Origin of the sequence: Micromonospora sp. NPDC047670, from assembly GCF_043204915.1 — a bacterium.
In the GTDB taxonomy this organism is placed as follows: domain Bacteria; phylum Actinomycetota; class Actinomycetes; order Mycobacteriales; family Micromonosporaceae; genus Micromonospora.
In genome coordinates this window covers 112,556-225,860 of record NZ_JBIDDA010000009.1, presented here as the reverse complement: position 1 = coordinate 225,860, position 113,305 = coordinate 112,556, and the positions used below count along the sequence as shown (strand labels likewise).

The following is a 113,305-nucleotide window of genomic DNA, read 5'->3' as shown; positions in this document are numbered from 1 at the left end:
TCGGGTTGTGCGCCGACTCACCACCCTCTGCGGCGAGCAGGTGGTACATGGGTTACCTCCCGGTCCGAGGGGCGGGGGTCAGCCGGCCCAGATGAAGCCGAACGCGATGCCCAGCAGGGCGAGCGCCTCGATGACGGCGAAGCCGATCCAGACGTACGGCAGGGTCATCCGGGACGACTCCGGCTGACGGGCGGTCGACTGGATGTAGGCGGCGAAGACCAGGCCGACGCCGATACCCGGGCCGATGGCGGCAAGGCCGTAGCCGATGGCGGCGGTGCTGCCCTCTACCGCGGCGAGAACGTCCATTGGTTGGTTCCTCCTGGTTATCACGCGTGACGGTCACGCGGGACGACAACGGTTGGTGCGGGATGAATCAGTGCTCGTCGGCGAGCGCGCCCTGCACGTAGCTCGCGGTCAGGACCGTGAAGACGTACGCCTGCAGGCAGATCACCAGGAACTCGAGGAAGGTCAGCGCGACCGTCATCACCCAGGACAGCAGCGAGACCGGCGCGAGCCAGGCGTTCGCGTTGAGCATCGCGAAGCCGCCGAGCGTGAAGACCAGCAGGAGCATGTGGCCGGCGAACATGTTCGCGAAGAGACGCACGGCCAGCGAGAACGGCCGGACGAGGAAGGTCGAGAAGAACTCGATCGGGATCAGCAGCGGCAGGATGTACCAGGGCGCCGGCGGGATGAGCGAGTTCTTGATGAACTTCCCCGCGCCGTGGTGCCGGATGCCGGCGTAGATGAAGAGCACGTAGCTGATCACCGCGAGGATCGCCGGGAAGGCGATGTGCGAGTTCGGCGAGATCTGCAGGCCCGGCACGATCGCGAAGAAGTTGGTCAGCAGGATGAACAGGAACAGCGTGGTGAAGTACGGAGCGAACCGCACACCCGCGTGCCCGATCATGTCGACCGCGATGTTGTTGCGCACGAAGCCGTAGATCGACTCGGCGAGCCACTGCTTCTTCGTGGGGACCAGCTGCGGCTTACGGTAGCTGACCAGGAAGTAGATGATCAGAACGCCGACGGCCAGCCAGACCATCGCCGTGATCTTGGTGAACCAGTAGGAGTTCTCCGCACCCCACGGGAGGATGCTGGGCAGGTAGAAGTCGTCCACGCTGGGTGGGAATGCTGCCTCGCCCTGTGCCAGGACGTTCGCCTGTCCGAACACCGCGTCCCTTCCTAAGTAGGCGTGCCGAGCTTGCGGACGACCAGGATGATTCCCCCGGCCATGCCGAGCACGACGCCGATCCCGGTGGCGACGCCCCCGGAGTCGAGCCACTGGTCGACCAGCCAGCCGATGAAGCCCCACACGAGCATGCCCGCGATCAGATAGCTGAGCGCGGTCCAACCCTGGCCGGCGCCGGGCGGAACGTCGTCCGGGCCGCCGCTGGGTCGGGGGGTTTGGTCACCAGCCATGACGGGGCGAACGATATCAGTCGGGATTACGAGGCTGTGCCTCGCCCCCCGCACAACCGTCGTTGTGTGGGCCTCTGGCGGGCAGCGTCGTCTGTGGGCACGCTACTCCCCTTCCGCCAACCTGGAAACGACCGGTACACGACACGTTCGCGTGCCGTCCGATGTGTGGGACGGTGCCGCTCAGGGACGGTGCCGCTCAGGGACGGACGCGGCGGGCGTGCACGGTGGTGAGCCACCAGATGTGCACGCCGGTCCACACCACCACCCCGGCGGCGATGCCCAGGCAGAGCGGGATCAGCCCCGCCCAGCCGGTCGACGCCACGGCCACCATCACGACGCCGAGCAGGGTCATCTTGGCCGCGTACAGGCCGAGGCCGAACGGGAGCACGAGCTGCGGATTCACCGAGTCGGCCCAGGCCAGCACCACGGTCGTCAGGGTGTAGCTGGCCGCTGTGACACCGACTCCGGCCGCCGCGCCCAGCGCCGCCTCCGCGCCGCCGGTCAGCGCGCCGACCAGCGCGGCCACCGCGATCAGCGCGCCGCTGGTGCCCAGCAGGACCGGCAGGTGCCGCAGCCGCCAACGCCGGTCGGCCGGCGCGGTCGCCGCCGGCTCGCGCACCCCGGGCTCAGCCACGGGGGTACGCCGGGAAGTCGGCGACCAGGGCGGTCACCTCGGACGCGATCCGGGTCAGCTCCTCAGCGCCCCCGGGGGCGGCGGGGTCGGTGCGCACCGCGCGGGCGATCAGCCCGGCGATCCGGTGCATCTCCCCCTCCCGCATCCCCTGCGTGGTCACGCTCGGGGTGCCGACGCGGATGCCGGAGGCGACCATCGGCTTCTGCGGGTCGTACGGGATGGCGTTCTTGTTCAGGGTGATGCCGGCGGCGTCGCAGCGCGCCTCGGCGTCCGCGCCGGTCACCCCGGCCTCGCGCAGGTCGACCAGGGCGAGGTGGGTGTCGGTGCCCCCGGAGACCGGGCGCATGCCCTCGGCGGCCAGCCCGGCGGCGAGCGCCTGGGCGTTGCTCACCACCTGCGCGGCGTACGCCCGGAACTCGGGCTGGGCGGCCTCGCGCAGCGCGACGGCCTTGGCCGCGACGGCGTGCATCAGCGGCCCGCCCTGGGTGAACGGGAAGACCGCCTTGTCGATCCGCTGGGCCAGCGACTCCCGACAGAGGATCATGCCGCCGCGCGGCCCGCGCAGCACCTTGTGCGTGGTGGCGCAGACGACGTCGGCGTGCGGCACCGGCGACGGGACGACCTTCCCCGCGACCAGACCGACGAAGTGCGCCGCGTCCACCATCAGGTACGCCCCGACCTCGTCGGCGATCTCGCGGAACCGCGGGAAGTCGATCAACCGGGGATACGCCGTGGCCCCGCATATGATCATCTTGGGGCGGTGCGCGAGGGCCAGGTCGCGCACCTCGTCGTAGTCGATCAGCTCGGTGTCCCGCCGGACGGTGTAGCCGACGGTGTGGAACCACTTGCCGGAGAAGTTCACCCGGCTGCCGTGGGTGAGGTGCCCGCCGTGCGGCAGGTCCATGGCGAGCACCGTGTCCCCCGGCTGCACCAGCGCGGCGTACGCGGCCAGGTTGGCGCTCGCGCCGGAGTGCGGCTGGAGGTTGGCGTGCTCGGCGCCGAAGAGCTCCTTCGCCCGGGCGATGCCGATCTCCTCGGCCCGGTCCACCTCGGCGCAGCCGCCGTAGTAGCGCCGGCCCGGATAGCCCTCGGCGTACTTGTTGGTCAGGGTGGAGCCGAGCGCCGCCAGCACCGCCGGCGAGGTGAGGTTCTCGCTGGCGATCAGTTGCAGGCCGCCCCGGAGCCGGTCCAGCTCGCCGAGCACCACCCCGGCGATCTCCGGGTCCGTCGCGCGGAGCTGCTCGAAGTCCGGCCCCCAGAAGGTGCTCGTCTCAATAGCCACAACGCCAGAGTCTATTGGGCCGCACACTGGAGGCCGTGAGATGCCTGGTCACCGGAGCGACGGGTTACATCGGCGGGCGGCTCGCGCCCCGGCTGCTGGCCGAGGGGCACGCGGTGCGCTGCCTCGCCCGCAGGGCCGGCCGGCTACGGGACGTGCCGTGGACGGCGCGGGCCGAGATCGCCGAGGGCGACCTGCGCAGACCGGAGACGCTGCCGGCCGCGTTCGAGGGCGTCGACGTCGCCTACTACCTGGTCCACTCGCTCGGACAGGCCGGCTTCGAGGCCGCCGACCGGGAGGCCGCGGCCAACTTCGCGACCGCGGCCCGCGCCGCCGGCGTACGCCGGATCGTCTACCTCGGCGGGCCGGAGCCGGCAGCGGGTCGCCACGTCCCGTCGGCGCACCTGCGGTCCCGGGCCGAGGTCGGGCGGATCCTGCTCGACAGCGGCGTGCCGACGGCGGTGCTGCGGGCGGCGGTGATCATCGGATCCGGGTCGGCCTCGTTCGAGATGCTGCGCTACCTGACCGAGCGGCTGCCGGGCATGGTCACCCCGCGCTGGGTCCGCAACCGGATCCAGCCGATCGCCGTCCGCGACGTGCTGCGCTACCTGGTCGGCTGCGCGGACCTGCCGCCGGAGGTCAACCGCGGCTTCGACATCGGCGGGCCGGACATCCTCACCTTCCAGGACATGATGCAGCGCTATGCGCGGGTCGCCGGGCTGCGCCGGCGGGTCATCCTGCCGGTGCGGCCGCTGACCCCGTCGCTCTCCTCGTACTGGGTCGGGCTGGTCACCCCGGTGCCGAACGCGATCGCCCGGCCGCTGGTGGAGAGCCTCGTCCACGAGGCCGTCGCCCGCGAGCACGACATCGCCGCGTACGTCCCGGACCCGCCGCAGGGGCTGACCGGCTTCGACGAGGCGGTCGCCATGGCCCTGGCGAAGGTGCGCGACGGCGAGGTGGAGACCCGCTGGTCGACGGCGAGCGGCCCGGACGCGCCCGCCGAGCCGCTGCCCACCGACCCGCAGTGGTCCGGCGGCACCGCCTACACCGACGTGCGCGAGCGGGCCGTCCACGCGCCGCCGGAGGCCCTGTGGCGCGTCGTCGAGGGCGTCGGCGGCGAGCACGGCTGGTACTCGTTCCCGTTGGCCTGGTCGGCCCGGGGTTGGCTGGACCGCCTGGTCGGTGGCGTCGGGCTGCGCCGCGGCCGGCGCGACCCGCACCGCCTCCGGGTCGGCGAGGCGCTCGACTTCTGGCGGGTGGAGGAGATCGTGCCGGGCGAGCTGCTGCGGCTGCGCGCCGAGATGCGGCTGCCCGGCCGGGCCTGGCTGGAGATGCGGGTCACCCCGCTCGACGGCGGGCGCAGCCGCTACCACCAGCGGGCGGTGTTCCTGCCCCGCGGGCTGGCCGGGCACGCCTACTGGGGGGCCGTCGCGCCCTTCCACGCGGTGGTCTTCGGCGGGATGGCCCGCAACATCGCCCGGGGCGCGGAGCAGGCGGCCCACCGACCGGCCGTGTCGTCCGGACGCCGCTGACCGGCGACCACCGCGCGCGACCCACCCGTGCGGCTTCCCCTCGGCCGGGCAAGCCGGTCCGCGCCGCCGCGCGCGACCGCCCGCAGGGCTCCCCTCGTCCGGGCCGTCCGCGCGGCCGGTCACGCCCCGGCGGGCGGCCGGCTCAGTTGCCGGTGCGGGCGCCGGAGACCTGGAAGGCGGTCAGCTCGCTGGGCGGCACGAAGTCCCGGACCGGCTGGTCGCGCAGGGTGAAGGAGAGCACCTCGCCCACCGCCTCGACGAGTTGCCGCTGCACCCGCTGGCCGACCGTGTCGCGCGGGTCGTCGGGGTTGGCGGCGATCGAGGCGACCACCAGTTGCGGGGTGAAGGCGACCACGGTCTCGGTCGCGTACCCGTCCGAGCTGCCGGTCTTGCCGGCGACCGGCCGGCCGAGTTGCCGGCGCAGCCCCGTGGCGGTGCCGCCGGCGCACTCCCGGTACATCGACTGGTCGCCGACCGGGCAGCGGGCCGCGTCCGCCGCCGCCCGGGCCACGTCCGCGTCGACCACCTGCCGGCAGTCCGGTTGCGCGGCGGCCACCGGGCGGCCGGCCGCGTCGGCGATCGAGACGACCGGCAGCGGCGCGCACCACGTCCCCTCGGCCGCCACCGCCGCGTACGCGCCGGCGAGGTCGAGCGGCGTGGTGGCGGAGACGCCGAGGGTGAACGGGCCCCACTCGCGCGCGCCGTGGCGGGCCAACCGAGCGTCGTCCTCGGCCCGGAACACGATCCCGAGCCGCTCGGCCATCTCCACCACCCGGTCCGCGCCGACCCGCTCGGTCAGCCACGCGAAGTACGTGTTGACCGACTCGCCGAAGGCGGTCCACATGCTGTGCCGCCCGTCCATCGAGGCGCTGGCGTTCTTCGGGCACCAGTACCCGTCGCAGCTCGCCGACCCGGTCACGGGGAAGTCGGTCACGATCCGGCCCGGCGCGTCGAACTCCGTGCTCAGCGGCAGCCCGGCCTCCAACGCGGCCAGCATGGTGAAGATCTTGAACGTCGAGCCGGCCTGGTAGCCGTCGATCGCCCCGCCCCCGGCGACCAACTGGTTCACCGTGTTCGGGTGGTTCTTCTGTCCGGCCGGGTTGCCCGTCACGCTGTAGTTCCGGTTCACCGCCATGGCGAGCACCCGGCCCGTGCCGGGCTGGACCACGGCCGTCGGCGCCGCCCGGCGGTCGTCCACCTGGTAGATCCGGCGGACCTGCTCGGTGGTGGCGCGCTGCACCGCCGGGTCGAGCGAGGAGACGATGGAGAAGCCACCCCGGCGCAGGGTGAGCTGCCGCTCGTCGACGGTCGCGCCGAACGCCGGCTGGGCGTTCCACCAGCGGGTGAACCAGTCGCAGAAGAAGCCCCAGTCGTTGTGCTCGGCCGGCACCGCCGTGCAGTCGTTCGGCGTCTGGCTGGGGCGCAGGCGCAACTGCTCGGCCCCGGCCCGGGCCGCCGCCTCGGCCGGGACGTGCCCCGACTCGACCAGCCGGTCGAGCACGTACGCCCGGCGGGCGAGCGCCGCGTCCGCGTCGCCGTTGATCGGGTCGTCGGAGTGCGGCGAGCGGACCAGCCCGGCCAGCAGCGCGGCCTCGGCCAGGGTGAGGTCCGCCGGCGTCTTGGAGAAGTAGCGCTTGCTCGCGGCGGCCACCCCGTACGCCCCGGCGCCGAAGTACGCGATGTTGAGGTAGCGGGTGAGGATCTCGTCCTTGGTCAGCTCCCGCTCCAGGGCCAGCGCGTACCGCATCTCCTGGATCTTGCGGGCGGTGGTGAGTTCGGTGGCGGCGGCGCGCTGCCGCTCGCTGAGCCGGGGGTCGTTGCTGAGCACGTTGCGGACGTACTGCATGGTCAGCGTGGACGCGCCCTGCCGGGTCTCCCCGGCCCCCTTGTTGACCGTGAAGGCCCGCACCACGCCGCGCAGGTCGACCCCGCTGTGCTCGTGGAACCGGGCGTCCTCGGCCGCGATGATCGCCTGGCGCATCACCGGCGCGACCTCGGCCAGCGGCACGTCCACCCGGTCCTCCTGGTAGAAGGAGGTGATCAGGGTGGTGCCGTCGTTGGCGTAGAGGTTCGACCGTTGGGGCGTCGGCGGCGTGCGCAGCGTGTTGGGCAGCTCCGAGTACGGCGCGGCGAGCGCCGAGAACCCGACCCCGAACACCAGCGCGACCGGGAGGGCCGCCGCCGCGAGCACCAGGCCGGCGAGCACGCCGGCGATCAGCACGGTAAACAGTTTGTCGAGGCGTGCCCGGGTCATCAGCTCTCCCCGCAGGAGCCGGTCAGGACCCACCCAGAATGACCTGAAAGCCCCTCTTCATCGCCCCTTTCCCCCAAACCCGCAGGAAACTCACGCGCGGGGGTACCTCGGGCGGGTTACGACAGGAGCGCGCGGTCGAGCGGCCCGTCACCGCGGGCGCGCGGGCGAGGACTGGCCGCCGTTACGGCAGGAGCGCGACGGCCAGGGGGTGGACGGTCTCCTCGATCTCGTCGGCCACCCGGCTGAAGCACTGGTCGCCGCGCCCCCACGGGTCGTCGAGATCGTCGGTGGGCAGCGCGGTGGCGCCCTGGCGGGCGGCGTGGGCGGCGGCCACCAGGGCCACGCCGCGCGCGTACACCCCCTCCGGGGTGGCCTCGGCCGGGGGCAGCCCGGCCGCGTCCACCGCGGCGAGCAGCCGGCCGAACTCGCCCAGCACGAACGTGCGCGACGCGGCGTCCGGGCGCAGCGCCACCACGTACTCCTGCTGGTCCGCCGTGGCGGTGAGCACCAGGTCGGCGGCGTCGATGTGGTCCGAGCGGAGCTTGCGGGCGGCGAAACCGGAGACGCTGCCGCCCCGGTTGGTCACCTGGCGGGCGGCCGGCGGGTTCATCTCCTCGCCGGCGTGCCAGCCGCCGGTGCCGGCGCTGTGGCTGTGCACCAGCTCGTCGGCGCGGCCCGGGTCGGCCTCCCGCCGGGCCAGCCGCTCCCGGACGGCGAGGGCCAGCAGCCGCTCGGCCATCGGGGACCGGCAGATGTTGCCCATGCAGACGTGCAACACGGTGAACGGCGGCACTCAGACCCCCTGGCCGGCGAGGATGTCCGGCACCACGTCGCGCAGCTTCTCCAGCGGGACCGCGCCCGACCGGAGGACCCGCGGCGCCTCGCCGGTGAGGTCGACGATCGTGCTCGGCACCGGGTCCGGGCACGGGCCGGCCTCCAGGTAGGCCCGGACGGAGTAGGCGAGCTGGTCGCGGGCCTGCTCGGCGGTGAGCGCGGCCGGCTGGCCCGTCTTGTTGGCCGAGGCGACCGCCATCGGGCCGGTCTCGCGCAGCACCTCCAGCGCCACCGGGTGCAGCGGCATCCGCACCGCCACCGTCCCGGACGTGTCGCCCAGGTCCCAGCGCAGGCTCGGCGAGTGCTCGACGACGATGGTCAGCGCGCCCGGCCAGAACGCCTCCACCAGGTCGCGCGCCGCCTGGGGCAGCGAGTAGACCAGGCCGTCGAGGGTGTGCCGGGAGCCGATCAGCACCGGCGGCGGCACGTGGCGGCCGCCCTTGGCGTCCAGCAGGGCCTTGACCGCGTACGGGGTGAACGCGTCCGCGCCGATCCCGTAGACCGTGTCGGTCGGCAGGACGACCAGTTCGCCGTTCTTGACCGCCTCGATGGCCGCGGCGATGCCGCGGTCCCGGTCGGCGGGCGACCGGCAGTCGTAGAGCATCACGAGGAGTCAGTCTGCCACGCCGCGTCGGCGCGGGCGTGCGGGCCGTCCGCCCGCCGGGACGCGGTCGCGAAGCGCGGTCGCCCCGCCAGGTCCCGGTGGTCGGTGACCGCCTCGAACCGGCCGTCCGCGGCCAGCAGGTCGGGCACCGCCGTGCCGTGCGTGTCGTCGTGCTCGACGCCGAACACCCCGCCGGGGCGCAGCAGGGCCGCCGCCCGGACGACCAGCGGGCGGATCACCGCGAGGCCGTCCGCCCCGCCGAAGACCGCGCTCGCCGGGTCGTGCCGACCCACCTCCGGCGGTACGGGCACGTCGGACGGCACGTACGGCGGATTGCAGAGCAGCACGTCGACCCGGCCCACGAGGTCGGCCAGCAGGTCCGGGGCGGTGACGTCCGCCTCGACCACCTCGATCGGCCGGTCCCCCGTCGCGGCGCGGGCGGCCGCGTTGCGCCGCAGCCAGGGCAGGGCATCGGCCGAGCGTTCCACCGCCACCACCCGGGCCGCCGGCAGCTCCTGGGCGACCGACAGGGCGATGGCGCCCGAGCCGCTGCACAGGTCCACCACCAGCGGCGCGGCCAGCTCCCGGCCCCGCGCGATCCCCCAGCCGGCGAGCAGCTCGGTCTCCGGCCGGGGCACGAAGACGCCCGGCCCGACGGCCAGGTCCAGGTGCCGGAAGCCGGCGACGCCGGTGAGGTGCTGCAACGGCTCCCGGTCGGCCCGCCGGGCGACCAGCCCGTCGAACCGGTCGAGCTGCTCGGCGGTGAAGCCGTCGGCCAGCGCCAGCCGCCCCCGGGGCACCCCCAGCACGTACGCGGCCAGCTGCTCGGCCTCGGCGCGGGCCGCCTCGATCCCGGCGTCGGCGAGCGCCCGTGCCGCCCGGGCCACCGCCACGGAAGGGCGTTGTCGTCTCGTCCCTTCGGACGGCTGTTGCGGCGCGGTCGTCACGAGATAATCATGGGGCGTCGCGGCGGACATCACGAGCGGATGCGTCCGGGCGCACACCGACAGGAGGTCGCGGGTGGGTTGGCTCGACCGGGTCACCGACCAGGTTGACGCCCTGACGCGGTCGCGGGCGTTGCAGGAGTCCAGCCGTTCCGCGGAGGCGTACGCGATCCTCGAACGCGTCATCGGCACCACCACCGACCCGTACGCGCGGGCCGACGCCCTGGTGCAGCGCCTCTCGGCAGTGATCAACCTCGGGCGGACGGCCGAGTACACGCGGGCCGTCGAGGATGCCTCCAGCGCCGTGCGCGACCTCGCCGAGCCCTACCTGCACGGGCACCTCAACGCGCTGGCGGCACTCGCCGCGCACCACCAGGGCGCGCTGGACCGCTGCGTCACCCACCTGGTGAAGGCCGCCCGGGCGCTGGGCGCGGTGGCGGACCCGGACCGGGACACCGCGTGGGGCTGGCACGACCTGGCGATGGCCTACTCCTACCTCAGCTTCCACGGCTACGCCCTCGGGGCGATCGAGCGGGCCCGGCAGCTCGGGACGGCCGCCGGCATCCCGGAGGAGACGTTCGCCGCCCCGGGGATCCGGCTGCGCAACGCGGTGGCGCTGGACCACAACGGCGACAGCGACGGCTGCCTGCGGGTGCTGCGGGACGTCGCCGCCGACCTGGACCGGTTCCTGCGCAGCGGCCGGGCCGGGAGGCTGCGCCCGAGCAGCCTGGCCGCGTACGGCTACGCCGCCGCCCGGCGGGGAGCCCTCGGCGACCGGCTGGAGGCCGGCACGGACGCCGCCCCGGCGCGGCTGCTCGGCCACGGCGGGGACAGCGCCCGGGCCCGCGACATGCGCCAGCTCGGCCAGGTCTGCCTGGCCGTCGCGGAGGAGCGGCCCATCGAGGCGGTCGCCCGGTTGGACACCGTCCAGGTCTCCAGCGAGACGCTGGGCGCGGCCGAACCGGCGCGGCTGCGCAGCATCGCCCTGGCCCGCTCCGGCGACCACGCGGGTGCGCACCGGGCCGACCGGCTGGCGTTCCGGCTGGCCGCCCAGCGCAACGACCGGCTCCGGGACGTCTACATCGACGGCATCGCGGCCCGCATCGACCACGAGGAGATGCGCCGCGAGGCGGCCCGCTTCGAGGGCGAGGCGCTGACCGACCCGCTGACCGGGCTGCCCAACCGGCGCCGGCTGGAGCGCTACATCGCCACGGTGGTCGCCGGCGGCGACCGGGTGGTGATCGGCGTCTGCGACCTGGACGGCTTCAAGGCGGTCAACACCCGGCACGGCCACCACTCCGGCGACCTGGTGCTCCAGCGCGTCGCCGGGGTGATCAACCGGGTGATGCGCCGGGGCGACTTCGTGGCGCGCTACGGCGGCGACGAGTTCGTGGTGGTGCTCCCCCACGCCGGGATGGCCGAGGCGGCCGAGGTGGGTCGCCGGATCGACGCCGCGGTGCGCACGGAGGACTGGGAGTCGCTGGTGCCCGGCACCCCGGTCGGGGTCAGCGTCGGCTTCGCCGAGGTGGGCGGCGCCGGCCCCGGCCTGCGCGACGCCCTCAGCGCCGCCTTCGAGGCCGCCGACCGCGAGATGCTCCGGGCGAAGACCCGCCCCCGCGCCTCCTGACCCGCCCGCACCGGACCCGGTCCGGCGGCGGGGTTCGCGGGTGGCGGGCGCCGCCGACCGGACGGTCAGCGGCGGCTCAGCTCCGTGTCGCCGGCCAGGCGGGCGGCGCGGTCGGCCTCCGCGAGGGCGTCGAGGACGCCGTCCAGGTCGCCGGCGAGGGCCAGGTCCAGGTTGTACGCGGTGTAGCCGATCCGGTGGTCGGTGATCCGGTTCTGGGGGAAGTTGTACGTGCGGATGCGCTCCGAGCGGTCCACGGTGCGCACCTGCGCCTTGCGGGCGTCCGAGGCGGCCGCGTCGGCCTGCTCCTGGGCCGCGGCCAGCAGCCGGGCGCGCAGGATCCGCATCGCCTGCTCCCGGTTCTGCAACTGGGACTTCTCGTTCTGGCAGGAGACCACGATCCCGGTCGGGACGTGGGTGATCCGCACCGCCGAGTCGGTGGTGTTCACCGACTGGCCGCCCGGCCCGGACGAGCGGAACACGTCGATGCGCAGGTCGTTCGGGTCGATGGTGACGTCGACGTCCTCGGCCTCGGGCAGCACCAGCACGCCGGCGGCGCTGGTGTGGATCCGGCCCTGCGACTCGGTGACCGGGACACGCTGCACCCGGTGCACGCCGCCCTCCCACTTGAGCCGGGACCAGACGCCGTTGCCGCCCTCCGGCACGCCCTTGGTCTTGATCGCCAGCGAGACGTCCTTCACCCCGCCGAGGTCCGAGTCCTGCGCGTCGATCACCTCGGTGAGCCAGCCGCGCCGCTCGGCGTACCGGGTGTACATCCGCAGCAGGTCACCGGCGAAGAGCGCGGACTCCTCACCGCCCTCGCCGGCCTTGATCTCGACGATCACGTCCTTGGCGTCGTGCGGGTCGCGCGGGATCAGCAGCTCCGCCAGCCGCTCCTCCAACGCCGGCAGGGTTGCCGCGATCGAGTCCGCCTCGGCCGCGAAGGACGGATCCTCGGCGGCCAACTCCCGGGCGGCGGCGAGGTCGGCGCGGGCCTGCTCCAGCTCCCCGGCCGCCTTGTGCAGTCCGACCAGCTCGGCGTACCGACGGCCGACCCGGCGGGCGGCGCCCTGGTCGGCGTGGATGGCCGGGTCCGCCAGCCGCTTCTCCAGCTCGGCGTACTCGTCGAGGAGGGCGGCCAGGCGCTCGCTGCTCATGCTGGGGAAGCTCCTTCGGCGACGACGGGGCGGGAGACGGAACCAGGGTGGATACGGACGACGCCCGCGTCCGGCACGAAACCGGGCGCGGGCGCCGAACGAGGAGTTACTTGGCCTTCTTGGCCTGAACCTTGGCGTACTTCTGCTGGAACTTCGCGACCCGCCCGGCGGTGTCCAGGACGCGCTGCTTGCCGGTGTAGAACGGGTGGCAGGCGCTGCAGGTCTCGACGTGGATCGCGCCGCCCTTGGCGGTGCTGCGGGTGCTGAAGGTGTTGCCGCAGGAGCAGGTGACCTCGGTCGTCACGTACTCCGGGTGGATGTTGGGCTTCATGTCGCCTCGGTCCTTTCGTGGATGGTCGCCGGGTCGCCGTCGGTGTCCGTCGCCACGTGCGACGGGCTCGGGCGTGAACCGGAACCGGTGGCCGATTGACCAGTGTGCCATGGGCGCGGGCCGGCCCGGCAATCGGGCCGCACGGCTGGTCCGGCATCGACAACGCACGCCCCGTCTCCCGCATTCCCGCCGCCTGGCGGGGCATTCACCCGGCACGGCCGCCGCCGGCGGCGGTGCCCCGTCCGGGGCACGTCGCGGCGGAGGCGCCGCCCGCCCGCCGAGACGTACGACACGGAGGAGCGATGAGCCGCCTGATCGCCACCCGGGGACTGCCCGCCTCCGGCAAGACCACCTTCGCCCGGACGCTGCAACCGTCCGTGGTCCGCGTCAACCGCGACGACCTGCGCCGGATGTTGCACGGCGAGCGGCTGTTCACCCAGTGGGCCGAGTGGCAGGTGACCGTCGCGCAGCGGGCGCAGGTCGAGGCGCTGCTGCGGGCGCGGGCGGACGTCTGCGTCGACGACACCAACCTGCGGTCGCGGACCCTGCGGGACTGGGCCGACCTGGCCGCCCGGCACGGCGCCGAGTTCGAGGTGCACGACTTCACCGACGTGCCGCTGGCGGAGTGCCTGCGCCGCGACGCCGCCCGCCCGGAGGCCGACCGGGTCGGTGAGGCGTGGATCCGCCGGCTGCACGAGCGCTACCTGGAGGGGCGCCCCCTGCCGCTGCCGGTGCCGCAGGCCCGCACGGGGCGGCCGGCCACGGTGCACGCCCCGTCGACCGAACCGCCGGAGATCGTCCTGGTCGACATCGACGGCACGGTCGCGCTGAACGTCTCGCGCAGCCCGTACGACATGACCCGCGTCGGCGAGGACGAGCCGAACCCGGCGGTGATCGCGGCGGTCCGGGCCATGCACGCGGCCGGGTACGGGGTGGTCTTCTGCTCCGGCCGGGACGCCACCGCCCGAACCGCCACCGAGGCGTGGCTGGCCCGGCACGTCCGGGTCCCCTACCTCGGGCTGCACCTGCGGGCCGTCGGGGACAACCGCAAGGACTCGGTGGTGAAGCGGGAGATCTACGAACGCGAGGTCGCCGACCGCTACCGGGTGGTGGGTGTCTTCGACGACCGTCAGCAGGTGGTGCGGATGTGGCGGTCCCTCGGCCTGACCGTCTTCCAGGTGGCCGAGGGCGACTTCTGAGCCCGACGGACACCCGAGGCCCGCACCGGAGTCGGTGCGGGCCTCGGGCGGTGCCGGTCCGGTCCCCCTCCCGCGCGCTGTGGCGTCGGGAGGGGCCCTCGGCCGCGCGTCAGGCGGCGGGGGCCTCGGCGGCGGCGGTCAGGGTGACGGTCGCCTCGGCGCGCACGCCGTTTACGTCGACGGCCAGCTTGACCTGGGCGCCGGGACGCAGGGCGGTGAGCGTGCCCGTGGCGGGGTCGAAGCGGGCCACGTGCCAGGGCTTCAGCCCGAGGATCGAGCCGACGTGCACGTTCGGCGAGGCGGACCAGTCCGCGCTCACCGGCGCCGCCACCGGCACCGCACGCCCGCCCGGCTGGGTCACCGTGGCGGTGACCAGGGCCGGGGCGCCGACGGCGACGCTGGCCGGAGCGGCCAGCGCGAGCCGGTCGACGTGCGCGTGGAACTCGGCGGCGACCCAGCGCGGGCCCTCGACGAGCGGGTTCCGCCGGGCCCGGTCGGCCTCGGCCGGGCTCACCGGGTCCACGCCGAACTCGGTCCACCCGGTGAAGCCGCCCTGGTCCGCCGGGGTGGACGGGTTCTTGCCCGCGTTGCCGTTGATCAGGTACGGCACCCCGTCGACCCGGTCGGCGTGGAAGGTGCCGACGTGCCCGCCGACGAAGACCGCTCCCTTGCCGGTGCGGTGCTGGAAGTCGGCCAGCCACTGCTCCAGCAGCGCCGCCTCCTTCCGATCGGCGAGCTGACTGGCCTTGGCGGGGCTCGGGTCGCGCGGCGGGTGGTGGTGCAGCACGGCCACCGAGCCGACGGCCGGGTCGCCGGCCGCCGAGTCGAGCGCCTCGCGCAGCATCCGCACCTGGTCGAAGCCGCCGCCGCGCAGCGAGCCGGTCGACGAGTTCAGCGTGACGAACCGGGTGCCCTTGTGGTCGAAGACCCGCTGGGTGTCCCCGAACGCGGCCCGGAAGTTGGCGATGGGGGCGCCCATGATCTCGTGGTTGCCGGGCACGTAGTAGTACGGCAGCTCCCCGCCCAGCTCCTCGTCCAGGATCCGCTTCGCCAGCGCGAAGTCGGCCGGGTACGCGGTGTCCACGAAGTCGCCGTTGATCACCAGGAAGTCCGGCTTCGCGGCCTTGACCTCGCGGAGCGTACGGCGGGCCTGGGCGACCAGGTCGCTGTCCGGGTCCGCCGCGACGAACTGCGCGTCGGACATGACCGCGAAGCGCCAGGGCGCGCCGTCGACCGTGCCGTCGCGGAGCACCACCCGGTCGGTGCGCGGCGCCTCGGCCGGCGCGTCGAGCGTCGGCGGCACCTTCGCCACCAGGTCGTCGATGACCACCTCGCTGCGGTACTGCGCGGCGGCGTTGGTCTCGGCCACGTAGAACCGGCGGACCCGCACCGGGTACTGCACCCCGGCGGGCACGGCGAACTCGACGTACCTCCAGCCCTTCCAGGTGATCAGCGGGCCACGCAGGACGTGCTGGGTGTTCTGCGCGTCGTGCAGGTGCAGGCTGGGCCACTCCCCGGTGCCGTTGCCGTGGATCCACATCCCGAACGCCTGCGGCTGGCCGGGCACGTCGATCCAGGCCGGCGGGTCGGCGTACGCGGCCCGGGTGCCGGTGGACTGGCTGAAGTCGTACGTCATCTTCAGGCCGGTGCCGGTGTGGCCGGGCGCCGGGGCGACCGCGCCGCTGGCCCGGGCCTGGCTGAACTTCCAGGCCGCCGCGTCGTCGAAGGTGGCGACCGGCACGTCGGTGAGCCCGACGGTGACGGGCAGGACGGTGCTGCGGCGGCCGACCGTGACGGTGACGAGCGCCGAGCCGGTGTCCCGCAGCGCGGTGACGGCGAGGTTGCCGTCGGCGGTCGGGGTGACCCGGAGCAGGTCCCGGTCGTAGTCGAGCTTCAGGTCGGCGGGCTCGATCGGGGCGGTGTTGCCCTCGGCGTCGTAGCCGACCACACCGAACAGCGCGCTGCCCTGCGCGCCGTCCAGGCCGACCCGGTCCACGGTGGAGTCGATCCGGGCCAGCGGGCCGAGCACGGTGAGGTCCAGGGTGCCGCTCGCCTCGTCCCGCCAGGCGGTGACCGTGGCGCGGCCGGGCACGCCGGCCCGGAAGACGCCGTCGTCGACCGTGCCGTGCACCGCCGGGTTGGCCCGCCACTTCGGGGCGCCGGCCGCCGGGCCGTACGTCTCGTCGTGGCCGGCGGCGGTGAGCCGGCGGGTCAGTCCGGGGAAGACCCGGTCGGGGCGGCCGCCGCGCACCGGCGCGACGCCCGGCGCGCTGGTCGGGTCGCTGGCGGTCTCCAGCCAGTACCCGGTCAGCCGGCCGCTGCCCTTGGGCGCGTAGAGGGCCAGGCCGTTGGGCACCGCGCGCTCCGTGCCGTCGGACGGGCTGTTCTCCACCTGCACGGCTTCCGCGCCCGGCTCGCGGGCGAGCAGCGTGGACGAGCCGCCACCGTCGAGGTTGAGCGCGTGGTGGGCGCCGAGTTCGGCCATCATCCGGCCCATCTCGGTCTGGGTGACGCCGCGGCTGTCGACCTGCCGGCCGTCGACGGTGAGCATGATCATGCGTCGGCCGTCGGCGGAGAAGCCGACCGCCGTGCGCGGGGCCAGCGACGCGTCGGCGATGCTCTGCACCACGCCGTCGCGGACCAGCACGTTGCCGCCGCCGACCGCCGCGTGCAGGTTGCTGCCGTCGGCCGGCTTGGGCTGCCAGGCGACCGTCACCGGGTCGCCGGGGCGCAGCCCGGCGAGGGCGTCCGCGCCGGCGTCGCGGCCGAGCAGCACGGTGGTGCCGGCGGGGATCGGCCCGCTGCCGGCCGTCGTGCCCACCGTGGCGACGCGGCCGTCGACCACCGCGACCTCCCTGACGTGGGCGGCGCCGGCCACCGCGCGTTCCCGGGTGTACGAACCCCAGAGCGCGGTGAACACGCCGATCCCGTTCGCCTGGATCATGTTGTTGAACTGGGTCAGCGTCACCGGGCCGGTGGGCAGCGTCGCGGTGCCGTCGAAGTTCACCTCGATCACCCGGCCGAGCCCCTCGGTGGTGATCGCGACGGCGTTGCGGTGCCCGCTCACGGCGGACTGGACCAGCTGGCCGTCCCGGATGCCGACGCCCTGGGCGGCGCCCGAGTTGTTGATGTCGAAGAAGTCGCCGTTGACGGCGGCCACCGCGCGGGAGGCGTCCACCGCGCGGCGCAGCGGCTCGGCCCGGCTGACGGCGCCGGAGTTCACGTAGTCGACGGTGACGCCGCCGGTGAGGTCGGCCGTCAGCGCGTCGGCGCGCAGCCAGCCGTCGGCGTCGTACCGGTCGAAGGAGGTCAGTTGGAGGCCCGGGGCGACCGGGCGGGTGGTCTTGGCGGTCTCCAGCCCGCCGGCCGGCTCCACACCGGTCGGGGATCCGGCGGCCGGGTCGCCGGAGAGCGTCACGGAGTCCGCGGGGTACGAGGAGGCGCGAGGGGCGTCCTCGGCAGCGGTGACGGAGGGGTCGGTGGCCGGACTCGGCGCACCGGCGGTCGCCGGCACTGTGCCGGCCATGGTGAGCAGCGGCGTCAACAGCAGGACGCCGGCAAGACGGGCGGATCGTCTGCGGGTACGCATGGTCGACAGTCAACCGGACTATGAATAGAAGTTTCAATACCTGGCAACCAAACCGAAGGAAAACTCCACCCCTCGGACGGGGCGGCAGGGAGGCCGGGACGCGAAAAGGGCACGGCCGCGGTGGCCGTGCCCTTTTCACCTGCCTCGCCCGGGAAGGCTCACTCCCCCGGCGTCGACTTGGCGATCTGCATCAGGAACTCGATGTTGGTGCGGGTCTGCTTGAGCTTGTCGAGCAGGAGGTCCAGCGCCGCCTGCGAGTCCAGCGAGTGCAGGACCTTGCGGAGCTTGTGGATGATGGCCAACTCCTCCGGCGCGAGCAGGATCTCCTCCTTACGCGTGCCGGACGGGTGGATGTCGATGGCCGGGAAGGTGCGCTTGTCGGCGATCTTCCGGTCCAGCTTCAGCTCCGCGTTGCCGGTGCCCTTGAACTCCTCGAAGATGACCGTGTCCGCCATGGACCCGGTCTCCACCAGCGCGGTGGCGAGGATGGTCAGCGAGCCGCCGTTCTCGATGTTGCGGGCCGCACCCAGGAAACGCTTCGGCGGGTAGAGCGCGGTGGAGTCGATACCACCCGACATGATCCGGCCGCTGGCCGGCGCCGCCAGGTTGTACGACCGACCGAGCCGGGTCACCGAGTCGAGCAGCACGACCACGTCGTGGCCCAGCTCGACCAGGCGCTTCGCCCGCTCGATCGCCAACTCCGCCACCGTGGTGTGGTCCTGCGGCGGACGGTCGAACGTCGCCGCGATGACCTCACCCTTCACCGACCGCTGCATGTCGGTGACCTCTTCGGGGCGCTCGTCCACCAGCACCACCATCAGGTGGCACTCCGGGTTGTTGTGCGTGATCGCGTTCGCGATGGCCTGCAGCACCATCGTCTTGCCCGCCTTCGGCGGCGACACGATCAGCGCGCGCTGGCCCTTGCCGAGCGGCATGACCAGGTCGATCACCCGGGTGGTGAGGATGTGCGGCTCGGTCTCCAGCCGCAGCCGCTCCTGCGGGTACAGCGGGGTGAGCTTGTAGAACTCGGGCCGGCGCTTCGCCTCGTCCGGCTCCATCCCGTTGATGGTGTCCAGCCGCACCAGCGGGTTGTACTTGTCCCGCCGCTGCTCACCGTCGCGCGAGGCGCGCACCGCACCGGTGATGGCGTCACCGCGCCGCAGGCCGTACTTCTTGATCTGGGACATCGAGACGTAGACGTCGTTCGGGCCGGCCAGGTAGCCGGTGGTCCGCACGAAGGCGTAGTTGTCGAGCACGTCGATGATGCCGGCCACCGGGACGAGCACGTCGTCCTCGCCGACCTGCGGCTCGCGCCCGGCCTCGCCGCCGCCCTCGGCCCGCTCGCCCCGGCCACGGCGACGGTCCCGGAACCGGCTGCGCCGGCCACGCCGGCCGCCACTCTCGTCGTCGTCGCCGTCGGTGTCACGCTCGGCGCGCTGGCCCCGGTCGCCCCGTTCGTTACGGTCGCCCCGCTCGGCACGCTCACCGCGCTCGCCCCGCTCGGTGCGGTCGGCACGCTCGGTGCGGTCGCCCCGCTCGGCACGCTCGGTGCGGTCGCCCCGCTCAGCCCGCTCGCCCCGCTCGCCCCGCTCGCCCCGCTCGGCACGGTCGGTGCGGTCGCCACGCTCGGTGCGCTCGGCACGCTCGGTGCGCTCGGCACGCTCGGTGCGCTCGGTGCGCTCGGCACGCTCGGTGCGCTCGCGGCCACGGCCCTCGGCCCGGTCGGCACGCTCGCCGGCCTCGGCCTCCTCCGTGCGGGTCTCCGCGGGACGGGCCTCGGCGGCCCGTGCCTCGGCGGCGGCGGCCCGGCTGCGCCGGGTGCGGCCACGACCCTCGGTCTCGACTGCCGCCGGCTCCGCCGGGGCCTGCTCCGCGGTCCGCCGCTCGGCCTCCGGCCGCTCGGTGGCCTCGCGGACCCCGGCGTGGACCTCCTCACGGGCGGGAGCGGCGGCGGCCGCGACCTCGGCCCGCGGTCGAGGGGTCCCGGCGGCGGCGCCGCCCTGCCGCTCGGAGATCGCGCTGATCAGCTCGCCCTTACGCATGCGAGCCGTGCCCGAGATGCCGAGCGACGCGGCCAGGCTCTGCAGCTCCGGCAGCAGCATCGCCGACAGGCCGGTGCCGCTACGCCGACGACGGGCGGGGGCGGCGGCGGTGGTGGCATCGCCAGCGACGTTGGAAACATCCGACGTCACGTCGGTGGTGTCGCTCAATGGATTCCTTCCCTCGATAGGCCGGGACTGCCCGGAGTCGAAAAGCAAGGTGGCCGGGCGGCCTCGGTGCACCCGCCTCGCATGGACGCGTCGCGGGAGTCTGTGACACAGCAGCCGGTCGGTTTCCCGACTCACCGACGTCGGTGAGCAGGTCTCGCCGTCTGCGGCGACCTGTGAAGACTGCGGTGCGGCGTGGGCCTAGGCAGGGGTGACGGGCTGACCGCCGAAAGCTTCGGGGGTGCGCCGACCCGCAGGGAGATCGCATGCTTCGCGGCTGTGCTAAGTCTAGAGCGTAATCAACTCTTCCGACCTGCGGCAACAGGGTCCCGCTCCGCGTGTCCCAGTCTACCCCGAGCGACCCGTGCGCCGCTCCCGTCCGGGTCCAACCGCCAGACCTGCCAACCTGTTCCCGGTTCGAAGCCCTCGGGCGGCCCGTCGAGGGCCAGGACGGTCGGGCCCGCCCCACTGACCACAGCCGGCACACCCGCCGCACGCAGCGCCCTGACCAGGGCGGCGCTGCCCGGCATGCCGTCGGCGCGGTAGTCCTGGTGCAGCCGGTCGACGGTCGCCGGCAACAGCAGCGCCGGCTCGGCGGTCAGCGCGTGCACCAGCAGCGCGGCCCGCCCGGCGTTGAGCGCCGCGTCCCGGTGCGGCACGGTGGCCGGCAGCGCGGCCCGCGCCGCCGCCGTCAGCCCTCGCTCCTGCGGCACGAAGACCGTCGGCCGTACGCCGGCGGCGACCGGCAGCGACACCGCCCGCGCCCCGGACGGCTCCGTCCAGGCCAGGGTGAAGCCCCCGAGCAGGCAGGGCGCCACATTGTCCGGGTGGCCCTCGATGTCGGCGGCGAGCCGCAGCGCGGCGGCGTCGTCCAGCCGGACCTCCCCGTCGGTCACCAGGGCCCGGGCCAGCAGCACGCCGGCGACGATGGCGGCCGAGGAGGAGCCCAGCCCGCGGGCCTGCGGGATGCGGTTGACGCACTCCACCGCCAGGCCCGGCGGCTGGCCGCCCAGCGCGTCGAAGGTGGCCCGCATGGCGCGGACGACCAGGTGCCGGTCGTCGGTCGGCAGCTCCCCGGCGCCCTGCCCCGTCACGGCCACCGTGACGCCCTCCGCCGTGACCTCGGCGGCCACGTCGTCGTAGAGCGCCAGGGCGAGCCCCAGGGCGTCGAAGCCCGGCCCCAGGTTGGCGCTGGTGGCGGGGACCCGGACCCGGACCGGATCGGAGGCGAATGTCGGCACGGGCTCATGCTAGGGCTCCGCACCGACGTCGCGGCCTTCCGCCCGCCGGGTGGGACGGGTCACGCGCCGGCCGGACGATCGCGCCCCGGTACCGCCGGGCGGCGGCGGGCGGTCGGACTGGCGCCGCTCCGCTAGCCTGACCCGAGCGTCGGCCGTGGGGAGGCAGGGTGGGCGATTTCGGGTACGTGGCGACGGTGACCGCCGTCGAGGCCCCCACGGTGCTGGTGCTGCTGGTCGGCATCGTGCTGACCGCGACGGCCGGGCGCCGGCTGCCCCGGCGACCCCGGCTGCTGGCCCTGTCCGGGCTGGGAGTGCTGCTGGTCACCTCGGCGCTCAGCCTGGCCTGGATCGTGCTGATGCCCCGCATGTTCACCGCCGACTGGGGGCGGTCCAACTTCCAGCTCGTCAACACGGCGTACGGCGTGGTGCAGGGCCTGGCCTACCCGCTCGGGCTGGGTCTGGTGATCGCGGCGGTGCTGACCGGGCGCCGGGCGGGCGACGCGCAGGCCAACCCCTGGGGCGGCTGGCCGCCCGGCGGGCCCGCGCCGGCCCTCACCGGGCAGCCCGCGCCCACCCCCGGGTGGACGGCGGACGCCTCTGCCGTGCCGGGGGCGCCGGGTCAGTGGGGCGGCCGGTCCCGGCCGGACGGGACGGGCGGGGCGGGACCGCTCTGACCGTCGGACGGGTCAGCGCGCGGGGGTCGGGTCCCCGACCGGGTCGGTGAGGGAGAGCCCGCGGGTGGCGATGCGCCAGCCGACCGCGTAGACCAGCGTGACCAGGCCGCAGCCGGCCAGCACCACCCGCTCGTCCACCGCGTCCACGACGGCCGCCACCGCGAGCTGGCTGACCGAGATGGCCAGGGTCGCCAGCATCATGTCGGTGGCGAAGACCCGCCCGCGCAACCGGTCGGGCACCTCGCCCTGCAGGGCGAAGTTCGACATCACCCAGTTGCTGCCGCCGGCGAAGTGGGCGACGAAGACCAGGGCCAGCACCAGGGGGAACCAGCCGGCGACCGAGATGCCGAGGTAGGCCAGGCCGTAGAGGGACATGGACAGCGCCAGCCCGGACAGGAGCCAGGCCCGGTTGGTCAGCACCCGGCGCATCAGGATCGGCCCGACCAGCGCCCCCGCCCCGCGGACCGCGAAGAGCAGCCCGGTCCCGACCGGCCCGACGCCGTACACTGCCGCGAGCAGCGGGAAGACCGTCAGCACACCGTTGCCCAGGCCGACCGCGGACTTGACGGTGACCAGCGCCAGCACCCTCGGGCGGTGCCCGATGTAGCCGAGCGCCTCGCGGATCGCCGCCCAGGTCTGCTGCGCCGGCCGGTCGGCGTCGCGGGGCGCCTGCAACGGTCGGCGGATCAGCCCGGCCAGGCCCGCCGCGACCGCCAGCCCGACCGCCGCCACCCAGAAGCAGGCGTACGGGCCGGCGGCGGCGCTGAGCACGCCGCCGAGCGATGCGCCGACGACGGTCATGGTGCCCCAGGCCGACCCGGCGACGGCGTTGCCCGCGGCCAGCTCGTCGGGGTCGAGCACGTTGGGCAGGGCGGCCTGCGCCGCCGGGGAGTAGAACGCCTTGGCGACCGCCACCACGCCGATCCCGACCATCGCCAGCCAGGCCGTGCCGGCGCTGCGCACACCGAGCAGCAGCAGCACGCCGAGCAGGGACGCGACGTTGGCGCCGATCATGATCTTGCGCCGGTCGAACCGGTCGGCGACCGTGCCCGTGTACGGCAGCAGCAGCGCCACGATGCCGGTGTCCACGGCGAGCACCAGGGCGCCCCACACCCCGCTGCCGGTCAGGTCCGGCAGGAGCACCAGCAGCGGCACCATGACGAACCAGTCGGCGCCGAAGACCACCAGCTCCGCCAGGAAGAGGTTGCGGAAGTTGCGGTTGCGGGCGAGGACCGAGACGGTGGACGGCACGTCCGGACCCTACCCGGCGGCGGCCGACGCGCCACGACCTGCGGCGGGTACCTGACCGAACACGAACGCCCCCGACGGCGGACCCGTCGGGGGCGTTCGCGGACGTGCCGGGTGCTACTCCGCCGGCGGCAGCGGGGACCGGCGGCTCTTCGGCAGCCGCAGCACCTCGAACTGGTCGGTGCCGTCCAGCAGGGCGGCCGACGGCGCCGGCTGGGCGGACGCCTCCGCGCCCGTCGACGCCGCCGCCGGCACCCGGGCCGGCTCGCCGGGCTCCGGCCCCGTCGCCGGGGCGTCGGCCGGCGGTGCGGCGGGGGCGGCCGGCGCGCCACCGGAGCGGCGGGCCCGCCAGGAGCGGATGCTCTCCTTGGTGTTCTCCGCCATCGTGTAGAGCGTCGGCACCAGGATCAGGGTGAGCAGCGTCGAGCTGAGCAGGCCGCCGATCACCACGATCGCCAGCGGCTTGGAGATGAAGCCGCCCTCCCCGGTGAGGCCGAACGCCATCGGCAGCAGCGCGAAGATGGTGGCGACCGCGGTCATCAGGATCGGCCGCAGCCGGCGCCTGCCACCCTCGACCACCGCCTCCCGGACCCCCATGCCCTGCGCCCGGTACTGGTTGATCAGGTCGAGCAGCACGATCGCGTTGGTCACCACGATGCCGACCAGCATGAGCACGCCGATCAACGCCGGCACGCCCAGCGGGGTGCCGGTGGCCAGCAGCAGGCCGATCGCGCCGGTCGCCGCGAACGGGACGGAGATCAGCAGGATCAGCGCCTGGGTCAGGCTGCGGAACGTCGCCACCATGATCAGGAAGACGATCGCGATGGCCGCGAGCACGGCCAGGCCCAGGTCGGCGAAGGCCTCCTCCTGGTCGGCGCTGACGCCGCCGATGGCGAAGGTCGCCCCCGGCACGTCGATGGCGTCCAGCTTCTTCTGCAGCTCCTGGGTGGTGGCGCCGAGGTTGGAGCCGGTGGCCGTACCGGTCACGGAGACGCTGCGCTCACCGGCGATCCGGGTCACCTGCTGCGGCCCCTCGGCAACGGTGACCTCGGCGATGTCGTCCAGCTTCACCGGCCCCACCGGCAGCGCGCGCAGTTCCTCGACGGAGACCGGCACCTTGCCCGCGTACCGCAGCACCACGTCCCGCTGCCCGCCGTCCAGAGTCACCTGGCCCAGCGGCGCGCCCCGGAACGCCTGCGCCACGAACTGGCCGACGGCGGCCTCGGTGAGCCCGACCCGGCCGGCGGCGACGCGGTCGACGGTGACGTCGACGCGCGGCACCCGGGTGGCGAGGCTGGTGGAGACGTCCTCCACGTCAGGCACCGCGGCCATCGCCGCCCGGACCTCGTCGGCGGCCCGGGTCAGCGCCTCCGGATCGGTGGCCTGGACCACGACCTCCAGCTGGTTGGCGGCGGCCCCGCCCTGCCCGGCGCCGAAGCTGACCTCGCCGACGGCCGCGCCCAGCGCGTCGATCTCCTTGCGCAGAACCTCCCGCATCTCCTTGGCGTCGGTCTCGCCGCCGAGGGCCAGCGACCAGGTGGCGACGTTGTTGCCGCCGCCCGCGAACGGGTTGTCCCCGCCGCCCGCGGTCACCTGGTACGTCTCGATGCCGTCGGTGCGCTCCAGCACCGCCTCGATCTGGCGGGCCGCCGCGTCGGTGCCGGCCAGCCCGGTGCCCGCCGGCAGCTCCTGCGTCATGCTCAGGGTGTCCTGGCCGGAGTCGTCGATGAAGTTGGTCTCCAGCTGACGGGACAGGCCGAACGTGCCGAACAGCACGAGCACGCCGAGCCCGAGGGTGATCCAGCGGGTGGCCCGCTTGCGGGTGGCGAACCCGATCACCGGCAGGTACGCCCGCTGCAACGGACTGCGCAGCTCCTTCTCCTCCGCCGCCCGGCGCACCGCGGCGTCGTCGGCCGTGCCGCCGGAGGGCTTGAGGAACCAGTAGGCGAGCACCGGGATGACGGTCAGGGAGACGAGCAGCGAGGCGAGCAGGGCCACGGTGACGGTGATCGCGAACGGCGCGAACAGCTGCCCGACGAAGCCGCCCACGAGCGCGATCGGTGCGAAGACGGCGACCGTGGTGAGCGTGGACGCGGTCACCGCGCCGGCCACCTCGCGGACGGCGGCGAGGATCGCCTCGCGCTTCGGCTCGCCGTACTCCAGGTGTCGCTTGATGTTCTCCAGCACGACGATCGAGTCGTCGACCACCCGGCCGACCGCGATGGTGAGCGCGCCGAGGGTGAGCAGGTTCAGCGAGTAGTCCCCGATCCAGAGCGCGATCAGGGCGACCACCACCGAGAGCGGGATGGAGACCGCGGTGACCACGGTGGAGCGGATCGACAGCAGGAAGACCAGGATGACGATGACGGCCATGACCAGGCCCAGCAGGCCCTCGGTGGTCAGGCTCTCGATGGACTTCTCGACGAACGGCGCCTGGTCGAAGACCACGGTCAGCTCGGCGCCGGAGGCCTCGCGCAGCTCGGCCAGCCGGTCCCGGATCTCGTGCGAGATCTCCACCGCGTTGCCGTCCGGGGCGGCCGTGATCGCGATGCCGAGACTGTCCTTGCCGTTGGTCCGGGTGATCGCGGTGGCCGGAGCGAGCTGCTGCTCGACGGCGGCCACGTCGCCGAGGCGGACCGGAGCCGTCTTCCCCGCCGCCGGCGCGACGACGATGCCGCGCAGGTCGTCCAGCGTGGCGAGCGGGGTGCCCACCTGCACGGGGAGCGCCCGGCTGCCGTCGGCCACCGCGCCGGCCGGCACCGTCACGCCGTTGGTCTTGAGTGCGGCGCCGATCGCGGTCGGCTGGAGCTTCGCCGCCGCCAGCTTCGCCGGGTTCGGGGTGACCACCACGACGTCGTCCCGGGCGCCGGTCACGTCGACCGACCGCACGCCCTCGATCGCCTCCAGCTCCGGCACGACCGCGCCGCGCAGCTTCTCCGCGAGGGCTCGCTGGTCGCCGCCGCCGGAGGCGGCGAGCACCACGGCGGGCAGGTCGTCGGTGCTGCCGGCGATGACCTGCGGGTCGACGCCCTCCGGCAGCTGCGTGTCGATCCGGTTGAGCGCGGTCTCCATCTTGTTGACCACGTCGTCCAGGTCGGTGCCGAACTCGTACTGCACCTGGACGGTCGTCGAGCCCTCGCGCGAGGTCGAGGTGATCTTGTCCAGGCCGGGGATGGCCTGGAGGCTGTTCTCGATCGGCTCGGTTACCTGCGACTCGACGACCTCCGGGCCGGCGCCCGGGTACGCCGCCACGATGAATGCGGCCGGGAACTCCAGCGACGGCAGGAGTTGCTGCTTCAGCGACGGCACGGCGAACAGTCCGAACGCCGTGGTCACCACCGCGATGAGGGCGATCAGCCCTCGATTGGCGAGGCTGAATCTGGCGAGCAGCGACATCGGCGTGGCTCACTCCTGGAGGAAACGGTTGCGGGGGCGGGAAAAGTGTCCCCCACCCGCTCCGCCCCGCACCGGCCGCCCCCGCTCCCGGTCCCGCTCACAGGACGGGTGGGACCGGGTGCGGTGCAGGTGTGGTTCAGGCCAGGTCCAGCGAACGGGCCGCGGCGAGGGGGTCGTTGGCGATGGTGATCGGGGCGGGGGCGGTGGAGATCGCCCACTCCGGGTCCTTCAGGCCGTGGCCGGTCACCGTGCACACGACCGTGGAGCCGGCCGGGATCCTGCCGGCGGCGGCCTGCTGGAGCAGACCGGCCACGCTGGCGGCGCTGCCCAGCTCGACGAAGACCCCGACCTCGCGGGCCAGCAGCCGGTACGCGGCCAGGATCTCCCGGTCGGTGACGGCGGCGATCAGGCCGCCCGAGGAGTCGCGGGCGTCGAGGGCCCTGGTCCAGCTCGCCGGGTTGCCGATCCGGATGGCGGTGGCGATCGTGGACGGCTCGCGGACCACCTGGCCGGTGACGATCGGCGCCGCGCCGGCCGCCTGGAAGCCGTACATCCTCGGCGCGCGGGTGGCGTTGCCGTCGCGCAACTCCTCCGAGTAGCCCAACCAGTAGGCGGAGACGTTGCCGGCGTTGCCGACCGGCAGGCAGTGGATGTCGGGCGCGTCGCCGAGCGCCTCGACGATCTCGAACGCGGCCGTCTTCTGGCCGTGCAGCCGGTCGATGTTGACCGAGTTGACCAGGGCGACCGGGTAGTCCTGGGCGAGCTTCGCCGCCAGCGCCAGGCAGTCGTCGAAGTTGCCGGTGACCTGGAGCAGCTTCGCGCCGTGCACCAGCGCCTGGGCCAGCTTGCCCAGCGCGATCTTGCCCTGCGGCACGAGCACCGCGCAGGTCAGGCCGGCGCGGGCCGCGTACGCCGCCGCGGAGGCGCTGGTGTTGCCGGTGGAGGCGCAGATGATCGCCTTGTTGCCGGCCTCGACCGCTTTGGAGACCGCGAGCGTCATGCCCCGGTCCTTGAACGAGCCGGTCGGGTTGGCCCCCTCCACCTTGAGGTGCACGTCGCAGCCGAGCCGGGCGGAGAGCACCGGCGCGGGCAGCAGCGGGGTGTTCCCCTCGTGCAGGGTCACGACCGGGGTGGCGTCGGTGACCGGCAGACGATCCCGGTACGCTTCGATCAGGCCCCGCCACATGTCGCTCTCCTCGCTCTATCGCCCCGTCGGGCCGGGGCACCCTCAGCGTGGACCAGCCTGCCCGGCCCGACGGCGGCGCACCCGGCGTTAACCACCTGGCGAGACGCGAACGCGGCCGGGCCCCCGCCGGCCCGCGCGCGTCGCGCGGACCGACCCCCGACCTGCCCGGGGCCGGCGAAGCGCGGGGGCACCGGCGGGCCGGAACGGGTCACGCCTCGCCCTCGACCCGCAGCACGCTCGCCACGGAACGGACGATGTCCAGCCCGCGCAGCTCGCGCACGGTGGCGGCGAGCGCCGCGTCCGGCGCCACGTGGGTGACGATGACCAGGTCCGCGTCCTCGCCGCGACCGGCGGCGCCGCCGCCCGCCGGGCCCTGCCGCACGGTGGCGATCGAGACGTCGTGCCGGGCGAAGACCCCGGCCACCGCCTCCAGGACACCGGGACGGTCGGCCACGTCGAGGCTGACGTGGTAGCGGGTCAGCGCCTCCCCCATCGGCCGCACCGGCAGGTCCGCGTACGCGGACTCGCTGGCCGAGCGCACCCCGGCGAGGCGGTTGCGGGCGACGGCCACCACGTCGCCGAGGACCGCGCTGGCGGTCGGCGCGCCGCCCGCGCCGCGGCCGTAGAACATGAGCTGGCCGGCCGCCTCGGCCTCGACGAAGACCGCGTTGAACGCGTCGCCGACGCTGGCCAGCGGGTGGGTCAGCGGGATCATCGCCGGGTGCACCCGCACGCTGACCGTCTCCCGGCCACCCGTGTCGGTGCCCCGCGCGGCGATGCAGAGCAGCTTGATGGTGCACCCCATGGCCTTGGCGCTGGCCACGTCGGCGGCGGTCACCTCGGTGATGCCCTCCCGGTGCACGTCGGCGGCGCTCACCCGGGTGTGGAACGCCAGCGAGGCGAGGATGGCCGCCTTGGCCGCCGCGTCGAAGCCCTCCACGTCGGCGGTCGGGTCGGCCTCCGCGTACCCCAGCTCGGTGGCCTCCTCCAGCGCCTCGGCGAAGCCGGCGCCGGTGGCGTCCATGGCGGAGAGGATGAAGTTGGTGGTGCCGTTGACGATGCCGGTGACCCGGTTGATCCGGTCCCCGTGCAGCGACTCGCGCAGCGGGCGCAGCAGCGGGATCGCCCCGGCCACGGACGCCTCGTAGTAGAGGTCGCCGCCGCCCTCGGCCGCCGCGTCGTGCAGGGCCGCGCCGTCCTCGGCGAGCAGCGCCTTGTTGGCGGTGACCACGCTCTTGCCGGCCCGCAACGCCTCGACGAGCCAGCCCCGCGCCGGCTCGATGCCGCCGACCACCTCGACCACCACGTCCACGTCGTCGCGCTTGATCAGCCCGAGCGGGTCGGTGGTGAACAGCGTGGGGTCGACCGGCAGGTCGCCCCGGTCGCGGCCGAGACGGCGTACGGCGATGCCGGCGATCTCCAGCGGGGCGCCGATCCGGGCGGCGAGGTCGGCCGACTGCTCGTGCAGCAGCCGGACCACCTCGCTGCCGACCGTGCCGCAGCCGAGCAGCGCCAGGCGCACAGGTGACGTCATCCCACATCCAATGCGAGCAGGTCCTCTTCGGTTTCCCGCCGGACGATCAGGCGTGCCTGGCCGTCCCGCACCGCGACCACGGGGGGCCGGGGTACATGGTTGTAGTTGCTGGCCATGCTCCGGCAGTAGGCGCCCGTGCCGGGCACCGCGACAAGATCTCCGGGCTGCACGTCGGCGGGCAGGAATTCATCCTTCACCACGATGTCCCCGGACTCACAGTGCTTTCCCACCACGCGGGCGAGCATGGGCTCGGCCGCCGACGCCCGGGAGGCCAGCGTCGCGGAGTAGGACGCGTCGTAGAGCGCGGTGCGGATGTTGTCGCTCATCCCGCCGTCCACGCTCACGTACGTGCGGATTCCGTCGACGTCCTTGACCGTGCCGACCTCGTAGAGGGTGAACACGGCCGGCCCGACGATCGCCCGGCCCGGCTCGATGGAGAGCCGGGGCACGGCGAGCTGCTCGGCCGCGCACTCCCCGTCGACGATCTTGCGCAGCCGCTTGGCCAGGTCCTGCGGCGTGGACGGGTCGTCCTGGGTGGTGTACGCGATGCCGAAGCCGCCGCCGAGGTCCAGCTCGGGCAGTTCCACCCCGCGCGCGTCGCGGATCTGCGCCTGGAGGGCGAGCACCCGGCGGGCGGAGACCTCGAAGCCACTGGCGTCGAAGATCTGCGACCCGATGTGCGAGTGCAGGCCGCGCAGCTCCAGCACGTCCTCGTCGAGGATCTTGAAGGCGGCCGCCGCGGCGGCCCCGCCGGCCAGCGAGAAGCCGAACTTCTGGTCCTCGTGCGCGGTGGCGATGAACTCGTGGGTGTGCGCCTCGACGCCGACGGTGACCCGGATCAGCACCTTCGGCCGGACGCCCCGCTCGCGGGCCAGCGCGCTGAGCCGGTCGATCTCGGTGAACGAGTCGACGATGATCCGCCCCACCCCGACGTCGAGCGCCCGGGTCAGCTCGGCGACCGACTTGTTGTTCCCGTGGAAGCCGATCCGCTCCGCCGGCATCCCGGCGGCGAGCGCGGTGGCCAGCTCGCCGCCGCTGCACACGTCGAGGTGCAGGCCCTCCTCGTCGATCATCCGCACCACCGCGCGGCAGAGGAACGCCTTGCCGGCGTAGTAGACGTCGACGCCGGCGAAGGCGTCGCGGAAGTCGCGGCAGCGCGAGCGCAGGTCGCCCTCGTCGAGCACGTACACCGGGGTGCCGAACTCGGCCGCGAGATCGCGGACGCCGAGCCCGGCCACGGCGAGCGCGCCGTCCGCGCCGCGCGTCACGTTGCGCGGCCACAGCTGCGGCACCAGGGCGTTGACGTCGGCCGGGGTACGCAGCCACGCCGGCCCCCGGCTGCCGATGTCCCCGTGCAGGGCGCCGGCCTCGTGAGCTCGCATGTCACATCCTCTCGGGCGCGGAGACGCCGAGCAGGCGCAGCCCGTTGGCGATCACGGTGCGGGTGGCGTCGTTGAGCCATAGCCGGGCGCGGTGCAGGTCGGTGATCTCCTCGTCGCCGCGCGGCAGGATCCGGCACTCGTCGTAGAACCGGTGGTAGGCCCCGGCCAACTCCTCCAGGTAGCGCGCCACCCGGTGCGGCCCCCGCAGCTCGGCCGCCGTGGCGACCACGGCGGGGAACTCGGCGAGCGCCTTGAGCAGCTCGTTCTCCTTCTCGTGGGCGAGCAGCTCCGGACGGAACGCCTCGGCGTCGCCCCGGGTCAGCCCCACCTCGGCCGCGTTGCGGCCCACGCTGGCCGTCCGGGCCGCCACGTACTGCACGTAGTAGACGGGGTTGTCGCGGGTGGCCCGGGTCCACAGCTCCACGTCGATGTCGATCGGCGAGTCGCTGGAGTAGCGGGCCAGCGCGTACCGGGAGGCGTCCACGCCGATCGCGTCGACCAGGTCCTCCAGGGTCACCACGGTGCCGGCCCGCTTGCTCATCCGGACCGGAGCCCCGTCGCGCACCAGGTTGACCAGCTGGCCGATCAGGATCTCCAGGTTGCGCTCCGGATCGTCACCGAAGCACGCGGCCATCGCCTTCATCCGGCCGATGTAGCCGTGGTGGTCGGCCCCCAGCATGATCACGACCCGCTCGAAGCCGCGCTCGCGCTTGTCGAGGTAGTAGGCGCAGTCGGCGGCGAAGTACGTCCACTCGCCGTTGGACTTGCGCAACACCCGGTCCTTGTCGTCCCCGAAGTCGGTGGTGCGCAGCCAGGTCGCGCCGTCGGCCTCGAACGTGTGGCCCTGCTCGCGCAGCCGGTTGAGCGCGTGGTCCAGCTCGCCCCGGTCGTGCAGGTCCTTCTCGTTGAAGTAGGTGTCGAACTCGACCCCGAAGCCGCGCAGCGAGGACTTGATCTCGGCGAACATCAGCGCGACGCCCTCGGTCCGGAAGACCTCCTGGGCGGCGGCGTCGTCCAGCTCCAGCACGTCGGGACGGACGCCCCGGACGGCGCCGGCGATCTCCGTGACGTACGCCCCGGCGTAGCCGTCCTCGGGGGCGGGCTCACCCTTCGCGGCGGCCAGCAGCGAGCGGGCGAAGCGGTCGATCTGCGAGCCGGCGTCGTTGAAATAGTATTCCGTGCCGACGTCGGCGCCGGTGGCGCGCAGCAGCCGGCTGAGCGCGTCGCCGACGGCCGCCCAGCGGACGCCGCCGATGTGCACCGGGCCGGTGGGGTTCGCCGAGACGAACTCCAGGTTGATCTTCTGGCCGGCGAGCCGGTCGCTGCGGCCGTACTCCTCGCCGGCCTCGACGATCGTCCGGGCGAGCTGGCCGGCGGCGGCCGCGTCGAGCCGGATGTTGAGGAAGCCCGGGCCGGCGATCTCCACCGACTTGACCCCCGGGGCCCGGCCGAGCTGCTCGGCCAGGGCGGTGGCGAGCTCGCGCGGCGGGACGCCCACCTTCTTGCTGAGCTGGAGCGCCAGCGTCGAGGCGTAGTCGCCGTGCTCGGGGTTGCGGGGTCGCTCCACCGCCGTGGAGCCCGGCAGGGCGGAGCGGTCCAGGCCCCGCTCGGTGAAGACGGCGTGGGCTGCGGAGAGGACGACCTCGGCGAGTTCTGCGGGAGTCACCGATCCATGTTATCGGGGGTAGACTCGGCACCCGCGGCGGCGACCCAGAGTGTGAACCGGCCCGCCGGATCCCCTGACCGACCGACCTGACGAGGCACGATGAGCATCAGCACACCGGGTGGCGGCCCCGAGCGCCGTCCGACCGTGGTCAGCACCGGCAAGAAGCCGGCGGCGGGCCGGCCGGCCGCCGGCGCCAAGGCCGGGTCCGGCAAGCCGACGGGTCCCCGTCCGGGCGCCGGGGGCAAGGGCCGCAAGCCGGTCACGCCGGTGAAGGTGAGCCAGGGCCGCTCCTGGGGCCCGATCGCGCTCTTCGTCGCCGTGGGCGTGCTCGCCGCGTCGATCATCGGCTACGGCGCCTGGGCGGCATTCCAGGGCTCCAAGCCGTGGGAGGACCGGGCGGCCGCGATCGACGGCATCGTCAACTTCCGGGAGAAGGACAAGAAGCTCGTCGAGGGCGGCAACCACCAGGCGGGTGCCATCACCTACTCGGTGCTCCCGCCGGTGGCCGGCCCGCACAACGCGGCCTGGCAGAACTGCATGGGCGACACCTACGACGCCCCGATCGCCAACGAGCACGCGGTGCACAGCCTGGAGCACGGCACGGTCTGGATCACCTACCGCCCGGACCTGCCCGCCGACCAGGTGGCGAAGCTGAAGGAGAAGGTGCAGGGCAAGGAGAAGCTGATGCTCAGCCCGTTCGAGGGGCTGGACAAGCCGATCTCCCTGCAGGCCTGGGGCTACCAGCTCAAGGTCGACAACGCCGACGACGGCCGGATCGACGAGTTCATCAAGACGCTGCGGGTCAACGCGTCGATCGAGGGCCCGACCGCGCTGTGCAGCGAGGGCATCACCGCCACCGGCACCACCCCGCGCGACGGCAACCAGATGCCGCAGGGCTGAGGAGAGCGATGAGCACCCCGACCACGATCGAGGCCAGCGAGCTGGACGGCCCGGCTCCGGAGCAGCGGCGGCCGTCCGGGCGCCGCTGGGGCACGGCCGCGCTGGCGCTCGCCGTCGTGGTCGGGCTGCTCCTCGGGTACGCCGGCGGCCTGCTGACGCCCCGGCTGACCCGGCCGGGCGACGCCTCGGTCGAGGCGGGTTTCGCCCGGGACATGATGACCCACCACGCGCAGGCGGTGGAGATAGGCATGATCGCCTTCGACAAGGGCACCGACCCCGAGGTGCGCAGCATCGGCGGCGACATCGCCGCCGCCCAGCAGGGTGAGATCGGCACGATGCAGACGTGGCTGCGTTCGTGGGGGCTCGACCCCACGGGCAGCCAGCCGGCGATGTCCTGGATGTCCGACGGCGCCGGGCTGGTCAAGGACGGCCTGATGCCGGGCATGGCCACCCCCGAGGAGATGGCGAAGTTGCGCGCGGCCGAGGGCCGCGAGCTGGACACCCTCTTCCTGCGGATGATGATCAAGCACCACCTGGGCGGTATCCACATGATCGACGGCGTGCTCGACGCCAGCGACGAGGCCGACGTGGTCAGGACGGCCCAGACCATGAAGAACACCCAGCGCAACGACCTGACCAACCTCCAGAACGCGCTGGAGCGCCTGGGCGGCTGACCCCGCCGCCGCCCCCGCCCGCTGTCCGTCGAGAGGTCCGCGTCACCGCCGGTTTTCCGGCCGACGCGGACCTCTCGCCCGTTCCGGGGTTGCCCGCCTGCCCGGTTTGATGCCATACGTGGGCGACTGTGCGGTCCGACCGATTACAACACTAAGAGAATTTTCTCCACACATATCGTGACCAGTTGCGATTCGGGCTCGTTGCGCAGGACGTGGGGGTTGCACTGAGAGACGCACGGCGTTCCGTCACCAGCTGGTGCCGGCGCCACACCATCGGCGGCGACGGGGCGGTGGCAGCCGTCCGTCGCGGACAGCGGCAGGGCGAGCCGGGGACGCTCAGCCGCGAACAGGAACTCGAACTGATCGACGTCCTGCGGGGCGTCTACCCCGACGACCTGGGCCTGGACGAGGAGTTGTGGACGCGGCAGAGCCTGCACACCCTCATCCAGGGCCGTTTCGAGGCGGCCATGGACGCCGGGGCGGTCGGGGCGTACCTGCGGGCCTGGGGGTTGGGTCCGCGGGAGCCCCGGGAGCGGGCCTGCGGGCTCTGCGTCGGCGCGGTCGAGCGCTGGGTGCGCAGCGAGTACCCGGCCATCACCCGGGCGGCCCAGGAGCACCTCGCCGAGGTCTACTGGATCGGCCGGGTACGCCTGCGCGGCACCATGCCGGCGGCGGACGTCATCTCCGCCGTCTCGTCCCGGGGCCGGGTGCGCTTCATGATCACCACGCCGTCGGTCGACCCGCCGCTCCCCCGCGACTTCGTGCTGCGGCTCAGCGGCGAGGAGCAGCGGACGGTGCACCTGATCGTCGACGGCTCCTGGCCCCGCAACGAGTGGCCCCGCCGCCTGCCCCGCCGCATCGTGCTGCACCCGCTGCCGAGCTGCGGTCGCTCGCTCGCCGCCTGAACCACCCGCCGGGGAGGGCGACGCGCCCCGGCCCCGGATGGACGCGGGCGCCCGCCGCCCCCTCGCGGCGCGGCGGGTGCGTGCCCGTGACGGCTACGGGGCAGCCACCGGACGCGCCGGGCGGCCGGTGGCCGCGTGCAGCGCCGTGGCGATGACCTCCGAGCTGTCCGCGTGCAGGGCCTGCACCGCCGTCTGCCCCGTCACGGCCAGGTAGGTGTCGACCAGCCTGTTGCCGACGGCGTACCCGGCCCCGGTCGGCAGTCCCACCGGCGCGGCGCCGAAGCGCTCCGCGCTGGCGTCGCCGTGCACCCAGGCCGTGAAGTTCTCCATGCCGGTCACGCCGAGGCCGGACACCACCTTGGCGAAGACCGCCTCGTCGTGCAGGTGCGGCACCCCGATGCGGGTGTAGCCGAGTTCGTCACCGTGAAGCTGGCGGGCGAACGCGTCGGCCAGCCCCTCCGAGACCACGTGCTCGCCGACCGTGACGGTCGTCGGGCTCCACACGACCCCGCCCGGACCGTAGCGCAGGTTGTGGTGCAGCTCGTGCGCGGCGGTGGCCGCCAACCGTGCCACGTTCTCCGGGTAGGGCCACAGCGTGATCAGGATGTATCCCGATATCCCGCCGTTCCCGGTGACGCCGAGGCTGGGCCCCATGAAGTGTTCGTCACCAGGGTCACCGAGCACGACCAGCACGGTGATGTCCGGCACCTCCAGCCCCGGCGTCGCCGCCAACTGCACGGCGAGCGCGTCGTCGAGGGCGCGCCGCACCCGTTCCCAGGCCCCGGCCGTCGCCAGCGTCTCCAGCGCGTCGAGGCAACGCGCCTCGTCGCGGTCGAGGGGAAATCCGGACGCCATCCGGTGCATCGCCACCAGGTCGACCTCCCCGGGGAAGTAGCGGTACATGCCGCTGGCGGGCTCGAGCATCGCGCGCAGCATGGCGACGCGATCCGGGACCGGGGCCCGCAGGATCCGCTTCATGGCGGGGTAGGTGTCGAGAACCGTGATCGTCATGTCGGCCGACGCTAGACACTGACGCCGCGTCAGGGTCAACCGAAGGGGCGGCCGGGGCCGGGGCTCTGGACGCCGGACCCGGCGCGGGCGCCCGACACGGCGGGATGGCGGATACCGATTCGGTGATCACAGGAGGCGTTTGCTACTCTTCTCCAGTCGCTGAGCCCCCGTAGCTCAGGGGATAGAGCACCGCCCTCCGGAGGCGGGGGCGCAGGTTCGAATCCTGCCGGGGGCACCAGAGTCGACCAAAGGCCGCTGACCAGGGCAAACCCGGTAAGCGGCCTTTCTCGTGTGCCGGCCGTGTCCGGCCGTCGAGCGGCCGGCGACGGGTGCCCGCGCCGAAGTTCCGCCGCGGCCGCCGGTCCGCCCAGCTCTGCGGCGGGAGTTGACCGTGGTCTGCCGGCAGGCCGGACCACCCGTGGCGGTGGCCAGCAGCAACCCTGCGGCGCGGCCCCTACCCGACAAGCTGGTCCTCGACGAACCGCAGCCTCTCGACCACCTTTCCGTCCTCGCTCTTGTCATAGATGTCGTATCGCTTCCGCGGGTCGACATCCGACCATCTCATCGCCGCGATGAGATCGTTCTTGTGATGTTCCAGCCGGTCCGTGTTCAGGTAGCCCTCATCGGGCTGCCAGTCCCTCGGCAGATCGTCGCTCTCCCGGTAGAAGTACATGTGGAAGAGCCGGGACTTCCCCGCCGCCACGTCGATCCCCCCTTCGATCGGGTGCTCCTTGCCGTACTCCTCGACCAACTCCTTCAATTCCGTCAGGTCTTCGGGTGGGTTCAGGATCATGTAGTGCTTCCGGACGGTCACGTCTACCTCGTCCCCCTTGCCGAAGACCTCCTCCGTGTTCTCGATCTCGAAGATCCTGGTCTCCCCCGAATCCTCGTTCCTCGCGCACCCGACCAGGCTCAACGGAACGAAGAGCACACCGACGATCAGGGCTAGAACCTTCGCGTGGGCTCTGATCACCAGATCCTCCTCGAAAACGGGCTGGCCGCCCCCGCCCGACGGGGGACCGCGAGGCACGACACGACGACGGCGCGGGCCGATGCGGCGCGGAATCGCCATGAACGCGAGGCGGGGGGCAGCGCGATCATGAGCGGGACACTACCTAACGGATCATGGTCGCCACCGGACACGTGCCGGCCGCGGGAGAGCCCGTGCGCCGGGTGCGTGCCGGCGCCCACCGTCTCGCCCGCCCGGCCGGCGTTCGCACTGGTGAACGGCAGGACCCCGACCGAAAGAGGCGCATCCGTCCCGGGGGCGCAGGTGCGGATTCTGCCGGGGCGGGCGAACACGAACGGGGCGGACGCTCGCGCGCCCGCCCCGGTGGCCGTCCGGCTCAGGTCCGTGGCGCGGTGTCCCGAGCCCAGCGCAGCAGCGCGGTGAAGGCCAGCGCGGACGTCACCGCGCCGCCCACGAGGCGCACCCGGTGCCCGGCGACGAACTCGGCGGCGACCTGACGCAGGTACTCCGGGGAGTGCGTGCCGACCGGGTCGACGAACATGATCTCGTTGCGCGGCCAGAAGAAGAACACGGAGAACAGGAACTCACAGCCGAGGAACACCGCCGCCGCGCCGACGATCCACCACCGCAGCCGGGGGTTCCGCCAGGTGAGCACCACCGCGGCGAGACAGGTGAGGACGACGACGGCGCCGAGCGGCGGGAAGTAGTCACTCGGCCCGCCCGCCACCAGGAACTCGCGGGCGCGGTCCAGCGACGCCGGCGGGTCGTCGAAGATGTTCGGGTAGAGCATCACGGTCTCGGCGGCGACGCCGCCGAACGACAGCATCGACGCCCACACCAGAGCGACGAGCACCGTCCAGGTCAGCCTGTTGCGGGTCATGGTTCCTCCTGCCGATCCGTCGCGCCGGCAGACGCCGTCCGCGTGGTCGTCGCCGACGCTAGGCCGACCGACCGTCGCCGGTCTGCCGCCCGGAAGCGCGAATCCGGGTCGCTTCCGGGCGTGCGCCGGGGCCGGCCGGTCGCCCGCCCGCGCGTCCGCGGTCGCTTCCCGACGTAGCCCGCGACCCCGAACGGACGCCCTCGGGCGACAGTGCCGACGCCCGGTTGGCCCTACGCTCGTGGCGTGCCGGTATCCCGCCCCACCCGCACCGACGCCCTGCTCGGCCTGGCGACCTTCTGCCTGGTCGCGACGGCCGTCGCCACCGGCGACAGGCCGGAGGCCCCGGTGGCGTACGGGTTCGCGGTCGGGTTCGGGGCCCTGCTGCTGGTCGCCCGGGCCTGGCCGGTGCCGGCGCTGCTGGCGACCGCGCTCGGCATCACGGCGTACTACACGTTCGGCCTGCCGCCGATCGGCCTGGCCGCCCCGGCAGCCGCCGTCCTGTACGCGACGGCGGAGCGGGGCCGGGTGCGGTGGGCGGCGGTCGTCGGTGGGGCGTTGCTGACGGTGTCGGTGGTGACGCGGTTGGCCGAGGGCGACGACACCGCCATCGTCCTCGGCTTCGGCCTCGGGTCCGAGGCGGCGCTGATGCTGGCCGTCGTCGCCCTCGGCGACGCCGTCCGCAACCGGCGCTCGCTGCGGGCCGAACTGGCCCGGCAGGCGCTCGTGGCGGCCGAGGACCGGCGGCGGGAGGCCGCCCGGCAGGTGGAGGCGGAGCGGCTGCGCATCGCCAGGGAGGTGCACGACACCCTGGGGCACACGATGTCCGTGGTGACGCTCCAGTCCGCGGTGGCGCAGGAGGCGCTCGCCGACAGCGCGCCGGAGCGCGTGAGCGCGGCGCTCGCGGCGATCCGCTCGGCGGGCGGCAGCGCCATGGCCGAGTTGCGCGCGACGCTGGGCACCCTGCGCGGCGACGCCGGCGTCCGCCGGCCACCGCCGGGGATCGACCAGCTCGCCGCCCTGGCCGAGGGAGTCAGCCGCAGCGGACTCCCGGTCGACCTGTGCGTCGACGGCGACGTCGACACGCTGCCGGCCGTGGTGGGCACGACCGCCTACCGCGTCGTGCAGGAGGCGTTGACCAACACGCTGCGGCACGCGCGGGCCACGAGGGTCGAGGTCACCGTCCGGGCGACCGGCTCGCAACTGGCGCTGGAGGTCGTCGACGACGGCCGTGGCGTCGCGGCGTCCCCGGGGCAGGACGGCGGCAGCCAGGGGCTGCGCGGGATGTCCGAGCGGGTGGCCCTCCTCGGCGGGACCGTCCACACCGGCAACGCCGGGACGGGCGGCTTCCGGGTGTCCGTCCGACTACCGCTGTCCGGACCTCGCGCATGACGCCCGTCCGCGTCGTCCTGGTCGACGACCAGCACCTCATCCGCGCCGGACTCCGCGCGCTGCTCGAACGCGCCCCGGACATCACCGTCGTCGCCGAGGCCGCCGACGGGGCCGCCGGCCTGTCCGCCGTCCGGGCCCGCCGGCCGGACGTCGTCCTCATGGACGTACGCATGCCGGGCACCGACGGGATCGAGGCGACCCGGTGGATCCTGGCCGACCCCGACCTCGCCGACGTCCAGGTCGTCATGCTGACCACCTTCGACGACGACGAGTACCTCTTCGACGCCATCCGCGCCGGGGCGGCCGGGTTCCTGCTCAAGGACACCGCGCCCGACGCCCTGCGTGCCGCCGTACGCACCGTGGCGGGCGGGGACGCGCTGCTGTCACCCGCCGTCACCCGTCGCGTGCTCGCCGCCGCCGCCCGCTCCCCCGTGCCGGACCACGCCCGGCTCGCCGGGCTCACCGAGCGGGAACGTGACGTCCTCGCCCAGGTCGGCGCCGGACGGTCCAACGCGGAGATCGGCGCCGCCCTGCACCTCAGCCCGGACACCGCCCGCACCTACGTCAGCCGCCTGCTCACCAAGCTGAACGCCCGCGACCGGTCCCAGCTGGTCGTGATCGCCTACGAGAGCGGGCTCGTGCGACCCGGCGAGCGGTGAGCCGCCGGCACCGGAGCGGTGGCGGGGACCGGGGCGGCGGTGCGCGTACGTCAGCCGGCGGCGCGGCGGGCGCGGGCCCGGCGCTTGCCCTCGTGCATGGCCTGCACCCGGGCGATCGGGATGGTGTGCCCCTCGGCGACCAGGTCCGCCGGGAGCTGCTGCGGCGCCGGCATCCGCTCGGCCCACGGGTCCCGGTCGGCGACCAGCGCCGGGACGGTGCGGATCGTGAAGTCCGCCGGGGCGACGTCGCCCAGGTCGGCCCAGTCCACCGGGAAGGAGACCGGCACGCCCGGCCGCAGCCGAGGGCTGTAGGCCGCCACCACGGTCGCCCCACCGGCGCGGGTCGAGTCCACGAACACCCTGCCGCCCCGGTCCTCGCGGATGAAGGCGGTGGTGGCCAGGGCCGGGTCCAGCCGTTCGGCGCGGGCCGCGACCGCGCGGGTGGCGGCGGCCATGTCCTCCACGGCGGCGCCCGGCGCCACCGGCACGAAGACGTGCACGCCCTTGGCGCCGCTGGTCTTGACCGCGCCGGTGAGCCCGGCGTCGGCGAGCGCCTGCCGGACCAGCAGGGCGGCGGCGACCGCCAGCCCGAACGAGTCGCCCTCCGGCGGGTCGAGGTCGAGGATCAGGTGGGTGGGGCGGTGCAGGTCGTCGACCGTGGCCAGGGTGGGGTGGTATTCCACGGCGCGCTGGTTGGCGAACCAGAGCAGGGTGCGCCGGTCGTCGCAGAGCGCGTACGAGACCTCGCGGTGGGACGCTTCCGCCCAGACCGAGGTGCGGCGCACCCAGTCCGGGGTGTACTTCGGCAGGTTCTTCTGCATGAACGGGGGCTGCCCGGGCCGGACCCGGATCACCGACAGCGGCCGGCCGCGCAGCGGTGGCAGGATCCGCTCGCGCACGGCGTCGAGGTAGTCGACCAGGTCCCGCTTGGTCGCGTCGTCGCCGTCGGACAACGGCTGGTCGAGGTTGGTCAGCGACACCCCGTCGCGGGTCTCGTCAGCGCGACTCATCCGACCACCTTCGCGGCCCGGCGGCCGGCGGTCAACCGGACGCGGCGGACTGATCCGCGACAAACGGGTCGCCGCCGGCCCGCACGACGCGGAGCAGCCGGTCCGTGTGCGCGCGGGCTGCGGCGTACAGGCCACCGCCGAAGCTGACCCGGGCCACCCCGAGGGCGGCCAGCGCCGACACCGCCGGCGCGCCGGGACGGGCGAGCGCGTTCACCGCGCCGGGCACGGCCGCCACCAGCGCGGACAGCGCCGCCGGGTCGGCGAGCAGGATCGGGTAGACGCAGTCCGCGCCGGCGGCGAGGTAGCGGGTGGCCCGGCGGACCGCCTCGGTCAGCCGGGCGGCGGGATCGCCGCCGGACCCGAGGAAGACGTCGATCCGGGCGTTGAGCACCACGGGCACCCCGGCCGCGTCGGCCGCCGCCCGTACCTCCGCCAGCAGGTCGGCCTGCGCCCCGGCATCGGCCAACCGGCCGGTACGCGGGTCGGAGTCCTCCAGGTTGAGCCCGACCGCCCCGGCGTCGAGCAGGCGCTCCACCAGCTCGACCGGGCGCAGCCCGTACCCCCGCTCCAGGTCCGCGGTGACCGGGACGGCGACCGCGCGGGCGACGCGCGCGACGGCGGCGAACATCTCCCCGGGCGGGGTGGCCTCGCCGTCGGCGTGGCCCAGCGACTCGGCGACGGCGCTGCTGCTGGTGGCGACGGCCGGATAGCCGGCCTCGACGACGCGGCGGGCGGAGCCGGCGTCCCAGGCGTTGGGCAGGACCAGCGGATCACCGGGCCGGTGCAGCGCGCGCAGCGCCTCCGCCCGGCCCGCGAGGGTGTCGGTCATGCGCCGATTGTCGGCCGGCCACCGCCCGCCTCTAAGCTCCAATCCCGTGCCGATGGACTGGGCCGCTTTCGGCGTCGACCTGCACCTGGAGCTCGACGCGTCGACCGGCCGCCGGGCCGGGCTGGAACGGGCGCTGCGCGACGCGATCCGCGACGGGCGGCTGGCCCCGGCCACCCGGCTGCCCGCCACCCGGGCGCTCGCCGCGCAGCTCGGCCTCTCGCGGGGCACGGTCAGCGCCGCGTACGACCAGCTGGTCGCCGAGGGATGGCTGGTGGCCCGGATCGGCTCCGGCACCGAGGTCAGCCCGCTGCGCCGCACCGCCCCGGCGCCGGCCGCCGTCCGGCCCGGCCCGGACGCGCCCCGCTACGACCTGCGCCCCGGCAGCCCCGACCTGGGCACCTTCCCGGTCACCGCCTGGCTGCGCGCGACCCGGCGGGCGCTGGCCGCCGCCCCGCCGGCCGCCTACGGCTACGGCGACCCGCGCGGGCGGGTCGAGCTGCGCACCGCGCTCGCCGGTTACCTGGGCCGCGCCCGGGGCGTCCTGGCCGACCCGGACCGGATCGTGGTCACCACCGGGTACGTGCAGGCGCTCGCGCTGCTGGTGGGCGTGCTGCGGGACGCGGGCCGGCCGGTGCTGGCGATGGAGGACCCGGGGCTCGCGTTCCACCGGGAGGTGGCCCGCCGGCAGGGCGGCACGGTGCTGCCCCTGCCGGTGGACGCCCACGGCGCCCGGACCGACCTGCTCGGCGCGACCGCGCTCGCCGACGTGGCCGCAGCGGTGCTGACGCCGGCACACCAGTACCCGACCGGGGTGACCCTGGCTCCCGAGCGCCGCCGCGCGCTGACCCGGTGGGCCCGCGACCGGGACGCGCTGGTGATCGAGGACGACTACGACGGCGAGTTCCGCTACGACCGGCAGCCCGTCGGCGCGGTCCAGGGCACCGCGCCGGAGCAGGTCGCCTACGTCGGCACCGCCGCCAAGACCCTCGGCCCCGCGCTGCGCCTGGCCTGGGTGGTGCTGCCGGCCCGGCTGGTCGAGCCGGTGGTGGAGGCGAAGCGCCACCTGGACCTGCACTCCGAGACGATCGGGCAGCTCGCGCTCGCCGACCTCATCGACGGCCACGGCTACGACCGGCAGGTCCGCGCGGTACGCCGGCACTATCGCCGCCGCCGGGACCTGCTGCTGGGCCGGCTGGACGCGGCCGGCGGCCGGTACGCGGTGGGCGGCGTCGCCGCCGGGCTGCACGCCCTGGTCGAGCTGCCGGCCGACGGGCCGAACGAGTCGCAGGTGCTGGCCGAGGCCGCCCGCCACGGGCTGGCCCTGGGCTCCCTCGGCCGGCACCGGCACGCCCCCGGCGGACACCCGCAGGGCCTGGTGGTCGGCTACGCCACCCCGCCCTCGCACGCCTACCCCGGCGCCCTCGACGCGCTGGCCCGAGTGCTGCCCACCCGACCCGCCCCCTGACCACCCCACCCCTCTCCCCACCCCCGCCCCTCGCTCCCGCCCCCTCGCGCGATCTTGCACTTTCTGCCCAGACGAAGCGGGACAAGCCACGCAGGTCGGGGGCCGAAAGTGCAAGATCGCCGGTGCGGAGGGCTCGGCCTGCTCGGCGCGCAGGCCGGCGCGGCCGGTCAGCCGACCGGCTGGCGGGCCGGGGTGGGCTCGGTGGGCTCGGTGGGCGCGGCAGGCTCCGTGGGCTTGGTGGGCTCGGTGGACGAGGAAGGCTCGGTGGACGAGGCAGGCTCCGTGGGCTCGGTGGGCGGGGTCGCCGGGGTCGGGCGGCGGCGCAGGGTCACCAGGGCGACCAGCAACGCCGCCGTGACGAGGACGGCGGCCACGGCGAACGCCGTCCGGTAGCCGGCGGCGAGCGCGTCGGCCTCCGTCCAGCCGGCGTCCCGCAGGCCGTCGGCGCGGCCGGCGGCCAGCGTGGCGAGCGCGGCCAGCCCGAACGCGCCACCGACCTGCTGGGTGGTGTTGACCAGGCCGGAGGCCAGCCCGGCGTCGGCCGGGTCGGCGCCGGCCATCGCCAGCGTGGTGACCGCCGGCAGGGTGAGCCCGCCGGCGACGCCGAAGAGGAGCACCGCCGGGAGCACGTCGGGCAGGTAGCCGCCGTCGACCGGGATCCGGGCGAGCAGCAGGAACGCGACCACGGCCACCGCGAGGCCGGTGACCAGCACCGTCCGGGCGCCGTGGCGGGCGATCAGCCGCCCGGCGACGCCGAGCGAGATCACCGCGATCGTCACCGGCGTGGGCAGGAAGGCCAGCCCGGTGGCCGTCGGGTCCAGATCCAGCACCAGCTGGAGTTCGAGGGCGAGCAGGAACTGGAAGCCGAAGTACGCGGCGACCATGAGGAACTGCACGACGTTCGCGGCGACCAGGTCGGGGGTGCGCAGCACCCGCGGCGGCAGCAGCGGGGTCGCGGCCGACCGCTGCCGCAGCGCGAACGCCACGAGCAGGGCCGCCGCGAGGCCGGCCACGCCGAGCGTCCGGGTGGAGGCCCAGCCGTGTTCCTCGGTGCCGACGATCGCCAGCACGGCGAGCATCAGGCCCCCGGTGACCAGCGTCCCGCCGAGCAGGTCCAGGCCGGCGCGCAGCCCCATCCCGCGGTCGGCGTCGAGCAGGCGCACGGCGCCCACCAGGATCGCCAGGCCGATCGGCAGGTTGATCGCGAAGATGGCGGGCCAGCCGGCGAGGTCGGTGAGCACGCCTCCCGCCAGCATGCCGATCGACGCCCCGGCGGCGCCGGTGAAGCTGAAGACGGCGATGGCGCGGGCCCGCTCGGCCGGTTCCGGGAAGAGCCGGACGATCATGCCGAGGCTGACCGCCATGGTGAGCGCCCCGCCGACGCCCTGGAGGAAGCGGGCCACGATCAGCACCTCCGGGCCGGTCGCGACCGCGCAGAGCAGCGAGGCCGCGGTGAACAGCGTGACGCCGGCCAGGAAGGCCGTCCGGCGGCCGAGCAGGTCGCCGAGACGGCCGGCGAGCAGCAGCAGCCCGCCGAAGGCGACGAGGTAGGCGTTGACCACCCAGGCCAGGCCCGTCGCGGTGAAGCCGAGGTCCCGCTGGATGGCGGGCAGCGCCACGGCGACGATACTGCCGTCGAGGATGATCATCAGGCTGCCGGCGCAGAGCACGAACAGCGCCGGCCAGCGCTTGTCGACGGTAGGGGTGGACATCGGACGCCTCCTAAGTGCATGGTTTGTTACCAGAGACATCTTCTGTGACCGTGAGGCCCAGCATAAGGAGGCACTTTCATGTCCCAGGGGAACACCGATGTGTCCGTTGACCTGGCGCAGGCGTGCGCGGTCGGCGACGCGCCCTTCACCCCCGGCCAGGCCAAGGCGTGCACCGTCCGGGAGGTGCTCGACCGGGTGGGCGGCAAGTGGAGCATCGGCATCCTGGTCGCCGCCTCCCAGGGGCCGGTGCGCTTCACCGAGTTGGAGCGCCACGTGGAGGGGATCAGCCGCCGGATGCTCACCCTGACCCTGCGCCAGCTGGAACGCGACGGCCTGCTGCAGCGGACGGTCTACCCGACCGTGCCGCCGAAGGTGGAGTACACCGCCACCCCGATCGCACTGGAGCTCTACGACTCGCTGGTCGCCCTGACCAGCTGGGCCGAGCGGCACCGCGCCGCCATCGCGCAGGCGCGGGCCACGTACGACCTGGCGCACGGCGAGGCGGGCTAGGCGGCGGCGGAACGGCTCGGCCCGACAGCAAACCCCGATGGCGTGTGGGGAACACCACGCCCTCGATCTGACCGATCGGTCAGGCTCTGACCGATCGGTCAGGCATGCTGGTTCGGGAGGTGGACCGGCATGGCACGGGCGGTACCGGAGACGCACGACGAGATCCTGGCGGCGGCGGCGCGGCGTTTCGGGGTGACCGGCTACCGGGGCACCTCGTTGCAGGACATCGCCCGCGAGGTGGGCTGCTCCAAGGCGGCGGTGCTCTACCACTTCGCCAACAAGGAGGCCATCCTCACCGAGCTGATGGCCCCGGCCATCGACGTCCTCCAGGCGCTCGACGAGCGGATCGCCGCGCACCACGGCGGGGCCGCCCAGCGGGTCGCCGCGGAGGGCTTCGTCGACCTCGCGGTCCGGTTCCGACGGGAGATCGCCCTGCTCCGGGGCGAGTTCCCGGAGTTGCTCCAGCAGCCCGCCTTCGCGCACATCCAGCGGATCTCCGAGCGGCTGATCGACGCGCTCGCCGGGCATCCGGAGCGACCCGCCGCCCGGATCGCGGCGCTGGTGGTGCTCGCCGGCATCTCGGAGACGTGCGGCGAGTTCATCGACGTGCCCGACGAGGAACTGCGCCCCGCCCTGCTGGCACTCGTACGACGGGCGCTCGAGCCCGTCGACTGACTCGTTCCCAACCACACACGAGGCGAGGACAAGGAACTCATGGCCACCCTGCTCTACCGGCTCGGCCGGGGCTCGATGCGCCGGCGGCGACTCGTCGCGGCGATCTGGCTCGTCGTACTCGTCGGTCTCGGCCTCGCCGCCGCGACCCTGCGCGGCCCGATAGCGGACAACTTCACGATGCCCGGCACGGAGTCGCAGCGCGCCCTCGACCTGCTCGCCGGGCAGTTCCCGGCGGCCAGCGGCGCGACCGGCACGATCGCGGTCAAGGCGCCCGCCGACGGCGCGCTCGGCAGCCCCCAGGGGCAGGCCGTGGTGAAGGAACTCACCCAGGAGGCCGCGACGCTGCCCGGGGTGGTCGGCGCCGTCGACCCGTTCCAGGTGGGGGCGGTCTCCCCCGACGGCCGGTACGCGCTGGTCCAGGTCCAGTTCGCCACCCGCGCCGACGAGGTGACCGACGCCCAGCGCGACGCGTACGAGCAGGTCGGCGCGCGGGCCGAGGCCCAGGGCTGGCAGGTCGCGCCCGGCGGCGAGGTGCTCAACGCCGTGCCGGAGGTCGGCTCGACCGAGGCGATCGGCGTCGCGATCGCCGCGATCGTCCTGGTGGTCACGTTCGGGTCGCTGGTGGCGGCCGGAATGACCATGCTCAACGCCCTGATCGGCGTGGGCGTCGGCATGGCGGGGCTCTTCGCGCTCAGCAGCGTGGTCGACCTGACCAGCACCGCGCCGATCCTCGCCCTGATGCTCGGCCTGGCCGTCGGCATCGACTACTCGCTCTTCATCACCTCCCGCTACCGGCAGAACCTGATGGAGGGGCTGCCGCCGGACGAGGCGGTGGGCCGCGCGGTGGGCACGGCCGGCTCAGCCGTGCTCTTCGCCGGGGCCACCGTGGTCATCGCGCTGGCCGGCCTGGCCGTGGTGAACATCCCGTTCCTGACCGTGATGGGTCTGGCCGCCGCCGCCACCGTCACCGTCGCGGTGCTGGTCGCGATCACCCTCCAGCCCGCCCTGCTCGGCTTCGCCGGCCGGCGGGTGCTTCCCCGCAAGCTGCGCTCGTCGACGCCGGCCGGGGACGGGGCGGCCGACGCCCCGCCGGCCGCCGAGGACCGCTCCGGGTTCGGGTTCCGCTGGGCGCGCGCCGTCACCCGGTTCCGGGTGCCCGTCATCCTGGTCGGGCTGCTCGGGCTGGGCCTGCTGGCGCTGCCCACGCCCGACATGCGGCTGGCGCTGCCGGACGCGGGCGCCGCGCCGGTCGGTTCGCCCGCCCGGGCGTCGAACGACCTGATCACCGAGGGCTTCGGGCCGGGCTTCACCGGCCGGCTCGCGGTCGTGGTCGCCGGTGACACCCCGCAGGCCACCTCGGCCGCCATCCCGCAGGTCACCGCGCTGATCCAGCGCACCGACAACGTCCTAGCGGTGGCTCCGCCGCAGCTCAGCCCGGACGGGCGCACCGCGCTGCTCGGCGTGGTGCCGAAGACGGGGCCCACCGACGAGGCCACCGAGACGCTGGTCAACGACGTCCGGGCGTCGGTCGGCGAGTTCCGCGACGTGGACGTGCTGCTGACCGGCGCGACCGCCATCGGCATCGACGTCTCCGAGAAGCTCTCCGACGCCCTGCCGGTCTACCTGCTGCTGGTGGTCGGGCTCTCGGTGCTGCTGCTGATGCTCGTCTTCCGCTCGGTGCTGGTGCCGGTCAAGGCCGCGCTGGGCTTCCTGCTCACCGTCGCCGCCACGTTCGGCATCACGGTGGCGGTGTTCCAGCAGGGCCACCTCGCCGACCTGGTCGGCCTGGACACGCCCGGCCCGCTGGTCAGCTTCCTGCCGATCCTGCTGATCGGCATCCTGTTCGGCCTGGCGATGGACTACGAGGTCTTCCTGGTCTCCCGGATGCGGGAGGACTTCGTGCACGGCGACACCGCGCAGCAGGCGACCATCAACGGGATGGGGCACGGGGCCCGGGTGGTCACCGCCGCCGCGCTGATCATGATCTCCGTCTTCGGCGGCTTCGTGTTCCTCGACGACCCGGTGATCAAGTCGATGGGCTTCGCGCTCGCGGTCGGTGTCGCCATCGACGCCTTCGTGGTGCGGATGACCATCGTGCCGGCGGTGATGTCGCTGCTCGGCCGGGGCGCCTGGTGGCTGCCGCGCTGGCTGGAGAAGGTCCTGCCCAACGTCGACATCGAGGGCGAGGGCCTGCGCGCCCACCTAGACGAGCGGGCGCCGGTGGGCCCCCGCAGCTGAGCCGCCCGGCCCGCCCGGCGTCCGGTGGGACGCCGGGCGGGCCGCTGCGTACGGGCGCCCGGCCGCCGTCGGCGGTGCGGATGCGGCGGCCCCGGATCAGCCGCGTACCGCCCGTTCCAGGTCGGCCGGGGAGCCCGCCATGATGGTGCGGGCGTGCCGGGCCACCTGCTCCGCCGGCCAGTCCCACCACGCCAGGTCGAGCAGCCGTTGCACGTCGGCCGCCTCGAAGCGCCGTCGGATCAGCCGCGCCGGATTCCCGCCCACCACGGCGTACGGCTCGACATCCGCCGTGACCACCGATCCGGCCGCGATGATCGCCCCGTCGCCGATCCGCACGCCGGGCATGATCAGGCAGCCGTAGCCGAACCAGACGTCGTTGCCGACCACCGTGTCGCCCCGGCTCGGCATGCCGGTCGCGAGGTCCAGCGTGGCGTCCCGCCAGGCGCCCTCGAACATGGCGAACGGGTACGTGGAGACCCCGGCCGTGGGGTGGGCCCCGCCGGCCATCAGGAACCGGGTGCCGGCGGCGATCGCGCAGTACCGCCCGATGACCAGCCGCTCCGGCCCGTACGCGTAGAGCACGTTGGTGCGCTCGAAGTCGGCCGGCCCGGCGGGGTCGTCGTAGTAGGTGTACTCCCCGACCTCGATCGTCGGCGAGGTGACGACGGGCTTGAGGAAGGCGACCCGGTCGAAGCCGGGCAGCGGATAGCGGGTCATCGGGTTCGGGACGGCGGTCATGCGGCTCCTTCTCCACCGCGCACGGCGCGACACCTAAACGCAACTGTCGTTGCGATAGGATCAGCTTGCCAGCCCCGCCGTCGTAACGCAACTGGAGTTGCCTTTGTCTTCCGACCGCGCCACCCGCCCCGGCGGCCGCACCGCCCGGGTCCGCGCCGCCGTCCGCGCGGCCACCCTGGCCGAGCTGGCCGAGCGGGGCTACCAGGGGCTGACCGTCGAGGCGGTCGCCGAACGCTCCGGCGTGCACAAGACCACCGTCTACCGGCGCTGGGGCAATGTCGAGGGGCTGATCGCCGACGCCCTGGAGCTGGCCAGCGGCGAGCCGTGGCCGGTCCCGGACACCGGGGACATCGCCGGCGACCTGCGGGCGCTGACCCGGGAGGTGCTGATCGGCTTCACCGACCCCGAGGACGGCCCGGTCGCCACCGCCTTCGTCTCCGCGGCGGTGCAGAACCCATCGGCCGCCCGCGCCCTGCACGCCTTCCTCGCCGCCCGGCACGAGCAGGCCGCGCCGGTCGTACGCCGCGCGGTCGCGCGGGGCGAGCTGCCCGCCGACACCGACCCCACCGAGGTGGTCCGGGTGGCCGTCGCCCCGCTCTACTACCGGCTCTTCGTCAGCGGGGAACCGGTCGACACGGCGGTCGCCGACCGGGCCGCCGACGCGGCGCTGGCCGCCGCCCGGGCCGGCGCCCTGCGCGCGGCGCCGGCTCCGCGGGCGCCGGACGATCAGACGCCGGCCGGGTAGGTCTCCATCTCGCCGGGGGTGGTCAGGGCGGGCAGCGGGTGCAGGGCGGTGGTCTCGTCGCACCAGACGAAGGCGTCGTACCGCTCCCCCAGCCGGGTCGGCACGTAGTTGCCCCAGGACTCGAACGAGGGGTCGTAGACCACCCCGATCGCCCGGTGGTCGGCGGTTCCGGTGACCCAGCCCGGCTGGTCGGGGCCGCCGAAGACGAGCACGGCCCGCTCCGGCATCAGCTCGTGCAGCCGGTGCTCGACCGAGCCGGGGCGGGCCGGCGGCACCGCCATCGCCTCGGCCGGCGAGCCCCAACGCGGCGCGGCGATCGCCGTGCCCCGGTAGCTGCCGAAGCCGACCAGGACCACCTCGTCGGCCCCGTGCCGCTCGCGGGCCAACTGGCCGATGTTGATCATCCCGTCGGCGGCCATGTCGGTGGCCCGGGCGTCCCCGACGTGTGTGTTGTGCGCCCAGACGATCCCCCGGGCGCCGGGCCCGTAGCGGTCCAGCAGCCGGTCCAGCGTGTCCGCCATGTGGATGTCCCGGACGTTCCACGACTCCGGCCCGCCGCGGACCATGGCCCGGTAGTAGCGCTCCGCGCCGGCCACCACCTCCGCGTTCTGCCAGGCCGAGAAGCTGTCCGGGCCGTCTGCGGCGGCCTGTTCGCGGGTACGCGCCAGCAGCCGGACGACCTCCTCCTCGCACCGCGCGGAGACGAACCGGCTGGCCATGCCGTACTCCTCGACGCGCTTGCCGTACGGCTCGAAGCAGCGGTACGCGTCCTGCGCCGCCTCCAGCGACGCCGGATCCTCCTCGCCGAGGTAGTCGAAGATCGCCTGCATGGACTCCCAGAGGCTGTAGACGTCCAGGCCGTGGAAGCCGGCCCGGGCCTCCGCCGGCCGCTCGACGTTCCACGCCCGCAGCCAGCTGCAGAACCGGGCCACCTCGGCGTTCGCCCACATCCACGTCGGCCAGCGCTCGAACCGCTCCAGCGCGGCGCGCGGCTCGACCGCCCCGCCCGGCGCGCCGGTCACCGAGCGGTGCACCCGGTCGCAGTCCGGCCAGTCCCCCTCCACCGCGACGAAGGAGAAGCCGCACTCGGCGATGAGCCGGCGGGTGAGCTGTTCGCGCAGCCGGTAGTAGTCGTAGGTGCCGTGCGTCGCCTCGCCGATCATCACGATCCGGGCGTCCCGGACGCGCTCCAGCAACGGGTCGAAGTCGCTCGGCGCGCCGAGCCGCTGAACCAGCATGGCGGGCGGCTACCCGGCGTGTCGCCGGGCAAACGCCGGTCGCCGACGGGCGCGGCGACCGGCGGGACGACCCGCGACCGGCCGGGGCGACGGCGGGACCGGAGTCGGAGCGGGCGGTGTGCCGGCGGGCTGAGCGGGTAGCCCGCCGGCATGACCGTCACCGGCGTGCAGTTGCAGGAGTACCTGGCCGGGCTCGACTACCCGGTCTCCCGCGAGGACCTGGTCCGCTGGGGCCAGGAGAACGGCGTCAGCACGGAGATGCTCCAGACGCTCAAGGCCCTGCCGGCGGAGGAGTTCGACTCCCCCGCCGAACTCGGCGAGGCCCTGAACACGCTGGCCTGACCGCCGCCCCGCCCGGCTTCAGCGGGCGTGCAGCAGCCGGAACAGCACCAGCCACTGCTCCGGCCAGACGTGCCCGACCGGGGTGGCCGGGTCGAGCCGGGTCGCCCGCAGCGCCGCCGACAGCCGCGCCCGCGGGTGGTGCCGGGCCAGCGAGGCCGCGAGCGAGCCGCCGACCCCGTCGAAGCCGATCTCCACCATCCGGCGGTACGCGGGCAGCGCCGACGCGGCCAGCAGCGGCTCCGGCCGCCGCTCGACGCGCAGGATGCCGGCGTCCACCCTCGGGACCGGGCGGAACGCGGTGCGGGGCACCCGGCCGGCGAGGCGCCAGCCGAACTCCGGCCAGGTCAGCACGGTGAGCCGGGTCCACCGGCCGTAGTCGCCGCTGCGCCGGCGGGCGTACTCGAGCTGGGTGAGCAGGGTCGCCGCGCGCAGTCCCGGCGCGGCCAGGCACCACCGCACCACGGCCGAGGTGAGCGACCAGGGGATGTTGCCGACGACGTCGAACTCCTCGGGCGGCGGCGGGACGGTGAGGAAGTCGACCTGCCGGTGGGTCACGTTCGGCAGGGTCGCGCAGACCCTGGCCAGCTCGGCGCCGGCGGCCGGGTCCACCTCGTACGCCGTCAGGTGCCGGCAGCGGGCCGCGAGCGGCCGGGTGAGCTGGCCCCGGCCGGCGCCCACCTCCAGCAGGAGCCGGTCGGGGGCGGGGCGGGCGGCGTGGACCACCCGGGCGATCGCGGCCGGGTCGGCGAGGAAGTTCTGGGAGAGTACGCGACGGGACCGGTCGCGTTCGGTTTCTCGGGTACGGCGGGGCGCCACGGGTCATCGTCCTGTCTGTCGCCGAGCGGCGACGCGGCGGACAGGCAGCCGCAGGCGGGGCCTGTCCGAGGGAAGAGTGGACTCGGACGGCCCTGGGCGTGGCGCGGAACTTCGGATCGGCGGCGCACGGCGGCACGCCACCGCCGGACCGGGGACCGGGGTCGCGTGCGGCAACCCACCGCCGGGCCGACGGCCGGGGTGGCGTGCGGCACGCCACGGCCGGGTCGGTGGCCGGGGTGTCGCCGACGGGCGGCGCTCACTCCGGGGAGGTCACCCGGGACGGCGGTGGGACGGCGGTGGGACGGCGCCCGGCGCCCGGGTGGGACCGGGCGAAGGGTGCTGCGTGTGCGGTGCGGGATCAGTCGCGGGTCGCGCCGGCCAGGGCCGGACGCCGGACTCGCGGGCGGGCCACCAGGAGCGGCCCGAAGGCGGCCGGCGTGCCGACCCCCTCGATCAGAGCGTGCGGAGACATGTCCGCGACCCTAGCGCCGCCGGCCCCGCCCGGCGACCGCATTTCCGCCCGACCCGCCGATCCACCCGGCGGCGTCACTGCCGCGGCGGCGGCCGTCCTGGACCGCGGTCGCGGCGCCGGGTGGCCGGGGAGGCGTCGGAGCAGGCGCTCCGGTTCCTGCTCAGCCCGCCACGTCGACGGTGCGACCCTCGGCGCGGGCGGTCTCGGCGGCGGCGAGCACGGCGACGACCTCGCGGCCGAAGCGCACGTCGCAGCGGTGGTCGCGGGTGCCCGACCCGATCTCCTCCAGCAACTGGTCGATCGCCACCCCGAACGCGGTCGCCGAGTCGCCCTCGCCGGGCGGGACGGTCTCGACGCCGTTCTCGCCGTAGAAGACGAACTCCCGGCTCACCGCCTCCGGCGGGGCGTCCAGGGTCAGCGACACCGTGCTGGTCGCGCCCCCGTCGTGGGTGAGGAGCAGGTGGACGAGCCCCCGCGGCCCGTCCATCGCGGCGACGCGGGTGACCCGGCCGAGCACCGGCAGGAGGAGCGACAGCGCGTGCGGGCCGATGTCCCAGAGCGCGCCGTGCTCCCGGCGCCAGGGCGAGGCCCCGTACGGGCTGCCGGGCTGGAAGATGGACCCGAACCGGATCGCCTTGGCGGTGTGCCAGCCGCCGACGGCGGCCGTCGAGGCGAGGAAGCCGGCGACGTCCGGCTGGTAGCGGCCGGTGAAGAAGACCACCGAGGCGACGCCCGCCGCCTGCGCGGCCTCGACCACCCGGTCGGCGTCGGCGACGCGCAACGCGAGCGGCTTGTCCAGCAGCAGGTGGCGGCCGGCGGTGGCCGCGCGGACCGCGATGCCGGCCTGGACGTCCGGCGGGAGGGCCACGGCGACCGCGTCGCAGGCGTCGATCAGCGCGTCGGCGTCGTCGAACGCCGGCACCCCGTAGCGCTCGGCCAGGGCGGCGGCCTTGCGCGGGTCGCGGCCCCACACGCCCGCGAACGCGACCCCCGGGTGCGCGTCCAGCGCCGCGCCGTGCGTCTCCGCCGCCCAGTGACCGGTGCCGAACAACCCGAACCGCACCACGAGAACCTCCACGTCGTCGTCACACCACGGTACCCGCGAGGATCCGTCGCGGGGCCTTCCCCGCCGCAGTGCTGCCCGGCCGGTGGGTGCTCGGTGACGGCCTGCTCAGGCCCGCAGAGTGGCGGTCAACCGCTCCGCGGCGACCTGCGCTCCGTCGGCGCGTACGACGGCGGCGAACGCGCGGGCGCGGGCGGCCACCTCGGGACGTAGTGCGGCGCCGAGCGCCGCGGTCAGCGACTCGACGGTCGGTACCGCGCCGGGGTGCGCGCTGCCGATGCCGAGTGCGGACACCCGGCGCGCGAAGTAGTGCTGGTCGTAGACCTGCGGTATGACGACCTGCGGTGTCCCGGCCCGCGCCGCCGTGGTCGTGGTGCCCGAGCCGCCGTGGTGGACCGCCGCGGCCACCCTCTTGAACAGCGCCTGCTGGTTCACCTCGCCGACGACCATGCAGTCGGGCGCCCGGTCGACCGGCGAGAGGGGTGCCCAGCCCCGGGAGACGACCAGCCGGCAGCCGACCGCGCGCACCGCCTGGACAGCCGTCTCCAGCAGGCCCGGGGGTGCGGCGATGCTGCCGAATCCGACGTAGACGCACGGCTCGCCGGCGTCCAGGAAGGTCGTCAGCTCGGTGGGCAGCGGCCGCTCGTCCGGCAGCAGCCAGGCGCCCGGTTGATAGACAGCCGTGTCGGCATCCGGCCAGGGCGCCAGTGTCGGGTCGGCGGCCAGCCACGGCTGGTCGGTGTGGATGTGGGCGCTGACGTCGTCGACCGGAACCAGTCCCACCGCCGCCCGCAGCGCGTTGAGCGGCGCGCCGAAGGTGTCGTTGACGTGCCGCAGGTTGGCGGCCCACAGTTCGCGGTTGTCGGCCGAGTCGGGCGCGGGCACCTCCCCGAGGACCGGCAGCGGCAACGGGGGGTGGTGCGGTGCGGGAAGGGCCGCCGGGCAGAGCGCCGCGAAGACGTACGGTATGCCCCGTCTTTCCGCCACGGTGCGGGCGGCGATCTGGAGGCCGGTCGCCGCGAGGAGGACGTCACAGTCCCGGGCCGCCGCCGACAGCACCTCGAACTGGATGGCGATGGAGGACTCGGCCAGCTGGCGTACCCGTGCCGGCGAGGGCCGGGGCACGGCGGCCCGCGACCGGGGCGCCGCCGACCTGCGCCAGGGCGGACCGACGGGCACGAAGGGGATCTGGAAGCCGGCCACCCACCGGGCGAAGTCCGGCGGGGCGCAGAGGCGGACCTGCAGGTCCAGAGCCTTCAACCGCGCTGCCAACGCCACCAGCGGTTGGACGTCGCCGCGTGACCCGAGGGTCGACAGCAGTACGCGCATGATGCTCGCCTTTCCGTCTCGAGCGGCGGATCCGGGCGCGGTGGGACTGGCCGGGACACCCACGTCGGGCCCGGCCGCACCGTCGGGCGGCCACCCCGGCGCGGGGAGCGGCCCGCCGGTGCCGTGGGTCAGGCCCTGGCGGCGACCTGGCCGGGCGCGCGGCGCGCGGCGCTGGTGGCGGGCTGGGGAGCCCGCAACGTCAGCACGTGACCGAGCCCCTCGACCGCGCGCAGCTCGGTCGCGCACTGGGCGGCCTGGGTCTGGCGCAGGTAGTCCAGCGTCCGCGGGTCGGCGGCGCACATCCCCGGCGTCTGGTCGGCGGTGGCGACCAGATGGACCTCGCCGGCCAGCAGCAGCGAGGCGGAGATGAACTGGCAGAGTTCCGGCCACAGCAGGTACCGCCAGAAGTCGACGCTGACCACCGCGTCCAGACTGCCGGGCGGCATGGGTGGGGCGACGCCGAGCAGGTGGAAGTTGGTCGGCCCGATGGGTGCGGCGTAGTCGTAGGTGAGCGCCGAGGCGGGCAGCCCGGAGTCGGCGCGGCCGGTGCCGATCCAGAGCGCCCTGGGCCCCCGCAACCGGCCGGCGAGGCGCGCGGCGGCGGGCCCGATGGCGCAGGCCGACCGCTCGACGCACTCGTCGATGAGCGCCCGGTAGTGCAGGATCCGCCGGATGGCCTCGTACCCCATGACCGCGGTGAGGAACTCCCACTCCAGGCAGGGGTACATCCGCGCGGCCTGCTGGAAGTTGGCCTTCATCTCCATCCAGTTGCGGGTGATGTTCTTGTGGTGCGGCAGGTGGACGACCCGGGCGTCGTCGTCGTAGCCGAAGTTGACGCCGTCCGGCAGGCTCCGGTCCACGCGGTAGAACAGCTCTACGTCCTCCACGCCGTAGCTCAGACCGAACGCCTCGCGGTAGCCACCGACCTGGGCGAAGCGGGAGCTGGCGAGCGAGATGTTGTGCGTGTAGGCGACCACCCAGCCGGCCCGGAGCCAGTCGCTGTCGTCGTCCGGCAGTCCCATCGCGAACCGCAGGTCGCCACCGTGTGGGAAGGCGCGCGGAATCGTGTGCGACTCGCCGGCCAGCACGGCGGGCAGGTCGGCGAGGCCGATCTCGTCCCGCCGGCCGATCAGCACCGCCGCGTTGCCGGGCGCGCTGTGCCACGCCAGGTGTCTCTCCAACAGGTCGGGCACCGCCCACGAGTCGGCGTCGAGGAAGACCAGCAAGGGCGCGGAGGCGCACCGCGCCCCCTCGTTCCGGGCGCCGGAGCGGCCCTTGCGCCGGGGCAGCTCCACCAGGCGCAGGCGGAGGCCGGCGCCTTCGGCGAGAGCCTCGGCGTACCCGTCGGAGGATCCACCGTCCCGGACCACGATCACTTCGAAGCGTTCCGCCGGCAGTGTCTGGCGGGTCAGCGCCTGGAGGGTCAGCGCGAGGCACTGCGGATCCTGGTAGGTCGGCATCACCACGCTCAGCGCCGGGCGGATGGTGGGCAGCGACATGGCGATCCTCTCCGTCGGACGAACTTGCCATCGGAGGTCAGCGAGATAGCCAGAGAGTAGCGTTCCGAAAGGTTTTCGTAATACATGAGTAGGGGTCGATAGGGGTAGGAACGTCCCTTCGCGACAGTCGTCGCCCCGGCCGGACCCGCTCCCCGCGCCGACCAGCACGACTCCCTCGGACGCCGCGCGCCAGCAGGCCGGGCGGGCGGACGACGCGCCGTCGCGGCGGGGCGGCGGGTGACCGGGTGTACTACGCGGGTTAGTAGGCTGTGCCGGTGACCGAACCGCGCCCCGGATGGCCCCGATGACCAGCGCAGCCTCGGCCGGTTCGCCGGTGGACGGGCTCCTCGCGACCGCCTCGATCGCGCTCTCGCTCCTCGTCGCCGCCTGGGCCCTGGTGGCGACACTGCGGCGCCGCGCGCCGGACCGGGTGCAGTTCGCGGGCCTGGCCGTGCTGGAGGCGGCGCTGCTCGCGCTTACCGGGTTCGCGCTGGTCGCCCTCGGCGGCGGCGAGCGGCCGGGCGAGCCGGGGGCCTTCTTCGGGTACCTGGCCACGCTGGTCTGCCTGCCGCCCCTGGCCTGGGTGCTGGCCAGGATGGAGCCGACCCGCTGGGGCTCGGCCATCGTCTGCGCGGTCTGCCTGGTCACGCCGGTGGTCGTCGTACGGCTCCAGCAGACGTGGGAGGTGCTGGGTGGCTGAGGCGCGGGCCCCGGAGCGGAAGCGGACCAACGCCGGCCCGGGACGGCTGCTGATCGCGGTCTACCTGCTCTTCGCGATCGCCGCGACGAGCCGCGCCGGCCTGCAGATCGCCACGAAGTTCGACGAGGCGCCCGTGGCGTACCTGCTCTCGGCGCTCGCCGCGGCCATCTACATCGTCGCGGCGGTGGGGCTGGCCCGCGCCGGCGCCGCCGGCCGGCGCGTCGCCCTGGCGTGCTGCACCGTGGAGCTGGCCGGGGTGCTCGGCGTCGGGATCCTCAGCGTGGCCGACCCGGAACTCTTCCCCGACGAGACGGTCTGGTCGCGGTTCGGCAGCGGCTACGGCTACATCCCGCTGGTCCTGCCGGTGCTCGGCCTGCTCTGGCTCTGGCGCACCCGGCGCGACCCCGCCTGACCCGGCTCGGTGCACCCGGCGGCCGTGCGGGCGCGTTCGGCGTGGACGCCGGCAGCGGCGACGTGACCGCCCGGGAACCGGTCGCTCCCGGGAAGACCGGCCCGACCCCGGCGGGCGGTGGCCCGCCGGGGCGGGCGGGTCAGTCCTTGGGACCGCCGGCGACGTAGATGACCTGACCCGACACGAAGGACGCCCCCTCGCTGGCCAGGAACGCGATGGTGTGCGCCACGTCCTCCGGCCGGCCGACCCGGCGGACCGGGATCTCCGACTCGGCGTGCTTCTGGAGCGCCTCGAAGTCGACCTTCATCCGGGCCGCGGTGGCGGCGGTCATGTCGGTGACGATGAAACCGGGCGCGACCGCGTTGACGGTCACCCCGAACGGGCCCAGCTCGACCGCGAGGGTCTTGGTGAAGCCCTGGAGACCGGCCTTCGCGGCGGAGTAGTTCGCCTGGCCCCGGTTGCCCAGCGCGGAGGTGCTGGACAGGTTGACGATCCGGCCCCACCTCGCCTCGACCATGTGCTTCTGGGCGGCCTGGCTGAACAGGAACGCGCCGCGCAGGTGCACGCCCATGACCGTGTCCCAGTCGGCGTCGGTCATCTTGAACAGCAGGTTGTCGCGGAGCACGCCGGCGTTGTTGACCAGCACGGTCGGCGCGCCCAGCTCGGCGGCGACCCGCTCGACGGCGGCCTCGACCTGGGCCCGGTCGGAGACGTCCGCGCCGACGCCGAGCGCCCGGCCGCCGGCCGCGGCGATCGCGTCCACGGTCTCCCCGGTCGCCGACTCGTCGATGTCGACCACCGCGACCGCGAGGCCGTCGGCAGCCAGCCGGCGGGCGGTGGCCGCCCCGATCCCCCGCGCCGCCCCCGTGACGATGGCGACCCGCTGCTCCTCCGACATGCCTACCTCCCGGTAACTTGCGTTCGATCGAAGGAGCTTAACCCAGGCGTACGCGGGGCCGGACCGGCGAGGGACGGCGGTCGTGGACCCCGCCACGAGCACGTTGCGGCTACCCTCGCCGCCGTGAGCGCAGCGGAGTTCGAAGCACCCGTCGTCGGTGTCACCGTCTACCCGGACCGGGCCCGGGTCACCCGCCGGGGCAGCACCCGGTTGGCCGCCGGCGAGCACCGGTTACGTGTCGCACCGTTGCCGCTGGGCCTGCGGCGGGAGTCGCTCCGGGTGGGCGGCCGGGGCGCGGCCACCGTGCTCGGCGTGGACGTGACGACGTGGCGGCAGGCCCGCAGCACCGACGGGCAGGTCGGCGCGCTGGAACAACGGCGCCGGGAGCTGGCCGACGAACTGGCCGAGGTCGCCGACACGGACGAGATCGAGACGCAGCGGGGGCAGTTTCTCGCCCGGCTGGCCGAGCGGGCCGGCGGCACGTACGCCCGCGCGCTGGCCGTCGGCGACGCCGCCCCGACGGACGTGGCCGTCTTCGCCGACTCGGTGGCCGGCCAGCTTGCCGACTCCCACAGCCGCCGGCGCGGGTTGGCCCGGCGGCGTACCGACCTGACCGAGGAACTGGCGGCTGTCGAGCGGCAGCTCGACGCCGCGAACGGCAAGCGGGAACCGGACCGGCTCGCCGCCGAGGTGACCGTGTCGGTGGACGCCGACGACACCGAGCTGGACCTGGAGCTGAGCTACCTGGTCGACGGGGCCCGTTGGCAGCCCTCCTACGACCTGCGGCTGGTCGACGACACCATGACCGTCACCTGGTTCGGCCTGGTCAGCCAGGACACCGGCGAGGACTGGCCGGAGTGCGCGCTCCAGCTCTCGACCGCCCGACCGGCCGCGGCGGCCGGCGTACCCGAACTGTCGCCCTGGTACCTGGACCGGGTCCGGCCGGCACCGCTGGCGGCGGCCGTGCCGGCGGCGAGCTTCGGCGCGATGCCGCCGCCCCCGGCGCCCGGCGCGGCGCCGGCCGCGGGTGCCACGGCCCGGTCGGGTCCGGCGCGCCCCCGCGTGCGGGAGAGCGTCGCCGCGGTCGAGCAGGGGGTCACCGCGGCCACCTACCGGCCGGCCCGCCCGGTCGCGGTGCCGGCGGACGGCAGCGCGTACCGGGCCACGATCGCCGTGCTGGAACTGCCGGCCCGGCTGGACCACGTGACCGTGCCGGTCCGCGCGGCGGAGGCGCACCTGCGCGCGACGGTCCGCAACACCTCGGCGCACACGCTGCTGCCCGGCCCGGCGGCGGTCTTCCACGGCGCCGACTTCGTCGCGGCCACCCGGCTGCGGGCGTGGGCGCCCGGTGAGGAGACCGAGTTGGCGCTCGGCGTGGACGACCGGGTACGGGTGGAACGGGAACTCCGCCGGCGTGCCGACACCCGGGCCGCGCTCGGCTCGACCCGGCGACGGGAGGTGGAGTACCGGATCAGCGTGGCCAACCACACGCCCCGGCCGGCGACCGTCGAGGTGCTCGACCAGTTGCCGGTGTCCCGCGACGAGGCGGTGGTCGTCCGGGAGACCACCCTCGTCCCGCCGCCGGCCGAGCGTACGGAGCTGGGCGAGGTGACCTGGCGGCTGCGGCTCGAACCGGGGGAGAGTGGCGAGATCACCATGGGCTTCCGGGTCGAGTTCGCCAAGGGGGTCGAACTGGCCGGCTGGCGGGAGTGACCGGGCGGGGAAAGGCCCTTCCCCGCGATGGGGACTGGTCCTGGCCGGTCAGCGGCCGCGACCGCGGCAGAGGCGGATCCAGCGGTAGCCGTGGCCGGCCAGCTTGAGCCGGTCCAGCTTGCCCACCTCGCCGTAGTTGCGGTCGGCGAGGACGTCGACGGGGAGGTCCGCCTCCGGCTCCAGCGTGCTGAGGTCCACCTCCGCGTCGGTGGTGCCGAGGTTGTGCAGGAAGACCATCGTCCCGGTCCGCCCGTCGGCGCGGTGCGCCAGCACCCCCGGCGGCATCGCCACGTCGATGTGTGTGGTCGAGCCCGAGCCCACCTCGGGGGCCTCGCGGAGCGTACGGATCATCCGCTCGAACCAGGCGAGCAACGACTTCGGGTCGCTGCGCTGGGCGGTCACGTTGACCTTCTCGTAGCTGAAGTCGCCCTTGTCGATCACCGGACGGACCAGCTTCTCCGGGTCGGCCGTGGAGAAGCCGGCGTTCGGCTGGTACGACCACTGCATCGGGGTGCGGATCGCCTCCCGCCCGGGCAGCGACAGGTCCTCCCCCATGCCGATCTCCTCGCCGTAGCGCAGCACCGGCGTGCCGCGCAGCGAGAACTGCAGCGCGTACGCCAGCTCGATGCGCCGGCGGTCGTTGCCGAGCATCGGGGCGAGCCGGCGGCGGATGCCCCGGTCGTAGATGCGCATGTTCTCGTCCGGACCGAACTCCGCGTACACCTGGTTGCGCTGCTCTGCGGTGAGCCGGGAGAGGTCGATCTCGTCGTGGTTGCGCAGGAAGGTGGCCCACTGCCCGCCCTCGGGCAGCGCGGGGGTGTCGCGCAGCGCCTCGATGATCGGCTCCGGGTCCCGCCGGGCCAGGGCCAGCATCAGCCGCCCGTTGAGCATGAAGTCGAAGAGCATGTGCAGGCGGTTCGCCGAGCCGCCGGCGTCGGTGAAGAAGGTCGGCAGCTGGTCGGGCTCGACGTTGGCCTCGGCGAGCAGGACGGCGTCGCCCCGGCGCCACTGCACGTGCTGGCGCAGCTCGGTGAGGAAGTCGAAGTCCTTCGGGGAACTCGGGTTGCCCGGCTCGGTCAGCTCGATGATGAACGGCACGGCGTCCATCCGGAAGCCGGAGACGCCGAGCTGGAGCCAGAACGACACGATCTTCTTGACCTCCTCGCGCACCTTCGGGTTCGCAAAGTTGAGGTCCGGCTGGAACTTGTAGAACCGGTGGTAGTACCAGGCCTTGGCGGTCCGGTCGTAGGTCCAGGTCTCGTTCTGCTCGCCGGGGAAGACCATGCCCTGGTGGCGGTCGTCCGGCTCGTGGTCGGACCAGACGTACCAGTCCCGGTACGGCGAGTCCGGCGAGGAGCGGGCGGACTGGAACCAGGGGTGCTCGTCCGAGGTGTGGTTGACGACCAGGTCGATGATCACCCGGATGCCGCGGTTCTGCGCCTGGTGCAGCAGCTCCGCGAAGTCGCCGAGGGTGCCGAAGCGCGGGTCGACGTTGTAGAAGTCGGTCGCGTCGTAGCCGTCGTCGCGGTTGGGCGACGGGTGGATGGGGTGCAGCCAGAGGCAGGTCACGCCCAGCCTGGCGAGGTAGTCGAGTCGGCCGATCAGGCCCCGGATGTCGCCGACGCCGTCGCCGTCGGAGTCCGCGTACGTGTCGATGTCGAGGCAGTAGACGACCGCCTCGGAATACCACCTGTCAGCCATGTCGACCTAATGTCTCCGATCCGCGCGCCCGGCAAACGCGAGCGGTTTCCCGAGCGGCCGACGCGGGGCTGGTGGCATCGTGTGTCTCAGCGTGGCGGCGGTTCAGCGTGGTCGTCGCCGCCAACGGCAACCCTGGCGCGTCGGGTGAATCACCGCGGGTACGGTCGCCGACATGGGTGACGCGAAGCGACCGGTCGACTGGGCCGAGGGCGAGTGGTGGAACGAGCCGGTGCGGGTCGAGGACGGGCCGGCGGGCGAGCTGCTGGTGGAGCCGGCCGAGGGCAGCGACCTGTGGCGGCACACCTCGTACGGCTTCGTGCACGACGACGCCCCGGCGCTGCTCGCGCCCTTCCCCGTCGGCGACGCGATGGAGGTGGCGTTCCGCCTCGACTACGGCGAGCAGTTCGACCAGGCCGGCGTGCTGGTGCGGGTGGACGAGCGGAACTGGGTCAAGGCCGGGGTGGAGGTCAGCGACGGGCAGCCGCAGGTCGGGGCCGTGGTGACCCGGGAGGCGTCCGACTGGTCGGTCGCGCCGGTGCCGGAGTGGGCCGGGCGGGCGGTCACCGTCCGGGTCAGCCGCGGTCCGGACGCACTGACCGTCCGGGCCCGCGCCGACGAGGGGCCGTGGCGCCTGGTCCGGCTCGCCCCGCTGCCGCCGGAGGCGGTGGCGGCGGCCGGGCCGTACTGCTGCTCCCCCACCCGGGCAGGGCTGCGGGTCCGGTTCACCGGCTGGTGGCGGGGGCCCGCCGACGCGGCGCTGCACCCCGAGGACTGAGCCCGGGTGGCTCGGCTCACGGGCAGGTGTGACCGGCGGGTCACGGGGTAGAGGAATCTGATCCCCCGGACCCGGCGAAAGGATCACGATGGCACTCGCCGAGAACGTCGACCCGACCCGGCTCGGCGGGCTGACCGGATGGGTGGCGGGGGTCATCGACGCCGCCGGCGCGCTCGGCGTGGCGCTGCTGGTCGCCCTGGAGAGCATCATCCCGCCGATCCCGAGCGAGATCGTCCTGGCGATGGCCGGCTACCTGGCCGGTGAGGGCCGGTTCAACGTGGTGCTGGTGGTGCTCGCCGCCACCGCCGGCTCCCTGGCCGGGGCGCTCGTCCTCTACTGGCTGGGCGCGGCGGCCGGCGAGGACCGGCTCAAACGCTGGCTCGACAAGCTGCCGCTGGTCGACCGGGACGACCTGGAGAAGGCGGACCGCTGGTTCGAGCGGCACGGCCGGTGGGCGGTGCTCTTCGGCCGGATGGTCCCGGTGGTGCGCAGCCTGGTCTCCGTCCCCGCCGGGGCCAACCGCATGCCGCTGCCCGAGTTCGTCGCGTTCACGACGCTGGGCAGCGGCATCTGGAACACCCTCTTCGTCGGCCTGGGCTACGCCCTCGGCTCCCGCTGGCAGCAGATCGAGAAGTACAGCAACTGGTTCGACTACGGCATCATCGCCGTCTTCGTCGTGATGATCGCCTGGTGGGCGGTCAAGAAGACCCGCCGCCGCGCCCGCCGACGCGACCACGTCGACGCCACCCGGTGACCCGGGCGGGCCGCGGTTGTGGTGCCCGGTGCGCGTGGGCACCACAACCGCATGATCCCCTCGGGGTTGAGGGGTGTCAGGGCAGGGTGTCGAGGTGGGGGGCCACCGTGCGGGCGAAGCCGTTGCCGTTGGTGACGTCCCAGTTGACCGACCACGTCATCGCGCCGCGGATGCCCGGGTAGGTGCGCGGGGGGCGGAAGCTGCCGCAGTTGGTGCCGCGGGCCAGGCAGTCCAGCGCCGCGTTCACCACGCTCGGCGCGACGACGCCGCCGCCGGCCGCGCCCGGCCCGGCCGGCAGGCCGAGACCGACCTGGTCCGGGCGCAGCCCGGCCTCCAACTGGATGCAGGCCAGCGCGACGATGAAGTTCACCGTCCCCTGGGCGTACGCGGCGTTGCGGTCGCAGCCCAGCATCGCCCCCGAGTTGTAGAACTGGGTGTTCACGACGGTGAGGATGTCCTTGATGTCGAGCGCCAGCTTGAAGTAGCTGCTGCCCGGGGACTGCATGTCGATGGTCTGCGGGGCCATCGCGATGATCAGCCCGGCGCCGACCCTGGCCCGCAGCGAGCGCAGCGCCTGGGCCATGTAGGTCGGGTTCAGCCCGTTCTCCAGGTCGATGTCGACCCCGTCGAAGCCGTACCGCTGGATCAGCGCGTACACGCTGTCGCTGAACGCCGCGGCGGAGGCGGCGTCGTTGACCGCCACCCGGCCGGTCTCGCCGCCCACCGAGATGATGACCTTCCTGCCCCGGGACTGGAGGGCGCGCACGTCGGCGGAGAAGTCCGCGTCGGTGTAGCCGCCGAGGGCGGCGGAGAGGCCGGGGTCGACGGCGAAGGTGACCGCGCCCGGGGTGGCGGTGGCCTCGGCGAACGCGACCGCGACCACGTCGTACTCCGCGGGCACGTCCCGCAGCCGCAGTTCCACGGCCGGGTTGTCGAAGTTGTGCCAGTACCCGGTGAGGAGGTGCTTCGGCAGCCCCGTGTTCGGTGGCGGGCTGGTCGGGGGCGGGGTGGTCGGCGGCGCCGTCGTCGGGGGCGCGGTGGTGGGCGGGGCGGTGGTGGGCGGGGCGGTCGTCGGGCCGGCGCCGCCGCACGGCGCGCCGTTGAGCTGACAGTTGGTCGGGGCGCCCGGCCCGTTGCCGAGGAAGCCGAACGAGACGGAGGCGCCCGGGGCGATGCTGCCGTTCCACGACCGGTTGGTGAAGGTGTGCCGCTGGCCCGCCGAGGTCAGCAGCGCGTCCCAGTACGAGCCGACGGTGGTACCGGCGGGCAGGTCGAAGGTGACGCTCCAGCCGGTGACGGTGGTGCCGCCGCCGTTGGTGATCGTGTACTTCCCTTCCCAGCCCGAGCCCCAGTCGGACGTCTTGACGAAGGTCGCGGTCGCCCCGGCGGCGAATGCCGGCATCGCCACCCACACCGCACCAAGCGCCGCCGCCACTGCTGTGACCAGCGACAACACCAAAGATCTGGATCGTTTCACAGCACCCTCCACGCCCGGACGACATCCACTGCCATCAACATTGACGCCTATTATTAAGACTGTTAACTGTTTCTGTCCAGGGCTCCGCCGAGGGGCGTGACGGGAGGGGCGACCCGACAGGGAGCCCCGGGCGGTGGCCGCCCGGGGCTCCCGCCCGCTCAGCGGCGGAAGGTGAACCAGTTGACGTTGACGAAGTCGGCGGGCTGCCCGCTGGTGAAGGTCAGGTAGACCGTGCGGCGACCGGTCGGGCCCGCGACGTTGCCGGGGACCGAGCGCCAGCTCTGCCAGCCCCCGGTGTTCCCGATCGCGAAACTGCCGATCGGCGGGGCCGTGGGACTGTCCAGCCGGACCTCCACCAGGCCGCTGACCCCGGCCGCCGCGCCGGAGGCGACCCGGGCGACGAAGTCGCGCGGCGGGGTCGCGCCGAACTCGACGTCGTCGAAGCGCACCCAGTCGCCGTTGCGCAGGGCCCCGATGTTCTGGCCGCCCTCAACGCACGCCTCGACGATCACCCCGCTCTGCGCGCTGAACGACTCCGCCTGGATCGTCGCGTACGCGTCCCGCACGCCGCCGGGCGGCGGGGTGGTCGGGGGCGGGGTGGTGCCGCCGCCCCGGTGGTAGACGGCCACGTAGTCGACCAGCATCGGCCGGCCGGGGACGGTGGCGGCGGTCGGCGTGGCGGAGCCGGCCACCCCGTTCGGGAACGCCCCGCCCATCGCCACGTTGAGCAGCAGGAAGTAGCCGGCGTGGCTGGTCATCTGCGACCAGTACGGCTCGCCGACCCGGGTCTGGCTCACCGTGTGGTAGAGCTGCCCGTCGACGTACCAGCGCAGTTGCTGCGGGCTGACCGAGGCGTCCCACTCGAACCGGTAGGTGTGGAACGCCGACTGGCAGGTGCTGCCGGGGCAGGCGCGGGACGCCCCGATGCCGTTGAACTCGTCGCACGGCCCGCCCGGGGCCACGCCGCAGTGCAGCACGCCCCAGACCGAGTTGATGCCGTTGACGTTCTCCATCACGTCGAACTCGCCGATGCCCGGCCAGTTCTGGTAGTTGCCCCGGTAGGGCGAGCCGAGTGCCCAGAACGCCGGCCAGTAGCCGGCTGCCTGGGCGCCGGTGACGTTGGGCATCTGGATCCGCCCCTCGATGGCGAGCACGCCACCCGCCGCGGGCTTGAAGTTGCTGCGCACGGTCTCGATGCGGGCGGAGGTCCAGCGGCCGGAGGCGTCGCGCAGCGGGGTGATCCGCAGGTTGCCGCCGCCGTCGTGGCTGACGTTGGCGGTGCTGTTCGTGTACGTCTGGATCTCGCCGGTGCCCCAGTTGGGCGGGCCGCCGGGGTAGCTGGTGCCGGTGTCGATGATCCAGTCGCTCGCGGACGGCAGCGTGCCGGCCGCTGCGGTGAAGTCGTCACTCCATACCAGGCTCCAGCCGGGCGCGGGCGCCGGCACGGCGGCGTTCGCGGTCACGGTCATCCCGGCCAGGGCGGTGGTGGCGACGGCGGTGAGCAGGGCCGACGCCAGGGCCAGCCGGCGTCGGTGGGGCGGGGCGGCGGGCGCCGCCGGGGCAGGTGTCATCGATGTGCCTCTCTGCGGGGACGGTCGAGAGAGCGCTCTCTCAGGAGTTGTACGTGCCGGTCCGGCAGATGTCAATGTGGATCGATGCCGCCCGTCGGCGCGGGCCGCGGGCGGCGCAGCACCGCCTGCTCCAGCGCCGACCAGGCGGTCGTGGTGACCAGGTAGATCACCGCGGCCAGCGGCAGCACCAGCGCCACCAGCACGGTCGCGTACGGCAGCAGCGGCAGCAGCCGGCCGAGCACGGCCGCGCCCGGCCCCTGGGTCGGCGCGCCGGCCACCGTGCCGGTCGCGGCCGCCGCGCGCCGGATCCGGCGCGACGTCCACCACGCCAGCGCGAGCAGAACCGCCAGCAGCACGCCGAACAGCGGCACCGCCGCGCCGCCCAGCCCGTCGCCGAGGTGCTGCCCCAGCGGCACCCCGGCCAGCCGCTCGTCGAGCAGCCCGGTGCCGCCCTCGGCGGTGGTGAAGAGCCGGTACATCACCAGCAGGACCGGCGCCTGGAGCAGCACCGGCAGGCAGCCGGAGACCGGGTTGGCGCCGTTGGCCCGGTAGAGCGCGAACAGTTCGCCCTGCAGCCGGGCCGGGTCGTCCGCGTACCGCCGCTGGAGTTCGCGGACCTCGGGGGCGAGCGCCTCGCGGCGCCGCTCCCCCCGGACCTGCGTGAGGGTCAGCGGCGAGATGAGCAGCCGGACGGCGACGGTGAGGACGACGATGGCGACGGCCGTGGCCGCCCCGCCGGCCAGCGGTTCGAGCAGGGTGGTGAGCCAGGACAGCGCGCTGCCGGCGGCGCCGACGGCGTCGTGCAGTGGTGCGAAGGTGAGCATCTGGTGACCCCTCGGTCCGATTCCGGGTGGCGGCCCGGCGGGACGAAAGGCGTCGCCGGGCCTCGGGTGACGGCGGAATCGGCCGCGCGGCGGGCGCTACGCGGCCGAGGGGTGCGCCCCGGGCGCCCGGGGCCGGGGACGCCCGGCGGCGTCCGGGTCGACCTGCCGGGGCACCCGACGACGGCGGGCCCGGGCCCGCAGGGCGACGGCGCGGCCGGCCCGGGGAGCACCGACGCCAGCCGCCGCGTGCAGCGCGAGCACGACGGCGAGGAGGACGACGGCGGTGAGCGCGGCCCCGGCGAGCAGCCCGGCCGGACGGTCGGCGAGCAGGACCAGGTGCGTGAGCGCGTACGCCCACGTCCCCAGCAGGATCCCCCACGCCCTCGGCACGGGACCAGCCTAGGTACCGCTGTCACGCCGGCCGGCCCGAACGCGGCATCCCGGACGGCCGGGGCGAGCGCGCCCCGCGGGCCGGGCCGCCCGGCGCGGCCGTTCCCGGCGGCCCGGCCGGTCGCGCCGGCTGCGGCCGGCACGTGCCCCAAAGGCGCGCTGGCGCGCGCCCCGCACCCGCGCTGACCTGCTGTTTTATGACAGCTCCGGGGTGGACGGAGCCGCAGCGACAGTGGTACGACTTGGAGCGTCGACCGGCCACCGCCGGCCGGCGTCACCCGGTCACGCTGCGCCGCCTGCCGGCGCGCCGCCGCGCTGACCGGCCCAGCGGGAGCGGGCCCTCCCGGCACACCCCGGCGACCGGGCGTCCGCCCGGGTCGACGGGCCGCCTCGACGAGGTGGTGGGCCATCACCGAGGAGCCGCCGTGCCCCACATCCGCAGCCGCTCGACGCAGCAGCCCTTCGAGATCGCGATCCTGGCGACCGCCCCCGTCTGCGGGATCCTGCTGATCGTCCTCGACGTCCGGCCGCAGTCCGTGGAGATGGCGATGCCCGGCCCCATCCAGGCGGGATGGGAGTCGGGGCTCATCGTCGTCGGCGTCACCGGGCTGCTCGGCGTCCTCTGGCCCGGCCGGCTCTCCACCGCCCTCGGCATCGAGCTCGCCTCGATGCTGATGCTGGGCACGATCACCGGCATGTACGCCGTCGCCCTGTCGGTGGTCGCCGGCCGGCAGGGCGTCGCCGCGACGTCGTTCATCGTCGCGGTGGCCATCGGCTCGGGATGGCGCGCCGGCCAGATCCTGCTCGACCTGCGCCGGCTCACCAGGGCCATCCGGTCGACCGGACCCGTCGGGCTGGCCGCCGGGGGCACCGTCCCCACCGGAGGTGGAACGTGAACACGTCGGCCCCGGCCGCCCCGCAGTGGGTGCAGGTGCTGCTCTCCGTCCTCGGGGTCCTCGGCGGCGCCGGCGGTCTCGCCGCCATCGCCGCGGTCGTCGTGCAGCGGGGCAAGTTCAAGGCGGACGCCGCCGACACCCTCACCGACGCCGCCCTCACCCTCGTGCAGCCGCTGCGCACGCGGGTCGCCGAACTCGAGGAGGCGGCGTTGGTCACCCGCGCCCAACTCGACGCGACCCGCGAGCAGGTGCAGCAGCTCCGGGCCACGGTCTGGGACCTGCGCCGGACGCTGGACCGGTGGCGGGAGGCCATCCTGGCCCAGGACGCGACGCTGCGCCGGGTCCGCGCCATGGTGCAGGCCGGCGAGGACGACCCCGGACGACGGTGACGCGCGGACCCCCGGGGACGCGATCGGCGCGGCCCCGGCCCGGCCCGCGCGCGGGGGCGACACGCCGTCGACACGCAGGACGGCGTTTTCCGCCGCCGACACCCTGGGTAACCACTGGCCGACCCGGCGCGGACGGACCGCGGCCGGGCGCGAACGGACGGTGGTGACGATGACCGGCCAGGTGGCGGAGGCCCCGAGCGCGACGGTCGAGGGAACGGATCTGCTGACGGTGGGTGTGGAGGAGGAGTTCCTGCTCGTCGACCCGCACACCGGGACCGCGGTGCCCGCCGTCGACCTCGTCATGGAGCAGGTGCCGCCCGAGCTGCGCGGCCAGGTGGAGCGGGAGTTCCAGACCAGCCAGATCGAGATCGGCAGCCCGCCCGGTCTGGAACTCTCCTCGATCCGGCACTCACTCGGCGTGCTGCGCGCCGCGCTCGCCGACGCGGCCGAGCGGGCCGGCGTACGGCTGCTCGCCATCGGGACCGGCCCGGTGGACGGCCCCGTGCCCCCGGTGGTCGACAAGCCCCGCTTCGACCAGATGATCGAACGGTTCCGCCTGCTGGTGCCCGGCCCGGGCAACAACGGCATGCACGTGCACGTCGGGGTGCCCGACCCGGAGACCGGGGTGCAGGTGCTCAACCACGTCCGGCCCTGGCTGCCGGTGCTGCAGGCGGTCACCGCCAACTCCCCGTTCGCGAAGGGCGAGGACACCGGCTACGCGAGCTGGCGGTCGGTGGAGTGGGAGCACTGGCCCTCGGTGGCGCCCACCCCGTTCCTGGAGTCCCACGAGCACTACCAGCGGCTGATCCGGCAGCTCATCGCCAGCGGCGTGATGCTCGACGAGGGGATGCTCTACTGGTACGCCCGGCTGTCGGCCAAGTATCCGACGGTGGAGATCCGGATCGGCGACGTCTGCCCGTCGGTGGACGACTCGGTCCTCGTCGCCGCGCTGGTGCGGGCCATGGTGGCGACCGCGTTGGACGACATGGCCGCCGGCCGCCCGGCCATCCGCACCGACCACCACCTGCTGGTGGCCGCGCACTGGCGGGCGGCACACGACGGGCTGGAGGGCGACGGCGTCGACCTCACCGACGGGGAGCTGCGGCCGGCGTGGGAGCTGTTCGACCAGCTCGTCGAGCGGCTGCGCCCGGCGCTGGAGCGGCACGGCGACCTCGACGAGGTGACCGACCTGATCGGCGGGCTGCGCCGGCACGGCAGCGGGGCGGCCCGGCAGCGTGCCGTCTTCGCGCGTGGCGGCAGGCTCGTGGACGTGGTCTCCGACGTCGCGCGTCAGACCCGCGGGACGGGTCGCGCGTGAGGGGACGTCGCGCGCGAAACCCGTACGACGGTCGCGCGTGACAGGATGGTCCCCGTGGCGCAACGGTTGATCGTCATCGGTGGCGACGCGGCCGGCATGGCGGCGGCGTCGCAGGCGCGCCGCCGCCGGGACCGCGGCGACCTGGAGATCGTCGCGTTCGAACGGGGCCACTTCACGTCGTACTCGGCGTGCGGCATCCCGTACTGGATCGGCGGGCTGGTGCCCGAGCGCGAGCAGTTGATCGCCCGCGACCCGGCGACGTTCCGGGAGAAGTTCGACATCGACGTCCGGCTGCGCCACGAGGTGACCGGCATCGACCTCGACCGGCGCGAGGTGGTCGCGCGGGACCTCGCGGGCGGCGGCGAGGTCCGCGAGCGGTTCGACACCCTGGTCTACGCGACCGGCGCGGTGCCCACGAAGCCGGACTGGGCGCGCACCGACACCCGCGGGGTGTTCGGCGTGCAGACCCTCGACGACGGCGCGGCGCTGCGCGGCTGGCTGGAGTCCGAGCCGCGGCCCCGCCGGGCGGTGGTGGTCGGCGGCGGCTACATCGGCGTGGAGATGGCCGAGGCGCTGATCCAGCGCGGGCTCGCCGTGACCCTGGTGGAGCAGGCCGAGCAGCCGATGTCCACCGTCGACCCGGACATGGCCGAGCTGGTCACGGACGCCATGCGGGGAATCGGCATCACCATCCGCACCGGTCTCGCCGTGACCGGGCTCGAGGAGACCGACGGCCGGGTGTCCGCGGTGGTCACCGCCGAGGGTCCGATCCCCACCGACCTGGTCGTCCTCGGCCTCGGCGTACGCCCCAACACGGCCCTCGCGGAGGCCGCCGGCCTGCCGCTGGGCGTCACCGGCGGGATCCGGGTGGACCGCCGGATGCGGGTGCCCGGGGTGCCGGACGTCTGGGCGGCCGGCGACTGTGTGGAGACCGTGCACCGGGTCACCGGGATGCCGGTGCACGTGCCCCTCGGCACCCACGCCAACAAGCAGGGCAGGGTGGCCGGCATCAACATCGGCGGCGGCTACGCCACCTTCGCCGGGGTGATCGGCACGGCCGTCACCAAGGTCTGCGAGCTGGAGGTCGGGCGCACCGGGCTGCGCGAGCGGGACGCGGCGGCGGCCGGCTTCGAGTTCGTCTCGGTGATCGCCCAGTCGACCAACCGCGCCGGTTACTACCCGGGCGCCCGGTCGATGACGGTGAAGCTGATCGCGGAGAAGCCCAGCGGGCGGCTGCTCGGGGCGCAGATCGTCGGCTGGTCCGAGGCCGCGAAGCGGATCGACACCCTCGCGGTGGCGCTGTGGAACGGCATGACGGTCGACGACATGACGGCCCTCGACCTCGGCTACGCCCCGCCGTACGCCCCGGTCTGGGACCCGGTGCTGATCGCCGCCCGCAAGGCCGTCGACGCCCTGACCGCCACCGCCCGCTAGTGCGGTGGCCACGACGTCGCCGCATCGCGGCGATGGCCCCGCAACCACGGCCCCGGCTTGACCCTCACGTCGCGTGAGGCCGGAGGGTGGGGTGCATGGGTGACCACTCCGACGTCCCGAAATGACTCCCGCGGCGGAGCCCTTCGATCCGGCCGGTCACCAGGCGTGGGCCTGGCAGCGATCGGGGGCCATCCCACCGGGCGCCGGTCGCGGCGACAATGAGCGGCATGCCTGATGCCACTGGCGCCGATGGCCTGACCGTCGGTCAGGTCTCGACGCGTCTGGGCGTGACCGTCCGCGCGCTGCACCACTGGGACGACATCGGTCTGGCGCGACCGTCGCTGCGCACGGCCGCCGGTTACCGGCTCTACACCGCCGGCGACCTGGACCGCCTGCACCGCATCGTCGTCTACCGGGAACTCGGCCTCGACCTGGACAGGATTCGGACCCTCCTGGACGACTCGACCGCGGACGTACCCGGCGCGCTGCGCGCGCAGCGCACGCAGATCGCCCAACGGATCGACCGCCTCCAGCAGCTCAGCGCCGGCCTGGACCGGATGATCGCCGCCCACGAGCGCGGCCTGCTGCTGACCGCCGAGCAGCAGGCCGCGATCTTCGGCCCCCAGTGGAACCCGGACTGGCCCGCCCAGGCCCGACAGCGCTACGGAGACACGACGCAGTGGCGGCAGTACGCCGAAGGCTCGGCCTCCCGCGGTCCGGAGGAGTGGCAGGCGATCGCCGACGCCGTCGCCGACCTCGACCGTGCCCTCGCGGACGCGATGGACGCCGGTGTCACCCCTGGCAGCCCGGAGGCGAACCACCTCGTCGAGCGGCACCGTGAGGTGTTCACGTCGTACTTCCCCCTCACCCGGCAGATGCAGGTCTGTCTGGGCCGCATGTTCGAGGCCGACCCGGCGTTCGCCGCCCACTACGACGGCATCCGCGCCGGCCTCGCCGCGTGGTTCCGGCGAAGCATCGACGCCAGCGCACGCGCCCACCACATCGACCCCGACACCGCCACCTGGCAGTAGAGCGCGGTTCCGGAAACTCCCCACCCCGCGGGGCGTCCGGGGGGGCCGGCCCACCCGGGCGCGAGGAGCCGCACGCCCGAGGGCGGTGGAAGGCCCCCGCGTGCGGGTGCTTGTCGGGGGTGGCGGTTAGCGTGTGCCCGCTGTCGCCGCGCCGGCCACGTCAGGTCGGTCGCTGACCCCTCGGAGGCCCCTCATGTCGCAGGAGACGACCTACCTCGAACTGTCCGAAGAGGACGGTGCGCACAAGTTCTACGAGGTCGTGGTCGACGACACCACGCTGACCGTCCGCTACGGCCGGATCGGCGACCAGGGCCAGGTCAAGACCACCGCCTACCCCGACAACGCCCGGGCGCGGGCGGCCGCCGCGAAGAAGATCGGCGAGAAGGTCCGCAAGGGATACGCCCCGGCCGTGCGGGGCGTGCGGCAGAAGCGCGCCGTCTCCCGGCGGCAGATCGTCAGCACCCGCTCCACCGCCCGCACCGCCCCGGTGCTGTGGCGCTACGACTCCGGCGCGCCGGCCTTCGGCATCTTCGTCGACGGGCAGAGCTGCATGGTCGGCAACGAGCGCGGCGTCATCACCACGCTCGGCCACGACGCCCGGGTGCTCGACCAGGTCCGTCTCCCCGACGGGGTGAAGTGCATCGTCGCCGACGACGCCTGGATCTACGCGGGCTGCGACGACGGCAACGTCTACGACCTGTCCGGCAAGGTGCCCCGGGTCGCGTACGCGATCGCGCCGGACATCGACATCTACTGGCTGGACATCCACGACGGCGTGCTGGGCGTCTCCGACGCCGACGGCGGCATCGCCGCCGTCGACCACGAGGACGAGTTCCTCTGGCGCCGGTCGGGGCGCGGCCGGTCGGCGTGGATGGTGCGCTGCGACGCCGACGCGGTCTACCACGGCCACTCGCAGGGGGTGACCGGCTACGACTGGCGCACCGGGCAGGAGCTGTGGCACACCCGCACCGGCTCGGTGCTCTTCGGCTGGCAGGAGCCCGGCGCCGTGTTCGCCGGCACCGCCACCCGGGAGGTGGTGCGGCTGGCCAAGGGCGGCCGCGTCGAGCGCACCTACCCGTGCGACGCCCCGGTCTTCTCCTGCGCCACCGCCGAGGGCGGCCGGTTCGTCTTCGCCGGCGACAGCCAGTCCTCGATCTACTGCTTCGACGCCGCCGGCAACCGGCTGTGGAAGCTCGGCACCGGCTGCGGCTCGGCCTACTCGATGCAATACCACGACGAGCGGCTCTACGTCGTCACCACCGGCGGCTACCTGGCCTGCATCGACGCCAGCGAGCCGGCCATCCGGGCGGCGGAGGCCGGCAGCGTGCCGGACGTGCTCGACGTCAAGGCCCCGTCCCGGCTGCCCGAGCCGGCGGCGTGGACGACCGTCGAGGTCACCAGCGACGTCGACGGCGGTGTGGTCGTGCAGTGCGTCGAGGACCGGGGCCGGCTGCGCGTGCACGTGCTCTCCCCCGGTTACCACCCGGACTGGTCGGTGCAGTTCCCCAAGGGCATCCGCGAGCCGGGCGCGCGCTACCTCGTCACCCAGGTCCGCGAGTCGGGCCGGGGCGGCTTCTACCGCGCGTACGGCGACATCCGCCGGCTGCGCTGACAGCTCCGGGCCGGGGGCGGCGCGGGACCGCCCCCGGCCCGGTCAGCGGCGGTCGCCGCGCCCGGCCACCCGCCGCGCCGCCCCCGGTCGCCCCGTCGGGGCGGGGAGCGGTGCGGTCAGCGGCAGCGCCAGCGGACGGCGAGCGACGCCGGGCCCCCGCCGATCTCCGGTTCGACGTGCAGCTGACCGCCGATGACCCGCCCGTCGTCGCTGACGGTCACCGCGGTGGTGTACCGGCCCCGGTCCCCGTCCCAGCCGGCCAGGCTCACCAGCCCGGTGTCGGTGAGCAGCCCGGCCTGCCCTTTGCCCACCGAGCCCACCATCCAGCCCCGGCCGTTGCCGGCGTTGATGGCGGAACCGCGCCAGGCGGAGCCGGCCGCGTCCGCGCCGGACGCGGCCGGCAGCTTGGCGGCGTCGGGGGGGGCGATCCGCCTGGGGACCCGTCACCCTCCGAGACGGGCGGGGGCCCGGCCGAGCCCGGCCAGCCGCCCTCGGAGGGCGAGGGCGCGACGATGCCCGGGGCGGCCCCGGCCCCACCGTCCGGCGGGGTCGGCCGGGTAGAGGGGGTGGTGGGTCGCGGCAGCGGCACGTACCGCCCCGTGGGCAGGTGGTACCGGGCCGGATGCTCGTACCGCGCTCCGGCCGCCTCCCGGATCGCGGTCCCCGTTATCCAGCCGCCCCGGAAGGTGTGGGCCACGAACTCGGTCGCCGTGCCGCCGCCTCCTGCACCAGGTCGTCGGCCTGGTCGCTGTTGCCGCAGAGCGAGTACGCCAGCCGGTGCAGCATGGGCAGCCGCGCGCCGAGGTACTCGACGTATTCCTGTTCCGATGCGTCCGGCATCCGGCTACCTCCGTCGGTTCCCCCCTACAGACGGCCGCAGCCGGGAATCGGTTGTACGACGTGGCGGCCCGGCGTCCACGATGGCCGGGTGGACACGGAACTGCGGATCCCCGACGGGCTGGGCTGGGTGCGCGGCACCCCCGCCGGACGGCGGTGGCTGACGGCCCTCCCGGAGCGACTGGCCGCCTGCGTCGCGCGCTGGTCGCTGCGGGTCGGACCACCCTTCCCGTACGCCTTCGCCTCGCTGGCCCTGCCCGCCGAACTGCCCGACGGCACGCCGGCGGTGCTGAAGCTCCAGTACCCGGACCCCGACAGCGTGTACGAGGCCGCGGCGCTCGACCGCTGGGCCGGGGCGGGGGCGGCCCGGCTGCTCGCGCACGACCCGGACCACCGGGCGCTGCTGGTGGAGCGGTGCGTGCCCGGCACGCCACTGCACGCGCTGCCCGCCGAGGCGGCGCTGGGCGTGGCGGCCGGGCTGCTGCCCCGGCTGTGGCGACCGGCCGGCCCGCCGTTCACCCCGCTCGCCGAGGAGGCGGCCGGCTGGGTCGAGCGGCTGCCGGGGAACTGGGAGCGGGCCGGCCGGCCGTACGAGCGGCGACTGCTCGACGCGGCGCTCGGGCTGCTGGCGGACCTCGTCGACAGCCAGGGCGAGCAGGTGCTGGTCAACCAGGATCTGCACGCCGGCAACGTGCTGCGGGCCACCCGCGAGCCGTGGCTCGTCATCGACCCGAAGCCGCTGGTCGGCGAGCGGGAGTTCGGCGTCGTGCCGCTGGTGCGCGGCGCGGAGCTGGGGCACTCGCCGGACGCCGTCCGGCACCGGCTGGACCGACTCAGCGCGGAGCTGGGGCTGGACCGCGAACGGGTGCGCGGCTGGACGATCGGGCAGACCCTGGCCTGGAGCATCGGCGAGGGGAAGGTCTTCCCCCGCCAGGTAGAGGTGGTCCGCTGGCTGCTCGGTCGGGAGTGAGCGCCGGGGAGTGCGCGCCGCCGGGAGGCGTCAGCCCCGTTGGCAGGTGGCGCACCAGTAGAGGTTGCGGCCGGCCAGCTCCCCGCGGCTCACTGCCGTGCCGCAGAGGTGGCAGGGGGCGCCGGGGCGGCGGTAGACGTACACCTCGCCGCCGTGCCGGTCGACGCGAGCGGCGCGGCCCATCGCCTCGGGCAGGTGCGCGTCGCGGACGGTGTCGATCCGGCCGCGCCCGACGGCGAGCCGCATCAGCGTCACCAGATCGGCCCAGAGCTCGTCCCAGCGGGCGCGGCCCAGCCGCCGGCCGGGCAGCGTCGGCGGCAGGCCCGCCCGGAACAACGCCTCGGTGACGAAGATCAGCCCGGTGCCGGCCACCACCGACTGGTCCAGCAGCAGCGCGGCCAGCGGCGTCGGGCTGCGGGAGATCCGGGCGTACGCCCGGTCGGGGTCGGCGTCGGCCCGCAGCGGGTCGGGACCGAGCCGGCCGCGCAGCGCCGCCACCTCGGGCGGGGTGAGCAGCTCGCAGGCGGTCGGGCCACGCAGGTCGAGCCAGTGCCGGTCGCTGGTCAGCCGCAGCCGCACCTGGCCGACCGGCTCCGGGGGCTCGCCCGCGCCGTCGGCGAACTTGCCGTAGAGCCCGAGGTGGACGTGCAGGGTCAGCTCGCCGGCGTGGTGGTGCAGCAGGTGCTTGCCGTACGCCTCGGTGCTCTCCAGGACGGTGCCGCTGAGCAGCGCGGCGCCCTCGGCGAAGCGGCCCTGCGGGCTGGCGGCGTGCACCTTGTCGCCGGCGAACAGCTCGGCGTGCCGCGCGGCGAGTCGGTGGATGGTGTGTCCCTCGGGCACGACGGCAACGGTAGCCGGCGACCCGGCCACCGCCCGCGCCGGCGGCCGGGGGTGTCGCGAACATCGCGGCTGGGTACCTGCTGTTCGTTAGCGCGCGGGCGCCACCCGCTCCACCGGCCGCCGCGCATTCACCAGGAGGTGTGTTGTGGTCAAGATTCCTTCCCTGTCGCGCCGGACGGAGCCGGCGCAGACGGATGACGATGACGCCGACGGCCGGGTCCGCGCCGAGGACCCCGACCGGGCGGGCCGCCCGGTGGTGACCGACCGGGACGCCGACCAGGCGACCTACCGCAGCAACGCCGCGCCCGGAGCCGGCGGGCGCGACGCCGAGGCCGAGCGGCGGGCGGCCGAGCGGGCCGCCGTCGCGCGGGCCGCCACCGCCCGCCCGGTCGACGACGACACCCGGCGCGCTGTCCGCGGCACCGACGCGGACCCGACCCTCGAACGGACCATCGACGGCCGGACGGTCGACCTGGACCGGGGCGCGGCGGCGGCGCGGGCCACCGGGGCGGACCGGGACCGCACGGTGGACGGCCGGCTGGACCGCCCCGTCGACCGGGACGGGGACGGTGTCCCCGACGGCGCGCCGGAGCGGCCGGTGGTCGCCGGTCCCAAGCCCCGGGCCAGCCTCCTCGCCACGCTCGGCCTGGTCGCCGGCGTGGCCGGGGCGCTCTTCGTGCTCACCGGCACCCTCGCCGGGTACGGCATCGGGCTCGGGGCGGTCGGCGCCATCCTCGCCGTGCTGGGTCTGATGGCCACCCGGCGCCGTCACATCGCCGGCAAGACGGACGCGCTGCTGGGCATCGTCATCGGTCTCGGCGCGGTGGTCCTGGGCGTGCTCGCGATGACCGGCCAGTTCGACTGGCCGACCACCGACGGCGACTGGGTGGCCCGGTTCCGGGAGTGGCTTGACTCACAGTTTGCGGACCGCTTCTAGCGGGCAATGTCCGGCGCGCCGGCGACGCGCCGGCAGCGCCGGTGGTTCACCGGCCACGCCCGACCAGTCTGGTGGTTCACCAGCCGGGCACACCCTTTCGGGGGCGGCGGTTCGCCGCCCCCGAAGTGCGTCCGGGGGTCGGTCAGCCCCGCGCCGCCTCCGGCCCCGGCACGGCCTCCCGGGCGTCCAGCAGGGCGTCCAGGTTCCGCCAGGCCCACTCGCAGGCCACATCCAGCGGGCCGAGCAGGCTGCGGCCGAGCGGGGTCAGCTCGTACTCGACCCGCGGCGCGGCCCCGGCGTACGCCGTCCGCCGCACCAGGCCGTCGCGTTCCAGCTTGCGGAGCGACCCGGTGAGCACCTTCGCGGTGATCCCGCGCAGCGGCACCCGGAGTTCCGAGAAGCGGCGGGGGCCGTGCTCGAGACAGCGGATGATCATTCCGCCCCACTTGTCCCCCACCCGGATCGGGGACAGGTCCGACGGGCAGACCGGATCGAACATCTCCGGATCCAACGGCACACGCATGGTTGCACGCTAGTCGGTGTCTGAGAGGAAACCGGCCCGGTGGCTGGCGTGGTGCACACGGGAGGTCTCGTACGCCGACCTGGCCGTCGCCGACGACCTCTGCCCGTACCGGGCCGCGGCGCGCGGACGACCCAGGGCGGCCGCGTCCGGGTGCGGACACGCAACGAATCGCCGGCCACGCGTCGCCATACGCAATGATCGTTCGTTCCACGCAACCTTCACCGGTGGATCCTTCCGGCCTGCCCCGCATAGCGTTGACGGACGGCGCCAGCCCGTGGGCCGAAGGTGGCCGGGCGCGCCCGACCCCTGGGAGCAGGACAATGACGATGGACGCCACCAGCCAGCGCTTCCTGATGTGCCGGCCGACGTACTTCGCCGTCGACTACGCGATCAACCCGTGGATGGACCCGACCGCGCCGGTCGACGCGGACCTCGCGGTCCGGCAGTGGGAGCAGCTGCGCCAGATCTACCGAGACCTGGGCCACACCGTCGAGGAGATCACTCCGGTGCCCGGACTGCCCGACATGGTCTTCGCCGCCAACGGCGGCACGGTGATCGACGGCAAGGCGATGGCCGTGCAGTTCCGCGACCCACAGCGCGCCGACGAGGCCCCCGCCTACCGCGCCTGGTTCGAGGCCGCCGGTTTCGAGATGTACGACCCGAAGCACGTCAACGAGGGCGAGGGCGACATCCTGCTGGCCGGCGACATCCTGCTGGCCGGCACCGGCTTCCGCACCGCGCACGCCTCGCACGCGCAACTCCAGGAGGTCTTCGGCTACCCGGTGGTCACCATGCAGCTGGTCGATCCGCGCTTCTACCACCTGGACACCGCGCTCACCGTGCTCGACGAGCGGACCGTGGCGTACCTGCCGGAGGCGTTCTCGCCGGGCAGCCGGGCCGTGCTGCGCCGGCTCTTCCCGGACGCGGTGCACGCCACCCTGGCCGACGCCGAGGTCTTCGGGCTGAACGCGGTCAGCGACGGCCGGCACGTGGTGCTGCCGGCGCAGGCCACCGGCCTGGCCGCGAAGCTGCGCGACCGGGGCTACGAGACGATCGGCGTCGACCTGTCCGAGCTACGCAAGGCCGGCGGTGGACCGAAGTGCTGCACGTTGCGACTCCGTCAGGGAAAGGCGAGCAAGTGATCGAGGACATGCTGCGGACGCCGGAGGCGGTCCGCGACGCGGAGCGGTGGACCGCGCACAACTACCACCCGCTGCCGGTGGTCATCTCCTCCGCCGAGGGCTCCTGGCTGACCGACGTGGACGGTCACCGCTACCTGGACTGCCTGGCCGGCTACTCGGCGCTCAACTTCGGCCACCGGCACCCGAAGCTGATCGAGGCCGCGCACGCGCAGCTCGACAAGCTGACCCTCACCAGCCGGGCGTTCATCCACGACCAGTTCGCCGACTTCTGCCGGGAGCTGGCCGAGCTCTGCGGCAAGGACCTCGTGCTGCCGATGAACACCGGCGCCGAGGCGGTGGAGACCGGCATCAAGGTGGCCCGCAAGTGGGGTTACCAGGTCAAGGGCGTGGCGCCGGGGCAGGCCAACATCGTGGTCGCCGAGGGGAACTTCCACGGCCGGACGACCACCATCGTCAGCTTCTCGACCGACGAGGACGCGCGCGCCGACTTCGGGCCGTACACCCCGGGCTTCACGGTCGTCCCCTACGGCGACCTGGCCGCGCTGGCCGCCGCGATCGACGAGAACACCGTCGCGGTCCTGATCGAGCCGATCCAGGGCGAGCAGGGCGTCGTCGTGCCGCCGGAGGGCTACCTGCCGGGCGTCCGCCGGGTCTGCACCGAGCGGAACGTGCTCTTCATCGCCGACGAGATCCAGTCCGGCCTGGGCCGCACCGGCGAGACCTTCGCCTGCGACCACGAGGGCGTCACGCCGGACATGTACCTGCTGGGCAAGGCGCTCGGCGGCGGCATCGTGCCGGTCTCCGCGGTGGCCGCGAACGCCGACGTGCTCGGCGTGCTCAAGCCGGGTCAGCACGGCTCCACGTTCGGCGGCAACCCGCTGGCCTGTGCCGTGGCGACCGAGGTGGTCCGGCTGCTGGCCACCGGCGAGTTCCAGCGCCGCTCGGCCGAGCTGGGCGCCCGGCTGCACGCCGGTTTGCAGGCGCTGGTCGGCAAGGGCCTGGTCGCCGTCCGGGGCCGGGGCCTCTGGGCCGGCCTGGACATCGACCCGGCGCTCATGAGCGGCCGGGAGGCCTGCGAGCGGCTGATGGAACGGGGCGTCCTGGCCAAGGACACCCACGGCTCCACCATCCGGCTCGCCCCGCCGCTGGTGATCACCGAGGAGGAGATCGACCACGCGGTCGCCCAGCTCGCCGCCGTGCTGGCGGGCTGAGCCCCGTACGACGACGGCGGGCGTCGGGACCACGGTCCCGGCGCCCGCCGTCGTCCGCCCACCCTCACTTGGGCAGGCGCATCGCCATCGTCGGCGCCTCGGCCATGACCGAGTTCGGCGTGTACGGGGCCCCGGCGGGAAGCTCGCCCGGTCGGCCGATCTGCACCCCGGGGTAGAGCTCCACCATGTCGCCCTCCGCCAGCACCCGCGACTGCCTCGGCGCCAGCGGGACGCGGTCGCCCTCCGCCATCGACCCGCCCGGCCGGATGCCGGAGCCGTTGGTGCTCACGTCGGTCACGATCACCTCGCCGACCCGCAGCTCGAACTGGACGTGGCTGCGGCTGATCCAGCGGCGCGCCTCGTCGTTGAGCCACTGCCCGAGCACGATCCCGCCGCTCTGGTCGGGCGCCCGGCCGACCACCGCCGGCTGGTCCTCGGTGAGCACGAAGCGACGCCGGATCAGCCCGCCGACGCGGACGGCCAGCACCTCGCTGCGCGGTCGCGGGCCGGCGTCGCCGAGCCGGGCCCCGTGCCGCGGGCAGGTGGGCGCCCCGCCGCGCAGGGACGGGGGCGGCTGACCGGCCGGGCTGCGCTCCACGCGGGCCAGGTCGGCGAAGGCCCCGCCGCCTCCCCCGCCGCCGAAGAGCGCGCAGCCCGGCTCGGGGCAGCGCCACTGGCGGGAGAGCAGCTTCGCGCCGGCCGGTGACCGCTCGCCGGCGACCGGGGTGTGCCCGCCGCCGACGTGGGCGATGAAGACCGGCCCGCCGGCGCCGGGCACCGGCGCGAGGACGCGCCCCGCCTGCTCGACCAGCCACGGGTAGCGCCCGCGCAGGCCGTCCGCCCGCGCCCGGGTGAGCACCGGCAGCCCGAGCAGGTCGGCCACCTCGAACATCCGGTCGCCCGGGTTGTCGAGGACCTCGACCAGCCCGTCGTCGGCCCACCGGCGGACCACCATCCGCTCGTTGGAGGTGAGGTCGGCGTCGGAGAGCAGGGCCCGGTGGACGACCGCGTAGACGGGGACGCTGTCCTCCTCCAGCTCACGGGCGAGGGCGTCGATCACCATGCCGAGGCGGAGCAGGCTGGCCGGCCGGCCGCCGTCGATGTCCTGGTAGCGGATCACCTCGGCCAGGTCGACGACGGCCCGGGCCAGCGACGGGTCGGTGCAGACCCGCCCCTCGATGGCGTCCAGCACCTTGCTGATCTCGAATCTCATCGGACGCTCCCCACGATCTCGTCGATCCGCCGGGCCAGTTCCAGGTCGCGCCGGGTGACCCCGCCCGCCGAGTGCGTGACGCAGCGGAAGGTCAGGGTGCGCCAGCGGATGTCGATGTCGGGGTGGTGGTCCAACTCCTCCGCCGCCGCGGCGACCCGGTCGACGACCGCGATGGCGTCCGGGAAGCTGGCCAGTTCCACGGTGCGGGTGATCCCGGCGGGGTCCCCCGACCAGCCCGCCAGCCCGCCCAGCTCGTCTCGCACCGCCTCGGCGGTGAGCACGTCTGCCATGGGGAGACCCTACCGGGGCCGGCCGCCGCGACGCCGACCAGCGGCGGGAGGTGTGTCCGAGCCGGCAGCGGGCCGGGCGGGACATAGAGCCCGGCCAGTGGGCGGCGGGGGTTAGGCTGACCGGCGGCCCGGCCGGGGCAGCGACCGGCGTCGCCCCCGGCCCACCCTGCGTGAGGAGATTTCCCGGATGAACACTCGACGGCTGGCGACCACGGGGGTCGCGATCGTCGCCGCGCTCAGCCTCGGTCTGACCGGGTGCGGCACGAAGACGGACGCGGGCACCCCGGCCGGCAACGGCACCGGCGCCGCACCGGCCACCAGCTCGGCCCCGGCGGACGCCCGCGCCGAGCTGAGCGCCGCCGCGCAGAAGCTCAACCAGCAGAGCGTCCGGATGAAGCTGAAGTCGGCGGTCATCAACGGCAGCGGCGTGATGGACCCGGCCACCAAGACCGGCGACATGACCATGAAGATGGGCACGGGAGGCACCTTCCGGGTCCTGATGCTCGGCGACGACGCCTACCTGAAGATCAGCGGCATGCCGGGGATGCCGAAGAAGTGGATGCACATGGACGCCACGAAGCTCGGCGAGAGCGGTCAGCTAAACCTGATGCCCGAGGGCGACCCGGGCGGCGCGAAGCAGATGATCGACAGTGTGGTGGACGTGGAGAAGACCGGCGCGGGCACCTTCGCCGGCACCCTGGACTACACCCGCACGAAGGCGAACGACGAGTCCATCAAGGCGCTCGGCGACAAGGCCAAGGCCGTCCCGTTCACCGCCAAGGTCGACGACCAGAACCGGCTCGTCGAGTTCGTCATCGACACCAGCGTGCTGCACGAGGCGCTGGGCAAGATGACCACCACGTACTCGGACTTCGGCGCCCCGGTCTCGGTGCGCAAGCCCGCGGCGAGCGAGACCCAGGAGGCCCCGGCGGAGCTGATCAAGGCCATGGGCTCCTGACGTACGCGAAGGAAGGGGCGGCGCCGGTCGGCACCGCCCCTTCGTCGTCTTCGCGTCTCAGCCGCGCAGCGGCCGGCCCACCTCGTGCAGGTGCGCGAGCGCCTGCCGGTACGACTCGATCAGCCCGGTCTGGGCGTACGGGATACCCCGCTCGGCGCAGTACGCGGCCACGATCGGCTGCGCCCGGCGCAGGTTCGCCCGCGGCATGTTCGGGAACAGGTGGTGCTCGATCTGGTAGTTGAGCCCGCCGAGGGCGAAGTCGACGAACGGGCCACCCCGGACGTTGCGGGAGGTGAGCACCTGCTTGCGCAGGAAGTCGAGGTCGTCGTCGGCCGTCGGCATGGGCATCCCCTTGTGGTTCGGGGCGAACGAGCAGCCCATGTAGAGGCCCCACAGTCCCTGGTGGACGGCGACGAAGAGCAGCGCCTTCACCGGGGACATCACCAGCAGCAGCGCGCCGAGGTAGCCCACCGCGTGCAGGCCGAGCAGCAGCGCCTCGGCCCTGCGGTGCCGCATCGGGGTGCGGAACCGGCCGTCCGGCTCCCGCCCCACGACCGCCTGCACGCTCGCCACGTGCAGGGCGAGCCCCTCCAACAGCAGCATCGGGAAGAACAGCCACGCCTGCCGGCGGGCCAGCCAGCGACCGAAGCCGCGCGTCTCGGCGGCCTGCTCGTACGTCCAGACCAGCGCGCCCGCCCCGACGTCCGGGTCCTCGTCCTCGTGGTTCGGGTTGGCGTGGTGCCGGTTGTGCTTGTCGACCCACCAGCCGTAGCTGAGCCCCACCGCCAGGTTGCCGGCGAGCAGGCCCACCGCCTCGCTCGGCCCGCGCCGGCGGAACATCTGCCGGTGCCCGGCGTCGTGGCCGAGGAACGCCACCTGCGTGGTGGCGACGGCCAGGAACACGGCGACCAGGAGCTGCGCCCAGGAGTCACCGACCAGCCCGACCGCGGCCCAGCCGGCCGCGAAGACGCCCAGCGTGAGCACGATCCGCGTCACGTACCGGCCCGGCCGCCGCTCCAGCAGGCCCGCTCCGCTGATCCGCCGGGACAACTGCGCGTAGTCACTGCCCCGCCGTACCGGCGGTTCTGCCACCGCTGCGAGCACCATTGCGGCTCCCGTTCCCTCGATCCGAGCCGCGCCGGTCGGCGCAACCCCTGCCCTCCAGTCTCCGGAGAACGGTTGCGCTGAGTAACCCTGTCCACCCCCGAACCGGGGGTAGGGCAGGCCCTACCCCCGGCCGCCGCGATGCCGGTCGCCCCGGCCGCCCCCCGTTGGCGCGGCCCCCGAAGACCCGCGACGCGGTCGCCGCCGCCACGCGCGTGCCCGGCGGAGTTCGCCGAGGCCAGCCCCGGCTCCGGTCAGCCCATCCGGCCGACGGCGGCCCGGAGCCGGGTCAGGTCCCGCCGACGTCGTTCGTACGTCGCGGCGAGGCCGATCAACGCGAACCCGCCGAGGGCGAGGAAGACCCACCGGGGCAGCAGGTCCCACCCGCGGACCAGCTCGTGCAGCGCGAGCAGCGCGAGGGTGACCCCGCCGAGCAGCACCGGCGCCTGCCAGCGGCGGGTCGCTCCGGCGAGCACCGTGCCGAGCGCGGCGGCGCCCAGCAGCAGCCGCCGCCACGGCTGGGGATCCGGCGCCACCAGCACCGACACCAGGCTCGGCAGCAGCGCCGCCGCGAGCCCCGGGCCGAGCGCCAGCCAGCTGGTGAGCCCGGGCCGGGTGCGCAGCGCCGCCACGCCCGCCCCGAGGGCCAGCGCCGCCGCGGGCACCGTGTACGCCTCCAGCACCGCCACTCCCCCGGCGGCCAGCAGCAGCCAGCCGCCGAGCAGCTCGCTGCCGGCGGCGACGCCCGCGAAGGCCCAGCGCCGGCCGGCCGACTCGCCCCGGCGCAGCACCCGCAGCGCGACGGCCGCTCCCCACAGCACGCAGACCGCCGCGGCGTGCCGGAGCGCGCCGACCGCGAGCAGCAGCGCGACCAGCGCCACCGCCTGCGCCGCCGCCTCCAGCGCCACCGCCGCCGGGGCGGCCCCCCGACGGGCCGGGTCGCCCGCGTCCGCGCCCCGACGGCCGTCGAGCAGCGCGGCGGCGGCCAGCGTGAGCACCGCGACGGCGAGCACGGCGAACGCGGCCGCCCGCAGCGGCAGCCCGCCGGCCAGCGGAGCGGTGACCGCCAGGCCGGTGGCGGCGGCCACCGCGACCAGGCAGCCGGCGAGCCGGGCGTCGTCCCGGCGGGCGGCCCCGCCCACCACGACCGCCGCCACCACCAGCACGCCCAGGCCGGCGAGCGTGCCCGCCCGGGTGGCCAGCAGCCCGAGCAGCCCGGAGGCGGCCAGCACCAGCCCCACCGGCACCCCGACCGGGGCGAGCAGCGCGCGCGGCGCGGCCAGCGCGGCGACCAGCACCGCGGCCACCCCGAGAAGCAGCGTGGCTACCGGCGCCACCGGCCACGGCGCGCCGGCGGCCACGAGCAGCACCGGCAGCGCCGTCGCGGCGAACGGCAGCGCGACCAGCGCGGCCCGCCACCACCCGGAGCGCGCCGACGCCACGCCGCCCGGCGCGCCGGGCCCGGCGACACCCGCCGCGCCGGGCCGGGCGGCCAGCAGTCCGGCCACCGCCAGCACGGCCAGCGCCACGCCGGCCGGGAACGCCTCCGGGACGGGCTCGACCGCGGGCGGCCCGGACCAGGGCGGCACCCCGCCGTACGGCGCGAGGAGGACCGTGAGCGCCACCGGCGCGGTGGCGACGACGGAGACCGCCAGCAGCCCGCTGCCAGCCACCCGCAGGACCGTGTCGGAGCGCGCCGCGCCGCCCAGCGTCGCCAGCAGGACCGCCACGGCGGCGTAGAGCGTCACCGGCTCGTCGGCGGGCACGACCAGCGGCGTCAACCCGACCAGCAGGACCGCCACGGCGAGCGCGACGGAGGCGTACGCCCGCAGGTCGGGCCAGTGCCGACGGACCGCGAGCAGCCCGGCCGGCAGCAGCACGACGGCGGCGAGCGCCGCACGCGCCTGCCACCAGGCCGGCGCCCCGGCAGCGAGCAGGGCGACGGCCGCGCCGGCCGGCGCCGCGAGCGGCGCGCCGGCCAGGAACACCCCGGCGATCCCGCGCTGGACGGCCGTGCCGCGCCGTCCGGCGGCGGCCACGGCGAGCCCGGCGACCAGGACCACCGCGAGCGCCGCACCCGCGCCGCCGGGAGCGGCGAGCCCCACCAGCAGTCCGTGCCCGAGCAGGAAGGCTCCGGACGCCGTCGCGGTCACCGCCGTCCAGGACCGGACGCCCGCCCGTCCCACCGCGACGCCCAGCAGGCCCGCCCCCGCCGCCAGGTCCAGGGCCACCACCGGGGGCCACGGCGACGGCCAGCCGGCGGGCACCGCGAGCGCGGTGGCCGCCACGCCGAACGCGGCCAGCGCCGGCCGGGCGGCCCGGGGCAGCAGCAGCCCCACGGCCGCGAGGGCCAGCGCGATCGCCGGCGGCAGCTGCCACCCCCATGCGACGTCCGGCCCGGCGGCGGCCCCCTGCCACGGCGGCAGCGACCGGCCGACCGCGGCGCCGGCGAGCACGACGGTCATCAGCACGGCGAGCTGGGCCGTCCCCCCGGCCACCAGCAGCGCGCCGACCCGGGGACCGGTCCGCCACCGGGCGGGCAGCAGCCGCACCGCGCCGGCCAGCGCCGCCACGACGAGCGCCGCGAGCAGCAGCACCAGCGATGGCCACAGCTCCGCGACCGGGCGGACGGCCGCGCCGGCCAGCACCGGCACCAGCAGCCCGGCGGCGACGGCGCGGAACACCCGCCCGCCGGTGAGCAGCGCCGCGCCCAGCAGCGTCAGCGCCGCCAGCAGCAGGGGCGCGCCGGCGAGCAGCGGGCTGCCGGCGGCCCGGCCGACGACCAGCGGCACCAGCGCGCAGCTCGCGGCCACCGCCAGCGCGCCGGCGTACCCGATCCAGGCGACGACGCGACCGGCGAGGACCGCCGGGCGCTCCCCCGACCCGCCCGCCGGCGCGGGCCCCCCGCCCGCCGGCGCGGGCCCCCCGCCCGCTGGGGCGGGCACCGCGGCCGCCGGTCCCCCGCCGCCCGTGGTCGCGGCGCCGCCCGCCGGTCCGCTCCGGCGACGCAGCGCGACCAGCACCGCCAGGTCGAGCAGCGCCACCCCGACGAAGACCACCGCCCAGCCGGCGGCGTCCGGCCGGGCGCCGACGGCGAGCAGGGGCAGCACGGGCTGCGCGGTCACCAGGGCCGCGAACCACGGCACGGTCAGCCCGCTGAGCCGGGCGTACCCGGCGGCGACCGCCGCGCCGACCCCCCCGACCAGCGCGGCGTAGCGGGTGGCGGGCCAGCCGGCAACCCCGAACAGGTCCACCGTCCAGGCGGCGTACCCGTCGAGGAGCACCAGCAGCAGCCCCACCGCGGCGAACGTCTCCGCGGTGCCGCGCAGCCCGCGCCGCACCGCCACCAGGGGCGCGGCCAGGGCGAGCGCGGTGAACGCGGCCAGGATCAGGGCCCGGCCCGCGACCCCGACCGCCGCCCAGGCGACCGCCGTGAAGACCACCGCCGCGGTGCCCAGGAGCAGTCCGCCGAGGACGAACAGCAGGCTCTGCACCGTCCGGGTGGAGGTCTCCGCCCCGCCGACGCCCGCGCCGACCGGGGCCGGCGCAGGGCCCGGCGCGACCGGCCCCCGACCCGGCCACGCCGGCGCCGGGTGGGTCGGCACCGACGCCGGGCCCGCGGCGGGCGCCGGAATCGCGGCGGGCGTCGGAATCGCGGCGGGCGTCGGAATCGCGGCCGGGCCGGGGAACTGCGCCCGGATCGCGGCGGCCAGTTCGGCCCGGCGCCGCCGGCTCGCCGCCAGTCGGTCGACGAGCCCCTGGTACGCCGCGCGGGCCCGCTCGACCTCGCCGCCGAGCACGACGATCTCCCGGTCGAGCCGGATCACCTCGGCGGCGGCCGGGTACGGCGGCCGCCCGCAACCGGAGCAGCCGGAGCCGAGATCGGCCGGCGCGCCGCAGGCGGGGCAGGGGTAGCCGGTGTTCTGCACCCGGCCATTCTCAGCCGGCGCGCGTCACCGGCCCAGAGTGCGCGTACTCAGGGGCGGGTGTGCTCGTGCACCCAGGCCGCGTACGCGGGGTCGCCGCTGTCCACCCTGCTCACCAGGATCTCCGGCACCTCGTACGGGTGGCTGGCCCGGATCTGCTCCACCAGCGCGGCGGCCCGGTCCGGCGCGGTCTTGAACTGCACCGACCACTCGGTGCTGGTCTCGACCCCCGAACGCCACCAGTAGGTGCTGTCCACCTGGCCGCCCACCTGCGCGCAGGCCGCCAGCCGCCCGGCGACGGCCGCGGCCGCCAGCACGTCGGCGACCGACCGCGCGTCCACCACCGTCGTCACCACGCAGATCTGGTCCACCAGCGCACCCTACGCGGCGTCGTCCCGATTGGCCGCGATCCACTCGTCGATCCGCGCCCACCAGTCGAAGAGCCAGTCGATCCGCTCCTGCCTGCCGGTCGGCGCCTCCTCCGGCGGCACCGACCAGAAACGCATCACGATCCGTTTGTCCATCGGCAGTTCCCGCCACACGTCGGCGACGGTGAGCATCCGGTCCAGGCCGGTGTGCGCCACGAAGATCACCCCGGCGTCCGGCGCGGCGTCCAGGGCCGCGAGCAGCCCACCGGGCTGCGGGGCGAGCACGTGCCGCATCCGTTCCGCGCGCAACGCCATCCGCTCCAGGCCCAGGGCGCGCAGCCGGGCGATGGCCCGCAGCCGGCGGCCGGGGGTGAAGTTGCCGCCCTCGGGGAAGATCACGAAGGCGTCGTCGTCGTCCAGGCCCTCCGCCAGGTGCCCGATCTGCTCGGTCACGGAGCCCCGGCGGTCCTGGCCGGGCGCGAGGAAGCGGTTGGGCAGCCGGTTGAGCAGCACGTCGATCGCCGGGTCCCACTGGAGGCTGTCCTTGAGCACGATCCGCGGCTCCCGGTTGAACCAGTTCACCAGGGCGTGGATCAGGATGAACGAGTCGCCAGGGCCGGCGTGCCGGCAGAGCACCAGCTCCGGCCGGCCGGGCAGCGCCGTGTCCGGATCGGTGCCCACCACGTCGATGTTCAGGTGCAGCGTCCAGCGGGCCTGCCAGAAGAGCACCCGCAGGAACCAGCCCGCGAGCAGGTAGTGCGCCCGTTGGAAGGCCGGCGACCGGACCCGCCACCCGAAGCCGGAGGCGACCCAGAGCACGAAGAGCGCGAGCAGCGCCGCCGCGTCCCAGACCAGGTAGACGCAGCCGATCCAGAGCAGTCGCAGCGGCCGCAGCCGGCCGGGCACCAGGGGCGAGGCGGCCGCCGCGAGCAGCGCCCAGACCGGCAGGGTGGTCACCACGAGGAAGGCGAGCAGCACCGCGCCGGGGGCCAGGAGCAGCCGGCGTACCCACCACGGCGGGAGGGGCATCAGCGCTCCAGCTGGGTGGCCAGGTAGTGCCGGGAGGCCGTGTACGCCCGGCTGATCCGCCGCCCCACCGCCGCCATGTCCCGGTACGCCCACGGGGTGTCGTCGCGCGGGTTGAGCCCGCCGGTCGGCAGCACGTGCACCTCGACCCCCTCCGGCAGGGCCGCCATCTCCCGGGCGAACCGGTGTCGCCGGGCGATCTCGAACGCGACCTGGGCGATCTCCCACGGCCGGCGGGGCGGGCTCAGCTCCCGTTCGATGCGGCCCACCTGGAGTACGAAGATCCGCCCGGCGCCGGCGGCGACCGCCTCGCCGATCGGGATCGAGTTCACGATCCCGCCGTCGACGAAGTGCTCGTCGCCGATCCGGGCGGGCGGCAGCAGCCCCGGCACCGAGGCGGAGGCCAGCACGGCCGGCACCAGCGGCCCGCTGTCGAACCAGTGCTCGGCGGCCCGTTCGATGTTGGCGGCGCAGCAGCGGAACGGCACCGCAAGGTCGGCGAAGGTGGTCTCCGCGCCCAGCTCGCTCTCCAGCAGCTTGCGCAGCGGGCGGGGCGAGTGCAGGTGGGTCCGGGCGGCGAACCGGCGCAGCTGCCGGGCCACGGAGTCGCCGTACACCTCGCTCGCCTCCGGCGAGGCCCAGAGCCGGACCAGCCGGTCGGTGACCGCCTCGGACGGTTCGGCGGCGACCAGCGCGCCGTTGACCGCCCCGATCGACGTGCCGAGCACCATGTCGGGCCGGATCCCGGCCCGGAACAGGGCACGCAGCATGCCCACCTCGACCGCGCCGAGGACTCCCCCGCCCCCGAGCACGAACGCCACCGGTCCCCGCGCCATGGGGCCCATCCTGGCACGGGCCCGCACGGTGTCGGCGACGGGCCGCAGCGACGGGCGTTGACAGGCCGGACACATTCACGCAACCTGATAGCGCTCCCACAGCGAGGCAGGTGCGATCCCCGTGAAGCCAGCACTGCACCCCGGCCGTCTGCTGTCCCGCAGGTACCGGCTCGTCGACCAGATCGGGGCCGGCGGCATGTCGGTGATCTGGCGGGCCCGGGACGAGGTGCTGGACCGGGTCGTGGCGCTGAAGGTGCTCGCCCCGTCGCTCGCCGCCGACGCCCGCTTCCGCGACATGGTCCGCGAGGAGGCCCGCGCGGCGGCCCAGCTCGTCCACCCGCACGTCACCTCGGTGCACGACTACGGCGAGACCGTGGCGCCCGACGGGTCGATCACCTCGTTCGTGGTGATGGAGCTGCTGACCGGTGAGGAGCTGGAGTTGCGGCTGACCGAGGGGCCGCTGCCGTGGACCGAGGCGGTCGAGATCGCGGCGCAGGTCGCCGACGCGCTCGCCGCCGCGCACCGGCTCGGCATCGTGCACCGGGACATCACCCCGGCCAACGTCATGATGACCCGGGTCGGGGTCAAGGTGCTCGACTTCGGCATCGCCGCCCGGATCGGCACGCCGGACGACGACGAGGACGGCGGCACGTTCGGCACGCCGGCGTACGTGGCGCCGGAACGGCTCGACGGGGCGCCGGCGCAGCCGGCCACCGACGTCTACTCCCTCGGGGTGCTGCTCTACGAGGCGCTGACCGGCCGGGTGCCGTACCCGGCGGACACCTGGGAGCAGCTCAGCGAGGCGCTGGCCGGCGACGGCCCGCCCCCGCTGGCGGACGTGCCGGGCCTGCCGCCCGAGGTGGCCCGCACCTGCCTGCGCTGCCTGGCCCGCGACCCGCTGGAGCGGCCCACCGCCCGGCAGGTCGCCACGGTCCTGCGCGACCAGTTGCTCCCCGCCGACCCGCAGGCCGCCACCATGCTCGCGCCGACGATGACCCTCCCGGCACTCGCCCCCGCGGAGGCGGCACCGGCCCCGCCGGCCGACCCGGCGGCACCCGCCCCGCCGGTCGCCGCAGCGGCACCGGCCCCCTCGGCCGGCGCGGCGGCCCCGGTGCCGGGCACCGGGGAGCCGGGCCAGCCGGGCGGCCCGGAGGCGCCGGACGCCCCCGGCCAGCCGGCCGCCGGTCCGCGCGGGGCGGCGGAGCCCCGCAGCGCCCGCCACGCGCGGGAGCGCGGGCGGCGCCGCGTGCCGCGGCCGGCGCTGGTCGCGCCGGTCGTGCTGGTCGTCGGGGTGACGCTGGCCGTGCCCGCGTTCCGCCAGGAGGAGATCCGCCCGCCCCGGTCGCTGCCCACCACGGGCCCGACCACCCCGGCCGCCTCCCCCACGTCGCCGGCCGCCCCGCCGCCCCCGTCGGCGTCCCCGACGGCCGCCCGTCCGGTCGCGCCGGAGCCGGCCCCGACGACCAAGGCGCCCGGGGACCTCGTCGAGGCGGCGAACCGGCTCGACGGGCTGATCGGCGCCGGTCTCGACGACGGGGGCATCCGCCCCGACGTCGGCCAGGACTTCCGCAACGAGCTGCGCAACCTGACCGACGCGGCCCGCGCCGGGGCGGGCGACCTGAGCGAGCGAGTGGCCCGGCTCCGCGAGAAGGTCGCGATCCGGCGCGGCGAGGGCGCCATCACCGAGTCGTACGCCCGCCGCCTGGACAGCGCTATCACCGCGCTCGGCGCCGGGCAGACCTGACGGCGCGCGACAACCGACGGTGCGGCCCGGCCCGGCGCAGGGACCGGGTCCGACCGCCCGCAGCCGGGCCCGGCGGGACACACCCCACCGTCCACGCGGCGCTGGCCGGGCGGAGCACACCGCGTCAGCACGCCACCGGGCCGCGCGCCGCACAGCCTGCGCGGGTCAGCGCGCCGCCGCCCGGACCGGCTCCCGGGCGGCAGCGCCCGGCAGGGCCGCGGCGGCGGTGAAGCGGCGGTACACCCGCTCGTAGCCGGCGGCGATCTGCTCCGTGGTGAAGTGCTGCGCCACGTGCGCCACGCAGGCCGCCGGATCGAGACCGGGCGCGGCGCGCAGCGCGCCGGGCAGGTCGTCCAGGCGCTCGCAGATCAGCCCCGTGACCCCGGGCCGGACGAGCTCCGGCACGGCCCCCCGGTTCAGCGCCACCACGGGCGTCCCGGTCGCCATGGCCTCCACCATCACCATGCCGAACGGCTCCTCCCACTGGATCGGCATGATCAGGCACCGGGCCTCGACCAGCAGCCGCAGCGCCTCGGCCCGGTCGGCGTCGAGCACCACCCGGACGTCCTCGCCGAGCAGGGGGCGGACCACGTGGTCGTAGTAGCGGCGCTCCGCCGGCTCGTTGCACTTGCCGGCGAGCACGAGCGGCAGGCCGGCCGCCCGGCACGCCCGGATGGCGGCGTCGGGGCCCTTGTCGGGGCTGAACCGGGCCAGCCAGAGCACCGGCCCGTGGCTGGGCGCGTTCTTGTGCGGGATGCCCCGGACGTCCATCGCGTTGTGCACGGTGCCGACCCAGGGCAGCCGCGGGTTGAGCCGGCGCTGGGCGTGGGAGATGGCGACCAGCCCCACGCCCCGGTCGGTGTCGCTGAGCACGTCGCCGTACTCGCCCACGGGGTTGCCGTGCACGGTCGCCACGGTGGGCACCGCCCGGCGGCCGGCGACCAGCGGACCGATCGTGGTGTGGTCGTGGATGACGTCGAAGTCCGCCGCGTCGACGAGATGGTTCACCCGGGCCAGGTGGGCCAGCTCGGGCAGCGCTTCGCCGAGCCGTTCGAACTGCAGCTCGGGCACGGTGGAGACGAAGGCGGCGGCGGTCCCGTGCTCCCGGCCCGCCCCGAACACGGTCACGGCGTGACCCCGGTCGACCAACGCGTCCACCAGGCCGGTCACCACCTGTTCCAGCCCGCCGTAACCGGGCGGCGGCACCGACAGCCACGGCGGGACCACCATCGCGATCCGCAACGGCCGTTCCGCCGCGCGGTCGGCCGGCAGGTGGTTCACGCCCACGAGTCCTCCCCGTCGGTCACTGGTGCGGTGGGCAGCCGGCGCCGGATGCGCCGCGACCGGTCACCGCTCTCGGCGGGACCGGCGACGGTTTCCCGGTCACGGCGTCGGTACACCGGACGGACCGGTCGCTCAGCCGCCCACCAGGAGCCGGTCGCGCACCGCCCGCACACCCTCGGCGGACCAGGCCACGCGCTCCGCCTCGTCCCGTTCCCACCAGGACCGGACCACACCGCCGAGGATGACGGTGTCCCCGTCCATCTCGACGGTCACCCGTTCCGTGCCGATCCCCCGCAGCAGCGCCCGTTGCAGGTCGCGCCGGGTGCGCTCGGCGTCCGGCCGGGCGGTGGGCCGCACCTCGACCATGTTCGTCACCCCGCGTACGTCGCGCAGCCGGCGCAGCTCCCGTTCGGCGGTACGCCGCTGCCAGCCGAACTCCACCTCGCCCCGCAGCATCACCCAGCCGTTGGCCACGGTGACGTCCAGCCGCTCGGCGGGGACGAAGCTGTCCCACTCCAGCGCCCGGCTCGCCGCGATCGCGATCTCGGCGTCCGTACGCGCCGCCTCACCGGGCAGGCGCACCTCGATGTCGTCGGCGACCGCCCGCACCCCGCGTACGCGCTGCGCGCAGCGTTGCGCCGCCCACTTGCGGGCGGAGCCGTCCACCCAGCCGGTCAGGGTGACCACGCCGTCGGCGACGCTCACTCCGATGTCGTTCGGCTGCACCTGGGCGTCCCAGGCCAGCTCGTCGAGCACGTCCCGCTGGATCCGCTCGTCGGTCCGAACGGCCGCTGCCGTGGTCATCGCACCCCTCCGTACGCCTCGCCGGGTCTGCCACCGACCCTGCCGCCGCGACGGGTGACGGCGGTTCACCCGAACCGGGTGAACCGCCGTCGGAGAGGAAGCGGCGGGTGGCGGAGCCAACCCCCTTGGCCCCGCCACCCGCCGCCGGAGGGAGGAGGAAGGTCTCGGATACGGGTTACGACGTCTCGGCGAGCGTCACGGTTGCCGTGGATTCGGCGCCGTTGCGCTTGTAGGTCACCTCGACCCGGTCGCCGACCTTGCCGGCCTGCACGGCGCCGACCAGGTCGTCCGAGTCGTTGACGACCTTGTCGCCGAACCGCGTGATCACGTCGCCGCGCTGGAGCCCGGCCTTCTCGGCGGCGCTGCCGGCGGTGACGGCGGCGACCAGCGCCCCGCCGCCCTCGGCGGCCGTCACGCTGACCCCGAGCGACGGGTGGCTGACCTTCTCGCCCCGCTGGAGCTTGCCGGCCACGTCCTTGGCCTTGTTGCTGGGGATCGCGAAGCCGACGCCGATGTTGCCGGTGTTGCCCTGCCCGGCGGTGGCGATCGCGGTGTTGATGCCGATCACCTCGCCCCGGGTGTTGACCAGCGCGCCGCCGGAGTTGCCGGGGTTGATCGGCGCGTCGGTCTGGAGCAGCCCGGCGATCGAGCTGGCGCCCTGCCCCGGCTGTTCCTGGCCGCCGCCGGCCTGGATGGTGCGGTCCCGGGCGCTGAGGATGCCGGCGGTGACCGAGCCCTGGAGGCCCAGCGGGCTGCCGAGGGCGAGCACCTGGTCGCCGACCTGCATCGCGTCGCTGTCGCCGAACGTGGCCGGCTTCAGGTCGCTGACGCCGGTGGCCTTCACCACCGCGAGGTCGGTCTTCGGGTCGGTGCCGATGATCCTCGCCTCGACGGTCTTGCCGTCGGCGAAGACCACCCGGACGCTGTCCCGGCCGGCGGAGGCGACCACGTGGTTGTTGGTGAGCACGTAGCCGTCGGCGGTGAGGATCACGCCGGAGCCCTCGCCGCTGTCGGTGGCGATGGAGACCACGCTCGGCTGCACGGCGGCGGCGATCCGGGGCAGGTCGGCGCTGTTGATCACGGGCGCCGCGGAGTAGGTGCGGGTGATCCCGGAGTCACCGTCCACGGCCAGCGCGAGCGCCCCGCCGGCGACGCCCGAGCCGAGCATCAGGGCGAAGACCGCCACACCGGCGCCGGCGAGCTTGGCGATCCGGCCCGGTCGGGGGCCGGCCGCCGGGGCGGGGGCCCAGGGCGGCACCGGCTGGCCCGGGTGGTGCGGGTGCTGGCCGTAGCCGGCGCCCACCGGTCCCGGCTGTCCCCCGCTCCAGCCGGACTGCTGGCCGTACCACGGCGCGCCGGGGTACGGGGTGGCCGGCGGGTAGCCGGGGTGGCCGCCCTGCGGGTGGCCGGCGGGCCGGGGCTGTCCCGGCACCGGGTAGGGCGGGGTGGCCGTCGCCGGCTGCGCGGTCTCGGCCGAGCCGGCCGGGGCGGACCCGGCGGTCGGGGCGCCGGGGCCGGCGGCCCGGGCGTCAGGGCCCGCCGCCGAGGCGTCGGGGCCGACAGCCTGGGCGTCGGGGCCGACAGCCTGGGCGTCGGGGCCGACAGCCTGGGCGTCGGGGCCGGCGGCCTGGGCGGGGTCGGGCACGCGGGTCGGCTCCGGGGCACGGAAGGCCGCGTCGGACGCGGCCGGCATCTCGGCGGTCGGGCCGGCCGTACGGGGGGCCTCGGCGCGCGCCGCGGCGGGCTCGCCGGGGGCCGACGCGATGGTCTCCATGGCGACGGTGTCGGCAGCCGAAGGCGGGGAGTCGGACTGCGCGTGCTCGACGCGGGGCAGCTCGGCGGTGGGGTGCGACGGCTCGGCGTCGGTGGCGGCCGGCCGGCGCTGCGGGTCGGACTCGTACTCGGTCATGGCTCCACCTTCGCGCGCGGCACTGCGACCAGCCTGGAACCGGCCTGAATGTTGGCTGAAAGTCACTCGCCATCACCCTCGGTGTCCGGCACGAGCGGCAGCCGGACCCGGAAGGTCGCGCCCCCGCCCGGGGTGTCGGTCACCTCGACGGTGCCGTGGTGGGCGCGCACCAGGGCCGCGACGATCGCCAGGCCGAGCCCCGTGCCGGTGTTGCCGCCGGCCCGTCGGGTACGCGCCGCGTCGACCCGGTAGAAGCGCTCGAAGACCCGCTCCGCCTGGTCGGGGGTGAGTCCGGGGCCGGTGTCCGCCACCTCCACCACGGCGAGGTTCCCCGGCTCGGCCCGCAGCCGCAGGGTCACCGAGGCCTCCGGCGGGGTGTGCGTGAGGGCGTTGGTCATCAGGTTGCCGATCACCTGGCGGAGCCGGGCGTCGTCGCCGTAGACCACCAGCGGGCCGGAGCCGGGCTCGATCTCCAGCTCCACCCGGCGCTCCGGGGCCACCACCCGGGCGGCCTCGACCGCGTCGCTCGCCAGCACCGGCAGCTCCACCGGGGCGAGGGAGAGCGGCCGCTCCCGGTCCAACCGGGCCAGCAGCAGCAGGTCCTCCACCAGCAACCCCATCCGGGCCGCCTCCTGCTCGATGCGGCGCAGCAGGTCGGCGGTCTGCTCCGGCGCGCCCGCCGCGCCCTGCCGGTACAGCTCGGCGAAGCCCCGGATGGTGGTCAGCGGCGTCCGCAGCTCGTGTGAGGCGTCCGCGACGAACTGCCGCATCCGCTCCTCGGAGCGCCGGGCCCGCGCCTCGGACGCCCGCGCCGCGCCGGCCGCGTCCCGGGCGGCGGCCTCTGCCGAGCGGGCGGCGGTCTCCGAGGCGGCCCGCGCGGTGAAGGCCGCCTCGATCTGGGTGAGCATCGCGTTCAGCGCCCGCGAGAGCCGGCCCAGCTCCGAGGTGGGGCACTCCTTCCCCTCTTCGGGGTCGGGCACCCGCCGGGTGAGGTCGCCACCGGCGATGGCGGCGGCCGTACGCTCGATCTCCACCAGCGGTTTCAGGCTGGTCCGGACGATCGCCGCACCGACGGAGGCGAGCAGGATCAGCACCGCTCCGCCGACCAGGAGGTCTATCCAGACCAGCCGCTTGACGGCCAGGTCGACGTCGGTGAGGTGCTGCCCGACGACCAGGATCTCGCCGTCGCGCAGCGGGGTGTAGAGCATCCGCCAGCGGGACCTGCGGTCCTGGGCGTTGACCGTGAACGGCTCACCGGTCAGGGCGGCGAAACCCTCGATGGTGCCCGGGATCTGCGGCAGCTGTTCGGGCCGGAAGTTGCGGTTGTCGTACTCGGGTGACATCACGCCGCCCGGCTCGGCCAGGGAGACCATGAAGTCGCTGGGCAGCGTGGTGCCGCCCGCCCGGCCCTCCTTGTAGAGGTTCAGCACCCTGTCGACGGAGTTGGTGGTGCGGCGCAACTCCCCGTCCACCTGGTCGATGAGGTAGCCGTGCAGGAAGACGGTGGTCAGCGAGCTGATCACCAGCAGCGCGGCGGCGACCAGGGCCAGCACCGAGGTGACCAGCTTGACCCGCAGCGGGATGCCGCGCAGCCACACCTTCGCCGGTTGGAGCGGGTTCACGCCGCCGGCTTGCGCAGCACGTAGCCCACGCCCCGCAGGGTGTGGATCAGCCGGGGCTGGGTGTTGTCCACCTTGCGGCGCAGGTAGGAGATGTAGGACTCGACGATGTTGTCGTCGCCGCGGAAGTCGTAGTTCCACACGTGGTCGAGGATCTGCGCCTTGGACAGCACGCGGTTGGCGTTCAGCATCAGGTAGCGCAGCAGCTTGAACTCGGTCGGCGACAGCTGCACCCGCTGGCCGGCCCGGTGCACCTCGTGGGTCTCCTCGTCCAACTCCAGGTCGGCGAAGGTGAGCCGGGAGGGCGCCTGCTCGCCGGTGCTGGTGCGGCGCAGCACCGCCCGGATCCGGGCGGTCAACTCCTCCAGGCTGAACGGCTTGGTGACGTAGTCGTCGCCGCCCAGGGTCAGTCCGCGGATCTTGTCGTCGGTGGCGTCGCGCGCGGTGAGGAAGACCACCGGCGTCCGGGTGCCGCCCTCGCGCAGCATCCGGATGACCTCGAAGCCGTCCAGGTCGGGCAGCATCACGTCCAGCACCACGAGATCGGGCCGGTGGTCCTTGGCGGCGTGCAGGGCCGCGCTGCCGCTCGTCGCGGTGGCCACGTCGAAGCCCGCGAAGCGCAGGCTCGCGGAGAGCAGTTCGAGGATGTTGGGATCGTCCTCGACGACGAGCAGTCGCGCCTCGGTCTGGGTAGCGGCCATGCGCCCATCATCCGCGCTCTCGCTGCGTCCGTGCTGAGGGCTCCCTGGAAAAAGCCTGTGAGCGGCCGCGGGGTCAGCGCAGCAGCCGGCGCAGCCCGTCCAGCGCCCCGTCGAGCAGCCGGATCGCCGTACGCAGCTGCGAGTCGGTGAGCCGGCGGGCCCGCACCAGGGCGCCGACCTCGACGGTGAAGGCCGCCAGCCGCTGGTCGAACTCGGCGAGCGACCCCGCCCCCGGCGCGTGGGTCGGGGCGGGCGCGGGGGCCGGGCCGGGCGCCGGGGGCGTCCAGCGGGCCCGGCGGGTCTGCCGGGTGGCCTCGCGCAGTTCCCGCTTCAGGTCGCGGACGGAGCCGCGTACCTCGTCCCGGATCTCCCCGGCCAGGGCGGACAGGTCCTCCACCGAGGCCGCGATGTCCGACTCCAGGGCGGTCACCTCGCCGGCCCGCTGGCGCAGCTCGGCCCGGCCGGCCTCGGTGATCTCGTAGACCTTGCGGCCGCCGACGGCGGTGTGGGTGACGAGCCCGTCGCCCTCCAGCCGCTGCAACCGGGGGTAGATGGTGCCGGCGCTGGGCGCGTAGAGGCCGAGGAAGCGCTCCTCCAGCAGGCGGATCAGCTCGTAGCCGTGCTTCGGGCCGCCGTCGAGGAGCTTGAGCAGGTAGAGCCGGAGCCGCCCGTGACTGAACACGGCGGTCACGGCAGCTCCCCTTCCTCGTCGCCCACCGGGCGGGCGAGCAGCGCGATGCTGCCGGAGGTGGCGGACGCCCAGAGCTTACCCTCGCCGGCGCCGAGCACTCCCTCGCTGTCGACGACGGCCCCGGGCACGGCGCTGCCCAGCACCTGGGCGAAGCCGCTGGTGATCCGGCCCGCGGTGGTGCGCAGACGCACGGCCAGGTCGCTGTCCTCGCGGACGCGGACGGTGATGCTGCCGGAGGTCGTGCTGAGCCGGATGTCGCTGCCCCGCGGGTTGTCCAGGTCGCAGGTGATGGCACCGGAGACGGTCCGGGCGCGCACCTGCCCGGCCGCGCTGTCGGCGAGGGTCACCTCGCCCGAGACCGTCTCCATGTCGAGGTCACCCGCCACGCCGAGCGCCTCGACCGGGCCCGACGTGGTCTTCGCCGAGGTCTGGCCGCGCAGCCCCATCAGCGTGATCCGGCCCGCCGTCACCTCGACCCGGGTCCGGCCGCGCAGACCCGACGCGACCACCGGCCCGTCGACCAGCTCCAGGTCGGCCAGCACGTCGGCGGGGACCGCGACGGAGACGTCGACCCGGGACAACCGGGACAGCGGCCCCGCCCACCAGACGGACTCCGGCCGCCACCACCGCCGGCGCCGCTGCTGGCGTACCGAGAGCCGGCCGTCGTGGTGCTCGACCAGGACCGGCCGGCGGCCGACCCGGGTGACGTCGACCCGGGCCGGGCCGTCGGTGGCCACCACGTTGAGGCTGCCGCTGAGCAGGTGGACGTCCAGCCGGGTGACCGGCCCGTCCGGGGTGAGCCGCTGCGGGGCGGCCACGGTCCAGCCGGTCATCCGTCCTCCTCCGTCGGGCGCCGGACGCGGCGCATGGCGACGGGACGAGGGTAACGCGATACATCGCGATACGACAAGCGTCGCCCGGCAGGTGCGGGACCGCGGGAGTCAGGCGGCCAGGTCGAGCCCTCGCGCGTGGTCGCGCCGAGGGAACGGTACGGGGTGCGAGCACTCCGCCGGCGGGGGCACGAGGTGCACCGCCGACTCGGCCACCCGGGCGAGCAGCCGCCGGTCGGCGTTCCGGGCGGGGTGCAGCGCGGCGGAGACGGTCACCCGGACCTCCAGTTCCCGGGCCGCCAGCACCCGGCCCAGCGAGCGGACCAGGTCGTCGTCGCCGACGAAGGCGGCGGCCGTGGTCGGCGCGGCCGTCGCCGCGCACCGGTACCCGATCCGCACCGGCACCACCGGCGCCCCGGCGTCGATCGCCGCCTGGAACAGGGCCGGGCGGAAGCCCCGACCGGGCCGGCAGCCGACCGCGTCGGCGGTGCCGCACCAGGTCGTACCCTCCGGGAAGACCGCCACCGGGCGGCCGGCGCGCAGCGCGGCGGCGACGCGGGCCACCGTCGCCGGCAGGTCGCGCGGGCGGGCGCGGTCGACCAGGACGGTGCCGGCCGCCGTCGCGAGCAGCCCGACCAGCGGCCAGGACCGCACCTCGCGCTTGGCCACCATCCGGGCCGGCGCGACGGCCAGCAGGGCCAGCACGTCCAGCCAGGAGACGTGGTTGGCGACCAACAGCGCCGCCCGCCGCGGCGCCCGACCGCGCACCACCAGGCGTACGCCGAGCGCCCGCAGCGTCCCCCTGGCCCAGCCGCGCACGGCCACCGCCCGCTCCTCCGCCGGCAGCACCGGCAGCAGCGCGGCGAGCACGGTGCCCGCCGACAGCATTCCCAGCACCGCCAGCAGCCGGCCCACCCGCCGGGCCGCCGGCACGACCGGCACCTCGCCCGCCACCGGGAGGCAGGCCGGTCCGCACCCCGACGCGGGCAGCCACAGGGGCGCGGCGCTCACCGCTCGGCCCCGCCCAGGAAGTGCCGCAGGTAGCGCGGGTTCATCCGGTCCAGGGAGAAGAGCACGTAGAAGTCGGCCACCCCGAAGTCCGGGTCGTACGCGGGCTCGCCGCAGACCCAGGCCCCGAGGCGCAGATAGCCGCGCAGCAACGGCGGCAACACGGCCCGCCCGGCGGGGCGGCCGGCCGGCGCCGGAGCGGTGGCCGCGCCCGGCTCGGCGAGCCAGGGTCGGTGCGGGCGCACCCGCAGCGGCGGCGGGGCCAGGTGCCGGGCGAGGACCTCGTCCCACACCGCGGCGGCCGTCCCGCCCCCGTCGGCCACCGGCACCGACGCGCAGCCGCCGAGCCAGCGCGACCCGCGCAGGTGCAGGTAGCGGGTGATGCCGGCCCACATCAGGTTGATCACCGCGCCGGAGCGGTGGTCGGGGTGCACGCAGGACCGGCCGGCCTCGACCAGGTCGTCGCGGAGCGGGTCGAGCGGCGCCAGGTCGAACTCGGCCTCGGCGTACCGGCGGTCGGTGCGGCCCGGCGGTAGGAGCCGGTACGTGCCGACGACCTCGCCGGTGCTCTCCCGCCGGACGATCAGGTGGTCGCAGTGCGCGTCGAACTCGTCGACGTCGAGCCCGGCCGCGCCGGGGCGGAGGGTGGCCCCGAGTTCGGTGCCGAACACCTCGTGACGCAGGCGTTGCGCCGCCGCGACCTCGCTCGGGTCGTCGGCGATCAGCAGGGTGTATCCGCTGGTCGTCAGGGGTGCGCCAGCGGCGTGCAGAACGGCCATGGCACCTGTGTAGGCGGCCCGGGTTGCCGGGCGGCGGGGTGAGGAGTGTCGATGAGGTGAACGGCGGTCGGCGACCCGTGGCGGCACCGGTCGGCGGGCGTGCGAGGCTGCCGGGGGCGTGCCGGCGACGGGCCGCGCGCCGCGCCGCGGGAGGTGCCTGATGATCATCGAGTCGCGCTTCAACGGGCCGCCCGGCTCGGGCAACGGCGGCTGGAGCGCCGGAGTCTTCGCCGCCGCGTCCGGCGCCCCGGGGCCGGTCGAGGTGACGCTGCGGCGCCCGCCCCCGCTGGAGATCCCGCTCACTCTCGTCGACGGGGAGGTCCGCGACCCGGAGGGCCTGGTCGTGGCCCAGGTCCGCCCTGCGGAGGAGGACCCCCGCGCGGTCGTGCCGCCGGTGGACCTGCCGGCCGCGCGGGCCGCGTCGGCGGCGTACCCCGGTCTGGTGGACCACCCCTTCCCGGGCTGCTACGTCTGCGGCCCGGACCGACCCGACGGGCTGCGGATCTTCCCCGGCCGGCTGCCGGACGGCCGGACCGCCGCGCCGTTCCGGGTGCCCGGGTCGGTCACCGCCGCCACGGTCTGGGCCGCGCTGGACTGCCCCGGCGGCTGGGCGGTCATCGCCCCCGGCCGGCCGTACGTCCTCGGCCGGATCGCGGCCGTGGTCGCGGCGTTGCCCGAGCCGGGCGACGAGTGCGTGGTGACCGGAGCCATGGTCGGCGGCGGGGGCCGCAAGGCGCTCGTGCACACCAGCCTGTACGCCCCCGACGGCACCCTCCTGGCCCGGGCCCGCGCGACCTGGATCGCCGTGGCGGCGCACGCCGGGTGATCCCCCCTGGGGATGAGGCCCTCCTGCCTGAGGCGGAGGTGGATCTACGGAGCGCGCCTGATTGACCTCGCTGCGCCCGCCCGCCACGCTGTGTCACGGCGTACCCCGACGCCCCCGCACGAAGGAGAGCAATGACTGACGGGCAGCGAAGCCCCACCGGTGACGGTCAGATCGTGGTGTCCGGCCTGACGAAGCAGTACAAGAACGTCCGGGCCGTCAACAACCTGTCCTTCACCGTCGAACCGGGGCGGGTGACCGGGTTCCTCGGCCCGAACGGCGCCGGCAAGACCACCACCCTGCGCATGCTGCTGAACCTGGTCACCCCCACCAGCGGGGCGGCGACCATCAGTGGCCGCCGGTACGCGGACCTGACCGACCCGCTGCGGCACGTCGGCGCGGTGCTGGAGGCGTCCAGCGCGCACAAGGGCCGCACCGGGATCAACCACCTGCGGGTGATCTGCGCGGCGGCGGGGCTGCCCAAACAGCGCGCCGACGAGGCGCTGGCGCTGGTGGGGCTCACGCCGGCGGCCAAGCGCAAGTTCAAGGGCTACTCGCTGGGCATGAAGCAGCGGCTCGGCATCGCCGCCGCGATGCTCGGCGACCCCCGGGTGCTGATCCTCGACGAGCCGGCCAACGGGCTGGACCCGGAGGGCATCAGGTGGATGCGTGGGTTCCTCAAGAACCTCGCCCACGAGGGCCGCACCGTGCTGGTCTCCAGCCACCTGCTGTCGGAGATGCAGTTGCTCGCCGACGACGTGGTGATCATCGCCGCCGGCCAGCTCGTCCGGCAGGGCACGGTCGAGCAGGTCATCGGGTCGATGGCGCAGGGCGTCCGGGTCCGCGTGCGCACCCCGCAGGCCGACGCGCTGACCGCCGCGCTCAAGGACGGGCCGGCCACCGTCGACGTCGACGAGCACGGCGTCCTGCTGGTGGGCGGCGTGGACGCCCCGACCGTGGGCCGGGCCGCCCTGGCCAACGGCGTCGAACTGCACGAACTGACCACGGAACGACCCGACCTGGAACGGGTCTTCCTGGAGCTGACGGCCGGAAAGGCGGGCATCCGATGAACCTCGTCCGATCCGAGCTGCTCAAGATCCGCACCACCAGCACGTGGTGGTGGCTGGCCATCGGCGCGCTCCTGTCGATCGCGATGGCCTTCGCCTTCAACGCCTGGGTCGCCGACGAGACGTTGAGCGGCAACGGCGAGAACCTGGGCATGACCGGCGACCAGGCGACCGCGCCGGCGCAGGCCGCGAACCTCTACACCTCCGGGCAGTACCTGGGCCTGATGTTCGTGATGCTGATCGGCATCCTGATGGTCACCAACGAGTTCTTTCACCAGACGGCGACCACGACGTTCCTCTCCACGCCGCGGCGCACGTCGGTGATCCTCAGCAAGCTCGTCGCGGCCAGCGTGCTGGGCTTCGGGTTCTGGCTGGCGACCACGGTGATCGACCTGATCGCCGGGGCCACGTTCCTGTCCCTCAACGACCACGGCACCCTGCTCGACGAGTGGGCCGTGCAGCGCGCGCTGCTGTTGAACCTGCTGGCGTACGCGATCTGGACCGTCCTCGGCGTGGGCATCGGCACGCTGATCACCAACCAGCTCGGCGCGGTGATCACCTCCGCCGTGCTCTACCTGGTCGGCACGCAGGTGGTGGGGCTGCTGTTCATGCTGCTGGCGAACGTGCTGGACAACGAGGCCGTGGTCAAGTGGCAGGTGATCTGGCCGGCCGTCGCCTCGACGGTGATGGTGAGCGAGGGCCAGACGGACTTCACCCCCGAGTGGTGGGTCGGCGCGCTCGTGCTGATCGGCTACGCGGTGGTCAGCGGGGTCGTCGGCATCATGATCACCCGCCGCCGCGACGTGTCCTGACGCGTCGGGGCGACGGGGGCGGGGGTGGTGCCGGGTACCACCCCCGCCCCCTTTCGAGCCGGGCGCCGGCGACACACCGGGCCTTACCAGCAGTCGACGGAACACGCAGCGTTTGACGAACTTCTGGCATCTTCTGTGAAACGGACCACGCAGCGGAGGCGGAAATGCCTGCGGCATCCGCACGGCGTAGCCTGGGAGCCGTCTCGTGCGCGCTCGCAGGCAGGGCGTGATCGGACACCGCGTGACACACAAACCCGCGTGAAAGAGGCGATTACCGGCCGTGTCGACCCAGCAGACTTCGCAGGAGAACCCACTGGCGGGTTTCGGCCCGAACGAGTGGATCGTCGAGGAGATGTACCAGCGCTACCTCGCCGACCCCACCAGCGTCGATTCGGCCTGGCACGACTTCTTCGCGGACTACCGTCCGGCGCCCGGCGCCGGCGCGCCCCGCGCTGAGCAGCAGGCCCCGAAGCCGGCCGCCAAGCCGGAGCCCGCCGGGCAGCAGGAGGCGACCGCCACGGTCGCGCAGCCGGCGGTGAAGAAGCCGGCGGAGAAGAAGCCGGAGCCCAAGCCGGAGAAGCCCGCCGCCAAGGCCGCCCCGGCCAAGCCGGCGCCCGCGAAGGCGGCCGCCGCCAAGCCCGCGCCGGCCAGGCCGACCGCCACCGGCCCGCAGACCACCCCGCTGCGCGGCGTGGCGGCGAAGATCGTCCAGAACATGGACGCCTCGCTGGCCGTGCCGACCGCCACCAGCGTGCGCGCCGTCCCGGCCAAGCTGCTGGTCGACAACCGCATCGTGATCAACAACCACCTCACCCGGGGGCGCGGCGGCAAGGTCAGCTTCACCCACCTCATCGGTTACGCGCTGGTCCGGGCGCTGGTCGCGCACCCGGAGATGAACAACTCCTTCGCCGAGGTCGACGGCAAGCCGGCCATGGTGCGGCCGGAGCACGTCAACCTGGGCATCGCGATCGACCTGGTCAAGCCGGACGGCAGCCGCAACCTTGTGGTCCCGTCCATCAAGGCCTGCGAGCAGATGGACTTCCGGCAGTTCTGGCAGGCGTACGAGGACGTGGTCCGGCGCGCCCGCCGCAACGAGCTGACCATGGAGGACTACTCCGGCACCACGATCTCGCTGACCAACCCGGGCGGCATCGGCACCGTGCACTCGATGCCGCGGCTCATGCAGGGGCAGAGCGCGATCATCGGCGTCGGCGCGATGGAGTACCCGGCCCCCTACCAGGGCATGTCCGAGGCCACCCTGGCCGAGCTGGCGGTCAGCAAGGTCATCACCCTGACCAGCACGTACGACCACCGGATCATCCAGGGCGCGCAGTCCGGCGAGTTCCTCAAGGTCATGCACGAGCTGCTGCTGGGCGAGCACGGCTTCTACGACCAGATCTTCACCTCGCTGCGCATCCCGTACGAGCCGGTGCGCTGGATGCGCGACGTCGCGGTCAACAACGAGGGCCAGATCAACAAGACCGCCCGGGTGCACGAGCTGATCCACGCGTACCGGGTGCGCGGGCACCTGATGGCCGACACCGACCCGCTCGAGTTCAAGATCCGCAAGCACCCGGACCTGGACGTGCTCCAGCACGGGCTGACCCTGTGGGACCTCGACCGCGAGTTCCCGGTCAACGGCTTCGCCGGCAAGCAGCGGATGAAGCTGCGCGACATCCTCGGCGTGCTGCGCGACTCGTACTGCCGCCGGGTCGGCATCGAGTACATGCACATCCAGGACCCGGAGGAGCGGCGCTGGATCCAGGAACGGATCGAGCGCAAGTACGAGAAGCCCTCCCCGGACGAGCAGAAGCACGTGCTCAACCGGCTCAACGCCGCCGAGGCGTTCGAGACCTTCCTGCAGACCAAGTACGTCGGCCAGAAGCGCTTCTCACTGGAGGGCGGCGAGTCGCTGATCCCGCTGCTCGGCGAGGTGCTGGAGGCCTCCGCCGAGGGCGGGCTGGACGAGGTCGTCATCGGCATGGCCCACCGGGGCCGGCTCAACGTGCTGGCCAACATCGTCGGCAAGCCGTACGAGAAGATCTTCTCGGAGTTCGAGGGGCACCTGGACCCGCGCTCCACGCAGGGCTCCGGCGACGTGAAGTACCACCTGGGCCAGAACGGCAAGTTCACCACGCCGGACGGCGACCACTCGGTCAAGGTCTCGGTGGTGGCGAACCCGTCGCACCTGGAGGCCGTCGACCCGGTGCTGGAGGGCATCGTCCGGGCCAAGCAGGACCGGATAGACCTCAAGCTGGAGGGCTACACGGTGCTGCCGCTCGCGGTGCACGGTGACGCGGCCTTCGCCGGTCAGGGCGTGGTGGCCGAGACGCTCAACCTCTCCCAGCTGCGCGGCTACCGCACCGGCGGCACCGTGCACGTGGTGGTCAACAACCAGGTCGGCTTCACCACCGCGCCGGAGTACAGCCGCTCCAGCCTCTACAGCACCGACGTCGCCCGGATGATCCAGGCGCCGATCTTCCACGTCAACGGCGACGACCCCGAGGCCGTGGTCCGGGTCGCCCGGCTGGCCTTCGAGTACCGGCAGGCGTTCAACAAGGACGTCGTGATCGACATGGTCTGCTACCGCCGGCGCGGGCACAACGAGGGCGACGACCCGTCGATGTCCAACCCGCAGATGTACAAGATCATCGACTCGAAGCGGTCCGTCCGGAAGCTCTACACCGAGGAGCTGATCGGCCGGGGCGACATCACCGTCGAGGACGCGGAGGAGCTGCTGCGCGACTACCAGTCGCAGCTGGAGCGGGTCTTCAAGGCCACCCGCGACGCGGCCACCACGCCGCGCCAGCTCAGCCGCCCGAAGCGGGAGGACGAGCCGGAGCCGCAGGTGGAGACCGCCACCGACGCCGCCGTCGTCAAGGCCGTCGGCGAGGCGCACATCAACCTGCCGGAGGGCTTCACCCCACACAAGCGGATCCAGCAGCTGCTCGACCGACGGGCCCGGATGTCCGTCGAGGGCAACATCGACTGGGGCTTCGGCGAGATCATCGCGTTCGGTTCGCTGCTGCACGACGGGGTCACCGTGCGGCTGGCCGGCCAGGACTCCCGCCGGGGCACCTTCGTGCAGCGGCACGCCTCCGTGGTCGACGCCGAGACCGGCGAGGACTACCTGCCGTTGCAGTCGCTGACCGGCGACGGCGAGCGGTCCCGCTTCTTCGTGCACGACTCGCTGCTCAGCGAGTACGCGGCGATGGGCTTCGAGTACGGCTACTCGGTGGAGAACGTCAACGCGCTGGTCTGCTGGGAGGCGCAGTTCGGCGACTTCGTCAACGGCGCCCAGTCGGTGATCGACGAGTTCATCTCCTCCGGCGAGGTGAAGTGGGGCCAGCGCTCCGCGGTCACCCTGCTGCTGCCGCACGGCCACGAGGGCCAGGGCCCGGACCACACCTCCGGACGGCCGGAGCGGTTCCTGCAGATGTGCGCCGAGGACAACATGCGGGTGGCCATCCCGACCACGCCGGCGAACTACTTCCACCTGCTACGCCGGCAGGCGCTCTCGCCGAAGCGCAAGCCGCTGGTGGTGTTCACGCCGAAGTCGCTGCTGCGGCACAAGCTCTGCGTCTCCTCGGTCGAGGACTTCACCACCGGCACCTTCCAGCCGGTGCTGCGCGACTCCGGCGCCCCGGCGCCCGAGTCGGTGCAGCGGGTGCTGCTCTGCTCGGGCAAGGTCTACTACGACCTGTTCCAGGCCCGGCAGGAGCGGGGCATCACCGACACCGCGATCATCCGGCTGGAGCAGCTCTACCCGCTCCCGGTGGAGGAGATCCGCGCCGCGCTGGCGGCGTACCCGAACGCCGAGGACTACGCCTGGGTGCAGGAGGAGCCGGCCAACCAGGGCGCCTGGTCGTTTGTCGCGCTCAACCTGCTGGAGCACCTGGCGGACGTCCGGCTGCGCCGCATCTCCCGCCCGGCCGCGGCCGCCCCGGCCGTCGGCTCGGCCAAGATGCACGAGGTGGAGCAGACCGCGCTGATCGAGGCGGCCCTGCCCCGCCCGTGACCTGAGCACCGCACCGACAACCGGGGCAGAGCCCGTCGCGACGACGGCCCTGCCCCGTCGGCGTCCGGGCCCCCGCCCGGGATCGATCGCGGCCGGCGTCGATCCGGGCGCGAGCCCGCCGCCCGACACCGCACACCGACGAGCGAGGAACGGACAGCATGTACTTCACGGACCGTGGGATCGAGGAGCTGGTGCAGCGGCGGGGCGAGGAGTCCGTCAGCGTGGAGTGGCTCGGCGAGCGGCTGCGCGACTTCGTCGACCTCAACCCGGAGTTCGAGACCCCCATCGAGCGCTTCGCCACCTGGCTCGCCCGCCTCGACGACCCGGACGACGAGTAGGTCCGCCGGGACACGGCCATACTTCCGTGATCAAGGGGTACTAGGACCCGGGCCGGGGGACCGACGATCTTCTAGGGTGGGTGCGTGGCCCGGAGTGTGTACCTGACCAGCGTGGGATCCGGCGGTGGCAAGTCGACCGTCGCACTCGGGCTGGCGGAGCTGTTGTCCCGACAGGTCGAGCGGATCGGCGCGTTCCGGCCGCTGGTCGGCGGGCACGGCCCCGACCCGATCCTCGCCCTGCTCGGCGACCGGTACCGGATCGGGCTGCCGCTGGCCGACCTGAGCGGCACCAGCTACGCCGAGGCCACCGCGCTGGTCGCCGACGGGCGGCGCGAGGAGCTGATCGCCGGGATCGTCGAGCGCTACCGGGAGGTGGAGCGGCGCTGCCCGGCGGTGGTCGTGGTGGGCAGCGACTTCGCCGACGGCGGCGACGGTGCCGGCCCCCGCGAGCTGGCCTTCAACGCCCGGCTGGCCACCGAGTTCGGCAGCGTCGTGGTGCCCGTGGTCGACGGCTTCGGGCAGGAGCCGGCGGCCATCGCGGCCGCGGCGCGCGGGGCGTACCACGATCTGGAGGACCTCGGGGCGACGGTGCTGGCGGTGATCGCGAACCGGGTGCCCGGCCCGATGGCCCTGCCGGAGCTGCCCGTCCCCGCGTACGCCATCCCCGAGGTGCCGACCGTGTCGGCGCCGACGGTGGCCGAGGTGGCGGCGGCGCTCGGCGCCACCCTGCTGGCCGGCGACGACGACGCGCTCGGCCGCGACGTGCTCGACTACGTGGTCGGCGCGGCGCACGTGCCGACGCTGCTGGACCACCTGACCGAGGGGGCCCTGGTGATCACCCCGGGCGATCGGGCCGACCTGCTGGTGGCGGCGAGCGCGGCGCACGTGGCCGGGCAGGTCTCGGTCGCCGGGCTGGTGCTCACCCTCGGCGAGCAGCCGGACCCCCGGGCGATGCGGCTGGTCGAAGGGCTGAACACCGGGCTCGCGGTGCTCTCCGTGCCCAGCGACAGCTACGACACGGTCGCCGCGTCCAGCCGGATCGAGGGCCGACCCAGCGCGGGCAACCCGCGCAAGGTGGAGGCCGCGCTCGGCGCGTTCGAACGCTGCGTGGACACCGACGACCTGGCCCGCCGGCTGCGGGTCAGCCGCTCCGAGCGGGTCACCCCGCTGATGTTCGAGTACGACCTGATCGACCGGGCCCGGGCGCGGCGCCGGCACCTCGTGCTGCCCGAGGGGGCGGAGGAGCGGATCCTACGCGCGACGGAGATCCTGCTGCGCCGGGGCGTCGCCGACATCACCCTGCTCGGACGCCCCGACGACGTCGCGCGGCGGACCCGCGAGCTGGGCATCGACATCACCGGCGCGCGGGTGGTCGACCCCGTCACCAGCGAGTGGCGCGACGAGTTCGCCGCCGAGTACGCGAAGCTGCGCGCCCACCGGGGGGTCACCGCCGAGCTGGCGCACGACATCGTCGCCCAGCCGAACTACTTCGGCACGCTGATGGTGCAGACGGGGCACGCCGACGGGATGGTCTCCGGCGCCACCCACACCACCGCCGCCACGATCCGCCCGGCCTTCGAGATCATCCGCACGGTGCCGGGCGTCTCGGTCGCCTCCAGCGTGTTCTTCATGCTGCTCGCCGACCGGGTGCTGGTCTACGGCGACTGTGCGGTCAACCCCGACCCGGACGCCGCCCAGCTCGCCGACATCGCCATCTCCTCGGCCGACACCGCCGCCCGGTTCGGCATCGAGCCGCGCGTCGCCATGCTCTCCTACTCCACCGGCAGTTCCGGGGCGGGCGCCGACGTGGAGAAGGTCGCGGCGGCCACCAAGCTGGTCCGGGAGCGCCGCCCCGACCTGCTGGTCGAGGGGCCGATCCAGTACGACGCGGCGATCGACCCGGCGGTGGCGGCGACGAAGCTGCCCGGCAGCGAGGTCGCCGGCCGGGCCACGGTCTTCATCTTCCCCGACCTCAACACAGGCAACAACACGTACAAGGCGGTGCAGCGCTCCGCCGGGGCGGTGGCCGTCGGCCCGGTGATGCAGGGCCTGCGGCGGCCGGTGAACGACCTGTCCCGGGGAGCCACCGTGCCGGACATCGTGAACACCGTGGCGATCACCGCCATCCAGGCCGCGGCCGAGGAGTCGTCATGAGCGAGCGAAGCAGCAGGCTCGGCGCGACGGTGCCGTCATGAGCGCCCGGGTCCGCCCGGCCGCCACCGGAAGGAGTCGCCCGTGAGCCGGGTGCTCGTGCTCAACTGCGGGTCGTCGTCGGTGAAGTACCGGCTCTTCGACGGCGACCGGGTGCTCGACAAGGGCACCGTGGAGCGGGTCGGCGAGCCGGGCGGCGGCCCGGCCGACCACGGGACCGCCGTCCGGCAGATCCTCGCCAAGCTCGACCCGGCCGGCCTCACCGCCGTCGGGCACCGGGTGGTGCACGGCGGGAAGCGGTTCGGCGAGCCCGTCCTGATCGACGACGCGGTGCTCGCCGCGATCCGTGACCTGGTCCCGCTCGCGCCGCTGCACAACCCCGCCAACCTGACGGGCATCGAGGTCGCCCTGGCCGCGCTGCCGGACGTGCCGCAGGTCGCCGTCTTCGACACCGCGTTCCACACCACGCTGCCCGAGGCCGCCGCGACCTACGCGGTCGAGCGGGACACCGCCGAGCGGTACGGCATCCGGCGGTACGGGTTCCACGGCACCTCGCACGCGTACGTGTCGCGGCGCACGGCCGAACTGCTCGGTCGCCCGTACGCGGGAATCAACACGATCACCCTGCACCTGGGCAACGGGGCCAGCGCCTGCGCGGTGGCCGGCGGCCGGAGCGTGGCCACCTCGATGGGCATGTCCCCGCTGGAGGGCCTGGTGATGGGCACCCGCAGCGGCGACCTCGACCCGACCGTCATCTTCCACCTGCGCCGGGAGGGCGGGCTCTCCGTCGACGAGATCGACGACCTGCTCAACCACCGCAGCGGCCTGCTGGGGCTGGCCGGCGCCAACGACATGCGGGAGGTGCTCGCCCGCCGCGCGGACGGGGATCCCGCGGCGACGCTCGCCTTCGACGTCTACTGCCGGCGGATCACCGGCTACGTCGGGGCGTACTACGCGCTGCTCGGCCGGGTGGACGCGATCACCTTCACGGCGGGCGTCGGCGAGCACGCCGCGCCGGTCCGCGCCGCCGCCCTGGCGGGCCTGGAGCGGCTCGGCATCGCGGTGGACCCGGAGCGCAACGCCGGCAGCGGCGACCGGGTCATCTCGCCGGAGGGCGCCGAGGTGACGGTCTGCGTCGTCGGCACGGACGAGGAACGCGAGATCGCCCAGCAGACGCGGGCCGTGGTCCGGGCCGCCGACTGACCCGGGGCCGGCCGTCAGCCCAGGGCGAGCCAGGCGAGCAGGGCCACCAGCACCACCGCGACGACCGCCGCGCCGACGAGCAGCGGCGTGCGGGACGCGCCGGCCGGCGCCTCGGGCTCGGCGGTGTTGGCGAAGGCGCGGAACGCCGCGGTGTTGCCGCTCGGGTCGGTCTGGTTCTCAGGCATGCCGGTGACCCTAGCCAAACCGGTCCCGCGTCGCCGTCCCCCACGGGCGCGCAGCGGCAGGTCCGGCCGGCCGGTCGACACGATCCGGCCGGGTGGCGGGGCTGTCCGGACCGGACGGCGGGGACGATCCGGGCAGTCGGACACCTACCGTGAAACGGTGGGGGTCAAGCGGCTGGTCGCCGTGCTGATGACGGCGCTGCTGGCGGGCTGCGCGCCGGCCACCGCCGCGCCCGGAACCGCCGCGCCGCCGGCCCGCCCGGCCCCCGAGACGGCGTACGCCGTCGGCGTGCGCACGCTCACCGTCGACCCCGCCTCCGCACGGCCGTTGCCGGTGACCGTCTGGTACCCGGCGGACGACGACGGGGTGGCGGCCGGGCGGTTCCCGGTGGTGGTCTACAGCCACGGGCTGGACAGCCTGCCCGAGCTGCACGCCGGGCTGACCGCCCGCTGGGCCGCCGCCGGGTTCGTGGTGGCCGCCCCGGCGTACCCGCACACCCGGCGCGGCACGCCCCGGTTCAGCCGGGCCGACGTACGCCGCCAACCGGCCGACGGTTGGCGGTTGATCCGGCACCTCGTCCGGCTCGACGCCCGGGGCGGCGACCCGCTCGCCGGGCACCTCGACGTCACCCGGTTCGCCGCCGCCGGTCACTCGGCGGGCGGCTTCACCACGTCGGGCATGTTCACCTCCGGACGGTCGGAGCGGCTGCGGGCCGGCATCGTGATCGCCGGCGGCGGAATGGCCGGCAGCTTCGCGGGCCCGGCGGCGCCGCTGCTGTTCGTGCACGGCACGGCCGACCCGATCGTGCCGGCGTCGGTCGGCCGGGCCGCGTACCACCGCACGACCGGCCCGGCCACCTTCCTGAGCCTGCTCGGTCAGGGCCACGGCGAATACCTGACGCCGGGACGGCCCGGCTTCGAGCAGGTGGTCGCCACCACCACGGACTTCCTCCGCTGGACCCTCTACGGCGACCCGGCCGCCGGCCGCCGCCTGCCCGGCGACGCCCGCTCCCCCGGCGTGACGGCGTACGAGACGCGCCCCGACCGCTGACCACCGGCCGCCCCGGGGGCGTGTCCCCGCGCGGCCTCCCCGCCGACGACCCGACCTCGCCCGCCTCCGCGCCGCCCCGCAGCGGCCGGCGATCGGTTGACGGTCGGTGGGGCCGCGCGGCGAGGCACAATCGGAGCCATGTCACGTCGCGCCACCCCCGCCCTGCTCGCCACGACGCTGCTCACCGCCGGTCTGGTCGGCTGCTCCGGCGA

General features: G+C 74.7%; 101 protein-coding genes and 1 tRNA gene (2 of these 102 cut by a window edge). 42 read left to right on the top strand and 60 right to left on the bottom strand.

Going from position 1 to position 113,305, the window contains the following annotated elements:
* The 6 genes from ACGF7U_RS22545 to glyA all read right to left on the bottom strand — a co-directional run.
* Positions 1–49 carry the start of a F0F1 ATP synthase subunit B gene (locus ACGF7U_RS22545; RefSeq protein WP_393109584.1) on the bottom strand. The gene continues 494 nt to the left of window position 1, outside the view, so only the first 49 of its 543 coding nucleotides appear in the window; its start codon is at positions 47–49; the stop codon falls past the left edge of the window.
* A gap of 29 nt (positions 50–78) precedes the next feature.
* Positions 79–306: a F0F1 ATP synthase subunit C gene (locus ACGF7U_RS22540; protein ID WP_393109582.1), complete on the bottom strand. Its 228-nt coding sequence runs from the start codon at positions 304–306 to the stop codon at positions 79–81.
* A 67-nt stretch (positions 307–373) separates the two neighbouring features.
* On the bottom strand, positions 374–1,171 hold the full coding sequence (gene atpB / locus ACGF7U_RS22535; RefSeq protein ID WP_393109580.1) for a F0F1 ATP synthase subunit A: 798 nt from the start codon (positions 1,169–1,171) through the stop codon (positions 374–376).
* 11 nt (positions 1,172–1,182) lie between these two features.
* Positions 1,183–1,419 carry a hypothetical protein gene (locus tag ACGF7U_RS22530; RefSeq protein WP_393109578.1) on the bottom strand — a complete coding sequence of 79 codons (237 nt, stop codon included), beginning with the start codon at positions 1,417–1,419 and terminating at the stop codon, positions 1,183–1,185.
* A gap of 196 nt (positions 1,420–1,615) precedes the next feature.
* The gene (locus tag ACGF7U_RS22525) at positions 1,616–2,053 is read right to left on the bottom strand and encodes a hypothetical protein (protein WP_393109576.1); all 438 of its coding nucleotides are present in this window, start codon (positions 2,051–2,053) and stop codon (positions 1,616–1,618) included.
* Positions 2,046–3,335: a serine hydroxymethyltransferase gene (glyA, locus tag ACGF7U_RS22520; RefSeq protein ID WP_393109574.1), complete on the bottom strand. Its 1,290-nt coding sequence runs from the start codon at positions 3,333–3,335 to the stop codon at positions 2,046–2,048. Before glyA ends, ACGF7U_RS22525 begins: the two co-directional genes overlap by 8 nt.
* Positions 3,336–3,370: 35 nt before the next feature.
* Here glyA and ACGF7U_RS22515 point away from each other — a divergent pair, with 35 nt between their 5' ends.
* Entirely contained in the window at positions 3,371–4,864 is a 1,494-nt protein-coding gene (locus ACGF7U_RS22515) for an SDR family oxidoreductase (protein WP_393109572.1), read from the top strand.
* Between the two features lie 142 nt (positions 4,865–5,006).
* On the opposite strand, the gene ACGF7U_RS22510 is transcribed toward ACGF7U_RS22515, so the two are convergent.
* From ACGF7U_RS22510 to prmC, 4 genes are all read right to left on the bottom strand, one after another.
* Positions 5,007–7,118: a transglycosylase domain-containing protein gene (locus ACGF7U_RS22510; RefSeq protein WP_393109570.1), complete on the bottom strand. Its 2,112-nt coding sequence runs from the start codon at positions 7,116–7,118 to the stop codon at positions 5,007–5,009.
* Between the two features lie 181 nt (positions 7,119–7,299).
* Complete coding sequence (locus ACGF7U_RS22505; protein WP_393109568.1) at positions 7,300–7,911, bottom strand: phosphotyrosine protein phosphatase; 612 nt, start codon at positions 7,909–7,911, stop codon at positions 7,300–7,302.
* Positions 7,912–8,556: an L-threonylcarbamoyladenylate synthase gene (locus ACGF7U_RS22500; protein WP_393109642.1), complete on the bottom strand. Its 645-nt coding sequence runs from the start codon at positions 8,554–8,556 to the stop codon at positions 7,912–7,914.
* The gene (gene prmC, locus ACGF7U_RS22495) at positions 8,556–9,503 is read right to left on the bottom strand and encodes a peptide chain release factor N(5)-glutamine methyltransferase (RefSeq protein WP_393109566.1); all 948 of its coding nucleotides are present in this window, start codon (positions 9,501–9,503) and stop codon (positions 8,556–8,558) included. Before prmC ends, ACGF7U_RS22500 begins: the two co-directional genes overlap by 1 nt.
* A gap of 73 nt (positions 9,504–9,576) precedes the next feature.
* Between prmC and ACGF7U_RS22490 the strand changes: the two genes are divergently transcribed.
* Positions 9,577–11,127, top strand: coding sequence for a GGDEF domain-containing protein (locus ACGF7U_RS22490; protein WP_393109564.1), 1,551 nt, complete (start codon positions 9,577–9,579; stop codon positions 11,125–11,127).
* Between the two features lie 65 nt (positions 11,128–11,192).
* Here the strand turns inward: ACGF7U_RS22490 and prfA are convergent, their stop codons facing one another.
* Positions 11,193–12,281 (bottom strand): peptide chain release factor 1, encoded by a 1,089-nt coding sequence (prfA, locus tag ACGF7U_RS22485; RefSeq protein WP_393109562.1) that lies wholly within the window; start codon positions 12,279–12,281, stop codon positions 11,193–11,195.
* A 106-nt stretch (positions 12,282–12,387) separates the two neighbouring features.
* The gene (gene rpmE, locus ACGF7U_RS22480; protein WP_393109560.1) at positions 12,388–12,612 is read right to left on the bottom strand and encodes a 50S ribosomal protein L31; all 225 of its coding nucleotides are present in this window, start codon (positions 12,610–12,612) and stop codon (positions 12,388–12,390) included.
* A 302-nt stretch (positions 12,613–12,914) separates the two neighbouring features.
* Between rpmE and ACGF7U_RS22475 the strand changes: the two genes are divergently transcribed.
* Positions 12,915–13,811, top strand: coding sequence for an AAA family ATPase (locus ACGF7U_RS22475; protein WP_393109558.1), 897 nt, complete (start codon positions 12,915–12,917; stop codon positions 13,809–13,811).
* A 109-nt stretch (positions 13,812–13,920) separates the two neighbouring features.
* Here ACGF7U_RS22475 and ACGF7U_RS22470 read toward each other — a convergent pair whose 3' ends face one another.
* The 3 genes from ACGF7U_RS22470 to thrB all read right to left on the bottom strand — a co-directional run bounded on the left by ACGF7U_RS22470 (position 13,921) and on the right by thrB (position 20,848).
* Positions 13,921–17,400, bottom strand: coding sequence for a phosphodiester glycosidase family protein (locus ACGF7U_RS22470; protein WP_393109556.1), 3,480 nt, complete (start codon positions 17,398–17,400; stop codon positions 13,921–13,923).
* A gap of 158 nt (positions 17,401–17,558) precedes the next feature.
* Positions 17,559–19,610 (bottom strand): transcription termination factor Rho, encoded by a 2,052-nt coding sequence (rho, locus tag ACGF7U_RS22465; RefSeq protein WP_393109554.1) that lies wholly within the window; start codon positions 19,608–19,610, stop codon positions 17,559–17,561.
* Between the two features lie 296 nt (positions 19,611–19,906).
* Entirely contained in the window at positions 19,907–20,848 is a 942-nt protein-coding gene (thrB, locus tag ACGF7U_RS22460; RefSeq protein WP_393109553.1) for a homoserine kinase, read from the bottom strand.
* Positions 20,849–21,015: 167 nt separating this feature from the next.
* Between thrB and ACGF7U_RS22455 the strand changes: the two genes are divergently transcribed.
* Positions 21,016–21,522 (top strand): hypothetical protein, encoded by a 507-nt coding sequence (locus ACGF7U_RS22455; protein ID WP_393109551.1) that lies wholly within the window; start codon positions 21,016–21,018, stop codon positions 21,520–21,522.
* 12 nt (positions 21,523–21,534) lie between these two features.
* Here ACGF7U_RS22455 and ACGF7U_RS22450 read toward each other — a convergent pair whose 3' ends face one another.
* The 6 genes from ACGF7U_RS22450 to argS all read right to left on the bottom strand — a co-directional run bounded on the left by ACGF7U_RS22450 (position 21,535) and on the right by argS (position 31,934).
* Positions 21,535–22,773, bottom strand: a complete 1,239-nt coding sequence (locus ACGF7U_RS22450; RefSeq protein ID WP_393109549.1) for an MFS transporter — start codon at positions 22,771–22,773, stop codon at positions 21,535–21,537.
* A gap of 114 nt (positions 22,774–22,887) precedes the next feature.
* Entirely contained in the window at positions 22,888–26,166 is a 3,279-nt protein-coding gene (locus tag ACGF7U_RS22445; RefSeq protein WP_393109547.1) for an efflux RND transporter permease subunit, read from the bottom strand.
* 136 nt (positions 26,167–26,302) lie between these two features.
* A complete protein-coding gene (gene thrC / locus ACGF7U_RS22440; protein WP_393109545.1) occupies positions 26,303–27,352 on the bottom strand; it encodes a threonine synthase in 1,050 nt (349 codons plus the stop codon).
* Between the two features lie 208 nt (positions 27,353–27,560).
* Positions 27,561–28,874 carry a homoserine dehydrogenase gene (locus tag ACGF7U_RS22435; RefSeq protein ID WP_393109640.1) on the bottom strand — a complete coding sequence of 438 codons (1,314 nt, stop codon included), beginning with the start codon at positions 28,872–28,874 and terminating at the stop codon, positions 27,561–27,563.
* An 8-nt stretch (positions 28,875–28,882) separates the two neighbouring features.
* The gene (gene lysA, locus ACGF7U_RS22430; RefSeq protein ID WP_393109543.1) at positions 28,883–30,268 is read right to left on the bottom strand and encodes a diaminopimelate decarboxylase; all 1,386 of its coding nucleotides are present in this window, start codon (positions 30,266–30,268) and stop codon (positions 28,883–28,885) included.
* Position 30,269: 1 nt separating this feature from the next.
* The gene (gene argS / locus ACGF7U_RS22425) at positions 30,270–31,934 is read right to left on the bottom strand and encodes an arginine--tRNA ligase (RefSeq protein WP_393109541.1); all 1,665 of its coding nucleotides are present in this window, start codon (positions 31,932–31,934) and stop codon (positions 30,270–30,272) included.
* A gap of 99 nt (positions 31,935–32,033) precedes the next feature.
* On the opposite strand from argS, the gene ACGF7U_RS22420 reads away from it, so the two are divergent.
* From ACGF7U_RS22420 to ACGF7U_RS22410, 3 genes are all read left to right on the top strand, one after another.
* The gene (locus ACGF7U_RS22420; protein ID WP_393109539.1) at positions 32,034–32,834 is read left to right on the top strand and encodes a DUF3105 domain-containing protein; all 801 of its coding nucleotides are present in this window, start codon (positions 32,034–32,036) and stop codon (positions 32,832–32,834) included.
* Between the two features lie 8 nt (positions 32,835–32,842).
* Positions 32,843–33,508, top strand: coding sequence for a DUF305 domain-containing protein (locus tag ACGF7U_RS22415; protein WP_393109537.1), 666 nt, complete (start codon positions 32,843–32,845; stop codon positions 33,506–33,508).
* A gap of 212 nt (positions 33,509–33,720) precedes the next feature.
* A complete protein-coding gene (locus ACGF7U_RS22410) occupies positions 33,721–34,413 on the top strand; it encodes a winged helix-turn-helix domain-containing protein (protein ID WP_393109638.1) in 693 nt (230 codons plus the stop codon).
* Between the two features lie 93 nt (positions 34,414–34,506).
* Here ACGF7U_RS22410 and ACGF7U_RS22405 read toward each other — a convergent pair whose 3' ends face one another.
* Positions 34,507–35,424 carry a DUF2268 domain-containing protein gene (locus ACGF7U_RS22405; protein ID WP_393109535.1) on the bottom strand — a complete coding sequence of 306 codons (918 nt, stop codon included), beginning with the start codon at positions 35,422–35,424 and terminating at the stop codon, positions 34,507–34,509.
* A gap of 163 nt (positions 35,425–35,587) precedes the next feature.
* Here ACGF7U_RS22405 and ACGF7U_RS22400 point away from each other — a divergent pair.
* A tRNA-Arg gene (locus ACGF7U_RS22400) sits at positions 35,588–35,662 on the top strand.
* Between the two features lie 216 nt (positions 35,663–35,878).
* Here ACGF7U_RS22400 and ACGF7U_RS22395 read toward each other — a convergent pair.
* Both ACGF7U_RS22395 and ACGF7U_RS22390 read right to left on the bottom strand, forming a co-directional pair.
* Positions 35,879–36,397 (bottom strand): hypothetical protein, encoded by a 519-nt coding sequence (locus ACGF7U_RS22395; protein WP_393109533.1) that lies wholly within the window; start codon positions 36,395–36,397, stop codon positions 35,879–35,881.
* A gap of 373 nt (positions 36,398–36,770) precedes the next feature.
* Positions 36,771–37,274 (bottom strand): anthrone oxygenase family protein, encoded by a 504-nt coding sequence (locus ACGF7U_RS22390; protein WP_393109531.1) that lies wholly within the window; start codon positions 37,272–37,274, stop codon positions 36,771–36,773.
* Between the two features lie 243 nt (positions 37,275–37,517).
* Here ACGF7U_RS22390 and ACGF7U_RS22385 point away from each other — a divergent pair, with 243 nt between their 5' ends.
* Both ACGF7U_RS22385 and ACGF7U_RS22380 read left to right on the top strand, forming a co-directional pair.
* Positions 37,518–38,663 carry a sensor histidine kinase gene (locus ACGF7U_RS22385; RefSeq protein ID WP_393109529.1) on the top strand — a complete coding sequence of 382 codons (1,146 nt, stop codon included), beginning with the start codon at positions 37,518–37,520 and terminating at the stop codon, positions 38,661–38,663.
* Entirely contained in the window at positions 38,660–39,322 is a 663-nt protein-coding gene (locus tag ACGF7U_RS22380) for a response regulator (protein ID WP_393109527.1), read from the top strand. Before ACGF7U_RS22385 ends, ACGF7U_RS22380 begins: the two co-directional genes overlap by 4 nt.
* A 50-nt stretch (positions 39,323–39,372) precedes the next feature.
* Here the strand turns inward: ACGF7U_RS22380 and ACGF7U_RS22375 are convergent, their stop codons facing one another.
* Both ACGF7U_RS22375 and ACGF7U_RS22370 read right to left on the bottom strand, forming a co-directional pair.
* Positions 39,373–40,332: a DNA polymerase domain-containing protein gene (locus ACGF7U_RS22375; protein WP_393109525.1), complete on the bottom strand. Its 960-nt coding sequence runs from the start codon at positions 40,330–40,332 to the stop codon at positions 39,373–39,375.
* A 31-nt stretch (positions 40,333–40,363) separates the two neighbouring features.
* Positions 40,364–41,161, bottom strand: a complete 798-nt coding sequence (locus ACGF7U_RS22370; RefSeq protein WP_393109523.1) for an isocitrate lyase/phosphoenolpyruvate mutase family protein — start codon at positions 41,159–41,161, stop codon at positions 40,364–40,366.
* A 52-nt stretch (positions 41,162–41,213) separates the two neighbouring features.
* Between ACGF7U_RS22370 and ACGF7U_RS22365 the strand changes: the two genes are divergently transcribed.
* On the top strand, positions 41,214–42,626 hold the full coding sequence (locus ACGF7U_RS22365) for a PLP-dependent aminotransferase family protein (protein ID WP_393109521.1): 1,413 nt from the start codon (positions 41,214–41,216) through the stop codon (positions 42,624–42,626).
* A gap of 167 nt (positions 42,627–42,793) precedes the next feature.
* Here ACGF7U_RS22365 and ACGF7U_RS22360 read toward each other — a convergent pair whose 3' ends face one another.
* Positions 42,794–44,338, bottom strand: coding sequence for an MFS transporter (locus ACGF7U_RS22360; protein WP_393109519.1), 1,545 nt, complete (start codon positions 44,336–44,338; stop codon positions 42,794–42,796).
* A 78-nt stretch (positions 44,339–44,416) separates the two neighbouring features.
* Between ACGF7U_RS22360 and ACGF7U_RS22355 the strand changes: the two genes are divergently transcribed.
* The 3 genes from ACGF7U_RS22355 to ACGF7U_RS22345 all read left to right on the top strand — a co-directional run bounded on the left by ACGF7U_RS22355 (position 44,417) and on the right by ACGF7U_RS22345 (position 47,761).
* On the top strand, positions 44,417–44,848 hold the full coding sequence (locus tag ACGF7U_RS22355; RefSeq protein WP_393109517.1) for a winged helix-turn-helix transcriptional regulator: 432 nt from the start codon (positions 44,417–44,419) through the stop codon (positions 44,846–44,848).
* Positions 44,849–44,977: 129 nt separating this feature from the next.
* Positions 44,978–45,523, top strand: a complete 546-nt coding sequence (locus ACGF7U_RS22350; RefSeq protein WP_393109515.1) for a TetR/AcrR family transcriptional regulator — start codon at positions 44,978–44,980, stop codon at positions 45,521–45,523.
* 39 nt (positions 45,524–45,562) lie between these two features.
* Positions 45,563–47,761, top strand: a complete 2,199-nt coding sequence (locus ACGF7U_RS22345) for an MMPL family transporter (RefSeq protein ID WP_393109513.1) — start codon at positions 45,563–45,565, stop codon at positions 47,759–47,761.
* A gap of 96 nt (positions 47,762–47,857) precedes the next feature.
* Here ACGF7U_RS22345 and ACGF7U_RS22340 read toward each other — a convergent pair whose 3' ends face one another.
* Positions 47,858–48,499 carry a CatB-related O-acetyltransferase gene (locus ACGF7U_RS22340; protein WP_393109511.1) on the bottom strand — a complete coding sequence of 214 codons (642 nt, stop codon included), beginning with the start codon at positions 48,497–48,499 and terminating at the stop codon, positions 47,858–47,860.
* Between the two features lie 103 nt (positions 48,500–48,602).
* Between ACGF7U_RS22340 and ACGF7U_RS22335 the strand changes: the two genes are divergently transcribed.
* The gene (locus ACGF7U_RS22335) at positions 48,603–49,244 is read left to right on the top strand and encodes a TetR/AcrR family transcriptional regulator (protein WP_393109509.1); all 642 of its coding nucleotides are present in this window, start codon (positions 48,603–48,605) and stop codon (positions 49,242–49,244) included.
* Here ACGF7U_RS22335 and ACGF7U_RS22330 read toward each other — a convergent pair.
* Positions 49,226–50,482, bottom strand: coding sequence for an erythromycin esterase family protein (locus ACGF7U_RS22330; protein WP_393109507.1), 1,257 nt, complete (start codon positions 50,480–50,482; stop codon positions 49,226–49,228). The two genes, ACGF7U_RS22335 and ACGF7U_RS22330, sit on opposite strands and share 19 nt — an antisense overlap.
* A gap of 150 nt (positions 50,483–50,632) precedes the next feature.
* Between ACGF7U_RS22330 and ACGF7U_RS22325 the strand changes: the two genes are divergently transcribed.
* Positions 50,633–50,824 carry a DUF2795 domain-containing protein gene (locus tag ACGF7U_RS22325; protein ID WP_393109505.1) on the top strand — a complete coding sequence of 64 codons (192 nt, stop codon included), beginning with the start codon at positions 50,633–50,635 and terminating at the stop codon, positions 50,822–50,824.
* An 18-nt stretch (positions 50,825–50,842) separates the two neighbouring features.
* Here the strand turns inward: ACGF7U_RS22325 and erm are convergent, their stop codons facing one another.
* The 4 genes from erm to ACGF7U_RS22305 all read right to left on the bottom strand — a co-directional run bounded on the left by erm (position 50,843) and on the right by ACGF7U_RS22305 (position 56,003).
* Positions 50,843–51,640 carry an ErmE/ErmH/ErmO/ErmR family 23S rRNA (adenine(2058)-N(6))-methyltransferase gene (gene erm / locus ACGF7U_RS22320; RefSeq protein WP_393109503.1) on the bottom strand — a complete coding sequence of 266 codons (798 nt, stop codon included), beginning with the start codon at positions 51,638–51,640 and terminating at the stop codon, positions 50,843–50,845.
* A gap of 632 nt (positions 51,641–52,272) precedes the next feature.
* Entirely contained in the window at positions 52,273–53,178 is a 906-nt protein-coding gene (locus tag ACGF7U_RS22315; RefSeq protein WP_393109636.1) for a Gfo/Idh/MocA family protein, read from the bottom strand.
* 105 nt (positions 53,179–53,283) lie between these two features.
* Complete coding sequence (locus tag ACGF7U_RS22310) at positions 53,284–54,504, bottom strand: glycosyltransferase (RefSeq protein WP_393109502.1); 1,221 nt, start codon at positions 54,502–54,504, stop codon at positions 53,284–53,286.
* 128 nt (positions 54,505–54,632) lie between these two features.
* Complete coding sequence (locus tag ACGF7U_RS22305) at positions 54,633–56,003, bottom strand: glycosyltransferase family 2 protein (RefSeq protein WP_393109500.1); 1,371 nt, start codon at positions 56,001–56,003, stop codon at positions 54,633–54,635.
* Between the two features lie 304 nt (positions 56,004–56,307).
* On the opposite strand from ACGF7U_RS22305, the gene ACGF7U_RS22300 reads away from it, so the two are divergent.
* Both ACGF7U_RS22300 and ACGF7U_RS22295 read left to right on the top strand, forming a co-directional pair.
* The gene (locus ACGF7U_RS22300) at positions 56,308–56,703 is read left to right on the top strand and encodes a hypothetical protein (protein ID WP_393109498.1); all 396 of its coding nucleotides are present in this window, start codon (positions 56,308–56,310) and stop codon (positions 56,701–56,703) included.
* The gene (locus tag ACGF7U_RS22295) at positions 56,696–57,115 is read left to right on the top strand and encodes a hypothetical protein (protein ID WP_393109496.1); all 420 of its coding nucleotides are present in this window, start codon (positions 56,696–56,698) and stop codon (positions 57,113–57,115) included. Before ACGF7U_RS22300 ends, ACGF7U_RS22295 begins: the two co-directional genes overlap by 8 nt.
* A 139-nt stretch (positions 57,116–57,254) precedes the next feature.
* On the opposite strand, the gene fabG is transcribed toward ACGF7U_RS22295, so the two are convergent.
* Complete coding sequence (gene fabG, locus ACGF7U_RS22290) at positions 57,255–58,013, bottom strand: 3-oxoacyl-ACP reductase FabG (RefSeq protein WP_393109494.1); 759 nt, start codon at positions 58,011–58,013, stop codon at positions 57,255–57,257.
* Between the two features lie 123 nt (positions 58,014–58,136).
* On the opposite strand from fabG, the gene ACGF7U_RS22285 reads away from it, so the two are divergent.
* Entirely contained in the window at positions 58,137–59,726 is a 1,590-nt protein-coding gene (locus ACGF7U_RS22285) for a DUF4139 domain-containing protein (RefSeq protein WP_393109492.1), read from the top strand.
* A 48-nt stretch (positions 59,727–59,774) separates the two neighbouring features.
* On the opposite strand, the gene ACGF7U_RS22280 is transcribed toward ACGF7U_RS22285, so the two are convergent.
* Complete coding sequence (locus tag ACGF7U_RS22280; protein WP_393109490.1) at positions 59,775–61,427, bottom strand: alpha-amylase family protein; 1,653 nt, start codon at positions 61,425–61,427, stop codon at positions 59,775–59,777.
* 172 nt (positions 61,428–61,599) lie between these two features.
* Between ACGF7U_RS22280 and ACGF7U_RS22275 the strand changes: the two genes are divergently transcribed.
* Together ACGF7U_RS22275 and ACGF7U_RS22270 are read left to right on the top strand one after the other, a co-directional pair.
* Positions 61,600–62,202 carry a DUF1349 domain-containing protein gene (locus ACGF7U_RS22275; RefSeq protein WP_393109488.1) on the top strand — a complete coding sequence of 201 codons (603 nt, stop codon included), beginning with the start codon at positions 61,600–61,602 and terminating at the stop codon, positions 62,200–62,202.
* A gap of 88 nt (positions 62,203–62,290) precedes the next feature.
* Complete coding sequence (locus ACGF7U_RS22270; protein WP_393109486.1) at positions 62,291–62,956, top strand: DedA family protein; 666 nt, start codon at positions 62,291–62,293, stop codon at positions 62,954–62,956.
* Between the two features lie 76 nt (positions 62,957–63,032).
* Here the strand turns inward: ACGF7U_RS22270 and ACGF7U_RS22265 are convergent, their stop codons facing one another.
* The 4 genes from ACGF7U_RS22265 to ACGF7U_RS22250 form a co-directional block, all read right to left on the bottom strand.
* Positions 63,033–64,433, bottom strand: coding sequence for a chitinase (locus tag ACGF7U_RS22265; RefSeq protein WP_393109484.1), 1,401 nt, complete (start codon positions 64,431–64,433; stop codon positions 63,033–63,035).
* A 158-nt stretch (positions 64,434–64,591) separates the two neighbouring features.
* Complete coding sequence (locus ACGF7U_RS22260) at positions 64,592–66,004, bottom strand: carbohydrate-binding protein (protein ID WP_393109482.1); 1,413 nt, start codon at positions 66,002–66,004, stop codon at positions 64,592–64,594.
* Between the two features lie 71 nt (positions 66,005–66,075).
* Entirely contained in the window at positions 66,076–66,828 is a 753-nt protein-coding gene (locus ACGF7U_RS22255) for a YidC/Oxa1 family membrane protein insertase (protein ID WP_393109480.1), read from the bottom strand.
* Between the two features lie 96 nt (positions 66,829–66,924).
* A complete protein-coding gene (locus ACGF7U_RS22250) occupies positions 66,925–67,218 on the bottom strand; it encodes a DUF6412 domain-containing protein (RefSeq protein ID WP_393109478.1) in 294 nt (97 codons plus the stop codon).
* 425 nt (positions 67,219–67,643) lie between these two features.
* Between ACGF7U_RS22250 and ACGF7U_RS22245 the strand changes: the two genes are divergently transcribed.
* The 6 genes from ACGF7U_RS22245 to ACGF7U_RS22220 all read left to right on the top strand — a co-directional run bounded on the left by ACGF7U_RS22245 (position 67,644) and on the right by ACGF7U_RS22220 (position 73,898).
* A complete protein-coding gene (locus ACGF7U_RS22245; protein WP_393109476.1) occupies positions 67,644–68,114 on the top strand; it encodes a hypothetical protein in 471 nt (156 codons plus the stop codon).
* Positions 68,111–68,503, top strand: a complete 393-nt coding sequence (locus tag ACGF7U_RS22240; RefSeq protein WP_393109474.1) for a hypothetical protein — start codon at positions 68,111–68,113, stop codon at positions 68,501–68,503. Before ACGF7U_RS22245 ends, ACGF7U_RS22240 begins: the two co-directional genes overlap by 4 nt.
* Positions 68,504–68,672: 169 nt before the next feature.
* Entirely contained in the window at positions 68,673–69,821 is a 1,149-nt protein-coding gene (locus tag ACGF7U_RS22235; protein WP_393109472.1) for a glutamate--cysteine ligase, read from the top strand.
* A gap of 54 nt (positions 69,822–69,875) precedes the next feature.
* Positions 69,876–71,255 carry an FAD-dependent oxidoreductase gene (locus ACGF7U_RS22230; protein ID WP_393109470.1) on the top strand — a complete coding sequence of 460 codons (1,380 nt, stop codon included), beginning with the start codon at positions 69,876–69,878 and terminating at the stop codon, positions 71,253–71,255.
* Positions 71,256–71,482: 227 nt separating this feature from the next.
* Positions 71,483–72,286 carry a MerR family transcriptional regulator gene (locus tag ACGF7U_RS22225; protein WP_393109468.1) on the top strand — a complete coding sequence of 268 codons (804 nt, stop codon included), beginning with the start codon at positions 71,483–71,485 and terminating at the stop codon, positions 72,284–72,286.
* A 193-nt stretch (positions 72,287–72,479) separates the two neighbouring features.
* Complete coding sequence (locus ACGF7U_RS22220) at positions 72,480–73,898, top strand: WGR domain-containing protein (RefSeq protein ID WP_393109466.1); 1,419 nt, start codon at positions 72,480–72,482, stop codon at positions 73,896–73,898.
* Between the two features lie 116 nt (positions 73,899–74,014).
* Here ACGF7U_RS22220 and ACGF7U_RS22215 read toward each other — a convergent pair whose 3' ends face one another.
* Together ACGF7U_RS22215 and ACGF7U_RS22210 are read right to left on the bottom strand one after the other, a co-directional pair.
* Positions 74,015–74,209, bottom strand: a complete 195-nt coding sequence (locus tag ACGF7U_RS22215; RefSeq protein WP_393109464.1) for a hypothetical protein — start codon at positions 74,207–74,209, stop codon at positions 74,015–74,017.
* Positions 74,210–74,564: 355 nt separating this feature from the next.
* Positions 74,565–74,738, bottom strand: a complete 174-nt coding sequence (locus tag ACGF7U_RS22210) for a sigma factor (protein WP_393109462.1) — start codon at positions 74,736–74,738, stop codon at positions 74,565–74,567.
* An 88-nt stretch (positions 74,739–74,826) separates the two neighbouring features.
* Here ACGF7U_RS22210 and ACGF7U_RS22205 point away from each other — a divergent pair, with 88 nt between their 5' ends.
* On the top strand, positions 74,827–75,705 hold the full coding sequence (locus ACGF7U_RS22205; RefSeq protein ID WP_393109460.1) for an aminoglycoside phosphotransferase family protein: 879 nt from the start codon (positions 74,827–74,829) through the stop codon (positions 75,703–75,705).
* Positions 75,706–75,735: 30 nt separating this feature from the next.
* Here the strand turns inward: ACGF7U_RS22205 and ACGF7U_RS22200 are convergent, their stop codons facing one another.
* Positions 75,736–76,545: an Fpg/Nei family DNA glycosylase gene (locus ACGF7U_RS22200; protein ID WP_393109458.1), complete on the bottom strand. Its 810-nt coding sequence runs from the start codon at positions 76,543–76,545 to the stop codon at positions 75,736–75,738.
* A 145-nt stretch (positions 76,546–76,690) separates the two neighbouring features.
* Here ACGF7U_RS22200 and ACGF7U_RS22195 point away from each other — a divergent pair, with 145 nt between their 5' ends.
* On the top strand, positions 76,691–77,482 hold the full coding sequence (locus ACGF7U_RS22195; RefSeq protein ID WP_393109456.1) for a thrombospondin: 792 nt from the start codon (positions 76,691–76,693) through the stop codon (positions 77,480–77,482).
* A gap of 142 nt (positions 77,483–77,624) precedes the next feature.
* Here ACGF7U_RS22195 and ACGF7U_RS22190 read toward each other — a convergent pair whose 3' ends face one another.
* Positions 77,625–78,005: a winged helix-turn-helix transcriptional regulator gene (locus ACGF7U_RS22190; RefSeq protein WP_393109454.1), complete on the bottom strand. Its 381-nt coding sequence runs from the start codon at positions 78,003–78,005 to the stop codon at positions 77,625–77,627.
* 326 nt (positions 78,006–78,331) lie between these two features.
* On the opposite strand from ACGF7U_RS22190, the gene ddaH reads away from it, so the two are divergent.
* Positions 78,332–79,147: a dimethylargininase gene (gene ddaH / locus ACGF7U_RS22185; RefSeq protein WP_393109634.1), complete on the top strand. Its 816-nt coding sequence runs from the start codon at positions 78,332–78,334 to the stop codon at positions 79,145–79,147.
* A complete protein-coding gene (rocD, locus tag ACGF7U_RS22180; RefSeq protein WP_393109452.1) occupies positions 79,144–80,358 on the top strand; it encodes an ornithine--oxo-acid transaminase in 1,215 nt (404 codons plus the stop codon). The genes ddaH and rocD overlap by 4 nt, the downstream gene beginning before the upstream one ends.
* Before the next feature lie 64 nt (positions 80,359–80,422).
* Here the strand turns inward: rocD and ACGF7U_RS22175 are convergent, their stop codons facing one another.
* Both ACGF7U_RS22175 and ACGF7U_RS22170 read right to left on the bottom strand, forming a co-directional pair.
* A complete protein-coding gene (locus ACGF7U_RS22175; RefSeq protein ID WP_393109450.1) occupies positions 80,423–81,571 on the bottom strand; it encodes an FHA domain-containing protein in 1,149 nt (382 codons plus the stop codon).
* The gene (locus tag ACGF7U_RS22170) at positions 81,568–81,861 is read right to left on the bottom strand and encodes a 4a-hydroxytetrahydrobiopterin dehydratase (protein WP_393109448.1); all 294 of its coding nucleotides are present in this window, start codon (positions 81,859–81,861) and stop codon (positions 81,568–81,570) included. Before ACGF7U_RS22170 ends, ACGF7U_RS22175 begins: the two co-directional genes overlap by 4 nt.
* A gap of 187 nt (positions 81,862–82,048) precedes the next feature.
* On the opposite strand from ACGF7U_RS22170, the gene ACGF7U_RS22165 reads away from it, so the two are divergent.
* On the top strand, positions 82,049–82,819 hold the full coding sequence (locus ACGF7U_RS22165) for a hypothetical protein (protein ID WP_393109446.1): 771 nt from the start codon (positions 82,049–82,051) through the stop codon (positions 82,817–82,819).
* Between the two features lie 57 nt (positions 82,820–82,876).
* On the opposite strand, the gene ACGF7U_RS22160 is transcribed toward ACGF7U_RS22165, so the two are convergent.
* The 5 genes from ACGF7U_RS22160 to ACGF7U_RS22140 form a co-directional block, all read right to left on the bottom strand.
* Positions 82,877–83,926, bottom strand: coding sequence for a fatty acid desaturase family protein (locus ACGF7U_RS22160; RefSeq protein ID WP_393109444.1), 1,050 nt, complete (start codon positions 83,924–83,926; stop codon positions 82,877–82,879).
* A gap of 251 nt (positions 83,927–84,177) precedes the next feature.
* Positions 84,178–87,852 carry an SCO7613 C-terminal domain-containing membrane protein gene (locus ACGF7U_RS22155; RefSeq protein WP_393109442.1) on the bottom strand — a complete coding sequence of 1,225 codons (3,675 nt, stop codon included), beginning with the start codon at positions 87,850–87,852 and terminating at the stop codon, positions 84,178–84,180.
* A gap of 47 nt (positions 87,853–87,899) precedes the next feature.
* The gene (gene cutA, locus ACGF7U_RS22150; RefSeq protein ID WP_091103345.1) at positions 87,900–88,220 is read right to left on the bottom strand and encodes a divalent-cation tolerance protein CutA; all 321 of its coding nucleotides are present in this window, start codon (positions 88,218–88,220) and stop codon (positions 87,900–87,902) included.
* Positions 88,221–88,229: 9 nt separating this feature from the next.
* A complete protein-coding gene (locus ACGF7U_RS22145; RefSeq protein WP_393109440.1) occupies positions 88,230–89,246 on the bottom strand; it encodes a 1-acyl-sn-glycerol-3-phosphate acyltransferase in 1,017 nt (338 codons plus the stop codon).
* Positions 89,246–90,079, bottom strand: a complete 834-nt coding sequence (locus ACGF7U_RS22140) for a patatin-like phospholipase family protein (RefSeq protein ID WP_393109438.1) — start codon at positions 90,077–90,079, stop codon at positions 89,246–89,248. Before ACGF7U_RS22140 ends, ACGF7U_RS22145 begins: the two co-directional genes overlap by 1 nt.
* Before the next feature lie 121 nt (positions 90,080–90,200).
* Here ACGF7U_RS22140 and ACGF7U_RS22135 point away from each other — a divergent pair, with 121 nt between their 5' ends.
* Positions 90,201–91,823, top strand: a complete 1,623-nt coding sequence (locus ACGF7U_RS22135; protein ID WP_393109436.1) for a serine/threonine-protein kinase — start codon at positions 90,201–90,203, stop codon at positions 91,821–91,823.
* 165 nt (positions 91,824–91,988) lie between these two features.
* Here ACGF7U_RS22135 and ACGF7U_RS22130 read toward each other — a convergent pair whose 3' ends face one another.
* The 9 genes from ACGF7U_RS22130 to ACGF7U_RS22090 form a co-directional block, all read right to left on the bottom strand.
* Entirely contained in the window at positions 91,989–93,053 is a 1,065-nt protein-coding gene (locus ACGF7U_RS22130) for a glycosyltransferase family 4 protein (protein ID WP_393109632.1), read from the bottom strand.
* A gap of 186 nt (positions 93,054–93,239) precedes the next feature.
* A complete protein-coding gene (locus tag ACGF7U_RS22125) occupies positions 93,240–93,911 on the bottom strand; it encodes a BON domain-containing protein (protein ID WP_393109434.1) in 672 nt (223 codons plus the stop codon).
* Positions 93,912–94,086: 175 nt separating this feature from the next.
* The gene (locus ACGF7U_RS22120; RefSeq protein ID WP_393109432.1) at positions 94,087–95,820 is read right to left on the bottom strand and encodes a trypsin-like peptidase domain-containing protein; all 1,734 of its coding nucleotides are present in this window, start codon (positions 95,818–95,820) and stop codon (positions 94,087–94,089) included.
* A gap of 62 nt (positions 95,821–95,882) precedes the next feature.
* Positions 95,883–97,442: an ATP-binding protein gene (locus ACGF7U_RS22115; RefSeq protein WP_393109430.1), complete on the bottom strand. Its 1,560-nt coding sequence runs from the start codon at positions 97,440–97,442 to the stop codon at positions 95,883–95,885.
* The gene (locus ACGF7U_RS22110) at positions 97,439–98,140 is read right to left on the bottom strand and encodes a response regulator transcription factor (protein ID WP_091103329.1); all 702 of its coding nucleotides are present in this window, start codon (positions 98,138–98,140) and stop codon (positions 97,439–97,441) included. Before ACGF7U_RS22110 ends, ACGF7U_RS22115 begins: the two co-directional genes overlap by 4 nt.
* Positions 98,141–98,213: 73 nt before the next feature.
* On the bottom strand, positions 98,214–98,831 hold the full coding sequence (locus ACGF7U_RS22105; protein WP_393109428.1) for a PadR family transcriptional regulator: 618 nt from the start codon (positions 98,829–98,831) through the stop codon (positions 98,214–98,216).
* Positions 98,828–99,664 (bottom strand): DUF4097 domain-containing protein, encoded by an 837-nt coding sequence (locus ACGF7U_RS22100; RefSeq protein WP_393109426.1) that lies wholly within the window; start codon positions 99,662–99,664, stop codon positions 98,828–98,830. Before ACGF7U_RS22100 ends, ACGF7U_RS22105 begins: the two co-directional genes overlap by 4 nt.
* Before the next feature lie 108 nt (positions 99,665–99,772).
* Positions 99,773–100,672 (bottom strand): lysophospholipid acyltransferase family protein, encoded by a 900-nt coding sequence (locus ACGF7U_RS22095; protein ID WP_393109424.1) that lies wholly within the window; start codon positions 100,670–100,672, stop codon positions 99,773–99,775.
* Positions 100,669–101,448 carry a GNAT family N-acetyltransferase gene (locus tag ACGF7U_RS22090; RefSeq protein WP_393109422.1) on the bottom strand — a complete coding sequence of 260 codons (780 nt, stop codon included), beginning with the start codon at positions 101,446–101,448 and terminating at the stop codon, positions 100,669–100,671. Before ACGF7U_RS22090 ends, ACGF7U_RS22095 begins: the two co-directional genes overlap by 4 nt.
* A 160-nt stretch (positions 101,449–101,608) precedes the next feature.
* Between ACGF7U_RS22090 and ACGF7U_RS22085 the strand changes: the two genes are divergently transcribed.
* The 7 genes from ACGF7U_RS22085 to ACGF7U_RS22055 all read left to right on the top strand — a co-directional run bounded on the left by ACGF7U_RS22085 (position 101,609) and on the right by ACGF7U_RS22055 (position 111,860).
* Positions 101,609–102,274, top strand: a complete 666-nt coding sequence (locus tag ACGF7U_RS22085) for a hypothetical protein (protein ID WP_393109420.1) — start codon at positions 101,609–101,611, stop codon at positions 102,272–102,274.
* Positions 102,275–102,405: 131 nt separating this feature from the next.
* A complete protein-coding gene (locus tag ACGF7U_RS22080) occupies positions 102,406–103,341 on the top strand; it encodes an ABC transporter ATP-binding protein (RefSeq protein WP_393109418.1) in 936 nt (311 codons plus the stop codon).
* Positions 103,338–104,150, top strand: coding sequence for an ABC transporter permease (locus tag ACGF7U_RS22075; protein WP_393109416.1), 813 nt, complete (start codon positions 103,338–103,340; stop codon positions 104,148–104,150). The genes ACGF7U_RS22080 and ACGF7U_RS22075 overlap by 4 nt, the downstream gene beginning before the upstream one ends.
* 280 nt (positions 104,151–104,430) lie before the next feature.
* Positions 104,431–108,168, top strand: coding sequence for a multifunctional oxoglutarate decarboxylase/oxoglutarate dehydrogenase thiamine pyrophosphate-binding subunit/dihydrolipoyllysine-residue succinyltransferase subunit (locus tag ACGF7U_RS22070; RefSeq protein WP_393109414.1), 3,738 nt, complete (start codon positions 104,431–104,433; stop codon positions 108,166–108,168).
* Between the two features lie 158 nt (positions 108,169–108,326).
* Positions 108,327–108,506, top strand: a complete 180-nt coding sequence (locus ACGF7U_RS22065; protein WP_358081249.1) for a DUF6104 family protein — start codon at positions 108,327–108,329, stop codon at positions 108,504–108,506.
* An 84-nt stretch (positions 108,507–108,590) separates the two neighbouring features.
* Positions 108,591–110,660 (top strand): phosphate acetyltransferase, encoded by a 2,070-nt coding sequence (gene pta, locus ACGF7U_RS22060; RefSeq protein ID WP_393109412.1) that lies wholly within the window; start codon positions 108,591–108,593, stop codon positions 110,658–110,660.
* An 81-nt stretch (positions 110,661–110,741) separates the two neighbouring features.
* The gene (locus ACGF7U_RS22055; RefSeq protein ID WP_393109410.1) at positions 110,742–111,860 is read left to right on the top strand and encodes an acetate/propionate family kinase; all 1,119 of its coding nucleotides are present in this window, start codon (positions 110,742–110,744) and stop codon (positions 111,858–111,860) included.
* Positions 111,861–111,874: 14 nt separating this feature from the next.
* On the opposite strand, the gene ACGF7U_RS22050 is transcribed toward ACGF7U_RS22055, so the two are convergent.
* On the bottom strand, positions 111,875–112,045 hold the full coding sequence (locus ACGF7U_RS22050) for a hypothetical protein (RefSeq protein ID WP_393109408.1): 171 nt from the start codon (positions 112,043–112,045) through the stop codon (positions 111,875–111,877).
* A 157-nt stretch (positions 112,046–112,202) separates the two neighbouring features.
* Here ACGF7U_RS22050 and ACGF7U_RS22045 point away from each other — a divergent pair, with 157 nt between their 5' ends.
* Positions 112,203–113,093 carry an alpha/beta hydrolase family protein gene (locus ACGF7U_RS22045; protein ID WP_393109406.1) on the top strand — a complete coding sequence of 297 codons (891 nt, stop codon included), beginning with the start codon at positions 112,203–112,205 and terminating at the stop codon, positions 113,091–113,093.
* Between the two features lie 138 nt (positions 113,094–113,231).
* Positions 113,232–113,305: the beginning of an alpha/beta hydrolase family protein gene (locus ACGF7U_RS22040; protein WP_393109404.1), read on the top strand. Its footprint extends 895 nt past the window's final position; only the first 74 of its 969 coding nucleotides appear in the window; it begins with the start codon at positions 113,232–113,234; the stop codon falls past the right edge of the window.

Excerpts from the sequence above, each read along its gene's own strand:
- lysA (WP_393109543.1), bottom strand. The coding sequence starts at position 30,268 with ATGCGAGCTCACGAGGCCGGCGCCCTGCACGGGGACATCGGCAGCCGG.
- ACGF7U_RS22085 (WP_393109420.1), top strand. The coding sequence starts at position 101,609 with ATGATCATCGAGTCGCGCTTCAACGGGCCGCCCGGCTCGGGCAACGGC.
- ACGF7U_RS22415 (WP_393109537.1), top strand. The coding sequence starts at position 32,843 with ATGAGCACCCCGACCACGATCGAGGCCAGCGAGCTGGACGGCCCGGCT.
- ACGF7U_RS22355 (WP_393109517.1), top strand. The coding sequence starts at position 44,417 with ATGTCCCAGGGGAACACCGATGTGTCCGTTGACCTGGCGCAGGCGTGC.
- ACGF7U_RS22360 (WP_393109519.1), bottom strand. The coding sequence starts at position 44,338 with ATGTCCACCCCTACCGTCGACAAGCGCTGGCCGGCGCTGTTCGTGCTC.
- ACGF7U_RS22065 (WP_358081249.1), top strand. The coding sequence starts at position 108,327 with ATGTACTTCACGGACCGTGGGATCGAGGAGCTGGTGCAGCGGCGGGGC.
- ACGF7U_RS22225 (WP_393109468.1), top strand. The coding sequence starts at position 71,483 with ATGCCTGATGCCACTGGCGCCGATGGCCTGACCGTCGGTCAGGTCTCG.
- ACGF7U_RS22470 (WP_393109556.1), bottom strand. The coding sequence starts at position 17,400 with ATGCGTACCCGCAGACGATCCGCCCGTCTTGCCGGCGTCCTGCTGTTG.
- ACGF7U_RS22365 (WP_393109521.1), top strand. The coding sequence starts at position 41,214 with ATGGACTGGGCCGCTTTCGGCGTCGACCTGCACCTGGAGCTCGACGCG.
- ACGF7U_RS22165 (WP_393109446.1), top strand. The coding sequence starts at position 82,049 with ATGAACACTCGACGGCTGGCGACCACGGGGGTCGCGATCGTCGCCGCG.
- ACGF7U_RS22100 (WP_393109426.1), bottom strand. The coding sequence starts at position 99,664 with ATGACCGGCTGGACCGTGGCCGCCCCGCAGCGGCTCACCCCGGACGGG.
- ACGF7U_RS22340 (WP_393109511.1), bottom strand. The coding sequence starts at position 48,499 with ATGACCGCCGTCCCGAACCCGATGACCCGCTATCCGCTGCCCGGCTTC.
- ACGF7U_RS22050 (WP_393109408.1), bottom strand. The coding sequence starts at position 112,045 with ATGCCTGAGAACCAGACCGACCCGAGCGGCAACACCGCGGCGTTCCGC.
- ACGF7U_RS22405 (WP_393109535.1), bottom strand. The coding sequence starts at position 35,424 with ATGACGATCACGGTTCTCGACACCTACCCCGCCATGAAGCGGATCCTG.
- ACGF7U_RS22325 (WP_393109505.1), top strand. The coding sequence starts at position 50,633 with ATGACCGTCACCGGCGTGCAGTTGCAGGAGTACCTGGCCGGGCTCGAC.
- rpmE (WP_393109560.1), bottom strand. The coding sequence starts at position 12,612 with ATGAAGCCCAACATCCACCCGGAGTACGTGACGACCGAGGTCACCTGC.
- ACGF7U_RS22270 (WP_393109486.1), top strand. The coding sequence starts at position 62,291 with ATGGCACTCGCCGAGAACGTCGACCCGACCCGGCTCGGCGGGCTGACC.
- ACGF7U_RS22110 (WP_091103329.1), bottom strand. The coding sequence starts at position 98,140 with ATGGCCGCTACCCAGACCGAGGCGCGACTGCTCGTCGTCGAGGACGAT.
- ACGF7U_RS22540 (WP_393109582.1), bottom strand. The coding sequence starts at position 306 with ATGGACGTTCTCGCCGCGGTAGAGGGCAGCACCGCCGCCATCGGCTAC.
- ACGF7U_RS22310 (WP_393109502.1), bottom strand. The coding sequence starts at position 54,504 with ATGCGCGTACTGCTGTCGACCCTCGGGTCACGCGGCGACGTCCAACCG.
- ACGF7U_RS22305 (WP_393109500.1), bottom strand. The coding sequence starts at position 56,003 with ATGTCGCTGCCCACCATCCGCCCGGCGCTGAGCGTGGTGATGCCGACC.
- ACGF7U_RS22300 (WP_393109498.1), top strand. The coding sequence starts at position 56,308 with ATGACCAGCGCAGCCTCGGCCGGTTCGCCGGTGGACGGGCTCCTCGCG.
- ACGF7U_RS22170 (WP_393109448.1), bottom strand. The coding sequence starts at position 81,861 with ATGGCAGACGTGCTCACCGCCGAGGCGGTGCGAGACGAGCTGGGCGGG.
- prfA (WP_393109562.1), bottom strand. The coding sequence starts at position 12,281 with ATGAGCAGCGAGCGCCTGGCCGCCCTCCTCGACGAGTACGCCGAGCTG.
- ACGF7U_RS22445 (WP_393109547.1), bottom strand. The coding sequence starts at position 26,166 with ATGTCGCTGCTCGCCAGATTCAGCCTCGCCAATCGAGGGCTGATCGCC.
- ACGF7U_RS22375 (WP_393109525.1), bottom strand. The coding sequence starts at position 40,332 with ATGAGTCGCGCTGACGAGACCCGCGACGGGGTGTCGCTGACCAACCTC.
- ACGF7U_RS22255 (WP_393109480.1), bottom strand. The coding sequence starts at position 66,828 with ATGCTCACCTTCGCACCACTGCACGACGCCGTCGGCGCCGCCGGCAGC.
- ACGF7U_RS22120 (WP_393109432.1), bottom strand. The coding sequence starts at position 95,820 with ATGACCGAGTACGAGTCCGACCCGCAGCGCCGGCCGGCCGCCACCGAC.
- thrC (WP_393109545.1), bottom strand. The coding sequence starts at position 27,352 with ATGTGGCGGGGCCTGATCGAAGCGTACCGGGATCGTCTGCCGGTCACC.
- ACGF7U_RS22080 (WP_393109418.1), top strand. The coding sequence starts at position 102,406 with ATGACTGACGGGCAGCGAAGCCCCACCGGTGACGGTCAGATCGTGGTG.
- ACGF7U_RS22500 (WP_393109642.1), bottom strand. The coding sequence starts at position 8,556 with ATGCTCTACGACTGCCGGTCGCCCGCCGACCGGGACCGCGGCATCGCC.
- ACGF7U_RS22530 (WP_393109578.1), bottom strand. The coding sequence starts at position 1,419 with ATGGCTGGTGACCAAACCCCCCGACCCAGCGGCGGCCCGGACGACGTT.
- ACGF7U_RS22125 (WP_393109434.1), bottom strand. The coding sequence starts at position 93,911 with ATGACCACGGCAGCGGCCGTTCGGACCGACGAGCGGATCCAGCGGGAC.
- fabG (WP_393109494.1), bottom strand. The coding sequence starts at position 58,013 with ATGTCGGAGGAGCAGCGGGTCGCCATCGTCACGGGGGCGGCGCGGGGG.
- ACGF7U_RS22390 (WP_393109531.1), bottom strand. The coding sequence starts at position 37,274 with ATGACCCGCAACAGGCTGACCTGGACGGTGCTCGTCGCTCTGGTGTGG.
- ACGF7U_RS22130 (WP_393109632.1), bottom strand. The coding sequence starts at position 93,053 with ATGGTGGTCCCGCCGTGGCTGTCGGTGCCGCCGCCCGGTTACGGCGGG.
- ACGF7U_RS22350 (WP_393109515.1), top strand. The coding sequence starts at position 44,978 with ATGGCACGGGCGGTACCGGAGACGCACGACGAGATCCTGGCGGCGGCG.
- ddaH (WP_393109634.1), top strand. The coding sequence starts at position 78,332 with ATGGACGCCACCAGCCAGCGCTTCCTGATGTGCCGGCCGACGTACTTC.
- ACGF7U_RS22380 (WP_393109527.1), top strand. The coding sequence starts at position 38,660 with ATGACGCCCGTCCGCGTCGTCCTGGTCGACGACCAGCACCTCATCCGC.
- ACGF7U_RS22330 (WP_393109507.1), bottom strand. The coding sequence starts at position 50,482 with ATGCTGGTTCAGCGGCTCGGCGCGCCGAGCGACTTCGACCCGTTGCTG.
- ACGF7U_RS22220 (WP_393109466.1), top strand. The coding sequence starts at position 72,480 with ATGTCGCAGGAGACGACCTACCTCGAACTGTCCGAAGAGGACGGTGCG.
- ACGF7U_RS22235 (WP_393109472.1), top strand. The coding sequence starts at position 68,673 with ATGACCGGCCAGGTGGCGGAGGCCCCGAGCGCGACGGTCGAGGGAACG.
- ACGF7U_RS22280 (WP_393109490.1), bottom strand. The coding sequence starts at position 61,427 with ATGGCTGACAGGTGGTATTCCGAGGCGGTCGTCTACTGCCTCGACATC.
- ACGF7U_RS22260 (WP_393109482.1), bottom strand. The coding sequence starts at position 66,004 with ATGACACCTGCCCCGGCGGCGCCCGCCGCCCCGCCCCACCGACGCCGG.
- ACGF7U_RS22275 (WP_393109488.1), top strand. The coding sequence starts at position 61,600 with ATGGGTGACGCGAAGCGACCGGTCGACTGGGCCGAGGGCGAGTGGTGG.
- ACGF7U_RS22475 (WP_393109558.1), top strand. The coding sequence starts at position 12,915 with ATGAGCCGCCTGATCGCCACCCGGGGACTGCCCGCCTCCGGCAAGACC.
- ACGF7U_RS22370 (WP_393109523.1), bottom strand. The coding sequence starts at position 41,161 with ATGACCGACACCCTCGCGGGCCGGGCGGAGGCGCTGCGCGCGCTGCAC.
- ACGF7U_RS22075 (WP_393109416.1), top strand. The coding sequence starts at position 103,338 with ATGAACCTCGTCCGATCCGAGCTGCTCAAGATCCGCACCACCAGCACG.
- ACGF7U_RS22175 (WP_393109450.1), bottom strand. The coding sequence starts at position 81,571 with ATGAGATTCGAGATCAGCAAGGTGCTGGACGCCATCGAGGGGCGGGTC.
- ACGF7U_RS22160 (WP_393109444.1), bottom strand. The coding sequence starts at position 83,926 with ATGGTGCTCGCAGCGGTGGCAGAACCGCCGGTACGGCGGGGCAGTGAC.
- ACGF7U_RS22090 (WP_393109422.1), bottom strand. The coding sequence starts at position 101,448 with ATGGCCGTTCTGCACGCCGCTGGCGCACCCCTGACGACCAGCGGATAC.
- ACGF7U_RS22140 (WP_393109438.1), bottom strand. The coding sequence starts at position 90,079 with ATGGCGCGGGGACCGGTGGCGTTCGTGCTCGGGGGCGGGGGAGTCCTC.
- ACGF7U_RS22420 (WP_393109539.1), top strand. The coding sequence starts at position 32,034 with ATGAGCATCAGCACACCGGGTGGCGGCCCCGAGCGCCGTCCGACCGTG.
- ACGF7U_RS22210 (WP_393109462.1), bottom strand. The coding sequence starts at position 74,738 with ATGCCGGACGCATCGGAACAGGAATACGTCGAGTACCTCGGCGCGCGG.
- ACGF7U_RS22510 (WP_393109570.1), bottom strand. The coding sequence starts at position 7,118 with ATGACCCGGGCACGCCTCGACAAACTGTTTACCGTGCTGATCGCCGGC.
- ACGF7U_RS22190 (WP_393109454.1), bottom strand. The coding sequence starts at position 78,005 with ATGCGTGTGCCGTTGGATCCGGAGATGTTCGATCCGGTCTGCCCGTCG.
- ACGF7U_RS22345 (WP_393109513.1), top strand. The coding sequence starts at position 45,563 with ATGGCCACCCTGCTCTACCGGCTCGGCCGGGGCTCGATGCGCCGGCGG.
- ACGF7U_RS22145 (WP_393109440.1), bottom strand. The coding sequence starts at position 89,246 with ATGCCCCTCCCGCCGTGGTGGGTACGCCGGCTGCTCCTGGCCCCCGGC.